Raw genomic sequence first — 115,343 nt, 5'->3', positions numbered from 1 at the left:
CTCCTTTAGCCACACTTCCTGTATATGTTCCCTGTAGTGTAAATGTATTAAAGAATTGTGATTTATTCTTTGTTACTTTCACATCTTTTAATTTCGCTTCATTCGTAATATCTGAAGTAACGTCCGAAAGCGATTTTGGATCATGTTGAGTTAAATATTCATCTGATACTTGTGGAATCGTATACTTATCGCGATTATCAATAAGCATTTGCATATAAGATTGATATTCTTCATTTAACTTATTATCTTTGCTTAATGTAGCACGGTATGCATCGTAACTTGAAACATCATTTGCGCGAATTAAATCATGTACTTTATCGAACATTTCTGGGCGCTTATTATACATATATGATTGCAGCGCAAACGAATAATTATAAAAATCCCACGTTCCATATTTCGCATTTAACGTTTGTGATGCTGTATAACGTTTTGCAGGATCATTAGATAACCCGCCAATTATACTTTTTCGCGGTACTACACTATCTAATCGAGTTGCACCTGCAAAGAACTCTGCATTCCCTTCTTCAAACCATGTTAAACGTTCATTTTGATACATTTCCCCTTGGCCCCATAATCCCTGAACTTCGTACCTTCCCTGTAAGTAGTGCGTAAATTCATGGCGGAACAATTCTTCCAGACTGTAAATACTTTGCTCTGGTGTACGTTCATATGTAAAGAAAGTTCCTGTCCCTTCAATATAAATCCCACCATTATTCGTTTCATATCCGTACAGTTGACGATTAAATTGATACTCATCTGGGCTATTATAAATAACCATCGTTAACACATCATCAGCATGTCCACTTTCAAGTGGTTTATCGCTACCAACTGTACGATAAAATTGAGAACGCACCTCTTTTGCCGCCCAGTATAGACGTTTAATTTTCTCTTCGCTAACTTTATCCCCAGCTTTAAAGACAATTGCTCCATCATCAAACGTATACGTTTTCGGTAAATATTTCTTTTTACCTTCTTCTCGAATTTGATCTAAATTTACAGTTTTTCCATTCGCATCTATTCCTCCATAATTTGTAGTAATTTGTTCTGCCGCAACAAAGTATTGCTCTCCTAAATATGGATAAATTCGCATTGCATCTGTAACAACTTGTTGTCCTTTTGTCGGCGTGCTATGAAGCTTGCCCAATCGGCCAGCATAATAAATTCCATTATTAATTAACCATCCGTTTTTATTTGTTACTGTACCAAGTAGTGCAAAACGATTTACTTCATTAATAAAGTTATCGATATTCCGAAACCACATCGTATCTTTTGGCTCTTTTCCAGTCGTGTACATATCCGTCTGAATATCAAAGTCAATTCCCTTCATCAACTCATATATAGCGTCTCCTTTTGTTCGGTCTTCAATGAAAGTTGCAAGATTATCATTATATTGTTTAAAAATTTCACCTGCATATAAAACCGTTTCAACATCTGCTGATGCATTTCCAATTAATTTTCCATATGATGCAATTACTTTATTTTGTTCTGATGTACCAAGTTTGAAATTTGGATTTTTTGCAATTGTTTTTAAAGCTGGTAAACACTTATCATGGTAGCTACGCTCATTTAGTTTGCTTAATTCATCATGGTAAAAACCTAAATAAAATGCTGCACGTAGAGCTTCTACTAATGTTTCAATCCCTTTTGAATCATCTTTCGTATAAGCTTGTCCTTGTTCTGCTAGTTTATTAATAATTGCTTGCATTCGGCTATCATCTTGATAGAATTTAAGACTATCACTATTAAACTGAAATAATTCCGGAATTTGATACCATTTAATTGTCACAAGAAGATCAGTTAATTGTTTATTATTTAATTGATTTAACTCAGCCATTGAATACTTTTTTTCTTCAGCTAACGGTTTAATATTATCGGTTGGTGCTAGTGGACGCTGTGATAAATCCGCTAATTTTAACCGTTTTGTAAAAGATGCATTTTCTTGTACTTTTGAAGGGTGCGCCAATTCATCAACAGATTTCTGTATTCCTACCGGCTCCATTTGTAATACGTTCTTCACATTTTGCTCTTTTGTCTCTGCTTGAATTTGCAAACCATTACATGTTATTGTCACTAATCCAACACCAAGAATCCACTTAGAAATTTTCGAATATTTAACCATCCCATTGCCCCCTAATAATTTAAAAGAAAATTCAGAATTTCGAAATCAAAAAACCCACTTATTTGTATGTATTTACAGTTCCGCTATAAATACAACTATGATTAATAATGCAATAGTAGCTTGTTTTATACTATTACGAGTACAGATTCCTTACATACAATCTCCCTTCCTTACATGTAATACAAGCAAAAACCGTGCCAATCATATTTCTTATGAATAGCCAACATTCTTTTATAAATACTGTAGAATAAAATATACATAGGTGGTTCGGCAATGTATAAATCATTTGACACAAAATCTAATATTTATGAAGAACAAATTCATTGAATATTATAAGTTCATTAGCCAGTAAATAATCCCCAATTATTAAATCTCTCAAAAAAAGGTAAACAAACATATTCCATAAAGCTAATATGTTCGTTTACCTTTTTCTATTTCACATCAACAGCAAAATATCGTTGAATAAAAACAGTATGAATAAGTATTTTGTTATTCATTTCTCTTTTTCATATAATCTTTTTCACATTGCAACAGCTTGAATTTCACTTTTTTCCCTTTCTTCTTTTTCGTTTTTATAACGAGCCATTCCCCTTTTTCAACGTCTAGTTTTAGGCGTTTCATTACATTGATATTATCTTTTACTTTATAAAGTAAAAATGCTTCTTGCGCCCTCACAAATAAGCTGGGCTGTTCGCTAAATCCACCACTATCATAAATTTTAGTTAGCGAATTATAATAAGAATCATTTTCCTTTCCACCATACATCAAATGAGCAGCCTCCAGATCTCTTTTACTTACTTCCCAAAAACTATGTTCATCAATATTTAAATTAAATGTGGATTTAATGTCCTGTATTATATTCTTCACATGCTTTTCATCTCTAACTTTTCTTTCTTCGAGACAATCCGAAGATAATTCTGGTGCATCTGATTGGGAATGTACAACGTGTTGTATTGATACACACAGAATAAATACGCTTAAAATGTAAAATATTTTTTTCATATTTACATATCACCTCAAATGATTTAGATACTATATCATTTGAGGCTTACAATATTCTTATGCTAATAATGAGAAAGATCCTATAAAATTTTTATAGGATCTTTCCTTTTAATATTGCTTTATCAAATTCACGGGCGGGGCAACTACCTTACTACTTTTCACATCATATAATCCTATAGGTGTTACTCGTATAAAAGGCAAGTGCGTCGCAGAAAAGAATAAAATTGTAAATGCTGGATCATCATACGCGTAGCCACGCTCTTGTAGTAATTTCACCATCTGTTTCTCTTCCTGTATTAATTCACTCATTTTTAAATTAGACATAATCCCGAGCAATGGTAATGCTATTTCGTGTAACACTTCATTGTTTTCTGCTACGACCATTCCACCACCGAGCTCTTTTACTCTACGAAAAGCTGTAAGCATATCTTCTTTACTTTTTCCAATGAGAATCATATCACCTGTGCCGGAATAAGAACTAGCAAGACCACCTAATTCTTTCGCAAAACCTTTTACAACTGTATTTACTCGCCAAGTACCATCACGAGCAATCATCATGAGGAAGCATTCATCATGATCTGTGGATAATTCATCACAGTCTATATTGATTTCACTAGTATATGGTTTTGTAATAACGTTATTTAATAAGTGTATCCCCGTTTTATTAGAGAAAATCATATCCTCTTTTTCTATTGACCAATCTAATGATAATGGAGTTACTTTATATTTACTCCAGTCTATATGTAATGCTTCATGCGTATTTACACCGTCACGCTTCACCCATTTCCCCTTTGCAAGGACACTAATTGGTACTGGGTTTTCTTTACTTTCTAAAATATTGATATTAGCAATTCTACCTGTCGCAATCGAACCATGTACATGTTCCATATTATAATAGCGAGCAATATTATAACTTGCCATATGGTATGCATCTATTACTGGCACTCCCTGTTTTATCGCGGTAGAAATCATTACGTTTGTCATTCCATTTTCATAAAACGAAGAATGTGAGCCGTCTGTTGTAAAAAAGAATCTATCAAACTGCTTTACGCCTAGTTCCAACAATTCTTTCAGTAAAACTTCTAAATCTGGGCGGATTGAAGAATTTCTTAGGGAAACAGTGTAACCTTGCATAAGACGAGTGAAAACTTCCTGCCCTGTCATCGCTTCATGATCACAATCTGTACCTAACAGTTTTAACTTCGCTAAAGTCGTTTCAGATGCACCCGGAAAATGTCCTTCTACTTTCTTTTGCAATCGCTTCGTTTCCTGCACCCAAGTTAACATTTCATCATCGCCATGTAATAGTTTTGGCCATGCTGTTAGCTCGCCGCCTTGAAGAACCGCTTCATGCTGCAGCCACTCTATTATTTCTTCACGATTAAACAAAGATTCTCCGTTTTGCAATTCAGTCTGTCCATCAAAACGGCACCACCAATACATACTTGCTGGAATCTTATTGAATTCATCTAATAAACGAAATGCTTCTTCACGCTTTAATGTGAAAAATAAAGTTAAATTATCATTAATAAAAGTTGTTGTCCCAAACTGCATCGCATGATTCGCTAGCGTCTCTGGGTTATACAACTGATACGGATGTGCATGTGGTTCTATGTAACCGGGTACGACATACTTTCCTTCGCAATCAACAACTTCACACTCCGTTAATTGCTCTGGCAGCTGCTCCCCTACGTATACAATTCGATCATTATATATTTAAATATTCGCTGTCATCCACTCGCGCATATAAGAATTTAAATATGTTGCATTCTTTAATAATATGTGTGTGCTTCTCTTACCATCTAGTACTTCAACATGTTCTCGTAATTGTTTATTACTCCATTTATAATGATTTTTCCCCATTGTATTCAACTCCAAATCAACTCATAATTATTTTGATTAAAACGAGTAATATTTAACTAACTAAAGTATTTTCCATTCATAACTCCCCTATTGGTGCCCCTATACCCTTCATTATATGTAAAAATTTAAAAAACAACAATTTTCAGAACTATATACATACCTCTTTTATCCAAAATAAAAAAGAATGTCATGTAACTGACATCCTTTTTTATTTTGTCGTAAGCATTAAGATTGATTTTCACTTTGGAATACACTTGATGTCATATCATAAATGCAACTACTGCCCATAGTTGCGAACTTAAAAAAGCACCTCTTTTAAATACAACTATAACAAAATTCTATTCATTTTCTTTTCATCTATTTATTAAATTCAATTTGCATCATTTTATTTAACTGCGGAACAATATCGACCCCACCTATTGAGTTAAGACTGATAGCTAATGTATGTTTGCCTCCAATTACTCCCCCAGCAAAAGTTGCAAATCCAGGAATTCCTCCTCCATGCCCCCAAACTGAAACACCGTTTGGAAGTTTAGTCTCATAGATTCCAAGACCGTATGCGTCACCAACCCCTTTGCCTTCTATAGGAACTGTAGTAAGCATTTCTTTTAGCTCGCGTTCCTTCAGTAACTTACCACCAAGTAAAGATGAAAAGAACTTATTTAAGTCATCCGCATTAGAAATCATATCTCCAGCTGCATTAGCTAAACTCGGATTATAATACGTAATATCTTTGAACTCGCCTGTTCCTTCCATTTTCACATATCCACGAGCATGATTCTTTCCTGGAATGACGGGTGAATTTCCTGGTAAAAACGTATTTGATAGATCCAAAGGTTCAATAATTCGCTTTTCGATTTCTTCCGCATAACTATTTCCAGTTATTTTTTCAATAAGCATTCCTAGTATTACGTATCCTGTGTTTGAATACAACCAATCTTTACCCGGCGAGAAATCTGGAGGCAGCGAAAGGCCTATTTTCACTATTTCTTCTGCTGTATACGTTTTTTTCGAATTCATTATGTCCGCGTCTTTTGACTTTAAGTATTCAGCGATACCACTCGTATGATTCAAAAGTTGTCGTATCGTAATTTGATTACCATCATACCCATTTCCTTGCACGAGACCTGGTAGCCACTTTTCAATTGGATCGTCAAGTTGTAAGCGATTTTCTCCTACTAATTGAAGCACAGTCGTCGCAATAAACGTCTTCGTCACACTACCAATCCGAAAGCGATAATCCGAATTCACCGGCTTCTTTGTACTTAAGTCCGCCACGCCAGCAGTAAAACTACTAGTTTTTCCGTTGTTAGACGCCTTAGCTAATATTCCTACAGCACCAAGCTGTACTGTTTCCTGCATTACTTGTTTCCAGCCATTACGATTCTTTTGATCATGTACTTGTGACGAACTAGAAATATTTTGAGTTGACTCTGCAGTCACAGTAAAACCAGGTGTGAATAGAACAGTACCCGCTAATAAAACTGCAAAACTTGCTAACTTAATTGAATTACATTTTTTCATAAGGCTTTCTCTCCTCCATTAATATCGGATTGATTCAAGCTATACTTTCATCCTATATGATAAATCTCTCTTTTTTCTTATCCATTCCTTACGAAATACTTACGTTTAAATTTAAATACGGTAAACTGAGGAAGAGTTATGCATGCAAATAAAAAGAGAACATGTTTTCATTTTTTATGTAAACATGTTCTCTTAAACATTTAAAATTCTATACCAACTTTTCATCCTATTCTTTACACAACTAATTTATATTCCTTTTTACCAGCCCGCACTAGCATTCATACCATTTCCAATAATAGAAAGTAATAGCGGCCATAATACTGGTCCTAGTGTAAGAAATATATTTAGAAGTATGAGCATTCTATATCCAACGGTGAAATTGTGATTTTTACGATTAACAAATACTAAACTGATTAATGATATTATAGTTGTTAAAAATAATACTAACATTAGCAACCAATACCACACCATTAAACTAAGACTCCACGGTGTTAATAGCTCATGTATGATACAAAATGAGATTCCTAATACAGCAAAACTAAAACTAGTCACCGATGTTTTTATAAGCCATTTATTTATTTTTTTATCGTATGTATTTTTACAATATAAATCTATTAAAGTATATAAAGATAAATATGCCATTAATACACCTATCCAAGACAATAACCAGTCTCCGTCTCCTTTGAATAATACGTACAGTAACCAACACATACCTACTGCTGAAAAAACAAAGGAAATAAGTATGCTTTTTAATACCGATTTCATTACATTTTCACACCCTTAAAAAATCAAAAATTAATTATAATTTATAAAAATTAAGTATAGGTTAACATGTAATGAAGTATAAGTAAATAAAGTTAATTTTGTTTACCTATTTGAAGACGGTTTCATATAAGAAAATAATTCATGTTAATCAAATTTCTGTATAAAAATAGAAAAGGTGGATATTTATGTATCAACCTTCCCGTCTCCCTCTACCCACTTCATTATTTCTTCCACATCTAAATCCGTATACGTCTTTTCACCATAACGAACAGACTCATATAACGAGATAATATCCCTTGTTCTACAAATTCTTTTTAACCATTGTTGTATCGTTTCATAGGACCTTCTCTGTTCATGAAATGGTAATGTTCTTTCCCATTCAACTAACGTTTTTCTTATCTTATCTGTCGGTAACGGCCGTTCTAACTGATGAATGACTTTTTCATTCTTTATGCTTCTTACCGCAGTTTGCTTTGTGATCGATTCTTTCTCCTGTACTATTTCTGTTCTCATCAATTTGTTCCTAATATACTTGCAGATGGCATATATAATTAATATTGCGATTATCACATAAAAAACTATAGTAATCCATACATTTGAAAGAACAGAAAGCACGTCACTCCATAGACTTTCTCTTTCGAAAGGTTGAAATTTTTTACCCGTTTTCGTTCTTATACCCGTATCTTTTACTTCTTCATATTCATCTTCATCTATTTTGGAATCATCAAAATTTTCACCTATACTAGTAAAGTCATAATTTCTTTCCGATATTGTCTTAGTCTTACTGAAAAAACGCTCTTTTACTATGTCTTGTACATACACAATACCTTGTGATAACGTTATCGCACTAATCGCAAAGAAAAGTATGATTAAAGTTCTCACACTCCATAACTTCACTTTCATATGTCGCTTTTTATTCACCATGACATAAGCCCCTTCTTATTCTTTCATTACAATCCATTTATTCGTTCTACTGTATTTCTTTGGTGAAGTACCAATAATTAAAGGAACCGCATCCAGTTCCTTTCGACGAAAGCCTGCTGTGTAAAAGTAAGAAGAAGATATAGGCGTATCTTGGTCTGATATCGAGGCAAGTATCCTTAATACATTTTGCAAATGTTTCCGATTATCCCCATTTTTTATATGTAGCAAACCGTTATCTTTTACACTATTGATCCATACTTCAAACGAACAGTTTTGTATAAGAAGTTGTTTGCATATACCTGCTGTTAATTCAATTAGTTCCTCTATATCATTTCGCAAAGAAACACCACTTTTATTTTGCAAGTTGAGATAAATCGCGTATTTATCACATTGTGTTCGCTCATACTTTTTCGCAATTATCGTCCCTGTTTTCGCTGTTGCACTCCAGTGGATGGAACGAAAATCTTCATTTTCATAAGACTTTACTCCCATTACTTTCGTTTCATCATATAAGGGTGAAGACATCGCTTTTCGAAATCCTCGTGACCATTCTTGTAATTCAGGAACTTGTATTTTCGGAACAGCTGGTAAGACTAAATAAGAGGGCGTATCAACTTGTTTATATGTTATATGGTTCGTTATAAATCCAAAGAGATCAGTAATAACAATTTCAACTTCTTCCCATTTCGCGATGCCTCTTTTTAACGCTACAGCTTGCAAATCAAATGAAACTGACTCCCTTCCTTTTAAATTAAAATTCATATAATAATTTGAACCTGTACTATGATTTTTGTTTATTTCATCATGATTCCAAGTTAGCTTATTTTCACATTTAAATCGAAATACGATATTAAGAATAGGAAATATCGACTTGTTTGAAATTTTCATTTTGCACATATTCGTTTCACCTATAAAAACATTCGAATTCCCTTGACTGTATTCCCATTCAACACGAGATACTTTACGTATATATACATGCATAGCACCTATTAAAATTACATATAAAAATACGAGAGATAAAAACAGTAGATTACTTGAAAATACACTTAAAATAACGGCTACAACTGACATAACCCCCATTACGAAAGGCTCCGCTAAAGGTGTATACACAAGCTGTTGATTCATCGTACATTCTCCACTGGCACACTAATCGTATGAAGAATTTCTTTCATAATTTGTTCTTTCGTCGTTTTCATCTCTCCCTCAATTGTTAACGTTAAACGATGAGCACAAACGGATGCAGTGAGCGTCTTAATATCATCTGGCGTACAGTAATCTCTTTCATTTAATATTGCCCGTGCTTGAATCGCTCTCATAAATGCCAACGTTCCCCGAGGGCTTACACCAATTTCAATTAACTCATGGTTACGAGTTGCTTCAATAATTTCAAGAAGATAATCTTGCACATCATTCCCTACTAACACTTCTCTTGCACGCTTTTGCATCGTAATAATTTCTTCACTTGAAATAATAGAGTGTAATGTTTCTAACGGATCATTCATTTGAAACCGATTCATCATTTCCTTTTCAGCTTCTCTCGTAGGATAACCTTGGCGAATCATAAGTAAAAATCGGTCTAATTGAGCATCTGGTAAAGGAAATGTGCCCGCTGATTCGAGTGGATTTTGCGTTGCTATAACTAAAAAAGGTTCTGGTAATGAATGTGTCTGTTTCGCAATTGTAACCGTACGCTCTTCCATAACCTCAAGTAACGAAGATTGTGTTCTCGGTACAGCTCGATTAATTTCATCCACTAATACGATATTTGCAAAAATAGGACCTAACCTCGTTTTAAAATCCGATTCCTTCACATCAAAATATTCAAGGCCAATAACATCTCCAGGCAAAGTATCCGCTGTAAATTGTATTCTTTGAAATTTAGCGTCCACACTTTTAGCCAAACTTTTCGCTAATGTTGTTTTTCCTGTCCCAGGTACATCCTCTAATAAAATGTGTCCTCTTGCTATTAGAGCAATGGCTGCTAGTTCAATCGATTCGTCTTTTCCTATAATAACCTTCGAAATATTATTAGTAATTTTCTTTAATGTACTCATATATTATCTACCACCTTTTAATTATCTAAAAATTAAGAATATATTTTTTCCAAATTATAACATGTAATTCGAAGATGAAATAGAGTGAAAATGAATCTTTTATTTTTTCTTCATTGCACGCAAAAAAGCACCTATTGTCGTATATTGACAATGAGGTGCTTAACTCAATCCAACAGCCTTCTTTCCCTCTAATTTTTAGTAACAATACATCCTTTTTACTCCCACGCATACATTGTTTTCAATTAACTAGTAAAATGCATTCTAATATTACATATAATAAAAACCATTTCGATTTGTTCGTTATAGAACTTCCTCTACATCGACACTCTCAATCTTCACTTCATACATATTTGGGATGCTTGCTTCTTTTGGTACCCATGCATAATAATTTTGATCATTTTCTAATATAAATTGAACTAACTTTGTTTCTGAAACATTCCAGAAATTTTTAAGATTATCAATGTAGTCTTCTAAATCGTCTTTATAGTCCAGTTGTAATATATAATCTCTTACCGTCAGGGCAAACACAATTAAACTTCCTAATAGATTTTTTTGCTCATTTTCTTCTTCATACTCTTGTGGTAAGAACCACACTTGACCTATTCCTATCGTTTTTTTGTATTTTTCATAAAAACTACTATCATCCATATTCTCATAATCATGTATTAATTCATTGACCAATAAATGCCATTTTGGCGGAATAATATTTTCCAATGCAGGATTATGTTCAATTCCTTCTACTATATCCTCGATTTCTTCTGTCTCATCTTCATAGTGATATTCACTTAGGTCTATATGCTTGAATTTCATTTCATTTTTATAATGTGCCAAATCATATGGATAATGATTATTATCTTTTAAACTTGTATCATCAAGTCCGAGTATCTTTACTATTGCAGCTGTCTCAAAGCTCCAATACCCCACATATCCAGGTTCTTTATGTGCATTTTTCCATTCATAATCATAATGGCCTTTAAACCATTCTTTCTCCATGTACGTTTGCAATCTTTTAGACGCTTCTTTTTTATCTGTTTGTGCAAGTTCTATAATCTCTCTCGTTTTTGCATATGGATTTTCTTTATAATATCTATTCGTCATTTTTGTGTATCCAATATCACTAGCGCATAAGAGGAAATCAATTACTGCATCATTCACATTTTTTTTATCAACTATCTTTTTTAATCTTTCTATATTCTTTTTATCCGTTTCTAACAAAATTCCTAAGGAAATCATCCAAATCAGACTTAAATATCCAATTTCCCTACTTCCTGTATTCTCTAAATCATAAATTGCATTATGAAAATCTTTTTCTATTACACTAACATCTTCCCCTAAAGAATACTTTGCCCTAATTTCCTCCATCTCATATCTAAAATTGGCTAGATATGTCCCTTCTATAATACTCTTATTATCTTTAGAATATCTTTGAATTCCATTTTTAGTATCTTCTTCTAAACTTTTAATATCTTCTCTATTTTCCTCTATAAACTCTTTATGATATTCAATTCCTTCTCTACACTTTTCTTCTATACATAAATAATCTCTCATACCATTCAATTCCTCCTCGCTTCTAAATTATGGCCATTCTCCAACAATGTTACCCTTTGCATCTATTCTAAATGTTTTCACATTTCCACTACTATCAACCTTTGATAACACTCTCTCAACTTCCTGATCTTGTAATGCTTTCGTAATCTTTGATGCTAATTTTGCATCTCCATCAACTGCCTTCAATATTCTACTTTTTCGGGTCTTCGCACCATTCAACCAATCATTTGACATTTGTCTTCCATCTTTAGTTTTACTTAGTTTAGCACCACCACATAATCAATTTGAACAGACGAAAGGTGAGCCCACATTTCTCACAAGCCCACCCTGTCTATTTCTGATGCTTCTTCATTCATTTTTGCGCAATTAATTTCTTTATCTCTAAAAATATACATCGAGTACAATCCTTGTTCTTCACAGTATACTTTAATTTCATCTTTTTAATATCTGAAGCTACATCCACCTTTAACTTGCCCTAGTGTTGAAACTGGTTTATCCCTAGAAATTTTTAACTTTCATCTTCCTATTACATAAATTGTAATTTTCGTAACGATTTTTAACAAATATTCGGACATTTACCCTATGGAGTACACTCATAAAAGTTTTCTAAAGAGGGTCACTCTTTTTAATGAGACTACATTTTCGAACTGTAATCACTTCTTAACAACTACTAATCTACCTCTATTATTTATATCCCTTCTTTGGTTTCTGCACAATCATTAATGTTTCTTTTTAATACTCATCTTCAAATAGACAATTATATATAGTAACACCTGTTTCCTTTAACTCTAACGAAACATCCTCCACTTCAATACTTAACGTTTCTTTATCAAGATTCTTTATTCCGTTACTATCTAATAATTTTAAAATACTACTTCCTATTTTCTTAGATTCATCATTGTATGGCGAGGACTCTTCAACTAGCTCGATTGTACCATTAGTATATCTATATCTTAAATATTTAACCACTGCATATGGCGCGATTGCCGAAATCATTAGCATTACACAATTAATTTCTGATTGCTTCCGAACGTACTCACTAAATTCTACACTACCAAAACGAAATTTCACATCTAGTGGTAGAAGAATGTAAGAAAAACATGTTGAATAACTAAAATCAGTAATATTATCAACGTTTATATTTGATATTTTATTAATTTCTCCATCCCAAAAATGTTTATCAACAAATTTCCCCAAAACATATTGGAAATCACCTTGTTTATATAATTTATTAACAACTTTTAGTATCTCATCACTCATAATTATTCTCCTTTATTGTACAGGGTACCCATGTATATTTCCTTTACCATCCATATGAACCTTTACCCTCGTTTCTCCATTTGGACCTATTGGCTTTCCAAAATCATGCACTCTAACACTTCCGTCTGGCTTTACTGGTGTTCCTTTCACCCATGCTTCTTGTGTCTCTACTACTCCATTTTTCCCTGCTCCCCACTGCGATTTGGTTGAGACATTATTCCCATGACCAGGAACATGTTTACCCTGTTTTCCTGCATCAACTTTTGGAGCACCTGAAACGCCAGCATCAAAATGCCCTTGACTTGCTAGTTTATCATTTTTTCCAATGTTCCCTGCTACACTGGCTCCCTGACCATCAACACCTGTACCCTTACCCCCACCAGAAGACTGGATTTCTTGAATAGTATCCTTAGTATTTTGAATCGATTTATTCCAAACAAATCTACCATGTACAAAAAGACTTGCCCCAGTAGCTGTTGCTGCTATATCTAATGGAATAACAATTGGTGATGCTAACCCACCAGTTCCTACTTCTGCCACGATAGTTAAGAAATTAGATCCGCCTATGACCGAGATACCTTCAAACATTTCTAGAATGGACCCGGCTATTTAATAATTTTGCCCTGTTTTTTTTAATGTTTTTTGACATTGAAAAACATACTATATAGCATCAATTGAAGCCTATGTGCCTGTGAAATGCAAGGTACGAAAGTGCATTCGCTCAAATAATAATTTTCAATTTAAATCAACAAAAGAGACCTCAAATGTGAAGTCTCTCTTGTTGATTATTTTCCATAAGTAACTCGCCATTTATTTGTTTATTTTAAGACAGATAACATGGTTCATTCAAATATATATCCTAAAGAAAAAATTTTTCCTGCCGTCATAAGCTAGTAGAATAGATTCAATTAATTCTTATTAATTGCGATAAACTCACTAGGAATCTCATCTGCTAACCAAACTTTTTCATTTCCTAAATAAAATTTAACGCCTTCTTCTCTAGCTTTTTCAGTATTAACTTCTAAAATAATAGGATGCTTATCTTTTCTTTGTTCAAAGCCTTCAGAAGCAAAATCATGAATAAGTTGAACTTTACTTCCTTTGCCGATTTCAAAATATGCAGTATCGTCATTATCAACTCTTTTAGCAAAAGGAATCAGCTTACGATTAGGATATCTTTTCTTCATACCAGAGTATATGTTAGTAGCCTGTTCTGATTCCTTTAAAAACCATATATCAAAATTAACTAAATCTAATTTGACTAATAAGGTAACAGTTTAAATGCCACCTATTATTTACACATTTTTCTTTCCCATACTCTTTTTCCGTCAGTTAAAAACACTGCACTTGGCGGATCATCATAGAGAGAAATTTCAACCAATGAACTTTTTTCTTGTTTTAACCAATTATATACAGTACCTTCGTTTGTATTAGGTCGAGATAAAATATTATTTACTCTAAATACAGCTGCATCATATTCTGTATAATTTATATCATCCTCATATAGTCCATTGTCTGTTTCAAAAACTGTATCTAGTTCTCCAATAATCCTCAATCCACTTTTCCATTCTAGTATCATGTCACTATGTTCATAATTTATTAATGTTCCAATTAAAGAATCGTACCCCATTTGCATCCTCTTTTCTTATGATTTTTATGGTCTTGATGGTACTATATGAGCGCCATCTTTTCCATAATGGATCAACCCTTTAGTAGTCTCATGGTATTCACCAGTATTGCGGTCATAATATTTTCCTATTGGCTCACCAAAGTCTACTCTTTCTCTACCGTTTTTTAATAGTTCACCTTTCCCGGCGAACTTATCAAGCAATTCTTGCGCTATTTTATTATCGCCATAGAAATGCTCTTATTTTTTCCATTTGCTAATTCTTGTTTATAGTTCGGTGTATCAGGAATATGCTTTTCTTGCGCTCCTGCTTTCACTTTTATTGGATAACCATTTACTTCACGGTATGGACCTTTAGGTACAGAATCTTTTCCATAAGAAGGTATTCGATTACTCGCACCCTTACCTCCACCAGAAGACTGGATTTTTTGAAGAGTATCCTTAGTATTTTGAATCGATTTATTCCAAACAAATCCACCATGTACAAAAAGACTTGCCCCAGTAGCTGTTGCTGCTATATCTAATGGAATAACAATTGGTGATGCTAACCCACCAGTTCCTACTTCTGCCACGATAGTTAAGAAATTAGATCCGCCTATGAGCAAAATACCTTCAAATATTTCTACAATAGACCCGGCTATTTAATAATATTGTCCTGCTTTGTCTAATGTTTCTTGACGTTGAAAAACATACTATGTAACAGCAAATAAAGCCTATGTGTATGTGAAATACGAGGTACAAAAAAGAATTCGCTTAAATAATAATTTTCAATTTAAATCAACAAAAGAGACCTCAAATATGAAGTCTCTTTTGTTGATTCTTTTTCATCTATAACTTCCTCTTTACTGATTCAATATCAGACAATCTTCCTTATTGAAATATAATAAAATTCTAATAAAAACGCGTTCTTCAAAAAGTTCTTTTTCTGCCCTACGAATCTAGTAAAATGGCTATAAGATATTACAAATTTAAGCTACGCTTAACTTGCACTAATAAATCCATTAATCCATTTCTTTCTGGATTTTTTTCCACTTCTTTTTTCACATGTTCTTCCAAATAATTATAAAAAGTTTCAAAGTCCAAATACACTTGTTGTTCAAACTCAACAGCTGGAGAATCTAATTCAACTAACACATGCTTATCATCTAAAGGTGTAGGTAGCTGTGACATATCAAATCCATCTAAATCAGACTGAAAATGAACGAATACTATTTCTTGTCCAAACCCCTCTTTTTTTACAAAAAAACTCAAAGCTCTTTCCAAGTACTTACCGTTTATAAAGTTAAAATATATTGACATCAATTGATCATTTTTCTCTTTATCTTCAATAAATTCAAAATTACTATTCATTTTATCCTCCTATAAATATTGTATCTTGATAATATCAGTCTAGAATTGGGAAAAAGTTAGTTATCTCCCCAGCATCATTTAAATAACCTCTGAACTTCAATCCATTTATTATGGATATTTAGATAAAAAAATCCAGTGATAATTCCTAATTAGTTCTGCATCAATCTTACTTCTAGCTCACTAGATCCCTTACCAACATTACCCTTATAGCTACTTTAACACAAACTAAAAAATCCACAGTGTAAAAAGTTGAACACTGTGGATTTTTACATTTATTTTCCTTGATAATGCACCATATCATAAGGATAGTATAAAGTATTTTTTAAACTTGAATCATCTAATTTTAAAATCTTTACGATTGCTCCGCTTTCGTAACTCCAATAACCATTGTAGATATCATTTTTATTTTCATGTGAATCATACCAGCCTGTATCACTATGCCCCTTATACCATTTTCCCTCTAAATATTCTTTCAATTCTTTTACTGATTCTTCTTTATTCTTTGCATTAACCACACGATAAATTGATTTATATGGGTCTGCAAAGATAAATTCCGTGGTATTCCCTTCCCAATTTTCATCTTTATAACTAAATAAAAAATCAATCAAATAATCATTCAATTTCTCTTTTTCTACCAACTTTTCTAATTCAATTATATAATCTTTTGAAACATCTAGCATTATCCCAATAGAAAGAACCCACAATAAATATATATATCTATATTTACCACTCCATCCCTTTTTCATCGCCTCAATTATTTCGGGGTAAAAATCTCTTAGTACTTCCATAGGTCTTCCCATTGAATATAAACAATTAAATTTATCAATACAAATTGATTCAATATATCCATAAGCTCTTTTAATACTACCTAAATCATTTGGTCTTTCATTTTTTACTTTCATTGCTAATTCTTTATACTTTTCTATTCTATTATTTTGTCTATTTAAATAATCCTCGAAATAATCTTCATTTTTTAAAATATCTCTCATTTCATTCTCCTTACTCAATTATTTTCTTCCCAGAAGAATCCAAAATGCTTTTAACCACATTACCATCCTTATCAACATTAATTAGTATATTTTGTACATTTTCAGGATTCAAAAGCATTTCTTCTCGAATTTTATCTGCCATTTCTTCTCCAACAGTTGATTCCAAACGTCTAGAACCATCTATCCATGTTTCGCTCATTTGCTTTCCATCTTTTGTATTTGAAAGTTGCGCAGTATTATACTTAGCCTCCGCTATTACATACTTAGGCGGCGGGATGAATTTTCATATATACCATCTATTCCCTTAACAATTTTTTGATCTAATGTTAATACACGATCATCACTAATTCTAGTATATGTTTGACTTTCAAAAAAATCATCCATCTTCATTTCACCATAATTTCCTTTACGCTTCGTTGTTTTTAAAGCTACTTCGCCACTTTCTACTGATTCTATTACCGTACGTTGTTGTGCTCTAGCTGCTTCTAATGTTTGGGCTACTTTTCCAGATTCCTTAGCTATTTCACTAGTTTTACCCGTACCCTTACCACCATCTTTAGACTTCGCAAACTTATAATAAGCTTCTATCAATTCACCTTGAGGTATTTTGGTTATGATAGTTCCACCAACACTAGAGAATGCATAGGAAGCATCTCTCTTAAATGATTGTAGCATTTCAAGGGTAGGCTTCAATTCTTTTGCTAGTTTTACTGCATTAGCAATTGTACTTACTCCACTTGATGCTTTTGCTCCTTTTGCAATATGGCCAATTGAAGACTTAGCTAAACTCTGAAACCGCCTTCCATATATGGATATAAACAAAGAATTAAAACAATATATTGATGAAATTACTAACAATCAATTAGATATTATGGAAGGTTATATACACTCTCAAAATATGGATATTTAGATAAAAAACTCCAGTGATGATTCATAAAATCACTGGAGTTTTCATCTTAATACATACTATAGTTTTTATCATTCACCCGATTACAAAAGCCGTTTCCTAATCGAACGAGCTTCTACCCTCTTTTCAATAAGACTACGTTCTCGAACTGTGATTATTTGATAAAAATATTTCTTCTTATTTCAATCAATTAAATCCATATAATATAAATCATTTTCTGATATTTTTGCAAGAAAATCTTCTAGTGAATCGGCAATTTTAAATTCATCATAATAAATCCCATTATTTTCTTCTGTTGTTAATTTAATTGAAATTAAAACTGTTTCATTACCTTCAAAAAAGATTATTTCTTCTTCAAAATCATCATAAACTTCAATGTCTGGAAAAAATTCATAATCATTTTGCTTTAATCGAAAATCTCTAATAGAATAAGGGTCCATAATACGATTAATATTGTACTTAGAACCTTTGATAAAGCCATACCCAACATTTAAGAAGAAATCTTTTAGTTCTTTTGGAAATTTCAAACCTAATACCTCTTCCACTTCTTCTATCTCTTCTAATGCTACTGGATAAAAGCTATTATGTTTATTTGATACTAGATAATCATACTTCATATTATTTACCTCCATTAAAAAGTTTATTTCCTGTTGAACCTGAACCATGAATACCACCTTGATGCTCATTAGGAAATTTAGCAGGATGGATATTCCACCATTCATGTTCCCCACGATAAGAGTTTTCAATTTTATGATGAGCATCATAAGGTTCTCTTTTTTTCTTAAGATTTTTCCTGTTTTCTCTGAAATCACATCTTCTGTATAAGTTGGCCATTTTTGACCAGTTTGTTTTTCCCATTCATCAATTAATGAATTCTTAATTTTATTAAACCCTCGTCTATATCTCTTTGTTTCTGAAGACGTCATCTTTTTATATTCTGTATTTCTTAATGCACTTTTTAATTCTTCCATTTGGTTTTTTTGTATTTTTCTATTTGTCTGTATTTCAATATCTCGTACATATTTTCTAATTAGTTCTCCATCAATCTTACTTCCAGCCCCACTGACGCCCTTACCAACATCACCCGTACCCTTACCACCATCTTTAGACTTCGCAAACTTATAATAAGCTTCTATTAATTCGCCTTGAGGTATATTTTGGTTACAATAGTTCCACCAACACTAGAGAATGCATAAGAAGCACCTCTCTTAAATGATTGTAACATTTCAAGGGTAGGCTTCAATTCTTTTGCTAGTTTTACTGCATTAGCAAATGTACTTACTCCACTTGATACTTTTGCTCCTTTTGCGATATGGCCTATTGAAGATTTAGTTAAATTATTCAATTAATTTATATATACAGATATAAATAAAGGGTGATAACAATATTTTTATGAATTTACTAACATTCAATTAGATATTATGGATATTTAGATAAAAAAATCCAGTGATAATTCATAATTCGTCTGCGTTTCAACATCTCGTACATATTTCCTAATTAGTTCTGTATCAATCTTACATCTAGCTCACTGGATCCATTACCAACATTACCCTTATACCTACTTTAATACAAACTAAAAAATCCACAGTGTAAAAATTTATCACTGTGGATTCCAACATTTATTTTTCTTGGCAATGCACCATATCATAAGGGTAATATGAACTATCTTTCAAGGTTGAATCATCTAATTTTAAAATTTTAGCGATTGCTCCACTTTCAAAACTCCAGTAACCACTATAAATGTCATGTTTATTTTCATGTGCATCGTACCATGCTTCTTCTAAATGTCCCTTATACCAATACTCCTTTATATATTTCTCTAAATTTTTTATAGAATTCTCTTGTGAAATTTTATTACTCTCAATTACTTCTTTTAATTTGAAATATGGATATTGTACATAAAACTCACTTTGCTCATAAAAATCTGATGGCTCACTATTTCTAAAAGCAATAAAATAATTAATCAAATAATCATTTAATCCTTCTCTCCTTACCATTGCTATTAGTCTATTAAATTCTTTATCTTCAACATTTAGCATTACTGCTATAGATATCATCCATAACATACGTATATATCCACTTTCTTTATTCCACACTTTTTCCATTATATTTATTACTTCAGGTAAAAAATCACGAATAGTTTGAATAGAACAACCCGCAGAGTACATTGCCCTTAATTTATTAAAATGATACCCTTGTAACGCTATATATCCATTCTTTACACTTTTATCATCTTTGCCTCTTTCCTCAATAACCTTTTCAACCAATAATAAAAACTTTTCTATTCTCTTTTCCTCATAATTGATAAATTTGTTAAAATATATATCATTTTTGATTTTATCCCTTAGCATAATTTCTTTTCCACCTTTTATACTTCAAGAATTTTCTTCACAATCGTTCCATCAGGCATAACTTGAATAACAATTCTTTGAACATTTTCTGGATTCAGCAACATCTCTCCCACAATTTCATCTGCTTTTTCTTTTGACAAAGTACTATCTAACCTTTCACTTCCAAGAATCCAATCTTCACTCATTTGCTTACCATCATTTGTTTTTCCCAATTTGGATGTGTTATACTTAGCCTCCGCTATTACATACTTAGGTGGCGGAGATGAATTTTCATATACAGCATCTATTCCCTTAACAATTTTTTGATCTAATGTTATTACACGATCATCACTAATTCTGGTATATGTTTGACTTTCAAAAAAGTCATCCATCTTCATTTCACCATAATTCCCTTTACGCTTCGTTGTTTTTAAAGCTACTTCGCCACTTTCTACTGATTCTATTACCGTACGTTGTTGTGCTCTAACTGCTTCTAATGTTTGGGCTACTTTTCCAGCTCAAATTACCCGTCCCACTTAGAATTGGTCTCTTTCACTGAACTGCTAAAAGAAAATTTCCATCTTGAATAAGACAACACTTTCGAACTGTAATCAATCGTAAATAATTTTTTATCATTTTACATTTTATCCTTAAGTTCAAATGAAAAGTTTTTAATAGGAATAAGAAAAAGCTCAATATGACCAAATTAATGGTGTACTGAGCACATTAATCACTTATATAATTACAAAATTTCAAGTCTAGATTAACTCCCACAATAATTAACACTAAGTTTATTATTTGTCTTTCAAAAATTTTAAATACTTTCCATCTTCTGCGCTAAAGCATCTACCCTTGGATTTCTTATTAGCTATCTCTAAATACTCCCTAGCTTTAGAGAAATCCCCTACCTCATAAGCCACCTTTCCAGCCCAGAGTTCTCGTTCACCTGTATCTCCTCTTTCAGGATCTGCGACAAATATTTTATCAACCCATTTTTTCATCCGTTCAACATCATTTAATACAATAGAGATATCTAAAATCCCCCATATTATTAAAAAGCTCTCATCATAAATCACTTTATCATCAGGGAGCTCTTTCCATGCTTGTTCCAATAAAAAAACTGACTCATCTAAATTACCTTTATCAAACTCTTCATTACTCTTATCCATTAACTCTTGTATATAGACACCATTTTCACCTGCTACATAAGCCATTATTAATCCCCCTAAATTGCATCTTTAATTACATTAAAATATTTGTCATCTTCACTATCAAAGATCGAGTAACCTTCAAGAATATATGCCCTTAACAAATATTCTTTAGATTTGTTAAGGTCTCCTAATTCATACAGACATTCACCCAGACGTAACATAATAAAAGGGTTTCCTATTCCATCAGGACAATTAATTGCATTAAATAAAAAGTCTTTAGAAGCACTAAAATCTCCATTCATATAACACGTGTCACCCAATGCTGTGTAAATCCATGTACTACATTCCCAGTTAAATTTTGGTTTTGGAACTAAATCTAAAGCTTCCAAATACTTTTCTATTGCATTCTCATACTCAAACCTATCAACTAAATTATCACCTTGAGAACATATACTTACTATTCTGTCATAAAGTTCATCTTGTAATTCCAATTTAAGCTCCTCCTAATTATTTTGGTGGTACATATGTCTGTCCTAAACTAGCACCTTCAGAACGGTTTTTACTATAGTGTTCCAAAAAATAATTATCTGGATCAAGCATCCAATCTCTTACTTCTTTAGACCTTGGTCCATAATTCCGTCCGACTTCGTTCCACCAAGTAACTGCATCTGTTTTATGTGCCATATCTGCTTCACTTAACGGACGCCATTTATTGTTAGTGTCTAAAAATTCAGTTTTACCACGTACTGTTCGTATTTTTGGTGGATCTTCATTTTTCATTCTCTCTATTACTGCTTTACCAGTTCTGGAGTCTTTGCTAGGTGTACTACCCATATATTTCAAACGTTTAGTGCTGCCACTTGGCACAGGTAAACCCACTTCTTTATTACTTGCGTAACCCCCACCAGGTCGATGCCACCTTCCACTTGCATCTTGAAAATAACCTTTAGACTTCGCAAACTTATAATAAGCTTCTATTAATTCGCCTTGAGGTATTTTGGTTACGATAGTTCCACCAACACTAGAGAATGCATAGGAAGCATCTCTCTTAAATGATTGTAGCATTTCAAGGGTAGGCTTCAATTCTTTTGCTAGTGTTACTGCATTAGCAAATGTACTTACTCCACTTTATGCTTTTGCTCCTTTTGCGATATGTCCTACTTTATTTAGTACCTTATCGCCTAATATTGTGGTAGCTATTTGCGTTAATCTCAGGAGTAATATAATATTTGTTTTAAAATGGTAGAAAAAGAAATCAACACTTATGAATTGTAGTTTCATTTAATAGATAACTATTATTCTGTAAGTTTTGTCGCTATATTTGAATATCAATTTACTATTATAAGTTTTGATTTACATGTGAAATCTTCAAAAAGTAAAACCTTTTAGTTTACTAAAAAACCTTGAAAGGCATTTAGCCAGTCAAGGTTTTTAACTTACTTTAAAAAATCTAATATTGAATTTACACTTTCTTCAAAACGACTTGGGTTTCTTTCTTTAATACTAGTTAATTGAGAAACAACATATTTCTGAATATCATTGTTTAATGTAGGGATGATTTTTTTATAAATATTCCTCGATGGTTCATGATTCAATATTCTTTTGTGAAGTATCTTTAACCATTCCTTAGCATGAGGAATCATCTTAGGAATAGAATTAGCTAACACTTTCAGCGAAACTTCAGAACTAACAATCTTGTCATACGACTCTATAGCATGAATTAAACCAAACATTACTTCATCATTTTCAGTTAAATCATCAAAGCCTTGACACAATACTTCTATATGGTTAACATCCTCCATTTCTAAAATATTCCCAATAGATTTTTCAAATTTTTCTACTTCATTCTCATCTCTTAATAAACGATTATTCTTTAATTCGGTAAGTTCGACTAAAATGTCCAACTTTCCCCACCTCCTATTGTCTGTCAAAAATATTTGGGTACTTTGTTTTATTTAATTTTATTACTTCCAATAGTCCTGAACGTATCTCAGGAGTGTAAAGTCCTTCTTTTATATAAATATTCCTTGCATCAATTATATCACGAGCTAAAGCGTCACGTGGTTCAAGGTTAAGATAGGCATCTAATTTCTTACCAGTCATTCCGTATGTTTCAGTTTGACGGTGCCTGCCCCCTTTCCCTGGATGAGGGTGCTCCATATTCATACTTACTCCATCATTTTTATGTACCTCTGCTTTTGTTTTCATATATTTTGCAGACGGCATATGGTGAGGAGTTATATTGTCTCCACGTGTTCCTGCATCAATTAATTCTTCATATGTTCCAACTTTCCCTTCACCTGGTAGTAAAGGATTATCTATCCCCTTAGTACCCCCCGCACTCCCAGCCGTTGCTTTCTTCACATCTCCAACCTTTTTTAAATCATGAAGTTTATCAACTATTTTTACACCCTTCCCATATGGGGACATCATTCCAACTGCTAGGAGTTTTTCACCATAGGTAGCTTCTGAGTCAAAGAGTGTGAAAAGATCACCAAAGAAAAAATCGAATCCAAACTTCGCCACACCGATTAAAAAAGGATCGAGTACTGGCCTTCTACCACCGACTGGCTGGCCAAAAATGTTATGCTCCATTTCATAATCATCGGTTTCAACTTGGAAATCCTCACCTATATTCCCTTTTATTGTACCATTTTTAATTCCTTCAAGATATTTTTGTGTCGCTTGTATCTCTTCTTTTGTAAATCTATTTTTGATAGATATATTTTCGCTACTTATTCCTTCCGTTTCGTTATACACATTGTGCTCTAAGTCTACGCTTTTTCCAATACCATTGTCAGATTTCCGTATTTTCTCTTCTATAGTTATTTGAATTTGTTTTGCCCATTCCATATTTAACCTTTCACTATGAAACGTACCACTCACAGGACTAAATCCTTTCCCGCTTTGCACTTCAGAGAGTCCGGCTGTGATGCTAGCTGCTAATTGGAGGGCGGTGCTGTAGTTGTTGCTGGATGAATGATTGAATTCATATAAATGCTCTAGTTTTTCTTCCAGTTTTTTTCTCATTGCTCTTAATAACGTTACAATTGCGTCTACTCCAGGCATCGGTGTAAGTACTTCGATTGCTTCTATACTTGCAATCGATTGATTAATTTCCTGTATTTGTTGTCTTATTTCATGTTCGATCACATCTGTTGAAGCAACTTTTGCTTGGAACTCATTTGGGAATGCTTCGTTTTGGCGAATTAATTCTTCACATAAGCATATGATTCCTTGCGCTAATGGCCGAAATGTTTGGACAAGGTAGGCTTTTGCACTACTGTATGTTTGTCCTTGTAATACTGTATCTATCGCAAATGCATCAATAGATTGAATGGCTTGTTCCATACTTTGAATCGTAGCATTACATATAGCGTTCATACTTTGAGTTTGACTTTGTACTTCTCCCAAATACATGTTTAAACTCATGCATTGACCTCCCTTTGTAGTTGCTGCTGTTCATAGGAAAGGTCGTTTTCTTTCTCACTGAGATGCCGTTTTTCTTTAAGCAACGTCTCTTTTTCGTTCTCTAATTCGAATGTAAGTTTTCTTTCATACTGCCTGATCTCTTGCCGCATATTCGTGAACAGGTGAAATACTTCTTTGTCACCATACCAAGTTTCTAGTATTCGGTTAAATAAACGATTGCTTCTATTTTTCCATTCATGAAAACTAGCCTCATCTCGTTCTTGATTTTGCAACGCAATTCGGTTTTCATTTTGCTCTTCAAATATACTTCGTAATTTTTGATTACATTGACTGATTCTCATTTCAATTTCTTGACTCATCTTTTCTCCCTACCTTTTCCCCTTTACGTAGGCCGTTACATTATTGAAAAGTCTTTTGAAGTCCGGTATCCATTTTCTCAAATTCATTTGCTACGGAATGGATATTATCAATTGTTTGTTGAAAAGCAGTACAAAATTGTTTCGTGATCTGTAAATTTTGTTGATTTGCTTCTTGTGCCTTGAAGTTCACAGATAGTGTAGTACGCGTTGCCTTATTTATAGAGCGACTAGTAGCACTTTTCATTCTATCTGAAGCATTTCTCATTTTCGTTGCAAGTTGCGTTGCCGTATGCAAATTACTTTGAAATTCTCCCATTACTTGCTCCTCTCTACCTTTTATTTACAAGAAAATTATACCACGGAAAAATATCCCAATAAACCGAATGTTCGAATTTAACATACAATTCAGCACTGTTACTGAGGATACGAGCAACGCTTATCTATCAACATAACTGAGTCCAAAATGGATTCTACTTATACAAAAAAGATGACTTCAGCCATATGCTAAAGTCATCTTTTTCTACCTTATTATTTTACTAACTCTCCATTATAAGCTTTTATATCAAGAGGAGCAGTTAAAAATTGTGCTGCTTTACTAACGAAAGATGTGAAGTGTTCACTCGTATTATGGCTCGCAACTGCTGCTTCATCTTTCCATACTTCTACCATCGTATAAACACTTTCTTTTTCTGTATCTTTATATAAGTCATAAGATACATTGCCACTTTCTTCTCTTGAACCATGAATGAGTGGCTGAATTTCTTCTAAAAATGCTTGTTGTTTCGCTGGGTCTACTTGAAATATTGCGTGAATAATAATCATGGTGCTTCCCCTCTCATCTTTCACTTATTGAAGTTCTTTTATAAAATTATTTCCACTCTGCAACTTTTTCAATTGGAAGACGTACTGATTGGTAACCACTGTCTGCAGCTTTCCCGATTGAAATTAACATAACTGGTACGTAGCTTTCTTTATCTAGTCCAAATGCTTCTGCGATTTGATCTTTCTCAAATCCACCAATTGGACAAGTGTCATAACCGTGCGCACGAGCTGCTAGCATAAATTGCATTGCTACAAGACCACCGTCAATTAATACCGTATCTTTCATTACTTCTGGTGTAACCATAGAGAAGTAAGCTGAAAGTTTTTTCATTTGATCTTCTTTTACTTCTGCTGGCATAAGTCCACGCTCTACTGCTGTACCGTAAATTTCTTCTGCGTTATCAAAGTTGTTTAAATCACCAAATAAAGCAATCATTGCTGAAGACGTTTCTACTTGAGATTGATTGAATTTCGCAAGTGGCGCAAGTGTTGCTTTCGCTTCGTCACTTTCAATCACTACGAATCTCCATGGTTGCATGTTTACTGAAGATGGTGCAAGTGTTGCTTCTGTAAGAATTTCTGTCATTTCTTCTTTGCTAATTTTCACTGAAGGGTCGTACTTACGAATTGAACGACGTCCTGTTAAAATTTCGTTAAAATCATTTGTTTTTACTGAGTTAGTCATAGTTGTATTCTCCCTTTTTTATAATTCTTTTATATTTTCTTGAATGTGATTTAACATATTTAAAAGATTATCGCGTTCTTCCTCACTTAATCCTTTAAATGCAGATGCTGCAAAACGTTCTTTTTCTTCTTGAAACGCCTGAATTTTATTTCGCCCCTCTTCAGTAAGAGAAACTAACGTAATTCTGTTATCATCTGGATTTTTACGTCTTACAATCATTTCATTGGCCTCAAGCTGCTTTAAATGCCTTGTTATCGCAGCATTATCAATATTCACTTCTTGCTGAAGTGCTTTTTGACTAATTTCACCTACTTCAAATAATTGAAGTATAAGCTCTAATCGAGACTGGCTCATACCCGTACACCCTTCAAATTTCGAACTTACTTCTTTATTTAGAAAGTGTAATTTATATAAAATAATCGCTTCTTTTGAGCATGAACTTGTCAAATTAACCCTCCTTTACAATCAAAATAAAAACATTTGATGTATCAATAGTTGATATGTCAATTAATATAATCTATATCGATTTAGAATGCAAGCATTTTGTTTTTATTTTATTTTTTCCAAATTAAGGCGCTTTGTAGCGTTACAAATAATGTTAATTGCACTATAATAGTAATAATTTAAATGACTGGAGAGTGATTGATAATGCGGCAATACACAAATAGAAATGAGGAAATGAAAATGGAAAATGAAATGAGGATATTCATAAATGACAACAATAAATATAGGGATTGTCGCGCACGTAGACGCTGGCAAGACGAGTTTGACTGAGCGTATTCTTTATGAAACGAATGTGATTAAAGAAATTGGCCGAGTAGATAGTGGTAATACACAAACTGACTCAATGGAATTAGAAAGACAACGCGGCATTACGATTAAAGCATCTGTCGTTTCTTTCTTTATTGATGATGTAAAAGTAAATGTCATTGATACACCTGGACACGCTGATTTTATCGCTGAAGTGGAGCGATCATTCCGCGTTCTAGACGGTGCGATTTTAGTTATCTCTGCCGTTGAAGGTGTGCAAGCACAAACAAAAATTTTAATGCGAACATTACAGAAACTAAACATACCGACTATTTTATTCGTTAATAAAATTGATCGTAGTGGCGCAAACACTGAAAAAGTTATGAAACAAATAAAAGAGGTTCTTTCAAATGAAGCATTCCCCTTCTACTCTGTTCTAAACGAAGGAACGAAAGAAGCCCGGATCATTGAATACAAATCATATGACGGTTGTATGGAACTGTTAGCATCATTTAATGAATCATTACTTGAATCATATGTAAATAACGAAATAATACCGGACGCACTATTAAGAGAAAAACTAGAACAGCAAATACAGCAAGCAAATGTGTATCCAATCTTTTTCGGTTCAGCAATGACAGGTATAGGAGTAACTGAAATACTTGAAAAACTTCCGGCCCTAATGCCAGCTCTTACATCGGCACAAGAGGAACCATTATCCGGTGTTGTTTTTAAAATTGAACGTGAACCTTCTGGAGAAAAGGTTGCGTATATAAGAGTTTTTTCTGGTAGTTTACACGTTAGAAAATATGTGGATATACAGCGCGATGAGTCTCTACCACATAAAGAAAAGATTAAAAAAATGTGTATGTTTCATAGCGGAAATGCTGTTCAATCTACTATCGTTCCTAGCGGAGAATTTTGCAAAGTGTGGGGACTGAATGATATAAAAATTGGTGATATTATCGGTGAACGTACGGATTATATAAAAGATATTCACTTTGCCGAACCACAAATGGAAGCAGCGATTGATGCGGTACCTAAAGAGCGAATTCATGATTTATACGCTGCACTTATGGAACTCTGTGAAGAAGATCCACTCATTAAAGTGTGGAAAGATGATGTTCATAATGAACTTTATATTCGCCTTTTCGGTGAAGTACAAAAAGAGGTTATCGAAACAACACTTTATGATAAATATAACTTACAGGTTACTTTCTCAAATACGCGAGTTGTATGTATTGAAAAGCCAATTGGCATTGGGAATTCCGTTGAAGTCATGGGTGAAAAAGCGAATCCATTTTACGCAACAGTCGGATTCAAAGTTGAACGTGGTGAACTTAATTGTGGCATAACATATAAATTAGGTGTTGAGCTCGGCTCACTACCTTTAGCATTTCATAAAGCGATTGAAGATACGGTATTTCAAACGTTAAAACAAGGTTTATATGGATGGGAAGTTACGGACATTTCTGTCACGTTAACACATACAGGTTATGCTAGTCCTGTTACAACAGCGAGTGATTTTAGAAACTTAACACCACTCGTACTAATGGATGCTTTAAAGAAAGCTGAAACATATGTATATGAACCAGTAAACGAGTTTGAATTAACTGTACCGAAGCAAGCAATTAGTACCGCAATGTATAAGCTCGCTGCCGTTCCAGCAACTTTTGCAGAGCCTATATTATATAATGATTCTTACCAATTAACAGGATCATTACCTGTTGCGAAAACAGAGAATTTTAAACGCATGCTTCATTCATTTACAGAAGGAGAAGGCATATTTACAACGAAGCCAGCTGGTTTCACAAAGCTTATGGCTCCCTTCCCTACTCGAAAACGTGTTGATTATAATCCGCTGAATCGTAAGGATTATTTACTTCATGTTTTGAAGGCTTATTAAAGTAAAAGAGGTGCAATTCGCACCTCTTTTGCATGTATTAATAGGTTAGTTTGTCCTAACAACTTCTTTAAGTTTTCCTATTATTTTCGCTATAGCCTCAATTGAATTTTCCGTTTCATATCCCCCAACATTTACAGAATGATTTGCATTTTTGACAACTTCAATCTGTAAATTCGTTTTATGTAGCTGATCAACTTGATCTGCATTGTATTGATGATCTTTATCCCCCATAACTAAAAACCCTTCGTGATTACTATGCAAGATAGAATCAAAAATCGTATCAAACGTCAGTAACGGTGTCAGTAATATCATTTTCGACTGTAAAAACTCTTCTCTCTTCATTAAATCATTCGCAATTGGAATTGTTCCGAGTGACTTCCCTAAAAATATAGTATCGTTGTATTGCTCAGCTTTTAATACTTCCTTCATTACAGGATTAATATCATCCATCATTATTTTTGTTACTTCTTCCATTGGTTTATTCATTACTTGTTCGTCGTAAGAATAATGAATATGTACAACATCAATTTTATGTTCAAGCATAAGCATCGTCGCGTAATAAAATAACGGCTTATCATAATTGTATCCTGAACCTGAAAACATAAAGCAAACCGTACTAGAACCTTTTTCGATATGTGTGTAATAAATTACTTTGTCATTTATATGTATCTCTTTTTTAATCCCCTTCATCCTTTTCTCCTCCGAATACATTTAATCTTGTAAAATGATATGTTCTGTATGAACTGCTATATTCTTTACTTTCTCTTTTATAAATGCAGGCTGTAAATTATATGCATGTAACTCTTCTACCGGCACCCACTTAAACAAATATGTTCTATCCTCTTCTTCCAAAATATATTGATCCGCTCCATTTGCAGGTAATTCATGTAGCTCTACTTCATAATAAAAACTAATCTCATGAAACTTTTGCTCAGAAAGTGTAAAGAAATTTTCTACTGACCATATTAACCTTTTCCTTTTAATAGGAACACCTATCTCTTCCGCAAGCTCTCGCTTTAATGCATCTTCACTATTCTCTAGCATTTTTACTCTACCACCGGGTACATACCAAAAATCTTCACCGTCACCTTGCAGAATGAGTATTTTATTATCATGTTTACAAATTGCTCCAATGCGGTAATTAAAACATGTTTCCTCAACTTTAAACGTAAGATCCATCCGTAATGCCCCCTCATATAAATATCGAATTATTACAAAACAATTATGTAATTACTGTACAAATAAGGTTACTAAATTTATTCACTTCATTCAATGATTTTTGAATTTTCTAAACTATTATTTTTCATCATTACAAGTGTATATACATATGTTACAATCATATTGCACACTAGAAAACATTATGGGGGTACGGATGGAAACGTTATTAATCCAGCAAACTGAGAAATCAAATAAGTTTTGGAAAATCGTTGTGAAAGAAAAAGACTATGTTGTGTTTTACGGAAAAATTGGCACAGCTGGCAGTGTGAAAGCGAAAGAGTTTAAAACAGAAGAAGAATGTATGAAAGAAGCTAATAAACTAGTTGCTTCCAAACGTAAAAAAGGATATACAGACCCGTTGCCTGGGGAAGATTACATAAAAGAAAAAACGATAACCGAAGAAGAATTTTGGGAGCTACTTCATCGTGCAAAAACGAAAGGTGAGGACCAAGAAGAACAAATAGAATGGCTTACTTCTCACCTTGCTAAACGTACAGTACATGAAATTGTAGCTTTTGATACGCATATGCATCGCCTTTTGAAAGACTCCTATACCTCCCGTTTATGGGCAGCAGCCTATATTATTATGGGTGGCTGTTCAGATGATACTTTCGATTATTTCCGCGGATGGTTATTATATCAAGGAAAAGAGACATACGAAGCTTGTATTGAAGATCCAGAACGATTAATTCCTGTATTAGAAAATTTGAGTGAGTATGACGTCCCAGAAATAGAAGAACTTTCTTTATATTTCGGTTTCACTGTATATGCAGAAAAAACTGGTGACGAAGATGATACTTACTTTACACTTTACCATGTCTTATCTAATGAAGAATTCGACGATGTAGATTTTGAATTTGACTGGAATGAAGACGATGAAGAAGGTTTAAAAAAGATGTTTCCTAGGCTATGGGAGATGTATGGGGAAGAACCGATTGAGTGGTAGATTAATTATTCGTGAAAAAATGCCTTGTTTCTTTAGTAACAAGGCACTTTTTTTGATACTATATTTAAATTATCATCTTTCCACTCTCCCACCACTCCATAAAAGTCTTTAAAGAAGGAGCAACCCACGTTCTACTATCATTTTCATGGTTCCATACATATATATCATCTCTTTGTACTTTTCCATTCAAAATAGAATAGCCAAACAAATCACCATTTCCCCCATCAGCAAAAAATAATAAACAGTCAAAAGGCATGTATAAATCCTTAAAATCAACTATATTTCTCATACTCATATTTTCAGTTTTAATTTTTGAAGCAGACCATATAAAGTCACCGTATTCACCTTCTATACCGTTTGTTTCCTGTAATAATTGATATAAATCATTCGGTAACTCCACATGTAAACATTTTTGTATATCAGTAAGTTCATCCTTCGTAGCTGGGTTTTTCAAGCTTAAATTTGATGAGATACTGTGAATGGTGTCTTTCCACATCACCATTTCCTCCTTATGTGCAATCAAGCATATTCAAAGAACTCCGCTAAATTTATTGATACCATCTTTCTAACAATTCCTTCTCCCTCTCGCCTGAAATACCTGCTTTTAATTCCCATTCTTCCGTACTCTCCATCCACTCATACACATCTGTAACTGTCTCTTCTATTCTTCTAAAAGTAAGCCCTTCATTAACCGCACTTTTAATATTAATAGAAAATCCACCTCTCCACGGCTTCTTTTCCCCTTCTAATGGAAAAGTTTCCGGAAGCCATAATGGCATTTCTGTCCAAGGCTGCACATTATGTTCACTCATAAACGATTCGTCTACCCAAACAAATTCAGCATCACTATTCGTAACCTTTTTACACGTATTTAATAGCTCTTCCATCGTCAATTCATCATTCGGACCTGTTATATTGAATGTACCTGCTTTATTATTTTCTGCCATGTTGAGTCCAAATCTCGCTACATCTTTTATATCAACTATCTGCACTGGACGATTTTTTCTTCCTGGAACTAACACGTTACCTCCTTTTGCTACACGCTGAATCCAGTATGGAAGTCGATCTGTATAATCAAACATTCCTGAAAGAAGACCTGCTCTTACATGTAACACACGCCCCGGCCAATACTTCTCTGTTTCTTTTTCACATAATACTTTCAGTGCACCATAATACTCATAAGGTGAAACTTCACCATTCTCTATAGCCTTTATTTGATCATCCGTCGGTTCGGGCTGTAATATATAATCTTCTTTTATGTCATGCGGAATCCAATCTTTATATACGGAAAGGCTTGAGATGAATACATAGTGTTCAATATTATCTTTGAGCACTTCTCCAACATTCCTAATATGATGTGGAGAAAATCCACACGTGTCTATGACAACATCCCACTTTCGATTTTTTAAACTTGATACATCGTTATTTCTATCACCGATTAACTGCTCCAATTCAGGAAAAACTTCTTTGTTTGTTCCGCGGTTAAATAACGTAACTTCATGCCCTCTCTGTAAAGCCTCATCTACAAATGCTCTTCCTAAAAATCGTGTACCGCCTAGAATTAATATCTTCATAGTTCTCCCCCATTCGTGATTAATAACCCTTCCTAATGTTTAACGATTTTTTATTGAGGAAAGTTACGGGGAGCGTTTAAATTTTTCTACAAGCTCACCATTACTCTGTTAAAAGTATATACTCTTTGATTAATCTCCATCTATCATTTGCTTCTGGCACAACTTCAGAAGCCATCACCACCACCAATTCCTTCTCTGGAATACAACAAATCATATTCCCCCCATCACCCATAGCACAGTATGAAAAGATTCCATCTTCTTCTCGTAACCACCATAAGTAACCATATTGATTTTGGTTCATTTCTGTCGATTCTTTTATCCATGATTTTGATAGAACTTGTTTTCCATTATGAATACCTTCATTCAAATACATCTGTCCAAACTTAGCCATATCCCTAACCGTTAACGTTACTCCCCAGCCGCCCGTCGAAATACCATTTGGATCGTGAACCCATCCTTTCACATCTTTTCCGAATAAGTCATCGAATCCAAATGCTTTCATATTGTAGTTTGGAATTTCGCTCATGCCGAGTGGTTGAAATAAGTACTCATTCGCAAATTCACGTGCACTTTTCCCTGTTGCATTCGTAATAATTGCTGATAGTACATGCGCTCCTGCAGATGAGTATTTAAAAGATCCAATTTCTCCACCGTTCCCCATTCTATTAAGTGTATGCTGTACCCAATCCTCTTGTGCACATAGTTCTTCTAACGGTTCCTGCCAGTCTACAAAAGGATATGGCGCTGTCATTGTTAGAAGATGGCGTACGGTTACTTCAGATTCCTTACATTTATATTCCGGGAAAAATTCTATTACTTTTTGATCAACACTTTTTATATAGCCCTTATCTATACATATCCCAATTAACGCAGAGATTATCGTTTTTGTAACTGACGCTACATGAAACGCATTATCTGGACTGTAACCATTATAATAATTTTCAAAAACAACATTACCTTTCTGCACTACTAACATGCCATTCATATTTTTATATTCTTCTTGTATAATTTGATCTAACTTTTCAGCAGTTTTCATTATTCCTTCCCCTTTAACCTATAATTAAAAAGGTTCGATAGGTACATATATATCAACTATATGTTTATTTTCCGGGTGCTGCTTTGGATCATTTCTATATACTTCAAAAGGATACGAGTCTCTCGGTTTATATCCGCTATTTGGCAGCCATTCACCGTATAAGAAATCCCATGCTCCTTTATATTCATTTTGAAATATTTCAAAATGTCCTACTACATACTTGCCTGAAGGTATTACCATTATTCCTATGTCGTTCGTTTCTATTGCGGACGCCTCCGGAATTGTTATACATAAACTTGTTCTTAAATGATAGTCCTCAGTAAATTCATGATGATCGTGGTAAATGGTTAATACTTTAATATCATCAAATACATGATAGTTTTGCTTAGCTGCGTAATGAAATAGTTTTTCTATCATTTTTGGAAAAGCTATAGTTAACTCTCCATATGTACCGATATGTCTTATGTATGCGACGTTTATATCGTCCGCTGTTACAATTTCAACATTTCCTCGAACCTTCTTACATTCATTGTATTGAGAAGTTCTTCTTACGTCTTTGCAATTCTTGCTATTATAGTTTCGATATTGAGACGGACTTACGCCGTAATAATTTTTAAATGTTCGGGAGAAAACTGCTGAATCTGTGAATCCAAAATGGTAAGCGATATCCGTAATCGTCATATCCAATCGATATGTAAGAAGGTTTGTTGCCCTTTCTAACTTCAATCGATTTACATATCGTGATAACGGCTCGTCTACTATTCCTTTAAAAATTCGATGAAAATGAAACTTTGAAAATCCTGCTACATCCGCTAGCTCTTCAATGGATAGTGAACTGTCTATGTTTGATTCTATATAATCTTGAACCTTATGTATGCGTCTTACATACTCATTTCTACTCTGTTTATTCTCCATACTCTTTATCTCCTCACAACAAAAAGAACCATCCCAGAATACTTTTAGGACGGCTTTCTATTCGTAATAGATTCTTCCATATTCTATTGTTAAATCGATATAATTTCACTATATTTTTTAAATTGATGGTAATGTGGCGGTCTCCCGATTTAATTGAAAGAAACAACTATTTTTTTATAGCCCTACGCAAATTAGTAATATTATTGGGATTTAGCTCCCATTGTCTCATAAGTTCTCTTTGTCTTGTTTTTAAGTCTTCAAATGGTTCTTCCACCATGTCGATTTTATTAAATTTCCCTTCGAAAACTAAAGCATTTTTTATCTTTTTATATCCACCAAAACCTAAGTCATCATTTAGTAACCAGACTACTCTCTGTATTTTTGCAAATAAAATACCACCTGTACACATTGGGCACGGTTCCAACGTGCTATAAATAGTAAACCTCTCATTTTTTATTTTTGCATCAAACATTGCTTCCCCTGCATTGCGAATAGCGTCTAACTCTGCGTGAGCTGTTATGTCTTTTTCTGGATGCACTCTATTCCTTCCTCTTGCAATGACATTATTATTTCCATCAACAATAACTGCTCCTACTGGATATGTGTTTTCTTTTAATGCCTTTTCTGCTTCTTCCAATGCCATCTGTAAAAAATATCTATCCCTCTCAAAATTCATATAGATCCCTCTTTTTTAGATGAAATTATGTTATGGAAATTCCTTTCGACTATCATACTAGCTTCTATCAAGCTAACAAAGTCAGCTATTCTTTATGCAACGGATAACATTTTCATATACATTTAACTCAGTGGGTTTTGGTAAAGCTTATTTTTCTACACATTTTTCAAAAATAAAACTCTACTACCGCCATTCCCATCATAATTTGTATGTACCGATACACCCTCTATCTCATCATCCCCAGCCTCAATTTGAAAGCCAATCTCCCTATGAAACTGTATCGATTTTTTATTAACTGGTGACGTGATTGCTTTTACAACTTTACGGTTATTTGCACGTGCGACATCAAAGAAATACGAATACAATGTCGATGCAATTCCTCTTCTTCTATACTTCGGATTGACACCGATAAAATGAACGTACGCTTCCTCTGTATGCGTTTGTGAGAAGAATCCGCATAAGAAACCTAACGTTTCTCCCTCTTCTTCAATAATAAAACTCGTTTCTTGAAAGTGAATGAAGAACAATTTTGGCAGCATGGCAGCCATGTCTCTCCCGCCCCACCAATCATTTAAAACAGAATGAATCTTTACATAATCTTCCCCTTGGATGTTTCTTACTCGCATATGTTTCTCCCTCTCACTCACTTCATTTTTTCATAAATTTTAATGACTGTTTCTACTAAAAGGATGAATACCCATATCCCGCAAAATACAAGAATAGACTGGAATAAAGAACCTAGCATAACAATACTTATTAAACCTAATTCTGGCCCTGAAATGGACATTTCATCAAATCCTATATTATGTATAAATGGACCAGTTGAAAAAGCCATTAAAATAGATCCTATTAAATAAATCACACTCATTATTTTGAATATTTTTATAGAAAGATACGAAGTTTGTTTTTCTTCCACTTGTGATAATTCGATTTCTCCACTCGCAATTCCTTTTTGTAAACAGTCCTCACATAGAAATTCTTCCTTAATTTTTTTACCACCGTGCAATGTACCTGTAATTTCTTTACAGCGCGAACACTTTCGATTTATCATTTTGTTATCACTCCAATCTCGTAAGATTATACTTATACAATTCTGTTTTTACCTTATTATTCCTTTTGTGTATTTTATAGAGAGGTGACGTGTTTTATGATATCTAAACTTATTTTTGGTTATAAAAAGCCTACTGAGCAATATGTATTACGGCCTAGTTGTTATGCAATTATTTTTAACTCAACTTCTTCAAACATTGCTATTATCCAAAAAGGAGACCGTTATTTTTTACCTGGTGGCGGTATGGAAGGTACCGAAACAAAAGATGAATGCTTACATCGTGAACTACTAGAGGAATTAGGATGGGCAATTGAAATTAATCAATATATCGGTAATGCAATGCGATATTTTTATGCAGAAAAAGAAGATACATATTATTTAAACGATGGATTTTTTTATATTGCGAACATGGTGCAGACACAAACTGAAAACTGTGAGGAAGATCATGTTTTGCGGTGGATGTCTCCTTTACTTGCTGTAGAGCTTCTCATTCATGATCATCAAAAATGGGCTGTTGAACAAGCGCTTTTATTACAAAAACCAAAAGGATCTCCTTCTATATGAAAGAGATCCTTTTTATTGTTAACTTACTTTTTTCAAATTGAGAGCTGGCTTTTTGATTCCACCTTTTTTTACAACATATAGACCCACAAAGATAATAAGTCCGCCAACCAGTTGCATCATATTGATTTGCTCTCCAATAGTTACTGCCGCAAAGATAACTGCGAACAATGGTACAAGATACATATAAACCATTACTTTCGTTGAGCCTATTTTACTAATACCGACATACCACATTGCAAGTCCGAAGATTGTCGCGAAGACGATTGAATATGCTAGAGACCCCCAGCTTGGCATGTCTACTGGCCACGTTAATGTATTTACGTTGAATAAACAATATACAACGAGAGGTACAATTCCAATTAAAGTTGACCAAGATGTGACTCTCATTGCGGAATATTTTGTTATAAGAGGTTGCGCTAATATTGGGTACCATCCCCACGCAATCGCTGCGACTAATCCAATTATGTTTCCGAGCCACGCATATTCGTAAGTAGCTCCTCCTGTATGCCCTGTTAATAAAACGAATGCTGCACCAACAAAGGCCACTATTGAACCAATTTGTACTTTCATCGAAAAACGTTCTTGTTTGTGCAATACTGCTAATATCCCTGTAAAAATAGGTGACATTGCAATTAATAATGAGGCGTTTGTTGCTGAAGTATATTTCACAGATAGCATAAACATCGTTTGATACATTGTTGTACCAACGATACCGACTGCTACTAATCGTAACCAATCTTTTCTTTCAATACGTAATGAGCGTTCCATTAAAAATGTAATAAGTAATAATACCGGTGATGCTACTAAAAATCGTAAACTATTAAATTGAATGGATGACATATATGCCACTCCATACTTTCCTATTGTATAATTTGCTCCCCATACTAATGCAACTGATACTAGGAGCCATTCCATTTGCCATCGTTTCATCCGAATCTCCCCTTCCCTATTTAGCATAGTAAAATTGGCTGGATATAACACCGTCCAATTGGCTGTTTTTTTACCCAGCCAATTTGCTATACTTGATGTATATAAGAGATACGGAGGCGTTTTTTATGGAATGGAAACTAGATAGTGACAGTAAAATCCCTATTTATCAGCAAGTTGTTGACTTTATTGAGAAACGTATTACATATGGAGAACTTCCTCCAGGAAGCTTCCTCCCTTCAGAACGGAAATTAGCTACGCAGTTAAATGTAAACAGAAGTACAGTAACGACTGCTTATAATGAACTACGTGCTATGGGAATTGTAGAGAGTACGACTGGTAAAGGAACACGCGTGAGTACACATATGTGGGGTGTTTCTCCAACATTAACGCCGAACTGGAGAAATTTCGTAGAAGGTGGTACTTTTTTACCAAACTTACCACTACTTCGCCATATTCGGGCAGAAGTACAACAAAATGAAAATATTATAGATTTCGCTAATGGAGAACTCGGTTGTAATCTTTATCCTCATGATCAACTACAAGCGATTTTACGTGAACAACCGTTAACGCATTCATTAAGTTACGATCATCCGCAAGGCTATCTCCCGCTAAGACAAGCGGTCGTAAAATATATGAAAGAATATTTAAAAGTTGAGGCGACTGAACAATCCATTATGATTACATCTGGCGCACAGCAAGCACTTCATCTTATCGTACAATGTTTATTAAATCCAGGTGATGCTGTTGCTTTCGAAAGTCCTTCACACTGTTATTCCCTGCCTCTATTCCAATCAGCAGGTATTCGTATTTTCCCATTACCTGTTGATGAACATGGGATTAACCCAGATGATGTACAGGAGTTATATAGAAAACACCGTATTAAAATGATCTTTTTAAATCCAAATTTCCAAAACCCTACGGGAACGATGCTTCATCCAAACCGTAGAAAAAAACTATTATCACTTTGTGCAGATTTACGAATTGCAATCGTTGAAGATGATCCGTCTAGTTTACTTACGCTAGAAAAGAAACAACCTTGTCCTACTTTGAAATCAATAGATGAAAACGGAACTGTCATTTATGTACATTCTTTATCAAAAATGATTGCACCAGGCTTACGAGTTGGTTGGCTTGTTGCCCCGCAGTCTGTAGTAGAAAGGTTATCCGACGCAAGGCACCAAATGGAATTAGGTATGAGCATTTTCCCACAGTGGCTTATGCAACAATTTTTTGAAACTGTACCATTTCAGTCGCATATCGTACCGTTACGAAAACAACTAGCAGAAAAAAGAGACGTTATCGTCCACGCTCTAAACGAGCAACTTCATGATAAAATCTCTTTTTCAAATCCGACCGGTGGAATATACATATGGGGAAAATTAAAAGAACCGATAAACGAAAAACAACTTATTATGCAAAGTTTAAAACAAGAAATTGCTTTTATGCCAGGTAGTATTTTCGGCGCAAAAGATGGTTATATACGTTTATCTTATGGAAAAGTGAATATTAATCAAATTGAGGAAGGTATTTCTCGTTTGCGGGAGGCTATTTTGGTTTGTGAAAAATAACGTGAGATAAAGCTTTCTCGTTTGACAAAAGAAAAATCTACCATTATTATCAACACGAACCTAGTTATAGGAGTGATAAAAATGAAAATTTACGTTGATGCAGATGCTTGTCCTGTAAAAGATGTAATTATTTTTGAAGCTACGAATGCAGAAATCCCTGTAACCCTCGTTACTAGCTTTTCTCATTATTCTAATGCGGAACAACCAAAAGGTGTGGAAACAATATATGTTGATTCCGGAGCAGATGCTGCTGATTACCGAATTATGCAGTTAGCAAAAAAAGAAGATTTAATCGTAACACAAGATTACGGTCTTGCTTCGCTCGCTTTAGCAAAAGGCTGTATCGTACTACACCATAAAGGCTATAAGTATACGAATGATAACATTGAACAATTGTTACAAACACGATATTTAAGTGCAATGGTTCGAAAAAGTGGTAAGCGTACAAAAGGACCGAAACCATTTACAGCAGAAGATAAAGAGAAATTTAGAGCACTCTTTAAAAGTATGATCTCACTTTAAAAATGAATCGTCTATTTGCTAGGAAAACTTCGCAAAACAAAGAAGAGAATATCGTAATGAACATTCTCTTCTTGAGGTTTACCCGTTTAAAATGAAGGTAAATTATCTAAGTTATTTTCTTTTATTCCATCCGGTTCACTACGTATAATATCTCTGCCATACTTATGAAATACGTCCACATGAGCTAACTTCCCTGATTTCGCTTCATTAAGAGCAGTCATATAATCTAACTCTCTCCCGCTACTTGTTTTAAACGCTATTAAATCTCCATCATCATTTTTACGAACAGCAACAATTTGTTCTGCTCCTGTATTGACTTCATGGCCTACTTCAAATTGAGCTTGCTCTTCTCCTTGATGTAAATAATCATTATACACCTTTTCAAAGTCTTTTTTGTCCATAAAACTCACCTCCAACACATTTTATTAGTATGGTTGGGAGGTAGTGGTTTTATGTACTTTTCTCTTAGAAAAACGTATTTTTAATACCTACGCAACCCTTTCAAAGTCTCCAATATATCATCTGTAAAGGCTGTGCTACCCTCTGTCTCTAAAACTCTAAAATATAAACTTCTTAAGAAAGCTCTAATATTTTGTACTAAAATATCATATTGAGGATGCGGGATGTCTTCAACAATTGCTATACTATGTAACCAGTTGCTCCACTCTTCTTCAGTTAAAAGATTTTGGTTACGTAACGACATAATTGGTGCTACTAATCTCTCATCCTCAAAGTGAATGTATACATAGTCATGTAAGCGTACCTTCTGACGAACGGCAGCTAGTATTGCATATGAGAACTCACGATTTTGGATTGTACGCGCTAAAGCATCAAGCGCATCTGCTGCATGTGCAGTAGAGTGTGCCCAGCCTTTTCCTTCTACGTAGCCCCTTACATCTTCTTCTAAATATACATATTCCAACACTTGTTCTGCCACACTGTACAATTGTTCTTCCGATAACAACGGTTCTCTTTCATGAACAGATAAAATAAGTGGTGGAATTAATACGGAGAATGCACGTTTAAATACAGAGTCTGTTCCCTTTTCACCAATTTTATAAAATAAATAATCAGGACTAATTGCTTGTAACATTAATCCTCTTAACTCTTTTTGTCTAAATACATCATTTGTAATCCATGTGTGAAGCGTACTATAAATTAAATCATCACGTAATTCAGCATCAGGTGATCCGATATAATCTAGCATCCATTGCGCATATGGATATGCATCTACGTCTTCTGGTACAGCATAATTGTTATTTTTAATTTGTAGTAGTTCTTCTTTTAGTTCGAGTACTTCATTCATTATATTTCTTGTCCCCTTTTTGCGTTTTTTATTGTCTTATCCCCTTTTATTTGCTTCATAAAATTAATTTAATTATAACAATAAACAAAAGGCTATACATATATTTCTGATTATGTATTACGCTCTTTCATGAAATATAACTTCTGGATTTCCTAAATCACTATTCTTAAATATAACATTCGCACACTCTTTTGGATTATGCTCATCTATATACATCTTACAGGCCGCATGATATCTGTTCAAAAACATCTTCTCTGCTTCTTCATAACTTCCAAAAGCTTCAGTTTCCCGCTTAGCACCACGTTTTCTCGCAATCTCAAAATTTGTATCTACAAAGATTTTGTAATCAAATAAATACGCAACGTCTTTTTTCAATAGAAACGTTCCATCTACTATTAATATCATATTTTGCGTGGCCAATAGCGGCTCATTATGTACAGGCATATCCGTTATTAAGTTATGAGAAATCGTTTCATACTGTAAATTTCCGTTAGGTCCTAAAGGCATTAATAATCTTTCTTTGAAAGCTGTATAATCGTGTGCATCTTCATAATACCCTCTTTCAGATTCTTTTCCTTTTGCATAGCGAATCACTCTTGGATTATGAAAATCATCAATGCTGGCGCGTGTTACTGGTAATCCTCGTTTTTTTATTTCTTCTGCTAATTCGTTTGCAAATGTTGTTTTTCCTGATGCTGTAATACCACTTACTCCAACTCTTGTTGGATAGGTTAAGTTTAGCTTTACAATATGATTTGCAATTTCTTTGATTCGTTGTTTTCGGTTCATGATATCTCCCTTTATAATTAGTTTACATAATATAATTATAAGTAATAATCCATGTCACTATTTGTCGGTAAATCGATATCCTTTGTCGAATCGTTGATATATCGAAAAAATCGTTGATATATTTTAAGTTATGATAGATATATTTGAAAAATCGTTGATATATTATTAGCTTACTTCCCCTTAAACCCCCGATATAAGGCCGTCCGTAACTCTTGCTTATACTCTTCAATTTCTGGCATTTCGAGTTCTTCTGCTAATCTGATAGCTAATTCAATATCATACGGTACTCGTACAAGTTGAATAGAAAAGCTCGCCGCTTCTTTTTCATTATATGTTCCTTCAAATATTAAATAGGAAGCTTGCATTATTTCAAGTGGGTTTCCTACGCTGCCGGCATTACATAACGTTTTCCCTCTGAAATTTTGAACGAACGCTTGGTGAACGTCACCGTAACAAACGACATCTGGTTTTCTTTCTCCTTCTATATTTTCTGTCAGATCACTATTTTCGAACATACTAATACGCTCTTCTCTTGAAGCGTGTGGTTGAATTCTTTCATATAAACTTCTCGGTGAAGCGTGAAACATACGAATGAGTTTTCCACTCATAAAAAATTCGATTGAAAATGGTAAACTTCTTAAATAATCATTTTGTTCTTCCGATAATTGTTTTTGATGCCATTTTAATGCTTCAAATTCAGTCGGCTTTGTAATAAAATCATCCCAGTTTCCCATTACGACTACTTCACATTCTTTACGAATGATTTCAATTGCTTCACTGGAATGAGGTCCTTTTCCTACTAAATCTCCAAGACAAATAATGCGCTCGATTCCTCTTAATTTAATATCATTCAACACGGATTCTAATGCTTGAATATTACCGTGAATATCTGAAATTACTGCTATTTTATCCATATAAATTACTCCTTTATTTATTAAATTCGCTTGATTGATACCATTTTGGAATATAGGATGAAAAATCATTATGATCTTCTAAAATTCCATTTAATCTTTCCTTCATATCATCTACTAAATGCGGCGTACTTCGATTCGTCCAAACGATATCCGCTGGGAATGTCATCGCGGCGTACAATGTATAGAGTTTCCAAAAATGAAGCGATGGTTCGCCTCCGCAATAACCGTGAACTTGTCCAACCGCAAATGGTTTGCTTATATTCGTTGTAAATAGTGCTACTTTATAAAAATCATGAATAGGATCACCAATATCGAATCTAGCAAAATCAATGACAGCCCGAAACTCATTTTGGTCAATCATTATATTAGCCGGATGAAAATCGTCATGTAAAAATACGATGGGACGATTTTTTAATAAATCTTTATGATTTCCTACAAAATCTATCACTGTATTTAAACGAAAAAAGTCTACTTCATATTCTTTCAACGCTTCTAAGTATCTCTCATATTTACTCCATATAGACATTTCCCATGAATTACTTTTATCTTCTTTTTCAACTAAATGAATCTTTTTTAGTACTTCTCCAGCCTTTTTTCCAGCCCTATACTGCTCTTCTGTAGACAACGTTCTTAATATATCTTCACCATCTAATCCATCAATCCATTCAAAAACTTGTACACATTTATTGAATTTAGTAAGACTAATAAAATGAATTAATTTTGGCATAGGAATATGTAAAGAATCTAGCTGCTGCATATATTCATATTCTTCCTGCTTCCGTTCAAAATATGATGAATCGCATACTTTAATAAAATACGAGGCCCCACTCTCTAATTCAATTTTATATTTCTCATCGAATGAAAAGCCTTTTGAAATAACAGTCGCTTTTAACATACGAGGCCATTCTAGTATTCTCTCTATCTCCCTAAGCATTTCTTCCACAACGTTCACCTCTATTAATATATGTACAAACTACCTAGCACTTCATGCTCTCGTTTATTTCCACCTTTAAACTCTACTGCAAATGGATATTCGCCATTCTTATTCAAATGTTCTAGTACTAGCCCTTCTCCAATCGGTTCACAAAACTGCACATGAATATTTCCAAACACTACACTTTGACTCTCAGCATTCCATTTTTCATTTTTCACAACTGAGCTTGTAGATAGTCCCATTACTTTTTTCCATTTCCGTACTGTTTCTCGAACGTTTTTTACTGCGTAATGAATCGTTTCAATTTGTTGCACTTTGTTTTTATGTTCAGTGATCGTCCCACTGTTACGTAAATCGTTTCTTCTTTCTTCGTCCGTTTCATTCCACTGTATAAAGAAAGGTAATTTCGGTCCGTTCTCTTCTTGCTTAACAAATAACATTTTCCATTCTAAAAGCCGGCCATCTTTTCTCATGCGTTTCCCTTCAAATGGCCCTATCGTATGTAAGCCGTACTTATTAAAGTTAACTGCTAGCTCCTCAATTGCATCTGTTCGGATCGCGATTTGAAGCATTCCTTCTCCATTTTGTAGTTTCACCACTGTTTCTTGTACTAATGGATTTTCTGCTTCTTTCGCTTTTTCTTCATGCTGAACTGCTAAAAATTCTATGTATGATAAGTCAAAATAACTTAAACTATTCCAAGTACCCCAAGTAGTATGCTCTCCGCCTAATACAGTATGAAATCCAAGCTCCTGCATTTGTTTTGCCGCTTCCTCCGGTGTACATTGCACTGCGTGAACGAGATGATCAAATTCTAACATATTCTTTCTCCCCTTTCTCTCCATCCTTTTATTGTATATTTTATTTTTCTTTCATTCAATTCAAAAACTTTAAAACCTAGTTGATTTATACGATTAATATGTATTATAATGAAACAAATTTAATTATTGCTGATTGGAAAAACCAAAGGCACTTTTCTCATACGGGAAAAGTGTCTTTTTCATTTATTATTACAGGGGGATTATTTATGCAGAAATTAATTGTCTTTGCTATTATTGGATTTTTCGCTCAACTGATCGATGGAGCACTCGGAATGGCGTATGGGGTAACGTCTACTTCACTATTATTAATGTTTGGTATTGCACCGGCTGTAGCTTCCGCATCGGTTCATTTAGCTGAAGTCGTTACAACTGCAGCTTCTGGCGCATCTCATATCAAATTTGGAAACGTTGATAAATATACAGTTTCCAGGCTTACATTACCTGGGGCAATCGGCGCATTTGTTGGGGCATGTTTTTTAAGCAATTTACCTGGTGATGTAATTAAACCGTACATTTCCGTATTTTTATTTACTTTAGGGGTTTATATTTTATTACGATTCATCATTCAAAAACAAATTGTCACTTCAAATAAGCGTATGTCTGCAAAACAACTTGTGCCGCTTGGTTTATTCGCTGGATTCGTTGATTCAACTGGTGGCGGTGGTTGGGGGCCGATTACGACACCTGTTCTTCTAGCAAGAGGAAATGAAGCTAGAAAAGTTATTGGATCTGTAGATACGAGTGAATTTCCTGTTTCACTCGCTGCAACAATCGGCTTCTTCATCTCACTTGGCTGGGAACAAGTAAGCTGGGTTTGGGTATTTTCTCTCATGCTCGGTGGTATCGTAGCGGCACCAATCGCGGCATGGCTAGTTCGCATCGTTCCTTCTCATTTACTTGGCGTATTAGTTGGTGGTCTTATTATCTTTACAAACATTCGTACACTGCTTACTACATTTAAAGTGGATCCAACTATTATTTCACTTTCTTACGTTGCAGTTGGTCTTGTCGTTATTATTTCTATTTTCATTGCTGTTCGTAATCATTCCAATCGTCCTAATACTTCAACGGCTGAGTATCCGAATGATCAGAAGCAAATGCTACCATAACTATAAAAAATACCGCTCAATTTAGAGCGGTATTTTTTATTTTTCTATTTTCCAATTAATCATCATTTCTGTAGCATTTACTCTCTTCATATGTAACTTTTCTAAAACACGCATCGAACTATAATTATCTAGAAGTGTCTCTGCAATTATTGTTTCTACCTCACCTGTTTTGAAAGCCCAATCGATTAGTTCTTTTACAGCTTCTGTTGCATAGCCCTGATTCCAATATTTCTCAATGAATCCATAGCCAATTTCTACTGTTTGATCCTCGTTTGGTTTCCCTTTAAATCCAATATCACCTAAAACGCTATCGTCTTCTTTTCGAAGAACATACCACGCCCCCCATGGTAATAAAGTTGCATCTTTTTTTACATTCTTTACATGCCCTACAATATGCGGACCGCTATTATATCCTTGCTCGTTAGCGACTTGAATCCTCTCTTCTGTACACGGCACTATATAGAGCCTTTCTGTTTCTAATTTCATTTTGATTTCCCCTTTTTGCTTAAACGTTACCCTAATTATAACAAATAATATGACTTTATTATGAATGTCGAATTATATTTTTCTGAATTTTCTTTTAATTTAGAGGGTTTTTCAATATTTTTTGCGAAACATTTGTATAACAATTTTTTCTTTGCTTATTGCTACATAATAGTAGGTTCGGGTGGAGTTTTGCAAGCGTTTCCTATACAATAACCGATATTTTTTGACTTTTCCTAACAAAATATCTTGCAATATATTCAGAAAGTCATTACAATTGCCATATATTAAAAATCTTAGCAATATATAAATCCTCATCAATCCGATGAGGTAGAGGTTGCGACTTTTAATAGTAAAACGGACGAGACACAGAGAATGTCAGCTGACTCCGTTTGAAAGGAAAAGTTGCCGAAGTTTATATTTCTTCTCTGGAAATATGAGCTGGGGCTGTCTCCGAAAGGAACAGAACTGTCACGTTTACAAAATTACCGTGTAAACGTGGGGTGCTATCTTAACGGAAGGGTATGATGGGGTGGTTATTTGTGAAACGTTCCGCCAAATTCCTTTGGCGGTTTTTTGTATTTTTCTCCCCCGCTCCTTCCTAACCTACAAGAAAAGGAGTGTTGAACATGAATAGCGCAACAAATCAATCTACCTCTAAAACGCAAACTACACAAGGACAAGGTGAATTAAAACGCGGATTAAAATCTCGTCACCTTACGATGATTTCTCTCGGTGGTACAATTGGTACCGGACTATTTCTTGCCAGCGGTGGTGTCATCCATACAGCTGGACCTGGTGGCGCATTAATTGCATACGCCGCAATTGGAATTATGGTTTATTTTTTAATGACAAGCTTAGCTGAACTTGCAGCTTACATGCCTGTTACTGGATCTTTTAGTACGTATGCAACAAAATTTGTTGATCCATCACTTGGCTTTGCACTTGGATGGAACTATTGGTATAACTGGGCAATTACGATTGCTGCTGAACTTGCAGCCGTAACATTAATTATGAAATTTTGGTTCCCAGATACCCCTTCTCTTATTTGGAGCGGATTATGTTTAGCTATTATTTTCCTTTTAAACTATTTATCTGTTAAAGGGTTTGGTGAATCTGAATATTGGTTCGCACTTATTAAAGTAGTTACGATTATTATCTTTTTAATTGTTGGTTTCATGATGATTTTTGGAATTATGGGCGGTGAAACGGTTGGATTTAAAAACTTCACTGTTGCAGATGCACCATTTAACGGCGGTATCATGGCAATTATCGGTGTGTTTATGGCAGCTGGTTTCTCATTCCAAGGTACTGAACTATTAGGAGTAGCTGCTGGTGAAACATCTGATCCAGAACGTAATATCCCAAAAGCAATTCGTTCAATCTTTTGGCGTATTCTTTTATTCTATATCCTTGCAATTCTCGTTATCGGTTTATTAATTCCTTATACAACTGAAAGTCTTGCTGCAAGTGATGTAACAGTAAGTCCATTTACACTTATTTTCGAAAAAGCGGGCGTTGCCTTTGCTGCTTCTGTTATGAACGCTGTTATTTTAACGGCAGTACTATCTGCTGGTAACTCTGGTATGTATGCATCAACTCGTATGCTTTGGGATTTAGCTCGCCAAGGGAAGGCACCAAAGTTTCTTGGTAAATTAGATAGCCGCGGTGTACCTGTTAACGCATTAATCGTAACATCGATTGTCGGTAGTATTGCTTTCATTGCTTCTTTATTCGGTGACGGTGTTGTATACATTTGGTTATTAAATGCATCAGGAATGTCTGGCTTTATCGCTTGGGTCGGCATTGCAATTAGTCATTACCGTTTCCGTAAAGCGTATATCGCACAAGGAAAAGATTTAAATGACTTACCATATAGAGCAAAATGGTTCCCCTTCGGTCCAATCTTTGCATTTACACTTTGTATCATCGTAATTTTAGGACAAAACTACGGGGCATTTATGGGTGAGTCAATCGACTGGAACGGTGTACTCGTTTCTTACATCGGTTTACCACTCTTCTTAGTACTATGGTTAGGTTATAAATTTACGAAAAAAACAAAAGTGATTCCACTTGATAAATGTGAACTAAAATAAAGTGAAACGAGCAAACAAATTTGTTTGCTCGTTTTTTGTTGCAAACCTCTTTACTTCCCTATTGCTCCTGTTTTTGCAATAATAAAGGAAATATAAATAAAGGTTGGGATACAATGAACATTCGCATTACTGATGAAGCAAAAGCAGCTATACATAGATTAGAACTTGAAGATAAAAAGATCGTTCGCATTAGAGGAACAATGACGAACTCTTGTAGTATTTTCGTTGATGTCGATTTAATTTGGGATACATATAACGCAGATGATGTTGTATATGAAGATGCAGAGCTTATCGTACAAATGGATTCATTCACGAAAGACTACACTGGTGATACGGTGAAACTTGATTATAAGACGACAGGTTTTAGTATTACGACTCCGAGTGAGACTTTGGTTTATGGATTGTCGATTAAAAAATAAAAATTGTTTTCCTTTGACCACCGAGGTGAAAAAATGGGTAAATATGTTCCGTTAAAATTTTTATTTAATGAAGAATTAGCAGAAAAAATAGCTGATTCTATTTGTAAACACGATCCTTATTTCTCTAAAAACATCTTTGTAGATTCTGTAGCTTGTAAAGTTGAAAATTTAGAGTTAAAACAGCGTATTGAAGTAATTGCAGATGAATTACACAATGCTTTACAAAAAGATTTTAATGAAGCAATACATATATTACTAAAAACATTAGGCCCAGAAAATACAACAGAAGTAGGCACATTTACAAACGGATATATGTACATGCCTCTTGCAAAATACGTTGAAAAATATGGACTTAACGACTTTGAAACCTCATTCAACGCCATGTATGAAATAACGAAAAGAAATACTGCTGAATATGCCATTCGGCCTTTTCTTGAAACATACCATGAAGACACACTAAATATATTACAACAGTGGATTTATGACGAAAACAGCCACATTAGAAGATTAGTTTCTGAAGGTACAAGACCAAGGCTTCCTTGGGCTAAAAAAATAGGAGCTCTAAAAGATGATTTTAAGTACAATTTACAGCTTCTTGAACCATTAATGAATGACTCTTCTAAATATGTTCAAAAATCTGTAGCCAATCATATTAACGATATTACGAAAGAAGATAAAGAACTCGTTTTTCAGTGGTTACAGCAATTACGTGATAAACAGCATCCTATTAATCCTTGGATTATAAAACATGGGTTACGAACGGTGATTAAAAATGGTACTTTACCAAAAGATTTTTGTTTTTGAGTATTTTAAACAAAAAGTCCTTATACTTCAAAAATGAAGTATAAGGACTTTTTCTCTCCCAAACATTATCCTTGCCTTAAAATATTTTGAAACATTTCCGGCTTATTTCGTTCAAAACTTTCTATTAGTCCTTTTCCAAATATCGTTATACTCTTCTCCCAAGGATGACCTAAATACCCCCACTTAAAGTCCTTCTGAATAAAAAAGTAGTAATCTCCATTCGGAAATATTGGTATAATCCACTCATCAAATTCATTTCTTTCAAACTCTAAGTGAGGATTCACCCAATAACACTCATGTTGCCAATCTAGTGCCATTATATATTCATTCGATGCTGTATTTTCCTTAAACACTTGTAACGCTTTATCTTCCAAATCGTCATACACATCTAAATCTACCGATTCTCCAAAGTAATGAGAAATATTATATGTAATAAAAGGACTTGGCACCTTAAATGATGGAAATGTAGAAACACTTGGCGAAAACTCAAGTTCACTATATAACTTGTTCCAAATTCGATCATCCTCTTTGTCTGTAAACTCCATCCAGTTCTTCATTAAACAACACCTTCCTATGTAAGTTCAAAGGATTTTCACTCTATAATGCCGAATATATAAATAACCATTCTCACAAGGAGCGAATCTATATGAATCTATTCGAACACGAAACGTAAAACTGCCTCTCTTTCATAAGAGGTCCTCCCTTTTTCTTTTCTCATCATATCATTCATTTACGAAATAGGAGGACATAATTATGAAACGTGATCCATTATTTTTAACTTTATTAGAAAGTACAAATACACATTTTAGCGGCTGGGATTTTTCTTTCATTTCAGAAACGGGTCGAATGAAGAGCGAGCCTTTATCGTGGTCATACGGCAGCATTGCTTTCCTGCTTATGCAACGTGCAAAGTCAATGCTCGATATGGGTACTGGCGGCGGAGAGTTTTTATCTATGTTACAACCTTTCCCGTCAACTATTTATGCGACTGAGGGTTATGCTCCAAATGTGCCAATTGCTCGGAAGAAATTAGAGCCTTTAGGAGTTACAGTCGTCGAAGTGATTAATGATACTGTATTACCATTTCAAGATGGGCAGTTTGATTTCATTATAAATCAACATGAATCCTATGCTGCCTCTGAGGTAAAACGAATTCTTTCTCCACATGGCGTTTTTCTTACACAACAAGTTGGTGGTCTTGATTGCGCGGTACTGAATGAGCAGTTCGGCTCACCACTAAATAGCGAATTTGCAAGTTGGTCGCTTGAAGCGGCATGTAGTGAGTTAGAGGAAAATGGATTTACTATCTTAGATGCAAAAGAAGAATTCCCTTTCCAACGCTTTTATGATATTGGCGCTATTGTCTATTATTTAAAAGCGATTCCGTGGCAAATTCCTGATTTTACTGTCGAAAGGTATTATAAGGAACTATATCGTATACATGAAATCATCTTGCAAAAAGGATATTTTGATGTGAAGCAACATCGATTTATCATTAAGGCGATTCGTGACTAACGGAAAAGAGGTGGCAAAGCCACCTCTTTTCCGTTTACGTATGTTCTCTACTCTTTCACCATAAGAAAAGTTATATCATACATATTACAATTCTGACCAATAAATTGTATTTCTGAAACATATAATCACTTCGTATATATAATGAGAACAAAAACGTGATTTTTCACTATCCTCTTCTATTGAGAAATGAGTTGTTTTTCATATCGCTTGTTCGCATCATCTTCTGTCAAACATGCAGTTGTGTAATTAATAATATTCCGGTTATCGTACGTGAATATATGTTTTAACTTATTTTCTTCTGTTATTACTGTCGGTAAGTATTTTGGTAAGTTGCTAACTACACCTCTATTATCACCATCTAATATCCAATCAATTTCTTTCCATTCTAATAATCCTTCAGCCGTACGTAATGGTGTATTCATTTGCATTCCATCTGGAAAATCAGCAACGAACACATACATTCCTTCACTAGCCTGGGGCTCATCTTTACCTTTAAAAACAACAGTCCCTTTATACGTTACACTTGAAAGTTCTATACCCGTTTCCTCAAACGTTTCTCTAATTATTCCTTCGTATGGCGTTTCATTCTCTTCTATTTTTCCTCCAACACCATTCCACATCCCCATATTCGGCTTTTTATTTCTATTTAATAGCAGTATTTTATCGCTTTTTCTAATAAAACAAATTGTGTATTTGTACATACGATCATTTCCTTTCATTTTCCACATGAGTTATTTGGCTTATTTTCAAGTAAAAACACTCGCCTTACAATTCCTTACTACATAATATATAGTACAACTTTCATGCGTAAACACTTTACGTCAAACGAGAGAATCCTTTTTAGAAAGGAGAATTTAAAATCGATAATATAAGCAATGAATTTCTAAACCAATATTACAACAGCCTCGTGTGGTTAAACGATACACACTGGTTTGGAGTTCCAATCTGTAAACTTCCCTCTGATCTCTTTTTGTATCAAGAAATTATTTATGAATTAAAGCCCGATTTAATTATTGAATGCGGGACTTTTCACGGTGGTAGTGCACTGTATTTAGCTTCTATGTTAGATTTAATTGGAAAAGGTCACGTACTTACTATCGATATAACTCCGCAGCCAAATCGGCCATCACATAATCGGATTACGTATTTAACAGCATCTTCTGTTTCTGTGCAGGCCATCCAAACAATTGTAAGCATGCGCAAACCTGATGATGTGGTTTTAGTTATTTTAGATTCTGATCATAGTAAAGAACATGTCTCCAAAGAACTATTACTATATAAATCTATCGTCACTACTGGCAGTTATATGATTGTAGAAGATACCTCCATTAATGGAAATCCGCTTCTTCCCGATTGGGGTCCTGGCCCGATGGAAGCTGTGGATGAGTTTTTAACTAAAAATAATAACTTCATAATCGACGAGTCTAAACATAAATTTTTCATATCATTTAATCCAAAAGGTTTTTTAAAGAAAATAAAGTGAAACTTTAATAAGTGGGGTTTTGCTCATCCCCCACTTATTCTATCATTTTCATTTTTGAAAAAGGATAATATACAAATTCCACCTTGCCTATTATGTTATCTTCTTCAATATATCCTAAGCCATTTCGACTATCTCTACTTACTTCGCGGTTATCTCCCATTACAAATAACTTATTTGGCGGAATTTTTGTCTTTTGAAAATTATAAAACACTTGTGTGTTGTTAAATAAATCTTTGTTTGTATATGGTTCTTCTTGCTTTTTATCGTTCACATATACCTTTCCGTTCGTTATGTTAATTACATCACCAGGAAGCCCTATTACACGTTTCACATAATATTTCGATTCATCCTCTTCTTTTATAATGACAATTTCTCCGTGTTGTAAATTAGAAAGACGTACTACCGCTTTATTTACAAATACGTAGTCTTCTTCATATAAAGTCGGCTGCATCGATTCCCCTTCCACCTTACATAAAGTAAAAGAATGGTAGCCTATGACTATCACCAATATAAATAGTATGTACTTTCCCCAGCCTCTCTTAATCTCCTTTTTCATATCCATTCCCACCTTATAAAGCGCTTTTTAACTCAAAAAATATATCACTGCACAATATGTTTCCATGCAGTGATACTATTTTTACTGTGCCTTGTTCGGTTGTTCTACTGGAATTGAATTTGCATTTGATCTATTTGTTTTTAATTCAAAATACGCATCCAAAATCTCTTTACCAATCGCAGAATTAATTCCTGATTTATCATCATTCACCCATGGTACAACAACTGAAAAAGCTACTTCCGGATCAGCATCATATGGTGCATAACCGGCAAGAGTTAAATTATAACATTTTTTTCGGTTGTTGTTCTCATCTCTTCCAATATCACTTTCTCCACCATATACTGTCTCAGCTGTTCCTGTTTTTCCCGCTGGTTTATATGGTAGACCTTTAAACGTTCCGGTACCTGTTCCGTCAGCTTCTTGAAAAACTCTTCTAAATCCTTCTTTTACATGATTAATGTACGAAGTGTCCATATCCACTCTATTTAATACAACTGGTTCAATCGACCGAACGACTTTTCCTACATCCTCTGGTCTATTCGGTTGCTCTCTAACTTCTTGTACAATTTGTGGTTTCATTCGGTAACCGCCATTTGCAATTGTGGAAATATATTGTGCAAGCTGAAGCGGCGTATATGTATCATACTGTCCAATCGCGTAATCAAGTAAAAATCCAGGTATGTTATCAGTTCTACCTACTTGACCAATTGATTCATTTGGCAGGTCAATACCAGTCGACACACCTAGGCCAAATTGTCTAAAATAGTAGCGCATTTTATTAAATGTTTCTTGTTTAATGTCTAATGGATTGTTTGGGACATAATTAATGCCTGCCATTTTTAAAGCCGTATTAAACATATAAACGTTCGATGACACTTGCAAAGCTCTTAAATCATCAATATCCCCAAATTCTTTCCACGATTTCTTCGGCTTAGAACTTCCTTTAAAATACATTGGCGCATCAAAGAAGTGTGTATACGGCTTAATCGCTTCTGTTTGATATCCAGTTAATAAAGTAGCCCCTTTTACAGTTGACCCTAACTCGTAAGAACTTGTCATCGTTCCTAATGCATAATCTTCTATTTGCATACCGCCATCTTTATTTACAATTTTCTTTCCTGCCATTGATAAAATTTGACCGTTTTTCGGATTCATCATTACTACGAACGCACGATCCATCATCGGCTCTGCAGCATGAAAGGCTCGTAAATTCTTTTCAAGGCTGCCCTCTACTCTTTTCTGTAAATCCATATCGACTGTTAACATCAAGTTATTTCCACTTTTTCCTTCAGTCACTTTTTCTGTTCGAACAATCTTCCCTGCTTTATCCATAATATTTTTAGACTGTTCCTTCGTTCCATGTAGTGCATCTTCATATTGTTTTTCAATGTAACTTTTACCAATACGGTCGTTTCGATTATAATCACGAACTAAATAATAATCTAATTGTTCTCTTGGCAATCCTTCATTTTCATTAGAAACGCTACCTAGTATAGAGCGCAGTATTTTATCATTTGGGTATTCACGTTCCCAATCTACTGTCGTATCTACCCCTGGTAAGCTTGCCAACCTTTCACTAACGACAGCATATTCATTTTGACTTACATCTTTTTTAACGATTTGCGGCGTCATTTTATATCCCGCATTCATTTTGCTTTTAATTACTAATACTTCTATATCTTCCTTTGAAAGCTCATTTAATTCTTCTTGTGTAATTCTTTCCCGGCGCAGTTCTTCTACTTTTTTATCTAACTCTTTTCCTTCTATTTCTTGCTTTCTAAATTTACTCTCATCTTCTTTCGTTACTTTCGCTGCTGCCCGCTTTTCATTTAACTGCATCCAAAAATCTTTCTTATCTGTCTCTGTTAACTTATCCATGTCCTCTTGCGACATTTCAATTAGCTTAGCTAAATCTCTTGCTACTTGTAAAACTTCTTTCGAGTCTACTCCTCTCATTTTCGTATATGTAACGGTTCGCAATGGTTTATTATTTACAATAACGTGACCTTGTCGATCAAACATTTTCCCTCTAGGAACGGGAGTACTTACCGTTACATCTTCCTTTTTGTTTACTTCATTTCTATACGTTTCTCCATCAATGATTTGTACTTTACCTAATTGAATTATAATAGCTGAAAATAAAAGAAAGACAATAAAAAATAGTACATTTAACCGAAATGGAATATGAGTCTTTTTCTTTTTCGATTGTTTTTTCTGCTCCTTTTTCTGTCTCATTTCGCTCCCTCGCTTCATTCTATTAACATTTCTACGCAAAATCATTATGTATCAAATTTATTTATATGATATATATAGAATTTTATATTAATTATAAAAGAAATAAAAGATTTAATTTTCAGTTTTTTGTTTTTACATCCTATTTATTACCATTCCCTTAATGCACAATAACATGAATATTATTCTAAAAGAAAAATGGGGCAAATTGATTTTTATAAATTATAGAGATGTTGTTACTACGTTATCAAAATGTTTTCATATGGCTTAAAACAGTGATTACTCAAATAAAAAACTGAGGCAGATACCTCAGTTTTTTCGATAACTTATTTCATTGAAGATAACCCTTCAACAAACTCACCAATCTTATTTTGAAAAACAAAATCAAAGTTATATTCCTGTCCTGTTAACTCTTCATTTACTAAAATAGTTGTTGCTCCTACTTCCCTCTTTGCGATTTCCGGGAATGAAGCGACAGGTTGTACTTTTAATGACGTTCCCATAACGATAAGCACATCTGTTTCATATAAACGTTTGATAGCATTTTGATATTGCGGCAATGTATCTCCGTATAAAACAACGTCTGGATTTAAAATGAAATTACACTTCTCACAACGCGGTACTTCATGATCAATCATATACTGTAAATCATAGCCTGATTTACATTTTGGACAATGTGCTGTTTGAAGTGTTCCATGTAAATCGATGACATGCTTACTGCCACCTAATTGATGTAAACCGTCAATATTTTGCGTTAAAATCGTAATATCTTTCCCTTGTTCTTCTAGCGCAGCTAAAAAGCGATGTCCACGATTTGGTTTATATTGATGGAACGTATTAATTTGAAAGATTTCTTTATAATGCTTCCAAAACTCTTTCGGACTTCGATTATAATACCCTCTTGATAAATACATCTCCACATTCGCATCAGCATACAACCCATTTGCTGAACGGAAATCTGGAATACCACTTTCCGTACTTGCACCAGCACCTGTTAATACTGTAATTTTCTTCGCTTTTTCTAAAATTGAACGTACTTCTTCAAATTGTTGCACAAAAATCACCTCTATGTATTTTCCTATTCTTATTATACCAGTTGTTTACAGGAGGTGTTGTACAATTCATTTTACTTAATGCGTTGCGCCCCCAACCTCTACAATATCTACTTCAACTGTCGTCGTTACTTCGATTGCCAATTCTATCCCCTTACGAATAGTAGAAAGTGACATACTCGGTTGCCCTGGATAATTACTCGCTTGTTCTGGTAAGAACGGAATGTGAATGAATCCACCTTTTATTTTCTTATCATGTTTCTCTAGTTCATGCATAAGTCCATAGAATAAGTGATTACAAACGAATGTGCCTGCCGTCTGTGAAACAGATGACGGTATGCCCTCTTCGCGAAGTTTTTTTACGATTGCTTTCATCGGAAGTGTAGACCAATATGCAATCACTCCTTCTTCTACAACTGGTACATCTACCGGCTGATTGCCTTCATTATCAGCAATTCTTGCATCATCAATATTAATTGCGACACGTTCTATCGTAATATCTGGTCTGCCCCCAGCTTGTCCGATACATATAATAATTTCCGGCGCTAGTTCTTCTATATACTCTTTTAATACGCTTATTGATTTATGAAATACAGTTGGTACTTGTTTGCTTATTATCTTGTATTCTCCAATTGTTTTTTCATGCAAACCTTTTGCTACTTCCCAAGCTGGATTGATATTTTCTCCGCCAAACGGATCAAACCCTGTTAATAATACTGTTTTCATAGTTTTATCCTCCTAATTAGAAACGATATACAAGGCCGTACATAATAAACATATTTATGATAAAAATTGAAAGAGCAATTGGTACTTGTGCTTTAATAACCGCATTTTTATCCTTTAGCTCTAAAAGCATCGCAGGTACGATATTAAAGTTTGCTGCCATTGGAGTAAGCAGCGTTCCGCAATATCCAGCAAACATACCGAGTGCTGCCATAATTGCTGGGTTTCCGCCGTGCATTTGAACTATTAAAGGTAAGCCAATTCCGCCAGTAATAACAGCAAACGCTGCGAATGCATTTCCCATTACGACTGTAAATAGCATCATGCCTAAACAGTACGCCATAACAGCAACGAACGGATACTCTGTCGGTAGCACTTGTCCAACTAAGTCTGAAACAACTTGTCCAACGCCAGACTTCGCGAATATACCGCCAAGTGCTGCTAACATTTGTGGTAAAATTACAGCCCAGCCAACAGCTTGTAATAGTCTGCTTCCTTCTTGTACAGGTGTTGTTATTTTTGATTTTGTAATACGCATCGCCGCAACAAATGCGAGTAATGCACCAAGCGCTAGTGCAACTAATGTTACTTTATCTGGATCAACAAGAGAGACATTTCCCCATTTAATTTTCCCTAAGGTCAACGTACCGATAATTGTAAAAATAGGAATTAATAGTGCAGGCATAAAAATTTTATTTTTTAATTTCTCAGCATGTTTCACACGTTCTTGTACTGGAACTTCTTTTTCCTCTGATTTTGTTACTTTATTTAGCGAGGCTAAAACGACCATAGCGAGCACGATACAGCCAACGTAAAACGAAGGAATTACATTTCCAAATAAAAATGTAACTGCAAACAATGCCCAAAATAAACTAGAACCGAATCTGTTTGGATGTTTACAATCGAATGCGATACGAACAGCGATAAAAGCAACGATTATCCCTAATACATAATAGATTGTATCCATTGTGATGATGTTCATATTAGATTGCCTCCTTCTCTTCTTTTCCTTCTGCCTTCATTGTTTTCTCTATATATTTATCAAACCTTCTAAATCTAATCCAGCTTACAATAAGTGCAGATATTGCTGTCGGAATGCCCCAAAGTGCCATATCCCATACTCCGACATGCATACCTACTGAATCGAAGAATCCTTTCATTAATAAAATAGCTCCAGTTGCGATGAAAATATCTTCTCCGAAAAACCAAGCTGTATTTTCAGCAGCTGCTGCGTTTGCTTTAATCTTTTCTCTTAATTTTTCAGGAAGTTTACCGTATTTACCTTGCGCGGCCCCTTCTGCCATCGGTGCAACGAGCGGCCTTACTGTTTGCGCATGCCCACCAATATTAAGCCCTAGTGCTGCTGATGATTCTCTTATCGTAAAATATGACATTAATACTCTTCCAGTTGTTGCTCCTTTTGATTTCGTTATAAGTGCTTCTGCTCTTTCTTTTAAACCGTAACGCTCTAAAATTCCGATTACCGGTAAAGTTAATATAATTGGCATAGACATATATCTATTTTCTATGAAAAATTTACCGAACATGCTGATCACATCATAAAAACTTAATCCTGAAACCATACCAGTAACAATACCTGCAACCATAACTACTAAAAGTGTATTTAATCTAAATAAAAAGCCCACTGCAACAAGTAGTATTCCGATTAATTTAATCATTTCTAGCACTTCCCCCTATTTTTTATTTCGGTGCACAAATAGAAATATCATTAAGTTTGAATGTTCTGTATATTCTTTTTGCAAATTGCACTGCTTTTTCCCCATCACCGTGTAAACAAATTGTTTGCGCCTGAACTGCTACTTTCTCTCCATTGACCGCATTTACATGGCCTTCTTTCACCATTTGAAGTACTTGCTTTATCGCTTCGTCTTCATCTTTTATAAGCGCATTTTCTTCTGTACGGCTCGTTAATGTACCATCTTGCTTATATGTACGATCCGCAAAAGCCTCTTGTACGAGAGTTACTTTGTATTTTTCTGCAGCCTGTATAAACGCCTCGCTATTTGCTAATCCATAAAGTAATAGACTTGGATTTATATGATAAATTGCCTTTGCAATTGCATCTGCAATTTCCGGATTAGACGCCGCCATATTATATAAGGCACCGTGCGGCTTTACATGCTGCATTTTCCCGCCTGCCGCTTTCACAAATGCGTCTAATGCGCCTGTTTGATATAAAACATAATCGTATACTTCACTTGCTGAAACATTCATGTTTCTTCTACCAAATCCAATTAAATCAGGAAATCCAGGATGCGCCCCTACTGCTACGTTATGCTCCAAAGCTTTTTCAACAGTTTGACGCATAATAGACGGATCACCCGCATGAAAACCGCAAGCAACGTTTATAGAGGAAACGAACGGAAGAATTTCATCATCATTCCCCATTTTATAAGCGCCAAAACTTTCTCCTAAATCACAGTTTAAATCGATTGTAGTCATAATGTATTCCTCCTAATTTCAGCTTCGTAAAGCGATGAATTTCTTTAATAGATTCCTATTTACTTCTTGTTCTATGTACAATTGTTCCGCTTCTTCAAGCGTAATTTTCTCAAAAGAAACATAGTCCCCCGGCTTTAGCTGGGCAAGAAGAGGTAAATCTACTGAAATGATATTTCCCATTCTCGGATAGCCACCTGTCGTTTGCCTATCTGCCATTAATATAATCGGCTGTCCACCATTAGGAACTTGAATGGTTCCAAATGTAACAGGACTCGATAAAATCTCTTTTTCTTCAATCCTATTTAATACTTCTCCCTCAACCCTATAGCCCATACGGTCAGCATAATTAGATACCTTATACTCTTTCGTAAAAAATGCCTTTCTACTTTCTTCTGTAAATTGATCGTATTCAAAGTCAGCTATGACACGAAGCTTAGGATGTTTCTTATACTTTGGTAGTACACTGTTGCTAATTGCCCATTTCGTTTTTATACGCTCATCTTTTTGTAAGTCTTGTATGAAACGATTCGCCATTTCTGGTTGTGCACCAATTTGGAAGTAGTCACCCTTTTTCAGCATTCTTCCTTCTATACCACCAATCGCAGCACGTATGTACGTACTTTTGCTTCCCATTGTACGCTCAATATGTATTCCACCCGCAAAGGTCACATACGCTCTGCAACCACTTTTCACTTTTCCAAAACAAAGCATACTACCTTCTTCCGCTAAAATTGGACGCCATAAGGGGATACGTTCTCCATTCAATAACGGTTCCATATCTGCTCCGCCAATCGCAAGTAAAGTCGTTTTCTTTATTAACAATTTAGGTCCCATAATCGTCATTTCGAGTCCCGCTTCATTCTCTTCATTACCAACTAACATATTGATCATCTGAAGTGCACTTTGATCCATCACCCCGCCAACTGGCACACCGTATTGTTGATAATGAGATCGCCCTAAATCTTGGACTGTTGTAAACATTCCCGCATGCAAAACCTCTACATCCATTTTTTAGCCCCCTCAAGCGATACGTACTCTTCCTTCGTTATTGGAATAAATCGTAAATACATACCACTTTGAATATATGTTGGTATTTCTTCTTCCGGATTAAATAATGAAATAGGAGTTCGGCCGATAATATTCCATCCTCCTGGTGTTTCAAGCGGATATATACCTGTTTGATTTCCGCCAATACCTACTGAACCAGGAGAGATTTGTAACCGTGGTGTTTCTTTTCTAGGTGTTTCTAATTCTTTTGATAGTCCTCCTAAATACGGGAACCCTGGTGTAAAACCTAACATATATACAAAATATGTAGTTTCACTATGTATTCGAATCACATCTTCTACTTGTAAACCTTTATAATGTGCAACCTCTTCTAAATCAGGTCCATATTCTCCCCCGTAGCACACTGGTATAGAAATATGTTTCACATCCTGTTTTACTTCTTCTTTATAAGAATCACACAGCTCCTTTATATACTGGCGAACGTAATCATGTGACCTTTCACTTCTCTCATTTCCCTTCCATACTTCGTATACATTGTAGTAAACAGCTAATGAAGTAAACGACGGAACGCACTCTATCATTCCTGCAAACGGATGTTGCTGCAGTGCTTGAAATAACCGCTGTACTTTCTCATATATATCCCTCTTAATTTCTTCACCAAATGTAACAATAATTGCTTGATCCCCTAACGCAGAAAATTTCATCCTACTCCCTCTTTCTATGCCAAAAAGCCGAGTTCTTTCGAAATGCGATGCGCTGTTTCTTTCACCTTCGCAATAAAATATGAAATGTTACTTTCGTTGTACTCAATTGCTAATCCCGAAATACTAATGCCTGCTACAACCGTTCCATCGCTCGCGAAAATGGGTGCTGCTATCGCGGCTGTATGATTTTCTAACTCAGAATAACTAATGGTGTAGCCTTCCTTTTTTGCCATTTGCAACACTTCTAACAATTGTTTCTTATCCACGATTGTTCCATCTGCAAACTGTTTTAAATCCACTTCCTCTATGTATCTCCGTTTCTCTTCCTCAAAGAAATACGATAGTAAAATTCTTGGACATGCGCCAGCATAAAGCGGTGCTCTTCTTCCAACCGCCGTATACACGCGTACTGGCTGAACACCTTCCATTTTTTCAACATAAATTGCGTCATTTCCATCCTGAATTATTAAATTAACTGCCTGTCCTAAACTATCTCTAAGTTCTTTCATATAAGGAATTGCTATATTTCTTACTGATAATCGGTGTGAAACAAGTTGACCGAACCGTAAAAATACGACCCCTAAACGATATTTCCCCTTTTCGTTTTTTTGTAAAAACTCCATCTCTTCCAACGAACCAATTAAACGATAAACAGATGTTTTCGGCATATTTGTAAGCTGAACCATCTCAGTTAAACTTAGCTCTTCATGCTCATAAAACAACTCTAAAATATCCATTGTCTTAACTGCCGTTTTATTTATACTCATTCTATCTCCCTTTCGTTCCGAATTACGGAACTTAAATTCCGTTTTTCGAAACAAACATATAATTTAAAATTATAAAATATTCTTTCAATTCAATCAATAGATTTTAAGCAAATAAAAAAGTATGGAAGAATATCTCTCCCATACTTCACCACACTTTATAACGCTCTTACTTGTTCCAACGGCCAGAAAACAGCTTGTCCTTTTCCGACAATTTCATCTTCTGAAATAAAGCCAAACATGCGACCATCCTTAGAAACTTCACGATTATCCCCTAAAACAAATACTTGGCCTTCTGGCACTTTCGTTTTCCCAGTGATTTGTTCTAACGTAAAGTCTGGAGTTAATACACGGCCTACTGCTTTTTCTTTAAACTGTTTTAAATATGGTTCTTCCATCGCTTTTCCGTTTACATATAAAACATCATTTTTATACTCAACTGTATCGCCTGGCAAACCAATTACTCGTTTTACTAAATCGTATCCTTCTTTCCCGTGGAAGACGATAATATCAAAGCGATCTAATCCACTTATACTATAACCAATCTTATTCACGAGAACTCTTTCGTTATTTTTTAAAGTGGGCATCATTGATTCACCTTGTACTAAAGAAGGTGTAAATAAAACACCGCGAATAATAGCAATTAATACAAGGGTAAAACCTATCGTTTTAGCCCAAGAGAATAATTCTTTCTTCGTATTTTCCTTCATCGTTTCTCCTCTTTCTTAAGCACTTATTTTATTATTTCAACTAATTCTTGTACTAAATTAGGATCTATTTCAGAAAAACATGATTTTCCTTCTCTTACCGCCGTACCGACATGCGCCTGCGTGATTCCAGTTTCATCTAGCAATCGCTTTATATTTTCTTTCGTCACGCCAGCTCCAGCTACAAGCTGAATTTGACCATCACTTACCTTTTGCATTTCTGTAAGCACCGGAATATTCTCTACTATATTTCCTTGTCCACCTGAAGTTAAAACGTGAGTCACTTTATGAAACTTCTTTAAAGTGCTCATCGCTTCTACTGGATTTTTTATATCATCTATCGCACGGTGGTACGTTACATTTATTCCATCTACAACAGATAGTAAATCCGCTAATTTCTCTTCATCCACTTCATTTCGTTCGTTTAATACGCCTAATACTACCCCAGCTGCTCCTAACTTCTGTGCAGCTATAATATCTTCTTTCATCATTTCAATTTCTTCTTCCGTATATGTAAAAGACTTCGCATGCGGACGAATCATAACATGAATTGGTATACTTACCACTTCTACCGCTTTTTTTATAAAAGCATAACTCGGTGTTAAACCACCTTCTGTATAAGATGAAATTAATTCAATCCGCTTCCCGCCAGCACTTTCAATTCGTTTTACATCTTCTAAACATGTTGCAATAACCTCTAGCATGAGATGACCTCTTTTCGTGCTTTTTTCTTATTATAACATTAGTAAAAATAAGAAGCCTAGCTTTCTCCTTTAAAACTTAAAAAAGAAGAATGAAAAGAAAGATTTTTTATTGGCAACGATTATTGGTAACATCCTATTATTCATGTACACTCCTACCATAATGAAAAAAGCCCTTCATTTTGACGGATTTTTCTAATTTCAAGCTTTTCTTTCCTCAGTTTTCATATCAATGCCTAATTGATCTTCCAATAACTTTACACCTTTCTTTGTAAGATGGACAGCTCGGTTCTTATCCGTTTTCGTAATCCATCCCTGTTCAAAAAGCAGTTTTGCAATTGCAGACCCTAACCAACCAGAAATATGGTAACGCCGTTCACTCCAATCAAGGCAAGGTTTTGCAAATACCCTCCTTTTTGTATCTGCCTCATCAACATTTATTCCAAAATTCAGAAACCATTTCTTACCTTGTTCCGTTACAATGTATTCTCCATCCTCTAAAATTATAAATTGCCTATCTAGTAATTTTTCAGTTATCTCTACACCGAGTTTGCCTGCAAGATGATCATAACAAGTTCGAGCATAACGAATTTGTTTTAGTTGGCTTGATTGTTTTAAAGAGCGAACTTGAACTGTTGGTGCAATTGTCCCTAACTTTTCAAGCACTTCTGCAACTTCTTGATTAGCAAGTCGATAGTAACGATGTCTACCATGTTGTTCAACTGTAAGTAAATTCCCTTCTACTAATTTAGAAAGATGCGAACTAATTGTTGGATGTGACACTTTTGCCATATAAGCCAATTCACTAGCAGGTAGTGCCTGATTATTCATTAGACAATCTAAGATGATTGCTCTTGTAGGTTCAGCAATTAGTTTAGCTATATATGAGATATTCGGATATACATTCATATTTCGATGATACCCTAACTATTAAATTGATACAATTATTTTAAGTTTAATAGTAAAGGAGAATGTATTATGAATGCAATTGATCTTAGTATATTAAATTTAAAAGAAACGAGAAGGCGCTCAGAAAAATTATGGAATTCTCTTCCCGATAATTTTCTTAATTGGAAGCCTGATCCTGAGGCTATGTCCTTTGGTGAAATGATACGTCACGTATGGAGCTCAACTTTTTACTATCATATGATTATAAAAAACAACGGTTCAATAAACGACATACGTACCCCGTATGATGACGAGCCAATTACTTGTGTAAAAAAAGAAATTGAATTGGCACAATCACACTTTACTGACTTCATAGAATATGTTCAATCAATAAGCATAGCCGAGCTAGATTCAAGACTTATTGATAGAAGTGATGTTGGCTATCAACGATATTTAGGTGATATGCTATTACGAATTGCCTATCATGATGCGGTCCATGCGGGTCAATTTTTACAATATTTGCGAATGGTTAACTTGGAAAGACCTTTAATTTGGGATTAAATACGAAAAATGTTTATACAGCCTCCAAACTGGCATTACAATAAGAATTTTTCAACAAGAAACAATCACAACACCATGATAATCATTTATATTAAAAACCTACATCTCCATTAAGTACTTCATACACATAAAAAGCACGGGTTTGATTACTAATCAAACCCGTGCTTTCAAAACAACTATAATATCCATAAACAATAAAATGTAAACTTCAAAAATCACGACCGAAACGCCGCATCCGCCAGCATAGACAATGTTGCATCATCCATCGGTGGATTGTGTAATCCTGCTCTGACGTTTAAATAGTAACGATGGAGCGGATTTTTTTCTGATAAACTTTTTGCTCCTACGATGCGCATCGATTTATCCACTATAGATATCGCCGCATTTGTTACAGCATATTTCACAGCTGCTAATTCTGCTTGCAGTGATAGTTTATCTTCTGCCTCATCGTACTTTTTCGCAATTTGATATAAAAAGACACGAGCTTGCATAAGCTCAAGTTCTAACTCTCCAACTAATTTTCTAACATTCGGCAATAAACTAATAGAATGATTTAAACTATTTGGCTTGTATGATTCCGCAAATTGAACTGCATAATTTCTTGCTGATTGTGCAATTCCTAAATAACATGCTGGTATATGTAGCAACCAGCCAATACCCTTTTGTTTCACTTTCCCGCCTTTTACATCCGTAAAAAAGCGGTTGTCTATCTCTACATTTTGTAAGACAAGGTCGTGGCTAGCAGTCCCTCGCATTGCAACGCTATCCCACGTTTCTTCAATAGATACACCGAGTGTATTTCTTGGAATAACAAACTCACCAACTTCATCACGGCCTTCCATACTTGCTGAAATAATAAAATAATCAAGTACTGGCGCCATCGTTGTAAAAGTTTTTCTTCCATTTATAACCCACTTCTCGCCTTGTTGAGCCGCTATTGTTTCTGGTTTGCCGCCACGCGTCGGACTCCCTGTTTTCGGTTCTGTTGCTGCCCTGTTAAAGAGCGCACCATTACGTACTTCTTCGCAAAACCATTTGAACATCTCATCATTCCAAGAGCGATTTTCCGCTAGCTCCTTCACAATGCCAAGATGCCAGCCAATCGATAATGCAGTAGCTCCACAGCCTTCCGCGATTTTCTCTTGAAATAAAACGAAGTCATATAAAGAAATGGCACTACCACCAAATTCCTTCGGTAACGTTAATTTCGTATATCCGATATCTTTCAAATCATTTATATTTTCATACGGAAATGATCCTAATTCACTTAGCTGATGCTCCCTTTCCATGAACTTCGGAATCAATTTATTTATTTTCTCAATAATTAAAGACTGTTCTTCTGTTTCAACAAATGAGAGTGCCATACTATAATCTCCTTTATCCCGCTATTTGCGGGCAGTAAAACTCCCACCTAAAAATTCAGGTGAAGCAAAGGAAGTTAGATGGGAGATCAACTGCCCGTAAACGCCCGATTGGTTCAACTAATAATCAGTTAGAAACCCACCCACTGATTAAAGTTTCACTTTATGCTCGATTCATAAACCGTTCATTTTGTCATTATGATTATATGAAGCTACCTCTCTATTATTTCACTATTCCGATAAAAATACAATGTTTTTGACTAATAAGAAAAGTTCCTATTTAAGGATAGATCCTTTTCTTATATTAGTCCCCCTTCAATGCTTTTAATGGCAAAGAGGTTACATATCCAATATACGAGAATAATTCTTTAAAGAAGAATGGTATTTCTGTATCTAACGTTTTATATGCTGATGTCGGCGTTGGTGAAGCATACGCTTCAATATTAATATGTTTTGCGATTCTCATTGCGCGTTTCATATGAAGTGGATCACTTACAATCGTGTATGTTTGTATGCCGTTCTCTATTCCAACTTGCTTCGCATTTTTTAAATTTTCTTCAGTGAAAAGGGATTTAGTTTCAATTAAAATATCTTCCTCTTTTACACCTTGTTTCATTGCATATACTCTTGCAGTACGTGCTTCCTCAAGTTCTGCCTCGAACTTTGTACCACCTGTAAAAATAATCTTTTTAATATTTCCGTTCTTATATAAAGAAATCGCATGATTAATTCTTTCTTTAAATACAGGAGATGGTTTTCCGTTCCATGAAGCTGCTCCTAGTACGATACCAGCATCCGTTTTCACGTCATCATTTGCTTTAAAACGATAACTCCAAATATCGTAAGCTGCATAACTTACATATAAAATAGCAGAACAAATCATTAGTAAAAATACTTGAAAGATTCGTCTTTTCTTACTCTTCTTATTTTCTTTCATTTGTAATTGCCTCCGTACATCATCCATACTTCTATAAAAAACATTTATATCAAATCGTTTTGTTTGAGTTTATTTAAAAGAAGGAACTTTACTTGTTATTTATGTATAAAAGGGTTTTCATTTAAAATTGAGGATTATCAATTCATTTTCATTTGCGGTTTTCATTACATTTTTTAAATTCATAAGTTTATTACCATACAACTACATTGTAACGAATTTTTTCTCAGAAGGGAACGATGAAACAAAAGGAATTAAAATAAAGTAGCATTTTGTAAGAAAAAAGGTATATTTTTCATATCTCACGAACAATATACCTTTCAAAACACGAATTATAACTTTTCTTTATACAACTCTAATTTTTCTAACAATTTTTCTTTTACGCTTGGCCATTCACTCGAGATAATACTGTACACCACCGCATCTCTCACATAACCATTCGGTAATTTTCTTTCATTTCGAAGCACACCCTCTTTTACTGCGCCTAACCTTTCAATTGCTCGTTGTGCTTTTTCATTTCTTGCATCCGTCTTAATTTGCACTCTCAGCATATGCAATTTTTCAAAAGCATACTGAAGAAGCATATACTTACACTCTGTATTTATACTCGTACGTTGCACACTCGGATGATACCACGTTTGCCCTAACTCAACTGTCTTATCTTCTACTGAAATATTATATAAACGTGTACTTCCTACAATCTTATTCGACTGTTGATCTACGACTATGAAAGGTATTTGAGTACCTCTTCCGTAACCCTTTATCGCTTTTTGAACGTATTGTTGCATATCTTGCACACTATCCATTTTAGAGATTAAATACGCCCAAATATCCCGATTTCCTTCTACAATCGAAAACAAAGTTTCGACATCAGTATTATCCATTAACCGCAACTTTGCTCTTTCGTGAATAATTTCCATTTTTAAGCCCCCTTTGTTGTTACTATATCATAAGAATCAAAAACGCATTATAAGAATAAAAAAATATAAAGAAAAGAATTCTTTTCAAATATATTCTTCTCGTATAAGGTAGGAAGACTCATCAGTAATCATTAAAAAAAGAATTTTTTGATAATTTCCAATAAATTCTATATAATGATAAACGGGAGGGGATAAAAAATGCTAGATCAAATTACTTGGGGAACGCCAGGCAGCTTATTATGCTTAGGATTCTTTTTTGCGGGACTAGGAATCTTCTTAAGAAGCGTTACGTCATATACGAAAAATAAATAAGAATATCCCGCTTTTAAACAAAAGAAGCCCTCTTTTTACAGACGGCTTCTTTTGTTTAACTTTATCTTATTAAAACTTCAAAGCAACAAATAAGCAATCGGCGTAATAATAAGCAACGTTAAAATCGTTCTCTGCACATACAGAATAATGAGTTCAGATACTTTTAACGGAATATCTGTTGATAATATACAAGGAATGGAAGCGGAGAAAAACAAAATAGATGATACGGAAACAACTGCAATAACAAACTTTGTCACGAGTGGTGCACTTACTACTAATAATGACGGTAAAAACATTTCTGCAATGCCAACTGATGCGGCTTTAGCAGCTAAGTCTGCTTCCGGTAATTGTAATAACCATGTAAACGGATAGAAAATATAACTGATCCAATCAAATATTGGCGTGAACTTCGCTAAGACGATACCAATTAATCCTACTGACATAATGGATGGTAAAATCCCCATTGTCATAATAAATCCGTCTTTTAAATTCACTGCAATATTTTTCATAATGCTCGGTGCAGACTTTGATACTTCTAACGCATCTTCCCAAGCACGTTCCAACATTTTCTCTTTATAAACAGGCTCTGGGAACCCTTCTTCTGTTACATATGTATCTGGTTTTCTACTAAGGGGCGGGATTCTTACGGTGATAGCAGTCACGATGAATGTTACAACAAGTGTAGTCCAAAAATAAACATTCCATAAATGCATAATATCTAATGTTTTTGCGATGATGATCATAAATGTAGCGGATACTGTAGAAAATCCTGTAGCGATAATCGCCGCTTCTTTTGTCGTATACTTTCCTTCTTTATACACGCGGTTCGTAATAAGAAGGGCAAGCGAATAACTTCCAACGAAGGACGCAACTGCATCAATCGCCGATCTCCCCGGCGTATTCCATAATGGCCTCATAATCGGACGACAAAATGTACCGATAAATTCAAGCAATCCATATCCGACTAATAACGCTAAAAACGCCGAGCCAATTGGAACGAGCAAACTTACTGATATGACTAGCTTCTCATACAAAAACGGCCCAATATCTGGCGCAAAGAACCAAGCTGGTCCTACTTTTAAACAATATAATATGCCAAAAACAACGCCAACTACTTTTAAAATAGAAAAACAAATGTCTACAATAGATGCATTCCATTTCTTCGTATAAAATGGATAAATCGCACCAATCGCCATAACAAATAATGCATAATAAGGTACTACGCCAGGAACCGAAGCCCTAATCCACGATACGATATGATCAATCATAATAGACGATGCACCGTTTATCGTAACAGGAACGAAAAACATAAACACTCCAACGAGACTAGCAAGTATAAACCGAAGAATAATCCCCTTCTCTCGCCCTGTCTTAATTACATTACTCTTTAATTCAATTTCACTCAAAATTCGACACCTCCCGTTATCTAAATATTCCGTACAATTATATTATATTCCTTCTTTCCATTTCTACTATTTAATCATATGAAAAAGCCTATTTTAAAATAGGCTTTTCTATTACCTCTCATAATCATCCACAATCACTTGAATGAAACGATACGACTCTTCTGCTACTTTTTCATTACTCTCCCTATTCGCATCATATGTAATTAACGCCTTCCAAAGTGCCCATCCTCTCGCTCTATTCCACGTTTCTTCATCCATGCGTAATACTTCTTTAAATACATTTCTACTATTTTCATCAAAAAACGTCCACGCCATCGCTGCATCACAAGCAGGATCTCCTACACCTAAAATACCAAAATCAATTACAGCACAAAGCTTTCCATCTTTAACGAGTAAATTCCCTGGCGCTACATCTCCATGAACCCAAACTGGCTTACGATCCCATGTTGAACTAAGTGCTACATTCCAAAGGTGTTTTAATAATGCCTCGTCAAAAACATCCTTATTATTTTCAATAGCAACTCTCGCCTCTTCATCATATACAGATATAAGTCCGCCTCGGTAAAAATTATGTGTTCCAGCTAAAGGTCCGTTACTCGCATTAATAGATTGCAATTCTACTAAAAAAGATCCTAAGTCCGCCGCAAATTCATTTAAATCCCGAACGTTTTGTTTCGTAACTGTTTCTCCCTCTATCCACTTATTAATAGACCAAGGCAATGGATACGCTTCAGACGGATTTCCTTTCGCAAGTGGGGTAGAAATCGGTAAAGAAAGCCCCTTATTTAATATAGGAAGCCAACTATTTTCTTTCTCTACTTGCGGTGCATATGCCACATCACTTGGCAATCTTACACTCATCTCATCGCCTAAGTGAAACGTCCTATTATCATACCCACTAAACTTTACAGGTTTCACTTCTAAATGGGCCCATTCAGGAAACTGTTCCTGTATTAACTTTTCAACTAAACTTACGTTAATTGGATGCATTCACATTCTCCTTTTCTTTTGAAACTTACTAAGCCCATCCGTACTTCCAACATATTCAAAACTATTTTTCTTATAAAAATCATTCAACGTACGATTATGCCCCACGCAATCTAACTTCAAATACTCTTTATCACATTGCACATTCTCTTCTACCCACCGTAAAATCCATTCTCCTATTCCATTTCCCTTATACTTCCGTTTCACCGCAAATCTATGAATATATAATGAATTAGAAACTTCCTCTTTACCAAAAATATGTTCATCCCATTCATTTTGTTTAGGAGAAACTGTAACCGTACCAACTATTTCAGCTTCTTTCAGAACAACATATGTATATTTCTCTCTTATACATTCTAGTATTTCAGCCGTAGCTTCCTCTCCTAAAAGATACTGCCACTGATCCACTTCTTTATATTGTAGCCATTGTGCTACCTCTTTTAATAAAAGGATAATACTATCACTTTCATTTTCAGTAGCAATTCGAATTGCATATTCTTTACTTATATTTCTCTCCATATTGCCTTTCCCCTTTCAAATTGCTACCATACTGACAAACGAGTCCTTCCATCATTTTCATCTGTAATATATTCTACATAAAATCCTTGATTCACTGCGTTTTCATACATTAATTCAATCGATTTTTGATCTTTCGCATAAATTTGTATGTATTGAGCATCCACCGCTAATACAACTACCTCACACTTGCTTTCCTTAAACTCTTCGTATGTTTCAATATCTATCGCTATTTCTCCTTTAGGATATGCTTTTAAATCTGCAAAAATAAGATAATATATGTTGTCTTTAACTAACTTTTTCAACGCTAACCCTTCCACTACACTTGGTTCTTCTGGAAATAATGCCTCATCCAATTCACCACGTGCTATTAAGTAGGACTCCTCATCCCTCACTCGCCAATCAAATACAGTAATATCAATTGGCTTTAATACTTTCCAAAGTAAATTATCATATCCATCTAGAATATCTACTGTAATCCCTCTTTTCATATGTCTGCTCCTAGCTTATTTATTTTTGTTCTATACATTATATATGAAATGTAATTACTATATTTTGTCGATACATAAGTACATCATAAAAAAACCGCTCCACTACTAGCGAAACGGTTTCCTTCTACTTACATTTACATATCTTATTCAATCGTTGCACTGCGTTTTAAAATAACTTCTAATATATTCACCACATCAGTCATTCTTAATGCTCACTTCGACTTCACGAAGTAATATAAAAACCATACTGCATGATTTTGTTCATCCGCAGCTATTCTCCGTAACAACTCTTTCAAATGTGCATCCGATGTCTCATCTGAAATTTCCAAATAAAAATCTACTGTTTTTTGTTCATCTTGTATAGCGAACTCTAATCCTTGTAAATACGTATTTGGGCAGTCTTCAGTAATTTGTGGTTTTGGCTGCCTACCAGTTAAGTTCGTATAAATTTGTACAAAGTTGTGGAAATGCTTTATTTCATCATTACGAATTTCAAGAATTTGTTTTTGTTCTACTTGATTTGGAGCCATATTCGCTAATTTTGCATAGCAGCTTATAGCGCTATACTCTCCATTTATAGCTTTTTCAATATCACTAATTAACTTATCATTCTGCCTATACCAATCATAATAATTCGAATTATACATCATATCCCCCCATACTTTCGCTTAACATTTTATGCATTTAGAAATAGTAGGAGCCTGTGTATATAACGGGACGGCTTTAGATTGAAAGAAAAGTTTGAGAAAAGGGTCTATTTTGTAAAGGAATTGCTTATTCATAAAGTGAAACTATAATCAGTGGGGATTTTACTACACGGCAAATAGCGGATAAAATATCACTATTTTTTGTACGCTGTTGCTATAAATTCGCGAATGAATCAGGTTTCCAACCAGATGTGGTGTTGAGATGCGAAGCTATTATGAATCCAGTCATATAACTAGGAGGTACCACTATGCCATCTTTATTTAAAACTATGGCCTTCCAGCTGAAAACCGAAAGACTTGAGCTTAGTATGTGGGAGGAATCCGATTCCGTTTGGCTGAGCAAATTAATTGGCGAACGTGGCGTGGACATTCCAGCCGTTGATTCCGTTCGTAACCGGCTTATTGAGATGCGCAAGAAGGCAGACGAAAATGGTATTTCCCTTCTCACTATTCGAAGGAGAGACGAAGGCGATTTCATTGGGTACTGTGGCTTAATTATCGGTCGTTCCACACTTGAAGAGCCGGAGATTGCATACGAGTTGTTCCGCAGCACTCATGGTAAAGGTTATGCGACTGAGGCCGCATCTGTTGTACTGGACGCGGCGATTGCTACTGGGCGCCAAAGACTTTGGTCGACTGTAGGTGCTTGGAATATCGCTTCCCTCCGGGTACTAGAAAAGATAGGATTTAAGCGACATCACAGTACGTGGGATGATGAACGTGGTGAGATTGTTTGGAACGTACGCGATCTTTAAAGATTTCGCCTTAATTCTAAACACTACACTTTTCAACAATCAGGCATTTACATTGAGAAAAAATCACAAACAAGCCGTTTCACTAATTAGTGAAACGGCTTGTTTTTAAGCGTTCAATTCTGTTTTATGCCCTTTTACTACACTACGTTTGAGTGCAGTTGCTAATATAGTAACCATACTTACTATACCAATCCAAACGAGTACAGTAACAGGTGTATTCCAGCTTAACCCTTTTCCGAAGAAGAAGATTTCTCTTAGGCCTTCAATCATAAATTTCATTGGTAACCATGAGTAAACCCAGTCTTGATAAAACGGAGACAACATCTCAGGTGCTAATGATAATAACGGTGCCCCGAAGAATAGTAATAAAGCGAATAAACCGATTCCTTTTAGCCCAACTAATGATAGTACTGCAGATATCATTAAGAAGAAACTAAAAGAAGTAATGGATAAGAATAGAGCTGTATCCGTGAAGTTCGAAATATTTAACCCTACCATCCCATCTGCAATCCATGTAAGACCAAACCCAATTACAAGTGTCGCAATAGCTCCTGTTACGATTTGTTTTACTTTTAACAGAAAGTTTTCTTTTCTTGAGCTTACTGGCATTTTACTAATCGCAATAAAAATAATCGCTGCACTAGCTAAACTTGCAATCCATAACGACTGGAATAATGATATTGGTGAGTTACCGTTCGCACTATTTTTGCCGACCTCATTCACATTTTTCACGTTCTTTACAATAGGTGTTACTAATTTCTCAGCTTGATCTGTTGTTACAGTAGCTCCTTTTGCTTTCAACCCTTCTAATATTTGTGTACGAACAGTATTGTTCATATTATCAACAATCGCCTGTAATATTTGCCCTGCCATAGTTGATGCAGCCGTATTCATTCCTTGATTAATATATATTTCTATCTCAGGTGAAGATGGCTGTGGTGTTCGTAACGACGCTTGTTTTGCGCTAAATTCTTTCGGGATGACTAATGCCGCGTAATACTCTTTATTGTTTAATCCCTTTTGAACGGCTTCTTTATTTTTTACTTCTACCCACTTCACTGCGGGTTCTTCCTCTGATTTCGCTGTTTTTTTCATGTTATCAACGATCGTTTGCCCCATATTCATTTTCGGTTGATTTGGAATTTCTACACCTTGATCCTCATTTACAATTGCAATTGGCAAGTTTTTCGGCTGCGGTTGAACAGTTGGAAATAGCGTTAATGAAAAAATAAAAACAACAAGTAGTGCAATAACTGGTGATAAAAATAAAAGTTTATTTTTAAACATTTTCTTTTCTCCTCCCTTAATTTGATCTATAATAACCAACAACGTGTTGTTTATTTATATTTTGAATTATATGTTCGAGTTGAACCTTATACAATAATCAAAAATCGTGAATGTGTTGGTTATAAGACACATTTTCCAAATGTGTTGAGTAAAATTAAGGAGGGATATGCTTTGCGCGATAATAATTTAGATTTGCGTGTTGTTCGTACGAAAACTGCCATACGAAATGCATTGGTGGAGCTAATTGAAGAAAAAGGTTTTGACGCCATTACAGTGAAAGATATTACAACGAAAGCAAACATTAATCGCGGTACTTTCTATGCGCACTATCAAGATAAATTTGATTTAATGACAAAATGCCAAGAAGACATTATGTACGAGTTTTCTAACATTGCTAAACAGAAATTCCCGGAAGTTATTGCTGACCTTGGATCAAATCCTTCTCCAACAATGCCATTTATACTTATCACTTCTATTCTTGAATTTCTAAATGAAAATAGTGATTTTATGAGAGCAGTACTAAGTCCGAAAGGAGATTTATCTTTCCAAACAAAACTGAAAGACTTTATGTGGAAAACATTATTTGAAGATACGAATGGTCCTCTCATTAATAAGGAGAATTTACTTGTTCCAAGCGAATATTTAACTTCTTATATGGCATCTGCACATATAGGTGTCATCCAACAATGGTTAAATAATGGACAAAAAGAAACACCTGAGGAGATTGCTCGCTTTTTATCAACAATCGCAGTTCATGGACCTTTTTATGCTGCTGGCTTAAAGAAATAAGCCCGCTTGCTTAGTAATTTCTATTATTTTATTAATAACTTGAAATTTATGTTTCTGTAAAAAAAGCTGTTGAAAGGACTCCCCTTCAACAGCTTCTACATTATTAACGATATAAACGAACTGCACCTGCAGAATTATCATCTGCTTGTCCAACTACTTCAAATTTCAATCCAAATTTCGGTAATTTACGTCCTGCATCTGGGATTAAATCATTTATATACAATTTAGAGTCATCAAACTTCGTTACACCTGGTAATCCTTTGTAATCATATGTTCCGCGTGTTGGAGATACCACTTTCCATGCTGGCGTTTGGTTAAGGGAGAACGCAGCATCTGCGATTTGGAATCGTGTACTATTTTTAACAGTTGGTTTGCCGTTTAGTGTTCCAACAATTGCCTCTGGGTGAGAGTCAACAACTCCTAAGAAACCTTCACCTGGATGTAAACCAACCCAATTATCTGTAAAGCTAGAGTCTGCATACCATACTAGCAGACCTGTATTATATGGTACACCACTGCTATATTTTAACGCTTGATCAGCACCAGCATAGTTTCTCCACTCTAAATAGTAGTTATGCTTCTTCTTATCAAAACCGTCTGCTACAACAAAACCATTTAATTTAAATTTCGTTTCGCCTTCTGCATCATCAGAGAACACAACATTTCCATCTACAGTTAATGTAGCATTATCAAAAGTAAAACCGGTCGGCGCTAAACCACCATCTGTAATGTATTCGAATACTAATTTTACTTTTTGACCTTTAAATTTGCTTAAGTCATAAGACTTATCTACCCATTTACCATCTGTTGTGTCTAGACCATTTTTCACATTTTTTTCACCAATTCGATCCACTAACGTTTTCGTACCATCTTCTTTCACTGCATGTACTTCAAGGAAGTCATAATCCGTTTCAATTTCATACATTGATTTATAATCAAACCTCGCATTTGTTGCATTTGTTAAATCAAACACTGGCGTTTCTAATGTTGTATGAAGGTTATCACCTTTTGTACTATAGTAGTACTTCTTACCGAATGCAGGCTGAATACCTTTCACCTCTTTATCTGGTAAGTTAACACGAATCAGACCAGGACGATTTGATTTCGTTACACTTTGATCTAAATACGTCGCATAGCCAATACCACGATTTAATTTATTATAGTCAACCTCTACAATATTGGCCCAGTTTCCACCTATGTTCTTTTGAAAGAACTCTTTGTTTTGCGGAGAGAAACTCGGTGGCGTTGTTCCTGCAATTTTACCAGCCCAGCTACCGCCACTCATAACAGACCAGGAGTTAATTGGCTCACCTGCTCCTGTGTACTTCGTATCATACTCATCTGGAAGACCTAAATCATGACCAAATTCATGTGCGAATACACCAACCGCTCCGTCTTCTGGCTCAATTGTGTAGTCGTATGCTGCCATCTTACCGCCCCAGTTATCAACTTTTGCTTTTGTTCCTTCAATTGGATATGGTGTTCCAAGGTGCCAACGATGTGACCAAATTGCATCATCACCTAGTCTACCACCGCCCCCATCTTGCCCAACTCCAGCGTGAATGACCATTAAGTGATCAATCAGACCATCTGGTTCATTTTTATTGCCATCACCATTATTGTCATATTGATCGTATTCGTCAAATTCAGATAAATCAATACCACTTTCTACAGCCGCATTTAATGCCTCTTTTACAAAATCACGAGGTCCTTTTGGTCCCATATTATCATGACCGCCATCTCCTGCATCTGCGCCATAATCTGCCGCATTACCAGGAACTGTCAACCACTTTGTTACTGTGCCATCTACTGTATAACTACCACCAGATTGCTCTTCATAATATTGTTTAAATGTTGGTACTTTTGAACCATCAAAGAGTGTAAATGGCTCATTACCAAATAACATTTTTTGATAATGTTCTGGATTAAAATCATTTGAATACATATAACCTGGTACTTGATCAATATTGTTATGCTTAAAGTCCGCAAACTCTACTAGCAATACGAGAACTTTATCTTTACGAACATCACCGTTATATTGTTTTTGCTTCGCTGAAGTAGTTGGTACTTGGCCGTTTAATCCCCCTTTAACCGGCTCTTGTCCCGCTACTGGACCACTAGCAGGTTGATCTGCTTTTTCTTTCTCATCTGCTTTTGCATCTTTAACTTTTTTCAAAAAGTCAGCCGCTTCTCTCGTAACACTATCCCCCGCTGCTGGTTCTTTTCCCGCATTTTCTCCTTTTTTCTTCTCTACGTATTTTTCAACAGCTTTTAATGTGTCTTCTTTCGACGTAGATTCATTAATTACACCGCGTTTCTTGAGCGCATCTGCTAAACGCTCCTCTTGAATTAAATTTTCATCAATGGGACTTAAAGTTCCTCCATTAGACGGCGTTGCCGCATAAACAGATTGACCCCCATACCCAAATGTGCAACTAAGCACAGCTGCCGCCGCAAGCGTAGACAGCACTTTAAAAGGTTTTTTCTTCATCCCTATTCCTCCCCAATATTAAATACGATACAACGTTTATATATTACGGAAAATTCAGAAAATTATCAATGCATTGTCTGAATTTGTAATATTTTTGAAAAAATCCTTTGTTTTAGATGAACATACATTCTGATTCATCAATATTTCAGAAAATATTGATGAAAGTTGATAAAACTATTAAAATCATAAAGAAATCGTCCACTATATTTAGTGGACGATTTCTTTATTTATCTAAAATACAACTACAACACTTCAATATATCCTTCTGTTCCATGTACCCGAATTCGTTGCCCGTCTTTTATTAGTTTCGTAGCGTTCTCTACTCCAACAACTGCTGGCAGGCCATACTCACGTGCAATCACTGCTCCGTGCGTCATAAGCCCGCCGACTTCAGTGACTAACCCTTTTATAGAAACAAACAAAGGTGTCCACCCAGGATCGGTAAATGCCGTAACTAATATATCTCCATCTTCCAAATTCGCGTCTTCCATGTTTAAAATAACGCGTGCTCTCCCCTCAACCACTCCAGAAGAAACAGGCAAACCTACAATTGCTTCAGCCGGGAGATTTTCGCGTTTGTACTTACCTGTAATGATTTCTCCATCAGACGTGATAACACGCGGAGGTGTTAGTTTTTCATATAATTTGTACGCATTTTTTTGTTTATGAATAATCTTGTAATCTAGTTTATTTGTGCGGACGACTTCGTGAAGTTCTTCAAAAGTTAGATAGTATATATCTTCTATTTCATCCAGAACATTATTTTGCACAAGTTTCTCTGCTTCTTTCAGTAATGCCTGCTTATATATGAAATAACGATGAATCATGCCGTATTTCGGATATTCACGATAACCGATGAAATTGCGGAGGTTACAAATCATTCTCTTCGTCTCTTCTACTTTTTGTTCCCCATCCGGCAAGTGCTGCAATCGCTCTAACAACTCTTTTTCTTTTTTCAAAGCTTCCTGTAGCCCTTCTTCAAACTTCCGCTTACTAGCACCATATTCAAAGTCTCTTATATGATTTAAAATCATCGGTATAATTGTAGCTGGCTGTTCACTCCAGCGCGTTTTCGTAATGTCGATTTCTCCGCTGCATCTCATTCCATATTTATTTAGAAAAGCATCGATTGCATCCCGAACTTTTTCCCCGCCTTTAAACTGAATTAATTCATCTAAAAAGCTGTCATCTTCTACATGCTGTAAATACGCAATGACTTCCAGATACGGCCGAATCACATCTGCCACATCCAATAACGCTAGCCCCATTTCTGACGTAATATTATGTTGTACAGATTGTGAAAGTACATCTGCTGCATTTTTTTCTCCTAGCCACTGCTCCATCTTTTCATTAATCCATGATGAAGCATTCATACCTGCCATAATGATAGCTATACTTTGCGAGTTAAATAATACTTTCTTTAATTGCTGAATGTCTTCTAAAATAAAATCAAGTACATCCACCCCTGATTTCGTTTGCATGTTTCGTTTTAATTCTTCTATTGATAATTCACTATTCTTTATTAAATTCGTAATGATTTCCGGATCGTTTTCAGGTTGTTGTTGCGAACTTGCAGGTGGCACATTTTTACTAAGATCCTTTTCTTTTTCATCATCCGATAACAATTTAATAAAATTCTCTCGCTCAATTACAGTCGTTAATGCATCTCGTATGAGCGGATCCGATTTACCTAAAGTGTTTATTAAGTAATCTCTGCTAGCAGGTGAAGCTAGTCTTTGCGTAGCATCAACAAATAGTCTTCCTCCGGCTTTACACATAGGTGCACTAGTCGTTAACAGGAAAAAAGATAAACCTAATGGTTTCATCGCATCGGTCATCATTTGTTGGTGACCAACTGATATATACACGTGATTTTCCCCATCATTTACTTCTGGAATTGGATATAAAGTCGTAATCGGTCTGCTTTGGACTATATAAATTGTATCATCAACTAAGCACCATTCAATATCTTGCGGACAACCAAAATAAGCTTCGATTTGTCTTCCGATGCGTGCTAGTTGTAAAATCTGTTGTTCAGTAAGTGTTTGAAATTTTTGCTGATTAGGAGCAATTTTCTTTCTCTCTGTTCCGCCTTCTTTTCGTCCATAGATGGCTAATTTTTTCGTTGCGATGACCTTTTCGACGATTTCGTCTTCTTTTACCTTATAATTATCGGCAGAAACCAATCCAGATACTAGCGCCTCGCCAAGTCCAAAGCTGGCATCGATTGACAACACCTTCCTATTCGAAGTAATCGGATCCGCAGTAAATAAAATCCCTGAAGCCTCAGGGAAAACCATTTTTTGAATGACAACACATATAGAAACTTGATTATGATCAAAACCGTTTTGCATTCGGTATATAACCGCCCGATCTGTAAACAAAGAAGCCCAGCATTTTTTAATATGCTGCAAAATGTTTTCTTTTCCAATAACATTTAAATACGTATCTTGTTGACCAGCAAACGAGGCATACGGTAAATCTTCAGCAGTAGCACTCGAACGCACTGCATATGCATGTTCATCGCCAAAGTGCGAGAGATAATGAGCTACTGATTCCACTACATCAACTGGAATTTCCACCGCCATAATGACTTCTCTAATCTGCTTACTAATTTCACCAATTCGATCTCGTTCCTCAATTTTTAGCATTGCTAATTGATTCAATAAAGTTTGAAACGCTCCATTTTTTCCGATGACCTGTTCATACCCTACCGTTGTAACACAAAACCCTTCTGGCACTTGTATCCCTTGAATATTGGATAACTCCCCTAAATTCAATCCTTTTCCACCAACGAGAAAAAGCTGCGTTTTTTCTATTTCCTGAAAATCGAGAACGAAAGAACTCATTTGGCACCTCTCCTTACTATTCATGTGTTCTTGATTGTAACAGTAGTAAATGAGAAGAAACAGTCTATTTCGAACGTAAATTACATGATATAATTAAGTTAGGAAGAGATCATCACTTCTATTTCCCCTCTAATTCACTTCAATTACATCACCAAACTTAAACATTCTTTTATTATGAAAAGCAATCATTAGACATAATGGATTTCTATCGAACTTTGTTATGTATTTTTTATATAAATCCATATTGTAATATCTTTATAAATCTTTTATTAAGCCATAAATTCGCCTCAAAAAATAGTAGAATCTGTGACTTTAAAAGCAATATTTTTTGTTTGCACTTTATATAAATTGATATGAATCCCTCTTAATTCTAGGACTAAATTATTGTTTTTAATCCCACATTAATTCTTTTCTCAAATTCGCCAAAATGAATTTTCAAGATTAGGGAACTATAATGTCGTATTAAAATATATTAAGGGGGAGAAAAATTGGACAATGAAATGAATTACGGAAGCGATTACAAGTTTATTCCAGCAACTTCAATTGAAAGTGGTCACGGCATCGAAGTATTACGTGATTTATTTTGTTACACGATTCAAATCGTCAATATATGCTTTGTTGGAAATCCTGAGACCAATGATTTTGTTTTAGTTGATGCTGGAATGCCTAAATGTGCAAATGAAATTATCTCTATCGCTAAAGATCGATTTGGTACCAATAGTCGCCCAAAAGCAATTATTTTAACTCACGGCCATTTTGATCATGTTGGGGGAATAATTGAACTCATCAAGCATTGGGATGTTCACGTCTATGCACATCAAATGGAGATACCGTTCCTGACTGGACAACAAAGCTATCCAGAACCAGACCCTACAGTTGAAGGTGGTATGGTAGCGAAAATGTCTCCTCTGTTCCCAAACGAACCAATTGACTTAGGAAATAACGTAAAAGCGCTACCTACCGATGGAACTGTTCCCCATATGCCAGAGTTTAGATGGATTCATACACCAGGACATACTCCAGGGCATATTTCATTATTCCGAGAAAAAGACCGAACTTTAATCGCTGGGGACGCTTTTGTTACAGTGAAACAGGAGTATCTATATAAAGTAATAACTCAAGAACAGGAAATAAGCGGTCCGCCTCGTTATTTAACAACAGACTGGAAAGCCGCTAAAGAGTCAGTTCTTAAGCTAGAAAAGTTAAAGCCTCTAACCGCCGTTACTGGACACGGGATACCGATGTCGGGTGAATTGCTATCAACAAGCCTCAAAACACTCGTTCAAGAATTTGATAAAATTGCTGTACCTGATTACGGAAAATATATAGATAAAAAGATGCATTAAACGCGGAAATACTTTGTTTATTTTTATATTAATGAATCAAAGTATAATGCAAAATCATCCTTTAAAAGCTTTTAAACTTAATCTGTTAAAAAACTGAATGTAGGCAATATCTATATTCTAAGAATAGCACTACTCTTTTGGAATAAAAATTGAAATTTCGCAAACACTATATATAATAAAGTCTGCTTCTTACCCAGGCTTTATTTCTTGCCATTAAAGAGCAGTCATAATCAATAACTGCTCTTTTTAATTTTTTAGTATAAGCTCAATTTTTTTGTTCATACTATACTTAACCCATGAGATAGTTATACTCCTTAATTTCATGGATGTAAATTTCTCACTGCAGTTAGCTTTTGCTAACTGCTTTTTTATTTATAGAACAATTACATAAAATTTGTTTTTGAAAATAGAATTATAAGTAGATTGTTATTGAGGGGAGAATCTTAATTATGAAAAACAATATACATGTTTATGTAGGATTGATTTCATCTATAAGTATCTTTTTACTTTCGCTATTATTTCTATATTTTAATCCGTATAGCGATCAACTATCTAATAAAGACTTTTTCATCACGGTTCTTTTCATGTTATTACTCCCCTCTTTTTGGGCGTTCATTTCAATAGTTAAAAGAGAAAATATTTTGATTTTAATTTGCAGTATTTGGTTATTACCTGGAGGAATCTATTTCGGAATATCTACAATTCCAAGTGTTTGGAATTTATATATTTTATTTCTACTTTTTTATTTTTTGTTTGTTTTTCAAATGAAAACTAAACAAAGTTAATTCAAAATGAATGACTCTCCTGTTTAAAACATGTACAAACATCCGTTATAGCTTGTACTAAAAATTCTAGTTCAAGAGATTCCCGATAACAACTTTTTTTACCAATAATCACCACATATTATACAAACATCTATTTCTATTTAGAAAGTAATTCTCTAACAAGTTCTTAAATAGGGGGGCTCGTATTCTAAAACAGACTTTGTATAATTTCTTAAATATTTTAGAATGAATTTATATTAGTAGAATTTAATCAATTTATTAACAATGGAAATTACCATTTAGTCTTAACTGTTTGACCTATATAAACTATAGTTTTTCTCTAAAGATAATTTCCATATCTTCATTTTAATATTGCATTTGTATCGCCTTTTGCACATTCTGCACATCATTTTTTAATAGCTGCTTTAAATCATAAGCTGGATAGTAACCACGTTCATACATAAAATTAAAAACCTGTGCGTGTAATTGTATAGCACTATTTATTTGACGGGTTAAAACTTCTCTAAGTCGCGGTGTTGCAGTTTCAGTAATCGCTATTGCATAATTTCGAACAGATGTCTTTGCTAACCCAAGCAAATCTCCAGCGTAAAATCCAGTGTCATCACGATGTTGCGATTGAAATCCAGGAGCATATGGATAAAACTGTACTAACTCTTGTAAATTGTTTTGTATAGCATTTATAGCTTTAATATATAACGATTGAAGTGCTTGATCTGGTACATTTCTAACTGATTTTTTTAATTTAATTAAACCATTCGCTTGGAATGCTACTAATTCATGTAAATCCAATGTTTCATGCCAAGCTAATTGATTAGGATAAGACATAGATGTTCCTCCTTAATATGCATTCATTCTACATTATGCAAAAAAAATTCAAAAAGGGCCTATACTATATGAATTCATTTCAACCTAATTTATCATTTTTTCCATTCTTCTATGTTAATCACAATAAAATAGACCTAATTCCTCTTCCCTACTTTTTTATATCCTTAATTTTGATTTTCAAAATGACTTCTTCGCCTTTACAATCTATAAATTTAATTTTTTCTTCTTTAAAAATCCACATCATAATACATCCTTTCTTATTTCGTTATAAACCATACTAGTTAGAAAATATAAATGTGAACATTGTACCTACATATTTTTTCAAATTTTATAGTTACTTAAATTTATACATTATTAGATATTAAAGTAACTCGTTGCAGGGGGTACCCATTAAATTATTTCATTTTAATAAAACGAAAAACAATTATTCTTGCTGTGTTAGTCACCTATTTCTAAGTAATTAATAGGCTATATATTATGACTTAGGAGGGATAAAAAGATGACTATACTTTATGATAAAGACTCTTTACAAAAAATTTTTACTACCCTTCCACATTGGCAACAAGAAGCTTTTCGTTCTTTCAAATTGAAAATGACAGATAAAAATAAACCTTTCCCTTGTATACCAGCCCAACACGGTTTTACAGCCAATCACCTCAGATACGGATTCATTGGTGATCCTAGAGATATGAGTACTAGTGCGGATTTTGCTGCATTACTTAAAGAATATACTGAATGTTCTAGAGAAACAGGTCAATACGCCTCATTTATTGTTTTTATTCATACACCAATAGATTTAGAGCGAGAAACTACAGTTGAAGATTTTGAACATATTTATTGGTCTCTTCTTAATACAACTAGCCGTTTGGACGAGATGGAATGGCCTACACACATTCCAAATGACCCTATGGAAAACACTTGGGAATTTTGCTTTCATAATGAATCATATTTCGTTTACTGCGCTACACCCGCCCATGTCAATAGACAAAGTAGACATTTTTCATGTATGATGCTCGCTTTAACCCCTAGATGGGTTTTACAGGGGATTATGAGCTCTGAGAAACGCAGTAGAAAACTAAAAAACTTAATACGTCAACGTCTAGCCGCTTATGATAAAGCTCCTATTCATCCTTCTCTCAAAGATTATGGTCAAAAAGATAATTATGAATGGCAGCAATATTTTTTACGTGATGATGAGACAATTCCATCAAAGTGTCCATTTTCTCGAATAATAAAATACTTGCATAAAAATAAATAATCCCCTCTGCTTTTTATTATTTAGTTGTACAAACTTTAACCACTGAATAGATTTAATATAGATCAAATTTAGTGGGAGGAGCATGTTATACGTGGGGATATTTTTAAGCTATGTTTTCTTGGGTTTATCATTATCTGCTCCAATGGGGCCCATAAATGCTGCACAGTTAGAAAAGGGTATTAGAAGTGGGTTTTTTCACGCTTGGATTCTCGGCATAGGAGCCTTACTTGCAGATGTTATCTACATGGCACTTATTTATTTAGGGGTAATTCATTTCCTTGAAAAAGATATTATAAAACTTTTCTTATGGTCTTTCGGAGCTTTTGTTTTAATCTATACAGGCATCGAAAGTTTAAAAAATGCGAATCAAATTAGCATTAGTAATACTAAAAATGACGATTCAATTATTAAAAGCTTCTTTTCTGGTTTCTTTATGTCTTTATCTAATCCATTAACAATCCTATTTTGGCTTGGCATTTTCGGCTCGATATTAGCAAAAGCCGCTTCTTCTTATAATAAAGAGCAGCTTTTGTTATATAGCTTAGGGATTATTTTAGGTATTTTTATATGGGATATTACGATGGCAAGTACATCTAGTATGTTTCGTAAAATTTTGAATGCTCGTATATTGTCTCTTATAACGGTAGTATCTGGCATATCACTTATTATTTATGGATTATATTTTGGTTTTCAAACTTACCAAATTATTTTTCAATAACTTCTATTATTTATTTCTGACATACTATTCCTATTGTGAAAAGAAAGATACTTCATATAGCTGCATTTCTTTTTCTTGAGATAAAATGAACAATTATAGTAACAAGAATAACTATTCCTAAAAACAACAAACTCACTAGGAAACCGAAACGGGTTGTTTTTTGCAATAATGTTCCACTAACAGCTAATGCAATCATAATAAGACCAATAATACTTTTTATCTGCATCCAACCTTTGGGATTCATTAATTTCCAAAATGAAAGAAGAATTAAACTCCATGTATATAACAACATTAATCCAGCTGCAGTTGTTACATATTCATATATATTTTTGGGTAGGAATAAAGCACTAAGGATAGAAGCACCAAGTCCAATTATAATAAGAATTAAGGCTGGAAAAGAGATGTTTTTTTTATTTTTTTTAGCAAACATTGCAGGTGCATCTCCCTCTTCAGCTAAATTCATTAATACACTTGTCACTGCAAATAATGAACCAACTAATGTTGAAAAACCCGCTAAAATTAATACCACATTTAAAATAAATGGCACGTACGGCAAATTATAATCTTGTAATGCTATTACAAAAGGACTTTCTTTCGTATTAAACTGGTTTAATGGAACCATCATAATTGCCAACCCTAAAGAGACTACGTAAATAATCGTTAAAATCATTAACATTACTCTTCCTGATTTCTTTGCATCTTTAGGGTCTTTAAGCCTTATTGTCATTAACCCCATAATTTCAATTCCTCCAAATGCATAAAATGCATAAATTAGAGAGGACCATGTGCCTTTTAATCCATTTGGAAACCAATCTTTAAAATTCCGCGGAATTTGTGCTTTATATAAACCACCCTTTATAAATCCTAAAATAACCAAAATAGCAATTACAATAAACCCCATAATAGCAGCAATCTTTATAATAGCCATCCATTTCTCTAAACGTTCGAATATTTTTACCCCTATAAAAATAATTAATATAGCCGCTACTCCATATATAGTAGCAAATATCCATAATGGTATTTTAGGAAACCAATAGCGTGAAAAGATTCCTAACGCACTTAACTGGCTACCCATAATAAGCAGTTCAGAACACCAATATGTCCACCCATGACTAAAACCCGCCCAATTTCCAAAAGCTTTTCTTGAATAAATGCGAAAAGATCCTTTTTGTGGATCTTCTACAGCCATTTTTGCCAATGCCTCAAATACAATATATGTAGTGAATCCAGTTAAAATAAGAATAAGAATAATTGAAGAACCACCTATTTTAATTCCTATACTAGATCCTAAAAAAAAGCCCGTCCCTATCGTACAACCAATCCCAATAAGTGAGAGTTGCCACCATTTTAAATCTTTTTTTTCTTTCGTTTCATTATTAACATCATGACAGGTCATATTACTATTCTCCTTTATTCATTTCGAGAATGTCCCTCATGATTACTTAAATACTTCTCAGCAAGCTTTTCAACAACATCAACGACATCATGAGCCTTTATTTTATGGTTTGCTACTCTTTCACTTCCTACAGAAATCTCAACTGTAAATAACGCTTCATATTTCATTTTTTCTGCCCCTTTCGCATCAAATATAACCTCTTATCTTTTATTTCACAAAAATTAATTATGTATTTAAAACCTCGAGAGTATAAAATTTAAACAAATAAATTCGAGTTATAGTTGTAAATCTAAAAAAATTCTAACGCTACTAAGCTTATTTACTAAAAAAATGTATGAGAAAGGAGAGACAGCATGCCTCTCCTCTATATCCATTTCGTATATAAAATTAACGAGTAACGCCACCGCCAAGTTGTTGCTCAGCTAATGATACAAGACGTTTTGTAATTTCACCACCAACAGATCCGTTTGCACGAGCTGTTGCATCTGCACCAAGTTGCACTCCAAATTCTTGAGCAATTTCATATTTCATTTGATCAAGAGCTTGTTCAGCGCCACGTACTAATAATTGGTTGCTGCTTCCACTGTTATTGTTTGACATGTTAATTCACCTCCTTCTTTCTTTAATATGTTAAATTACATGATAAAATATATAGTTAATTAATTGGTAATTACGACCACGAATTCAAAGGTATAATTGATGCTCTTTAAGCCCAAAATAATAGTGTATAGGAGAACGAAATATAACATACGTGCCATGGGATATCATAAATAGACCTCCATTACAATATAAAACGGGTTACGCTATATAAAAGCATAACCCGTTTTTAATGGAATGTTTTATTCAATATACTTTTAAATAGTGGAGGAAAAAAGATGAAACATATTGTTGCCTTATTAATTAAGTACACAGCGATAACTGCAGTATTGCTAATCATGCTCAGTATCTTTCAAGGCATTTCAATTCCTAAAGTATTATTAATTTCTCTTTTCCTTACGGGAACTGCCTATTTAATCGGAGATCTCTTCATTTTACCTAAATACGGAAATGCGATTGCTACAATGGCAGATTTCGGTTTAAGCTTCTTTGGAATTTGGTTATTAACATCCTTGTTTACTAATTTAGATGCTACTCATAATATTGGATTTTCTTCATTTTTAGCTGCTTTAATTATTGGCGGAATAGAAGTTTTCTTCCATATTTATATGCAGAAGTTAGTACTGCGTAATGACAATGAATTAAGAGAACATAATCATATTCACCATGATAAATACGCTATGGAGATATCAGATGAATATATGGATTCTTCCACAATAAATAAGTCCAAGCTTGAGGATACACCTAAAAAATAAAAAAGTGGCCAACGCCACTTTTTTATTTTTGTTTATTACGCTTGGTCAGAATTTCTTACATGTAATGGAGGTGGAACTACCCATCCCTTTTTCTTACTTAAACGTAGCAGAGTTACACCTGCCTGCGCTTTTTTCATATGAAATTGTCCGAATAGCATACCTACATCTTCTCGAAGGCATTTTCCCATTACTTGACTACATGTCACAAGTCCAGCTGCTAATCCTGTAGAAACAGCTGCAGCAATTTCAACATCATTAATACGTGCTCCAGGAGGAATGTCTTCGATAGATGCAACTGGTCGTTCTGGAGGAGCAGGCGGTAAAGCGACCCCATTAATCTTTAAAAGAGCTTTTAATTCTTCTATTTCCGAATTCATATCATTTTCAATTAAGCCTTCTAAAAACTTCTTCAAATCTTCATCACCTGTGTGATTCATAAACACTTGATGGCTTGCAATTGCACCCTGTGCAGCAAGAAGATAACTCCAAATGTCAAATACTTCTCCGTAATGTAAAGGTTCATTTTGAGGATTTCCACTTAATATACCCATTTTTAAATTCCTACCTTTCGAAAATATCATAATAAATATTGATTTCAATATTGAAATCAAATTTTTAAGTATGCTTTTTCCTGCAAAAGATTTTCTACTATGCATGGAAAACACCTTTCCAACACTGCGTGTTTATTGTTTAGGAAAGTAGTTTACAAATTAAATACTCAAAGATTATGAAAGAAGATTATCAATAATCTTTGAGTGAGAATCTGTTTAATATAAGGTTTTTTATTTTTATGAATACACAAAAGAAATTGATTTACATATTTGCTATATTTTAAGCCAATTTACTTAGCGGTTAGCTCTACCACCAAGTTGTTGTTCTGCCATTGCTACTAAACGTTTTGTAATTTCACCACCAACAGATCCGTTTGAACGAGCTGTTGTATCTGCACCAAGTTGTACACCAAACTCTTGTGCAATTTCATATTTCATTTGATCAAGAGCTTGTTCAGCGCCTCGAACTAATACTTCATTACGACTTCCACTATTATTTTTTCCCATATTGTTTCACCTCCGATGTTTTTAATATGCTACAAATTATGAAATAATAATTATCCTTTTTATGGAAATTAGATTATGAATAAAAATTGATTTTTTTCTTAAAGTAGGGCAAAACATATAAGAAAGAATAACTGATATAACATACTTTCATAACAACACTATGTATACTTTCTAATTCCCTTCAGTAAACAAAAGAAAGATTTCTATTTCACCAAGAGATTAAATAAAATTATGTTTTGAGACATAATCCAAAAGGAGATATGAGATGAAAGCTGTAACCTATCAAGGACCAAACCAAGTACAGGTTAAACAAGTGGATGATGCAAAATTAGAGAAAAAAGATGATATTATTGTAAAAATTACTTCAACCGCTATTTGCGGTTCTGATTTACATTTATATCAAGGCAACATGCCCTTACCTCAAGGATACATTATCGGCCATGAACCAATGGGAATCGTTGAAGAAGTCGGGCCAGATGTCACTAAAGTGAAAAAAGGCGATCGTGTTGTCATCCCATTCAACGTTTCTTGTGGACATTGTTTCTATTGCCAACATGAAATGGAAAGTCAATGTGATAACTCAAACCCTCATTACGATTCTGGTGGATACTTTGGTTATACAGAGAAATTTGGTAATCATCCGGGCGGACAAGCAGAATATTTAAAAGTTCCTTTTGGAAATTTCACTCCATTTGTTATACCGGAATCATGCGAACTTGAAGATGAATCCCTACTATTTCTATCAGATGTTTTACCAACAGCCTATTGGAGTGTAATAAACGCAGGCGTTAAGCCAGGTGATACTGTTATCGTCCTTGGTTGTGGACCTGTTGGATTAATGACACAAAAATTCGCTTGGATGCAAGGTGCTAAACGTGTAATTGCAGTGGATTACTTAGATTATCGGATGAATTATGCAAAAAAGATTAACAATGTTGAGGTATTTGAGTTTACAAAATTCCCCGATATGGGAGAACATTTAAAGGAAATTACACGTGGCGGTGCTGATGTAGTTATTGATTGTGTGGGGATGGATGGAAAAAAATCGCCTCTAGAATTTCTGGAACAAAAATTAAAATTACAAGGTGGAACTCTCGGTCCTATTCAAATCGCTACGAAAGCCGTAAGAAAATATGGAACGGTTCAAATGACCGGCGTTTATGGTGGCAATTATAACGCCTTTCCACTCGGTGCATTTTGGGTTAGAAATATTAATCTTAAAATGGGACAAGCACCTGTCATTCATTTTATGCCGGAACTATTTGAAAAAATAACAAATAAAGAATTTGATCCAAAAGAGATTATTACACACAAAATTCCCCTTGAAGAAGCGAGTTATGGTTATCAGATTTTTAATAATCGTGAAGACGACTGTATAAAAGTCATTCTGAAGCCTTAAAGCTACAATTCATTATTCTTAATGAAAAGATAAGATTACATTTCGTAATCTTATCTTTTTTTATTAAATGCTAAGTATCTATCCCCTATTTTCATCTCACATCTAAAATAGTTATTTTCAAAAACTTTGCATTTTGAGGTAATAAATAATTGGTAAAAACATGAATTAAAGTATTAAGTAACCAAATAGCGGACACGATAACAATGTTAACTAACTTAAAAGTGATGTTGATTATATTGCTGCTCCTCTTAATTTTGTTTCTATGAACTATTAAACGCCACTGTTACTTACTTATAATCTCCCTACCTCTATTCACATATAAAATCCCTATATTGTAAACAAAGAGGAGGGACTTGTCCCCCCTCTTCTTTTAATTTTTCTTTAAAAGAGTTGCTCCTGCAATCCCTGGATGTGTCATTTCGAATGGATCTAGAATTAACTCTAAGTCTTCTTGTGACAATACACCATTTTTCACACAAAGTTCTCGAACGGATTGCCCTGTTGCAATTGCTTCTTTCGCAACGCGAGCTGCTGCTTCATAACCGATATGAGGGTTCACGGCTGTAATAATTCCTACACTTTTCTCAACATACTCTTTTAAGCGATCTTCATTCGCTTCAATTCCTTTTAAGCAATTATCTGTAAAGGCACGGAAACCGTTATTCATAATGCTAATTGATTGCAGTAAGTTGAAAACAAGTACTGGTTCCATCACGTTTAATTCTAATTGTCCTGCTTCTGAAGCAAGGCAAATTGTATGATCATTACCTATTACTTGGAACGCAATTTGATTAATAACTTCTGGCATAACAGGGTTTACTTTCCCTGGCATAATAGATGAACCTGGTTGACGAGCTGGTAACATAATCTCTGCTAAACCAACACGTGGACCTGATGCCATTAAGCGAAGGTCATTCGCAATTTTAGACATATTCATCATACATACTTTCAGTGCTGCAGATACTTCTGTGTATGCATCTGTATTTTGCGTTGCATCTACTAAGTCTTCTGCACCAACTAGTGGTAGTTCACTAATTGCAGCTAAATGTTTTACAACTGCTTCAATATATTCTGGGTCTGCATTTAAGCCTGTACCAACTGCAGTTGCTCCCATGTTCACTTCATATAAGTGTTGACGTGATTGCTGAATTCGTTTCATATCACGTTCAAGTACACGAGAGTACGCCTTAAATTCTTGTCCAAGGCGAATTGGCACAGCGTCTTGTAAATGTGTACGACCCATTTTAATCACATGATCGAACTGTTCTGCTTTTAATTCAAATACATCGTGCATATAACCCATCGTTTGTAATAAACCTTCTAATGCGTTTAATGTAGCGATATGAATCGCTGTTGGGAATGCATCGTTTGTTGATTGCGCCATGTTTACATGACTATTTGGACTAATATAATGATAGTCTCCCTTTTCCATCCCTAATAATTCAAGCGCACGATTGGCAATGACTTCATTTGCATTCATGTTCATTGAAGTACCCGCTCCGCCTTGGATTGGATCTACGATGAAATGATCATGCCATTTTCCATCAAGAATTTCTTGAGCAGCCTCTGCGATCGCACCGCCCTTGTTCAATTCCAATCTTCCTACATCTGTATTCGCAAGCGCTGCTGCTTTTTTTACAATTGCGAACGCTCTAATTAAACTTTCATGAATTTTATACCCTGTAATCGGGAAATTTTCAACAGCGCGTAAAGTCTGAATTCCGTAATATGCCTCAATAGGTAATTCCTTTCCTCCCAAAAAATCATTCTCCACTCGCACGTTCTTGTTTGTCATTGCCATTTTAATTTCTCCCCCATATTAAATGTAAAACCTAAATAAATCATATGAAGTCATTACCAATCCTTATCAGATTTTATTGTTAAATCGTAGGCTAAAGGCTCTTCAATAATTTTTTTAATCTCTTCTAATTTATTAGTTTTCCCAAGCGCCCACATCAATTTTGCTATGATGGCTTCCGTATTCATATCTCCAGACAATATTACTTGATGTTGCGCCACTTTCCGTCCTACTTCATAGAGAAGTATGTCTTCTCCTTCTTCCAGGCATTGAGTAGTAATCACTACAGCAATCCCCATTTCAGTCAACTCTTGAATTTTCGAAAGCAAGTTCCTTCCTTCAAAAGGTAATCCACCGTTTCCAAAACTTTCAATAATAATCCCTTTATACAAATCTTTTAAACAATCAAATACCTCAGGCTTTGTACCTGGATACAATTTCATAAGAAAAACATCCGTACATAAATTAGTATTTATTGAAAGTTCACTATGTGAGGAAGTTGGCTTCCAATGATATTTCACTTCATCTTCATTTACCTCAGCAACATATGGATAATTCACACTTTCAAATGCATCATAACTTTTTGTTCGCATTTTAACTGCTCTCGTCCCAATAATCACCCTACTATCAAAAACAATAAACACACCGCCAACATCCTCACAGGCAAACCTAAGAGCATCAGCTACATTTTTTTTTGCGTCTGTCTTTTTAAAACTAATAGGTACTTGTGAACCTGTTAAAACAACTGGTTTTCTTAAACCTTGCAGCATATAAGATAACGCAGAAGATGTATAAGCTAACGTATCCGTTCCATGTGTAATCACAAACCCGTCATAGTCATCATAGTGATTAAAAACAGCATTAGCTATTTCTTTCCAGTGCTCAGGTTGCATATTGGTACTATCAATATTCATTAAGATTTTGCAATCTATTTCTAAGTTTCGAGAAGACTTCGAAAAATAATTCAATAATTCCTCAGCGGACAATCCTGGAACAAGCCCCTCATTCCCCTCCACAGATGCAATTGTCCCACCAGTTGCAAGTAATAAAATTTTCTTCATACACAACCCCTCCATAAAATAAACAACGATATAGCGTTCGCGTAATGCGTATTTATATTTATCATTATAGAACTTAATTTGAATTAATCAAGATTTTGTATTCAATACGCGTACTTTTTTCTATTCTTGATTCTTTTTCTATGTTATAATTAATTTAATAAAATTAGATGGGGTATGAGACGAATGCTGGAACGTTTATCTAAATTAAGAAAAAATCAAAAATGGTCCTTACAAGAGACAGCAGATCGACTTGGGATTGCGAAAAGCACCTATGCCGGGTATGAAAATGGTTATAGATTACCTTCATTACAATCTTTATCAAAAATAGCCGATTTATTTGATACATCTGTAGATTATATATTAGGCCGAATTGAACATTCACATCAAAACAAAGATGTAATTGATATTACAAGACTCCTAAACGATCCAGATCCAACACTTTTAATAGATGGAGAAGCACTGTCAACAGAAGAGATAATAGATTTTATTGCTTTTGTGAGAAGTAAACGAGAACTAAGTTCCAAGAGAATAGAAAATATTGAACCAACATGTAAAAGTTGATTCAATAAAAAACGAAGACACTGTACTCTTTAAACTTAGAAATACTTAGACAATTAATTTGCAAACGGTTTATATAATGAATTCTTAGCAGCTGGCCTCATTCGGGGACTTATACTTGGAAACAATCCCATTGGTTATATGATTCAATTATTTTTCATCATTTGTATAGTGGTAGCAGCTATTTTCGGAGGTTTCACATCCAATAAATCAATTATCATGAAACAAGGATTTCTCGCTATTTTAGCGTTACTTGCCCTTTTATCTGTCATATAGAACTAAAACTTTTCAATAAAGGAACTCACTTTTGAAGAATACGCCATTCTTTCTGTAGATTTATAAGAAAGAATGGCGTTTTTGTATGTCTATTTCTGTATCGAAAGAATTTGAAAGTATAACAGAATTTAAACAAGAATTAGCAAAGTATATAAAATACTATAATCATGAAAGAATCAAGGAAAAATAAAAGGAAATGAATCCAGTATTGTACTAGGCTCATTCCCTAGAGGCTACTTAATAAAACGACCTTTCTAACTTTCGGGGGCACAGTCTAGCTGAAGTGCTACAAGCAACGAATTTACTACTTTAAAGTTAAGTGTTTAACCTTGAAGTACTGAAATTCTTTTTTTCCAGACAAAACATACATTATATCTTGATGCTTTATTGTCCTCTTATAATTATGTGGTATCGGGAATTTGTTTCGTTGTTCTTTTATTATAATTATGATTACTATAAGTGATAAAGCTACAGGTATAAAAACGATTAACAAAGCATCTTACTATTTATGAAATTCTTTGTTAATCGTTTCTCTTCTCCCTAATCTCCTGCGAGACTATATTTTTTTGTTAAAATTTTCCATATATTATTTGATTTATTCTGTAACACCAGATTGGGTTACTTTTACATCAGCTGTTACACGAAAACGTAAATGTTTATAGGATTCTTCCCATTCTTGACTGTTCCATTTTCTTACGTGAGTTCTACCAAGCTTTCTAAGTCCTATAGGATCTGTGTCTTTTTTAATAAATCTCTTTATCAATGTAGTTGCTTTTTTTTCTATTTCTTTTTCCATAATTTTTTCTAATTTTTTTATTTCTTTAGGATTATCTAGATTTTTTGTTTTTGTAAATTCTTGAATTTCAGCTTTAACTTGAATATGAGCATTTATGAATGGATGCTTACTATTCCCCTCCATCTTATATTTTGTTCTAGCTTTTATATTCTCTATCGTGGCGTAAGTATTTGAGGAACCAGGTAGTTTGAATTGGTATGTACCTTGTTTAAAATTATCTGTCAACAATTTAAATACAAATAAATCTTTAGGGTTTACTTTATCAACCATTTTACATCTTTTAAAAAGTGCTATTCCATCTAACTCCAACACATTACCTTTTTTAGATATTATCGGTAAATATGAATCTCTCGCATCATCATTAAGTTGGTTTAAAAACATAAAAAAATTTGTTTTTGGCTGCGTTCCATTATCCATATTTTGCTCCAGTAAAGAGGATAGATAGGAAGCAATTTCTTTTTCTTCAGAATAATTCCCCTTTAATAGTGATTCCCCTTTTACATTTGTAATTGCTAAATAAATTGCATTTCCTACACTAGGATTTCGGTTCAAAGTCTCTAAAATTTCCTGCATTCCCTTATCAATTATTTTTTCATTAAATATAATAACACGCAATTGCCCCAACTCTAGAGGTCCAGAAGATTTTTCGGATGCTCTTGCAAGAACTTCTCTACCAGTCTGGCCTGATGCTGAATAGATTTTCGTTTCACCTTCCCCGCCTCCTTTATAAGCTGAAATCGCAAAGGTTCCTTTTAGCTTACCTTTTGCTTCGGTATCATATGCCGCAACTTGAACTAAGTCAATGTCATCCACAATTTTCGTTTTAGCACAACCTATTAAGAAGACACTTACTATAAGGAAAAGTATCCATCGCTTCATGTTTTATCTCCTTAACTTTATTTTGGCGGTTTGAATTAGCCATAATATAGGTAGGTATACATATATATATACAAAGCCAATTTGACCTGTCCAAGTATTTAATAAGTTAATTTTATTACGGTTATTCAAGAAAAATGATAAAACAAAGATGAACAGGATGATAACTGGCAAAACATATTTTTGCTTTATTCCCAGTGCCTCTTTTATACCACGACTTACTCCCCATAATGTAAAGGAAACATTGGGTAATATAAAAAAAGCCCAAACAGAAACAATAATGTATTCAAACCGCTCTATAAAGGGAAATTGTATAATTTTAATCATGCTTAAATATGCCCATATCGCGCTCGCTAGTTGTTTTTCACTAAAAAACGCAAGAGTTAAAATCATAAGGTATGTGTAGACAATAGTCGTTACTAAATTTGCATAGTGCGCATATTTTTGAGACGTTCTTGCCTTTTTAATAAATGGGTAGTATAACAATAACATTTCAAATCCAAAAAAACTAAACATATTTCCTTTCATTCCTTTCATAATTTCTAGGAATGAATGCTGTGCAATTGGAAATAAATTTTGGAAATCTGCATACTGCAAAGGATAAAAAAATGTGAAGATTAGAATGCTTGGGATAACGATTCCAAAGAAGCCGATTCCAGCAACTACACGAAATCCTCCAGTCACAATGTAATAACATAGACCCAAAAAAGCCCCTGCTATAATCCAAGATGAAATGGAAGGAAACATCCAAACATGTACTACTTCGATATAGGTATGTAGTGTTGTTGCACCTAACAATACAATATAAGATAAAAAAATGAAGTTGAACAATCCACCAATCCATTTTCCAAGTACGTCTTGATTGATTGCAATGATATCTCCATTACCCTGATTTAAAATCTGATATATGATCCAAATCATAAGATTAACAGATATTCCAAAAAGCAGCGTGCTAATCCACGCATCATTTCCAACTAATTTTGCACTAATCCTTTCAAAACCAAGCATACCAACCCCCATCTGTATAGTAATAATTAAAAAAAACACCATATATGGAGAGACTTGATACTCAATTGGGATCTGTTTCATAATGCTCCTCCCTGTTAATTTCAATCATCAAAATCATTTCGTGATTTAATTTTATTTTTCTCTACCTCTTCTGGATTAAAACGAAAACGCTGTTTAGATCTTGAAAAAATAGGACGTCGAAACATCGCTGAGATCGGCAAACGGATAATGCTGTCTTTCCAATCTGTAGGGCGTGTAGGATAAAAAGGAAACAAATAAGGACGTCTTAATGATTCTGTACGTAATAAACGTGCTAAAAGCAAAGAGCTTGTTAAAACAATTCCTAATAAACCCAACAGGTGTGCAGATATTATAAAAGGAAAACGAATTACTCGAATTGTATTACCAATTCGATATATTGGTGCTGTAAATGAGCTAAGAGCTGAAAGTGCAACAATAATAATAAGTACATTACTTGTAAGACTTGCCTCTACAGATGCCTGCCCAATTACAATACCACCTACTATACCGACAGTTAGACCCACTTTAGTTGGTAAACGTGCCCCCGCTTCTCTCAGTAATTCAATCGTTATTTCTAAAAAAAGCGCTTCAATTAATGGAGGAAAAGGTACTTTACTTCTCGATATGATTAACGTTTCAAGAAGTTCTTTTGGAATAAGCTCGTAATGATATGTTAAGATTGCAACATATAATGGAGTCGTTAAGACAGAAAACATAAAAGCAAAAAGCCTTAATAGACGAAAAAAAGAGGCAATAATCCAAGGCATGGTGTAATCTTCTGTGGTAGAAAAAAAGTCAATTAATGTTGTTGGAAGAGTGATTGCATAAGGTGAGCCATCTACAAAAAGTGCAATTTTCCCTTCTGCCAATACAGCTGCTACACGGTCTGGTCGTTCTGTATTCAAAAATTGAGGAAATATAGAATTCGGGTTGTCTGCAATTAACTGCATCAAATACGTGCTATCCAAAACGTGGTCTGTTTTTATTAGACTCACCCTTTTTATAATTTCTTGTAGATTTTGATCATTTACAATTCCCTCAATATATACAATCGCAACGGTTGTGTTAGATAGAGAGCCTACTTTCAATTCCTTCATTTGTAAATAAGGTGTTGGAAGCTTTCTACGTACTAAATTTAAGTTTACATCTAAATCTTCAACAAACGCGATTTGTGGACCCACGATATTGTATTCAATTTCAGCTTTTGTAATATCTCTTTTTTCTTTCTTTGCCACATTGATTAACAAGCCATTTAATTTATCTGTATCGAACTGAATAAGTATATAGCCGTTTAAAATACTATCCTGAATATCTTCCATTTGATTTGTTATTTTTGAATTTTCAAAGGGTAAGACAGACCGAATATCTTGTAATGAATCGAAGCTCTTCTCTTTTATATAAGTTAAAACCTCTTCATGAAATATATTTACATCGATTAAGGTTCTAAAATATGAAATGACTATAGAGGATTTGTTTGAAGCGATCTCCAACGTTATAAAATCTTTAGATTTTTTTAGTAATTGCATTAATTCCTGCAAAGATTTTATAGAGTGAACAGGTACTTTTTCATGTGGTTTCAATTGATAATACCCTTCCTTTCAAAAAGAACCTATATATAGTTTTTAGAAATTTCTATTTTAAAAATGAGGGATATTTATATGTCAATATGCTCCTTAAAAACAATGCCTTTTTAACTAACTTAACCAAAATTAGTTAAAAAATGTATTACAAGTAAAAATTTGAAATGTCTCCAAGAAAAATTACAATATTAAAAACATCCTTTCTTTTGGTTCTAAAGAAAGGATGTTTTTATAACAGGCTTTTTCAAGTGTCTATTCTATAGGGTACATTTACCAGTGTTCTTCTCTTTATTATTTCATTAAGTAACATTGGCATTACATTCTGTATGGTTTCTTAAAAAATTTCAGTAAGAGAATATCTTAATTTTGAAGTGTACAAATAGGGAGAGTGACTTCAACTGTAGTCCCCTTATTCATTTCACTCTTAATAAATATCTTTCCCTGATGTGTTTCAATGATTTTATAACAGATCATTAATCCTAAGCCAATCCCCTCTTCTTTAATACTATAAAAAGGTTCTCCGAGGTATGGTATACGTTCTTTTGGAATCCCACACCCTTGATCGATAAAACGAATGCTTACTTGATTATTATCAAGTATATTTATTTGAATCAGAATTTCCCCTCCCATCGGCATAGATTCAATTGCATTTTTTAATATATTAACAAATACTTGTTTTAATTGATTTCCTTCACATGAAATCAATGGAATACCAGGGTTAAGATCGATTCTAAATTTTATATTATGCATCATTGCTTGAGGTTGTAGTAGCATTAAAACTTGATCCATTAGCACACTAATGTTATTAGGTTGCATTTTTACTACCTGTGGTTTGGCTACCGCCATAAATTCAGTTGTTATGCTCTCTATACGCTCAATCTCTGATGATACTATATTAATATAACCCTGATTATTCTCATTTTCCGTTGATTTTAGTAATTGCATGAACCCTTTCATTGCAGTTAATGGATTATTAATCTCATGAGCCATTACAGTCGCTAATTGTCCTACAACAGCAAGTTTTTCAGATTTTCGTAATAATTCTTCTGTTTTTAGCCGTTCAGTGATATCACGAGAAATACTTAGAAAAACTTTTTTACCATTTAAGTTAAAAACACGAACACTAAACTCAGTTGTTATTACTTTTCCTGTTGGAAAAACATATTCATCTTGCAAAGTGAAGGAAGTTTGTCCTTTTTTAATTTTTTCTAATAACCTTACGATTATTTGAGAATCTTGTGGTACTATATTTGAAAATGATAATGAAAGCAACTCTTCTCTACTATATCCAAATCTTCTACACCCAACAGGGTTTACCTCAATAAATCGACTTGGAGTATTATCTTCATTCAGCTCTACTACATATACCGCATCAGTTGCTTGTTCGATTAGTGCACGGTACTTCATTTCACTATCTCTTAATTGCTGGTGTAATTGATGCCGTTCTCTTTCTGCTTGTTTTCTTTCAGAGATGTCTCTACATATTGCTGATAAAGCTATCACATTTCCTCTTACATCTAGTATAGGAGAAACTGTCAGACTGATATCAAGAAGACTCCCATCGCTCCGTTGTCTAACAGTTTCTAATCTAGTAACCACCGATTCTCCTGTTAGAATTTTCTGAATATTTTCAAGTGATTCTTCCATTAAAAAATCTGGTACACAAGGTAATCTCTTACCTATGATTTCTTGTGATGACCACCCAAATATCTTTTCATAAGCTTTGTTGGCTTGTAAAATATGCCCTTCTCGATCAGAAATGGTAATAGCATCTAGATTGTGCTTTATAAATGATTCCAATAATTCTTTGGTAGCGCTTAATTCTGATTCTACCTTTTTTCTTTCGGTTATATCAACTGTAGAACCAACAACTTCAATAACTTGTCCATTTCGTTTAATCGGCCTAAGCGCAATAAGAATAATAGTTTTATCATTTGGCCAAGGTAATTCAAATATAATTTCTTTTCCTTCCCATGCCTGAAGATAGTACTTCATCAATTGTGGAACTAAATGTGGAGGAACAATAGAAGCATCAATAGTACGTAAGCTTTTTCCTACCACCTGTTCAGAATAAAATCCGTTTTGATAATAAAACTGTCCATCACATAAAGTGTGTATAAAGTGCTTATCCACTTTTTTAAATTTAAAAATTCCTCCTTGAAGCTCATGTACGGTATCTGCAAGTTCTTGCTTCGATTTTTTTAATTCTCGATTCATTTTAGATAAGTCCTGTGTTAAATAATACAATCTCTGGTAGGCTTCCATAAGAAATAGCCCAATTAAAAGTCCTAACGCTATATATAATAGGCCTCCTGTGTAAAGTAATGTAGTATTAAATAATACGCCAACTAACCACTTTATTCCAATAAAAACAGAAAAATATAACGATGCACTTTTAAAAGGATGTAGTTTTTTAAAATAAGTTTTAAAAGTAGAAAATAGAATCCCCATACATAAATAAGCAATCACAGGAGGTTCCCAATACTCTCCAATGTAAAAAATACGCATTAATATTATGCTAATTAGCGTAATCCAACCAGCAATACGACCAAAGTAAATAAAAGATAGAATAAGAGGAACAACTCGAAGATCGTAAGAAAATCCCATGTATGGAAAAGAAAAGAACATTAACGTAACTGCAATAATCCCTCCATAGAGCTTTTCGAAATATCGACTAGAATTAATTGTAAACACTTGAATAAATATTGCTGCGCTAACTAATAAAGAAAAAATAGAAAGGTTGATGAAATAATCTTTAATAATCATGTAATGTCCCTCCTTGCATTAAGTGTATTCGACAAAAAAGCTAAAAATCCTACAAATTGTATAAACAGTTCAAATGCATAAATTTTAAACTAGGATAAAATCTGGAAAAGTAAATAAGGAACACAGCAGATGGGATATTTTAATGAAAAATAGTTCAAAAAAGATAATAGTAACCGTTGACTACTATTATCTTTTTTCTTTAAGTTATCGTAATACGTATGAAACTCTAAGGGACGTGGTATGTCATTTCATCAAACAATGATTATATACTGAGTCATGAATATAGAAATTTCAGCAGTAATTTTTGAAAAATAACATAAAAAACAAAACTATCTTTGAAAATGGAAAAAATCTATATGAATGTCAACTAATCTATGTACAAAAACGTTCACTTAATTTTGCATAAAATCACTCGACTTAGGAAGCTAAGTAGTTCTTCAAGGTCGATAAGAACACCTGTAGATGCTTCAGGATAACTACATAATTGTATGGGTAATGTACTTGAAACCTTTCGGTAAAACCATACACATAATACAACTAACTCCTTGGTTCAATATTTACTTTTTCGCTGAACAAATTCTTTTTCTTGAGCAAAATATTCTAGGATATAAGGAGATTTTTCGATTAACTTGGTGTCTAGTTTATTCTCCAGCTCCAATTACTTCGTTACTTTCAGATTCAGTTCATTATATTTTGTACTTTGTCTTTATACACAACATATTCTTTACCATCCACTACTGCTACTACCGCAAATTCATCATTTGGATTGAATGAAAGCCAATCAGCCCACATGTTAGTATTAGCCCCTCCACTCCACATATTATGAACAGTGTTTTTCGTTAAATTCATAACTTTATAAGACGCATTTGGCGCATTTGTTCCAGTCTTTATTTCAAAAGTGTATGCGTTATGAATTTTTTTATAAAAGTAGAAAACGTTTGATGGACGAAGCTGATTCAAAAAATCCTGTTCTTTTTTCTCTGCAATTTTTATCCCTTCTTGCAAAGTGACAACATCTGTTTTTAATGTTTTCCAACTGTTTTTCGCTGCATTCAAGCTAGGGGTTAAGAATTTATATTTATTTTGATCAGCTTTTTGATCAGCTTTATCAATATGTCCCAGTACACCCGAATATTGAGAATCTAAATCCTCCCATTGCGTAGACATATAAGTAAGAGCAGTGATAGCACTATCAAGCATACTATGCATATCACTAATATTATGAAATGCAACTCCAACTACACGATTCAATGTTATTTTATAATCTACAGTCTGACGCAATTTTGCTAATTCAGGTTCTAGCCAACCTAACTTACCTCTTGCATCACCTATCATTATGCCACCAGCAATTAAGGTTGGAATAAAGGGGATTTTCACCATGTCTACCCCCTTAGATTCTATGTCTTTCTGATATTTTACTTGTCCTAAAAGGTCCTCTAGACGCTTTTGGTCAGCCTCCACATCGGCACCTTGGTTTTTTAAAATCGATTGCAATGTCTCTTTATGACTTCCAAATGTTCTAACATCTTCTCCAATAGCATTTTTTAATTGCATTAATTCTTCTATTAATGCTTTTGCAGACTTTTGATTTTGTTGAATTCCTCCCTGTAAATCTGTAATCCCTTTTTTTAAAGTATCTCCATTTCCAGTATTGATCGCCTCTACTAATGTTTCATAATAATTTTCAAATTTTGTATCGTATTCTATAATGCCTGTCAATGTATCTAAAAGCTGTTTTTTTACTTGTGTATTCCATGTAACAGCATGTGCTCTTGCATTCTTTTGATCTTGTACAATTTTACTAGGTAAATCCGCATTTCCATTAATAGTTATTCCTTCAAAACTCACATCTGGATTATTAATTAGCAAATAAGAATATTCATTCATAGCTTTTGCAAATAAACCAGCATCTTGCAAAGCTTTTTTCATCTGTTCTTCATTTGCTGAAAGAGACATATTTTCAGTGTTCGTTTGTTCAATTTCAATTGCAAAAGTTTCTAGTGGTATGACTGCATAAGTAGTTGTTATAGTTAAAAACGCTGATATAGCGAGTAGTTTATTAGGGATTTTTTTCATCATTTCGTATTCCTCCTATATAAGGTATGGTTTCAAGTTCTAATCTTATTAAAAAGCGATGTCTTTCAAAATGAGTTCTACATCTTTTATCAGTATCGTTTGAACTTTCTTTAGCATCCTTCAAATCATTAAGTATTAAAGAAAATGTATATAATCTACTTCAAATTAACCGATTCTGTTGCAAATTTAAAAAAAGCAATTAAACTACAAGGTTATTTTTTATTCGAATCATACTTATATATAATTGAAAGGCGAAGTCTTTAATGAGACTCCGCCTTTCTGTTATATAAGGATTTATTAATTATTACTTTTCTGTTTAACAGTGTAATCATAGACTTTCCATGTTTTAGTTCACTTTACAACAGAATTAATATTTCCCTATTTTTGTGGAGTAACAGTTTCCACTTTTAATTCCTTTATTCCTTCTTTTAATGTAACAGCATCTGTTCGTAATGTTTTCCAACTGTCTTTCGCTGCATTTAAATTAGGCTTTAAGAATTTAAATTTATTTTGATCGGCTTTTTGAGCTGCATTCTCAATATGCCCTAGAACGCCCGAATATTGAGAATCTAAATCATGCCACTGCGTGGACATATAAGTAAGAGCGTTAATAGCATCATCAAGCGCCTTGTGCATTTCATTAATATTACTGTAAGCAACTCCAACTACACGATTTAAGGTTACTTTATAATCCACGGTCTGACGTAATTCTGCTAATAAAGGCTCTAACTTACCTAAATTATCCCTTGCTACTCCGACTATAATACCGCCAATTATTGGTAGACCCAAAATAGCACCCTTCATTACATTAAACCCATCAGATTCTAATTGTTTATAATAGTTTACTGATCCTAATACTTCTTCTAGACGCTTTTGATCGGCATCAACATCTGCACCTTGATTTTTTAAAATTGACTGCAAGAGCTCTTTATTACTTCCAAAAGCTCTAACATCATGTCCAATAGAGTCTCTTAATTTAGTTAATTCTTCTATTAGTTGTTGTGCATACTTTTGATTTTGTTGAATTTCACCTCGCAAATCTGTAATCCCTTCTTTTAAAGTTTCTCCATCCCCTGTATTAATCGCTTCTACCATTGTTTCATAATAATTGTCAAATGTTGTATCGTATTCAACAATACCATTCAATGTATCTAAAAGCTGTTTTTTTACTTTCGTATCCCAAGTAACAGCATGTGCCCTTGCATTCTTTTGATCTTGTACGATTCTACCAGGTAAATCTACATATCCATTAATGGTAATTCCCTCAAAATTCACATCAGGATTCTTAATTAACATATAAGAATAGGCATTCATAGATTTTGCAAATAATCCAGCCTTTTGCAAGGTCTCTTTCATTCTCACTTCATTTGCAGAAAGAGCCGTATCTCCATTGTTCGTTTGTTCAATTTCACTTGCAAAAGTTGTTACTGGTGAAACTACATTAGCAGTTGTAATAGTTAATAGCGTCGATACAGCGAGTAATTTGTAAGGGATTTTTTTTATCATTTCATTTTCCTCCAATTTAGGTGTTAAATTTCAGTTCTACTCCTGTTTAAAAGCAATATCTTTTGAAATGAATTCTGCATCTTTATGAATATCATTCCAACTTTCTTTAGCGGCTTTTAAATCATCTGGTATTAAAGAGAATTTGTGGTCTTGCATAGAATCGATATTATCCAGTAAATCTGTATAATTTGCGCCCATTGTATTCCATTGCTTTTGAATATTTGTTAGAGACAATATCGCTTGATCTACAGTCTGATATAAATATGCCAATGTTTCTTTCGCGTTAGTAAGCGAAAGAACTGCTTGATTAGCACGATCTGCTTTCATACTTAATTCTCCGATTTTATTAGAAATTTCATTATAGGAGTCCATATGCTTAGATGCTGTGACACCAGCCGCAGTTCCTAGACCGATACCAGCTGCACCAAGAGCCGAGAGTCCACCAACAACAGCCGGTGTTGCTGTACCGCCAGTTACAACAATAACTACCGCTCCTCCAATAGCTGCAATAACTAAAATAGCTGCTCCCAATCCACCACCAATTGACCATGCTAATACATCATCAAAATGTTTTTTCTGAGTAGAACGAAGTTGCTCAATTTCAGCTTGAAGTTGTGGAATCGTTGCCTGTTGACCTGCTAATATTGCAGTTAATCCACCTTTCCCATCTGGACCACCAACATTATTTTTAAAATCTGTAGAATTTTGATATAGTTTCCCTTTGAAGTCTTGTAGCATCTTAATCACATCTGTAACTTCTTTTGAATTTGTATTGATTGTAGTAATTAAATCATTTATACCCTCTTTTAGACCTGCCTTATCTTTCTTTTGTACAGTTTCTACTAATGTGTCGTAATAATTTTGAAATTGTTCATCGTAATTTACAATATTACGAGCAGTTTTTTGAATCTGTGGCTTCGCTGTATCTAACCAGTAATTCGCATTGATTCGTGACAGCTCTTGATTAAGGTGAATATTTTTGAGCAACTCTCCCCCCTCTGAGCCTAAATCGATATTAGATAAATTTACATTTGGTTGCTTAATCATTGTTTTTGCGTATAAATCCATTACTAGAATATGAGACCCTGTTTCAGCTAATGCTTTCTTCAGTCCTTCGGGGCCTAATGCATAATTGCCTACTTTTTGTTCTTGAGCGGTCGTTTCTTGTGCAAATGCATGAATAGTGTTACCGGTAGTAGCAGTTATAACAGTTGCTAATGTAGCTAAAGTTAGTACTTTGAATGGAAATTTTTTCATGACTATTCTCCTTCTTTCGCTAAATGCTTATAATCTTTATGAATTCCGAAAAAAACGAAATATTAAAATTTATATACTTGTTCTTCAAGGTAACTTATTACATTTTTTAATTGTCTTAATGTATCTTTTTGAGACTGCTCGCTAGTTGTATCAACATTAGTAGATAATTTTGTAATGCTATTTTTTATTAGATTTAAATCTTCTTTATAGCGCTTTAGTAGATCAAGTTCTACATCTACTTGATTTGCAAACGTATGCAAATCATTTTGTGTAAGAAGAAGCATTGATTTTTGTAAATCAGCTATTGATAATTTCGTTGTTAAATCATATATTTTTTGATTTTGTTTCTCTAAATCATCTAAATATGCTCGCTGTTCTGCTGTTAATTTATTTACTTCAGCAAAAACGCCAAATGTTTTCTTAATCTTTTCGGTATCAATGACCTTCATCAGGTCATACTCTTGTGTTTTTGCTGCGGCTGCGGCTGCTATTTCACCTTGTTTGCTTTTCTCAATTGCTTCACGAGCTGCTTTTTTTGCTGATTCAATCTCTAGAGCAGTTTTACCTTGTTCTGTCGCTTCTTGCGCCGCTTTTTTCTCAGCTTCTAGAATAGAGTTGTTAATTTCTTTTCCTTTGTTATACGCTGCCACCCCTGCTTGAGCAGCCGGTTCAATAATTTCTTTTGAAAGACTATAAACTTCTTTGAATATAGCAAATCCCTGTTCATTTAAAGCCCCTGGTATTAATGCAATTTGCTGTAAATCATTTTGAATTGCTTTTTTGGTATTTAATATTTCATTTTTTAACTGGTCTATTTTTCCTGTTCCGTCTGTACTTAGTATGCCTTGAGCAGTTGCCACATTGGTATCAAAATCTTTTAATTTTTTATCAAGCTGTAATTTAAGATCTGTTAATTCATTGATTTGCCGTTGCGTATTTTCTTGATTCGTCATAGCCATTTCTTGAAGTACTTCAAGTCTATCCGAAAACCCTTCTCTATCTTCTTTATTGTCTACAAACGATTTTAATGTCGGGTAATAGCTATTAAATTTTGTTACAAATCCTTTACTTTTTGAATTTAATAGAATTAACTGTGGATAGAGTTCCGATGACCATTCCTTCATATCTTGTTTGATTAGGAATTGATTGGTATTTAAAGCTGGGACTTCCTCTAGCTGTACATTAGGACTCATTAAAGATTGATCAATATACGTTTGGATTAATTTAGATTGCGCACCTAATTTTCGTAATGATGAAGAAATATCCATGCCTTCCTGTTGAGTTTCCGCTTGAACGATTGGTGTTGCGAGAGTATTGATAGGAATAGTTGCTCCAGTTACTATGGATGTTATTAAAAATCCTGTCATTATTTTAGTTTTCATTCCGTACACTCCTTTACCATTGTTTTTATAACTTAATTCATATAACTTGTACGACCGCTCTCGTTGTAAACTGGATAAGAAGGAAAAATCTATCAGATACGTTAATATCGTTGTTTTTTATTTCTAATAGGATGTAAAGATTTTATTTATCTCTCATTTCGATACTCTATTTTTTTAAATATAAATAACAAAAATTTATTAACTATATTTGAATCAGGCACCCTATGAGTAGTAAATTATTAATTCTTTCCTAAAGTTGCGGTTTAACTTACAGAATCGTGAGGATCAATAAACCACTGCTTACAGTTAATCTTGCCATAACATTGTTTAATTTAAATTTAATAATATTACTCTTAGTTTTATCAGCAAACTCCTTACTAGACTACAAAAGATGGAATTATGCTGTACATCGCTTATACTTTTATTGCGGAATAACTTCACTTTTGTTATGCAGAAACTTAGAACACGTTTATTACAAATTTGATTCTTGACCTCTTGTGGATAAATTTACTATTTAGAAAATTATTAACAACATAATGTTACTTACAACTTCACTATAATTCCTATTAGCGTAACCTTCTCCTTTCTGTCTGGTCATACCAGTTATGTTGTTCATTAAAACATTAAATTTTTAATGCGTAAATAGAAAAATTTTGTCGATTAAGCTCGATAATTTACTGTTAAATAAAAATATGCCCCGAAAAAAATTATATAAATATAGTTATTCATAAATTTCATTTCTGTAATTGTAATGATTACAAATTAATGTGTATACGGTTAAAAATAACTATTTTAGCTCAACCAAGAAATTTTATTTTAGAAAAAATACTTATAGAATAATATAATAGGTCTTTTTATACTTTTTTACCTTTATTTAGTTATGTATAATTGCATAAAATGTAGATATATTTAGTAATATATGTTATATTGTTGATTTTTTTACAAAACATTTTAATATCATTATTAACAAATATAAAATATGAAGATATTAGTCTATAAACTTATCATCGTTATAAACATAGGTTTTAAATTACAAAAAAGCTGCAAAGCTTACTTGGAACACTTTGCAGCCTTCTGTCTTTTTGTTTTCTTTAGCAAAATAATGGTTAGTGTATTTTCATTTTTTGGGATACTTATACCCATGTTTAAGTCTTTACATTGAAGACAGCAGATAACAAGCTTATATTACTGTATATTTTTCACGGTACTGCCTAGGAGTCATACTAGTGATTTTTTTGAAAACTCTTATAAAATAACTTTGGTCATTAAAGTTAAGCCACGCACAGATATCTGATAACGAATAAGTAGTGAGTGTTAATAATTTTTTTGCTTCTTCCACTCTTTCCCTTTGAATATATTCGCTTAAAGTAATTCCCATTTCTTTTTTAAATAGTTTAGACAGATAAGTAGGCGTAATTTCTAAATGATTAGCAAGTTCATTCAGAGATATTCCATCGTAAACATTTTTATTAATATGTTTTATACATGTAGTAACCGCGTAAGAATACTTTTTTGCATTGTATTCTTTCACACGATCTGCAAAGGTACGTAAAGCGTCCCCTGACAATCGCTTTACAGATTCTACATTATCTAATTGTTCTAGGGTTTGTATATATAAAATACTATGGGCAAAAGCAATATCTGGTGGCAGGTTTCCTTCTATTGCATATCGAGTGGCTAAGGTAATCGCAATAATTCCAAGGTTTTTTTGATTCCTGAGCGGATCCTCTATTAGCATAAGTTCAACATCTTCTTGCGAAACCGCATACATATACTGTATTAACTTTTTTTTATTTCCTTCTTTAATAGTCGAAAAGAAATCATTTACTAATGCCATATTGTGCGTTTTAGGTTTGTTTTGTCGGCGTTTTAAAATATATAAATCCGGTTTCACAATTTTATTAGGAACTTCCTCTAGTACTTTATTTTTTTCCAAGACAATATCTACATCTAACTTTTCATTGAAAATCATGTAATGTAATAAAATTCCCATATCAATTAATGTAGTTTTTTTAATCTCAGATAAACACTGATAATAGGCAAGTCTTTCTTGAATGTTATCATTTGCTTTAAATTCTTTCTGAAATTTTATGATCATATCATCTGAATCTTTTGGATGTATAGTAGGACCGATTATAATAGTCCCTTTAATATCATCATGATTTTCTATATGAATTAGAACAAAATTTTCAAGATAGTTGTTACTTCGGAAAAGTGGCAAGTTAAAGGGATCGTTTTCTTGATAAATATCAGTAAGATGTTCTTCTTTTGAAGAATAAAAAGGACTACAAACATTATCAGATGTAGAATGATATAAAATTTTTCTGTCTGCAGATAAAATATGTACAGGGGCATTAAATGCTTTATGTGCAAGATCACACAAGTGTTGTATATCGATAGAAGTATTCATTACATTCTCCTTTATAGATCTATAAAATATATTCTGTTATATATAATTCACGACAAATAATACTATAAAATATCAAATTAGTACAATTCACAACAAAATATTACTATATCTTTTTTATAAAAATCATATATTATTTAATTGTAGTTAGCATCTAAATATCAGAGTAGATAAGATAAGTAAAGGAAATAAGCTAAGTTCTTTTCTTAATTCTACAAGATATAATTATTGAACTTGAGAAAACAGTGAAATACTACAAAATACAGTGGTAGTCAATGCGAGGACCAAGCTGGAAAAAGATTTAAAATACAGCGAAAATAACAGGAGATACTGTACCACCGCAAGAAACAACAGTCAAAGTTCCAATTCAATCACTTATACAAATTGAATTCAAAAAAATAAATACTGCTAATTTAAATATGAAACTGAAAAACTATTTTGCTCCAAATTCTAAAAAAAGATAATAAAGAAGTTGTGAAATTGGAAACAGATGAAAGCGATATGGCTATTTTTGAAGCACTATGCTTTGAAAAGTATAAGGTGGAGGAAATTCAAGTACTCAACTAAACATTTAATTGAGAGAAAGGTCTTTTCATCAACTAAAAATAAAAAAACGAATGGAATTTTCAAAAAAATGACACTATATTACTGGTCGCAACATTAGCTTACTTTCCACAAAAGAGGAAAATATATATAGACTTTACAAATACTAAAAATAGCAAACTAGATAGTTTTATTACCGCATCACATAAAGTGAAACTTTAATCAGTGGGGGTTTTGTTCATCCCCACTGATTATTAGCCCACACCAATCGGGCTTTTACGGGCAAATAGCGAGATAAACTTATTATTAATTTCCAAATACAATAGTTGTTAATCAACCAAAAACTTCAATAACCAAGGTGCACAGTAAATTGACATCAAAACAATTCTTACTACAATATCAGGTTTTGCTTATTCTATAAAAAAAGAAATATCACTTAAAAACTATTCCTTTATATCGATTTAGACATAAAACATTTTATTATATCGGCTTAAGTATTATGGAATTAAAATTGCAAATAACACCAAAACTCTTTAAAGGGTTCATACATCGCTCGTATCGAATTTATCACCTTTCGATACCTACGTCATTAACATAACTAAAAAACATCATTACAAAGGAATCTGAGAGGTTTTTTCAATTCCGAAATTTATTTTTTTGTAAATTAAAGGAAAAATAATCCGTATATATACGGATTATTTTCTTAGTGTAGTCTGTATTGACCTGTTAACTGTTTTTCAGCCATTCGAACTAAGCGTTTTGTAATCTCTCCACCGATCCGAACCATTTGCAGATGATGTGATGTATCAGGTCCCAGTGTGACTCCTAGTTCAAAAGCAATTTCATACTTCATTTGCTCAATAGTACTTGTAGTAGCAGAAATAAGAATTTCATTTGTATCACTTTCGTATCTTTGAATATTTATAAATAACATGTGCCTAATTATGCTATTTATGCATGATCAACCTAATTTATTCCAGTATTTTTATAGGAACCCTTTCCCTCCCCTTATTCCACCAATTAAATTTGAAACACAAATGTACATTGCATTTCAATATAACAATAAAAGCTACAAAAGCAACGAATTTACTACTTTAAAGTTAAGTGTTTAACCTTGAAGTACTTAAATTCTTTTTTCCAGATAAAGCATACATTATATCTTGATGTTTTATTGTCCTCTTATAATTATGTGGTATCGGGAATTTTTTTCGGTATTCTTTCATTATAATTAAAGTTTGAAGTTCTATGCTCAATACTTTTGCGAGGATATGATAGTTATATCCATTGTTTAACAGAGAAATTATGTCATAAAACATAGTTTTTCCACCCACTAATTTTACTAATTTATTCTTTAACTCATCCCCCTTTTCTTTAGCTTTATCAATTTCTAACAACATAGATTTTTTATTTGTCTGCTTAATGTATTGAGTATACAACTCTGGGAATTCTTTTTGTACTTCTTTGTTTAATACTGGTCTATATTTAATCATATAAGTAACTTGTAACAAAGAGCGTTTTAACAAACTATCTTCAATGAGATACGCTACTTTATTAAATAAATGTACATATTCCTCAATATTGGAATAACTATTAAAATGAGCTAATACTCTACTTTTTATACTAAAAGCCTTGCCTACATAAATAATATTGTCATTATAGTCTTTAATGAAATAAATACCACTGTCAGATTTTTTCAATTTATTATCCAATTCTTCTATACTCATAAAATGCAATTCACTCATACTTCTCTCTCCTTAGCAGTGTTAAATCGTAAAAAACAAGCAAGGTTTCTAAAAAAGTACTTAGCTGCCCTAGCATCTCTTATTTTATCTCTTGCTAAATGTCAAAAAACTGTTTCTATGTTACTCAACTATCAATATGATTATTAATAAAATTTTCGATCGTTATTATCTCGCAATTTTATCATGTAATTTCGAGATCGTTTCCTCATTTAAATTACTGTATTTTATCGAATAAAGGAAATATACTACTACCCCAATAGTAATCCAAATACTAAAGTACACCCATGTCCTTAACGGTAAATTTAGCATTAAAAACACACAGCATACAATTGCAACGCATGGTAATACAGGTACAAAAGGTACCATAAATCCACGTTTTAAATTTGGGTGTGATTTACGAAGGATAATAACTGATAGACAAACTAACGCAAATGTCACCAAACTACCGATATTAACTAAATTAACTAATTCTTTCAAATCAATAAACCCAGCTATTATAGAGCTCCCTATTCCTGCTAATCCAGTTATAAAAGTGGGTGCTCCAGTTTTCTTATTAACTTTCGCAAATGATTTCGGTAACAATCCATCACGACTCATTGCAAAGAATACTCGTGTTGCCGCATACATATTGGAAAAAATAACAGCCATAAGGCCAATTACAGCACCTGCAGCAATTGCACCAGCGACTTTTCCTTGTCCTACAACTTCCATTACATAAGCCATTGCCTCAGGAACATTTAATTCTTTATAGGAAACCATTCCTGTCATAACAAGGCATACCATAACATAAATAATTGTACATATGATTAATGATGCAATAATACCGATGGGAAGATTACGTTTCGGATCTTTTACTTCTTCTGCTGAAGTTGCTAATATATCAAAACCCGTAAAAGCGAATAAAATAGCTGCTCCACCCGTAAAAACTCCACTTAAACCGTATGGTGCAATTGGTATCCAGTTCATTGGTTTTACATAGAATATACCAACCGTAATAAACAACAAAATCATTCCAATTTTAATCAATACCATTATATTATTGATTCGTTTACTTTCTCTCGTACCACGAGATAACATCCATGCCAATATCAATGTAATAATTACTGCTGGTAGATTCACAATACCACCATGCGAAGGAATCGTTACTAGAGCTTTAGGTATCTCTAATCCAAATCCCTTTATTAAATTGTGGAAATAGCCTGTCCATCCAGCAGCGACAGCTGCTGTTGCCACGATATATATTAACAGCAATGACCAACCTACTAGATGAGCAACAAACTCACCAATTGTTGCATATGAGTACGTATATACACTACCAGACGCCGGGAGTGTAGAAGCAATTTCCGCGTAACATAATGCTATAAATCCACATATAATTGCTGCAAGTATAAATGAAAAAACAACTGCTGGACCAGCATTTCTTGCTGCTACTAATCCAGTTAACACAAGAACACCCGTTCCAACTATCGAGCCTACCCCTAACATAATTAAATCAAATGCTCCTAATGTTTTCGTTAAAGTCTTGCTTTGATTATGCTCTAACAATTGTGTAACGGATTTCTTTTTTAGTAAATTACTCATATTTTCTGTATCCCCTTTAAAATAAGGTTTGTTCTTCTCGTTAGTGTTGTATATAAATTTACTTAGTTATTAACTAGCCTCATAATATTTCTTTTACATTAAATAGATTTGAAATATTATATAAATTCGCTTCTCACTTACTAGTTAAACTAGACATTTCCATAGATTTTTGCGTACAACGTTTCATAGCTGAAATGATAGCTGTTCTTAAACCTTTTTCTTCTAGCGTTACTACAGCTTCTATCGTCGTTCCACCTGGAGAACAAACCATATCCTTCAATTCACCTGGATGTATTCCTGTTTCCAATACCATTTTTGCAGAACCTAATACAGCCTGAGCCGCAAATTTATAAGCTTGTTTTCTCGGCATACCGCCAAGTACAGCAGCATCTGCCATGGCTTCTATAAACATATACACATATGCTGGAGAAGAACCACTAATAGATGTAACAACATCCATTAGTTTTTCATTTATGACCTCCGTCTGGCCGAAAATATTAAATATGTTCAGTACCTCTTTTATATCTTTTTCTGTAACCATTTCATTAAAACATAACGCAGACATTCCTTCTCCAACAAGTGCCGGTGTATTAGGCATTACTCTAACAACCTTTAACTTTCTACCAAATTCATTCTCAGTGCTCTTAATACTTTTTCCTGCAGCAATAGTTACAACGATTACATCATTTTTTATTTGATCTTTTATTTGGTTAATTACCGATGAGTATAAATCTGGTTTGATTGATAAAATTAAAATGTCAGCACTGT

114 protein-coding genes, 9 pseudogenes and 1 riboswitch (2 of these 124 running past the window's edge) are annotated in these 115,343 nt (G+C 34.0%); of the genes and pseudogenes, 23 read left to right on the top strand and 100 right to left on the bottom strand.

What is annotated here, in order from left to right:
- The 34 genes and pseudogenes from colA to ACTFRM_RS10420 all read right to left on the bottom strand — a co-directional run.
- Positions 1-2,119 carry the 5' portion of a collagenase ColA gene (gene colA, locus ACTFRM_RS10585; RefSeq protein ID WP_069358092.1) on the bottom strand. The gene continues 518 nt to the left of window position 1, outside the view, so the window shows 2,119 of its 2,637 coding nt (coding positions 1-2,119); its start codon is at positions 2,117-2,119; the stop codon falls past the left edge of the window.
- A gap of 489 nt (positions 2,120-2,608) precedes the next feature.
- Positions 2,609-3,121 (bottom strand): hypothetical protein, encoded by a 513-nt coding sequence (locus ACTFRM_RS10580; RefSeq protein ID WP_440043286.1) that lies wholly within the window; start codon positions 3,119-3,121, stop codon positions 2,609-2,611.
- A gap of 108 nt (positions 3,122-3,229) precedes the next feature.
- The gene (locus tag ACTFRM_RS10575) at positions 3,230-4,837 is read right to left on the bottom strand and encodes an adenine deaminase (protein WP_440043382.1); all 1,608 of its coding nucleotides are present in this window, start codon (positions 4,835-4,837) and stop codon (positions 3,230-3,232) included.
- Positions 4,838-4,984 (bottom strand): hypothetical protein, encoded by a 147-nt coding sequence (locus ACTFRM_RS10570; RefSeq protein WP_440043284.1) that lies wholly within the window; start codon positions 4,982-4,984, stop codon positions 4,838-4,840.
- Positions 4,985-5,341: 357 nt separating this feature from the next.
- Entirely contained in the window at positions 5,342-6,508 is a 1,167-nt protein-coding gene (locus ACTFRM_RS10565; protein ID WP_440043283.1) for a serine hydrolase domain-containing protein, read from the bottom strand.
- 258 nt (positions 6,509-6,766) lie between these two features.
- Positions 6,767-7,273, bottom strand: coding sequence for a DUF3902 family protein (locus ACTFRM_RS10560; RefSeq protein ID WP_000843838.1), 507 nt, complete (start codon positions 7,271-7,273; stop codon positions 6,767-6,769).
- Positions 7,274-7,456: 183 nt separating this feature from the next.
- Positions 7,457-8,197: a hypothetical protein gene (locus tag ACTFRM_RS10555; protein ID WP_088322383.1), complete on the bottom strand. Its 741-nt coding sequence runs from the start codon at positions 8,195-8,197 to the stop codon at positions 7,457-7,459.
- 15 nt (positions 8,198-8,212) lie between these two features.
- Complete coding sequence (locus tag ACTFRM_RS10550; RefSeq protein ID WP_440043282.1) at positions 8,213-9,322, bottom strand: DUF58 domain-containing protein; 1,110 nt, start codon at positions 9,320-9,322, stop codon at positions 8,213-8,215.
- Positions 9,319-10,251, bottom strand: a complete 933-nt coding sequence (locus tag ACTFRM_RS10545; protein ID WP_000105658.1) for an AAA family ATPase — start codon at positions 10,249-10,251, stop codon at positions 9,319-9,321. The genes ACTFRM_RS10550 and ACTFRM_RS10545 overlap by 4 nt, the downstream gene beginning before the upstream one ends.
- 300 nt (positions 10,252-10,551) lie before the next feature.
- Positions 10,552-11,799 (bottom strand): PoNi-like cognate immunity protein, encoded by a 1,248-nt coding sequence (locus ACTFRM_RS10540; protein ID WP_440043281.1) that lies wholly within the window; start codon positions 11,797-11,799, stop codon positions 10,552-10,554.
- A 27-nt stretch (positions 11,800-11,826) separates the two neighbouring features.
- The gene (locus tag ACTFRM_RS10535) at positions 11,827-12,033 is read right to left on the bottom strand and encodes a hypothetical protein (RefSeq protein WP_000063994.1); all 207 of its coding nucleotides are present in this window, start codon (positions 12,031-12,033) and stop codon (positions 11,827-11,829) included.
- Positions 12,034-12,531: 498 nt separating this feature from the next.
- Positions 12,532-13,059: a hypothetical protein gene (locus ACTFRM_RS10530; protein WP_001278748.1), complete on the bottom strand. Its 528-nt coding sequence runs from the start codon at positions 13,057-13,059 to the stop codon at positions 12,532-12,534.
- Between the two features lie 12 nt (positions 13,060-13,071).
- On the bottom strand, positions 13,072-13,647 hold the full coding sequence (locus ACTFRM_RS10525; RefSeq protein ID WP_088322381.1) for a hypothetical protein: 576 nt from the start codon (positions 13,645-13,647) through the stop codon (positions 13,072-13,074).
- Between the two features lie 320 nt (positions 13,648-13,967).
- A complete protein-coding gene (locus ACTFRM_RS10520) occupies positions 13,968-14,294 on the bottom strand; it encodes an RNA 2'-phosphotransferase (RefSeq protein WP_368074245.1) in 327 nt (108 codons plus the stop codon).
- 56 nt (positions 14,295-14,350) lie between these two features.
- Positions 14,351-14,689 (bottom strand): hypothetical protein, encoded by a 339-nt coding sequence (locus tag ACTFRM_RS10515; protein WP_088322379.1) that lies wholly within the window; start codon positions 14,687-14,689, stop codon positions 14,351-14,353.
- A gap of 24 nt (positions 14,690-14,713) precedes the next feature.
- A pseudogene (locus ACTFRM_RS10510) lies at positions 14,714-15,327 on the bottom strand (polymorphic toxin type 50 domain-containing protein); the annotation flags it as partial.
- 319 nt (positions 15,328-15,646) lie between these two features.
- Positions 15,647-16,036, bottom strand: coding sequence for a hypothetical protein (locus ACTFRM_RS10505; protein WP_086388290.1), 390 nt, complete (start codon positions 16,034-16,036; stop codon positions 15,647-15,649).
- 272 nt (positions 16,037-16,308) lie between these two features.
- Positions 16,309-17,025, bottom strand: coding sequence for a PoNe immunity protein domain-containing protein (locus ACTFRM_RS10500; protein WP_086385803.1), 717 nt, complete (start codon positions 17,023-17,025; stop codon positions 16,309-16,311).
- A 10-nt stretch (positions 17,026-17,035) separates the two neighbouring features.
- Positions 17,036-17,224: a hypothetical protein gene (locus tag ACTFRM_RS10495; protein WP_033694114.1), complete on the bottom strand. Its 189-nt coding sequence runs from the start codon at positions 17,222-17,224 to the stop codon at positions 17,036-17,038.
- Between the two features lie 329 nt (positions 17,225-17,553).
- A pseudogene (locus ACTFRM_RS10490) lies at positions 17,554-17,799 on the bottom strand (T7SS effector LXG polymorphic toxin); the annotation flags it as partial.
- A 315-nt stretch (positions 17,800-18,114) separates the two neighbouring features.
- Entirely contained in the window at positions 18,115-18,549 is a 435-nt protein-coding gene (locus tag ACTFRM_RS10485; protein ID WP_086385804.1) for an SMI1/KNR4 family protein, read from the bottom strand.
- A gap of 1 nt (position 18,550) precedes the next feature.
- Positions 18,551-19,253, bottom strand: a pseudogene (locus ACTFRM_RS10480) (cytoplasmic protein); the annotation flags it as partial.
- A gap of 298 nt (positions 19,254-19,551) precedes the next feature.
- Positions 19,552-20,283, bottom strand: coding sequence for a PoNe immunity protein domain-containing protein (locus ACTFRM_RS10475; RefSeq protein WP_086385805.1), 732 nt, complete (start codon positions 20,281-20,283; stop codon positions 19,552-19,554).
- A 17-nt stretch (positions 20,284-20,300) separates the two neighbouring features.
- Positions 20,301-20,774: pseudogene (locus ACTFRM_RS10470) on the bottom strand (hypothetical protein); the annotation flags it as partial.
- 282 nt (positions 20,775-21,056) lie between these two features.
- The gene (locus tag ACTFRM_RS10465; protein WP_071711790.1) at positions 21,057-21,476 is read right to left on the bottom strand and encodes a hypothetical protein; all 420 of its coding nucleotides are present in this window, start codon (positions 21,474-21,476) and stop codon (positions 21,057-21,059) included.
- 11 nt (positions 21,477-21,487) lie between these two features.
- Positions 21,488-21,904, bottom strand: coding sequence for a tetratricopeptide repeat protein (locus ACTFRM_RS10460; protein WP_086385807.1), 417 nt, complete (start codon positions 21,902-21,904; stop codon positions 21,488-21,490).
- Between the two features lie 16 nt (positions 21,905-21,920).
- Positions 21,921-22,622: pseudogene (locus ACTFRM_RS10455) on the bottom strand (cytoplasmic protein); the annotation flags it as partial.
- A 227-nt stretch (positions 22,623-22,849) separates the two neighbouring features.
- The gene (locus ACTFRM_RS10450) at positions 22,850-23,317 is read right to left on the bottom strand and encodes an Imm30 family immunity protein (protein WP_043936975.1); all 468 of its coding nucleotides are present in this window, start codon (positions 23,315-23,317) and stop codon (positions 22,850-22,852) included.
- 13 nt (positions 23,318-23,330) lie between these two features.
- The gene (locus tag ACTFRM_RS10445) at positions 23,331-24,845 is read right to left on the bottom strand and encodes a T7SS effector LXG polymorphic toxin (RefSeq protein ID WP_440043279.1); all 1,515 of its coding nucleotides are present in this window, start codon (positions 24,843-24,845) and stop codon (positions 23,331-23,333) included.
- Positions 24,842-25,204, bottom strand: a complete 363-nt coding sequence (locus ACTFRM_RS10440; RefSeq protein WP_000076583.1) for a DUF3958 family protein — start codon at positions 25,202-25,204, stop codon at positions 24,842-24,844. The genes ACTFRM_RS10445 and ACTFRM_RS10440 overlap by 4 nt, the downstream gene beginning before the upstream one ends.
- A gap of 40 nt (positions 25,205-25,244) precedes the next feature.
- Positions 25,245-25,520, bottom strand: coding sequence for a TIGR04197 family type VII secretion effector (locus ACTFRM_RS10435; protein WP_000503635.1), 276 nt, complete (start codon positions 25,518-25,520; stop codon positions 25,245-25,247).
- A gap of 212 nt (positions 25,521-25,732) precedes the next feature.
- Positions 25,733-26,026, bottom strand: coding sequence for a putative quinol monooxygenase (locus tag ACTFRM_RS10430; RefSeq protein WP_000583804.1), 294 nt, complete (start codon positions 26,024-26,026; stop codon positions 25,733-25,735).
- 46 nt (positions 26,027-26,072) lie between these two features.
- Entirely contained in the window at positions 26,073-26,711 is a 639-nt protein-coding gene (locus ACTFRM_RS10425; protein ID WP_000185393.1) for a nitroreductase family protein, read from the bottom strand.
- An 18-nt stretch (positions 26,712-26,729) separates the two neighbouring features.
- Positions 26,730-27,158 carry a MarR family winged helix-turn-helix transcriptional regulator gene (locus ACTFRM_RS10420; RefSeq protein ID WP_000204162.1) on the bottom strand — a complete coding sequence of 143 codons (429 nt, stop codon included), beginning with the start codon at positions 27,156-27,158 and terminating at the stop codon, positions 26,730-26,732.
- Between the two features lie 265 nt (positions 27,159-27,423).
- Between ACTFRM_RS10420 and ACTFRM_RS10415 the strand changes: the two genes are divergently transcribed.
- The gene (locus tag ACTFRM_RS10415) at positions 27,424-29,367 is read left to right on the top strand and encodes an elongation factor G (RefSeq protein WP_000207816.1); all 1,944 of its coding nucleotides are present in this window, start codon (positions 27,424-27,426) and stop codon (positions 29,365-29,367) included.
- A 45-nt stretch (positions 29,368-29,412) separates the two neighbouring features.
- Here ACTFRM_RS10415 and ACTFRM_RS10410 read toward each other — a convergent pair whose 3' ends face one another.
- Together ACTFRM_RS10410 and ACTFRM_RS10405 are read right to left on the bottom strand one after the other, a co-directional pair.
- On the bottom strand, positions 29,413-30,057 hold the full coding sequence (locus ACTFRM_RS10410; RefSeq protein ID WP_000676199.1) for a hypothetical protein: 645 nt from the start codon (positions 30,055-30,057) through the stop codon (positions 29,413-29,415).
- Positions 30,058-30,078: 21 nt separating this feature from the next.
- Complete coding sequence (locus ACTFRM_RS10405; protein WP_000366227.1) at positions 30,079-30,546, bottom strand: NUDIX hydrolase; 468 nt, start codon at positions 30,544-30,546, stop codon at positions 30,079-30,081.
- 193 nt (positions 30,547-30,739) lie between these two features.
- Here ACTFRM_RS10405 and ACTFRM_RS10400 point away from each other — a divergent pair, with 193 nt between their 5' ends.
- A complete protein-coding gene (locus ACTFRM_RS10400) occupies positions 30,740-31,531 on the top strand; it encodes a DUF4240 domain-containing protein (protein WP_000449131.1) in 792 nt (263 codons plus the stop codon).
- Positions 31,532-31,595: 64 nt separating this feature from the next.
- On the opposite strand, the gene ACTFRM_RS10395 is transcribed toward ACTFRM_RS10400, so the two are convergent.
- The 7 genes from ACTFRM_RS10395 to ACTFRM_RS10365 form a co-directional block, all read right to left on the bottom strand.
- Positions 31,596-32,027: an SMI1/KNR4 family protein gene (locus tag ACTFRM_RS10395; protein WP_000265342.1), complete on the bottom strand. Its 432-nt coding sequence runs from the start codon at positions 32,025-32,027 to the stop codon at positions 31,596-31,598.
- 52 nt (positions 32,028-32,079) lie between these two features.
- On the bottom strand, positions 32,080-33,105 hold the full coding sequence (locus ACTFRM_RS10390; RefSeq protein ID WP_088322376.1) for an SDR family oxidoreductase: 1,026 nt from the start codon (positions 33,103-33,105) through the stop codon (positions 32,080-32,082).
- Positions 33,106-33,205: 100 nt separating this feature from the next.
- Positions 33,206-34,141, bottom strand: a complete 936-nt coding sequence (locus ACTFRM_RS10385) for a serine hydrolase domain-containing protein (RefSeq protein WP_000844676.1) — start codon at positions 34,139-34,141, stop codon at positions 33,206-33,208.
- A gap of 24 nt (positions 34,142-34,165) precedes the next feature.
- Entirely contained in the window at positions 34,166-35,056 is an 891-nt protein-coding gene (locus tag ACTFRM_RS10380; protein WP_088322375.1) for an AraC family transcriptional regulator, read from the bottom strand.
- Between the two features lie 166 nt (positions 35,057-35,222).
- Complete coding sequence (locus tag ACTFRM_RS10375) at positions 35,223-35,732, bottom strand: nucleoside deaminase (RefSeq protein ID WP_001008619.1); 510 nt, start codon at positions 35,730-35,732, stop codon at positions 35,223-35,225.
- Between the two features lie 155 nt (positions 35,733-35,887).
- Entirely contained in the window at positions 35,888-36,358 is a 471-nt protein-coding gene (locus ACTFRM_RS10370) for a GNAT family N-acetyltransferase (RefSeq protein WP_001266041.1), read from the bottom strand.
- A gap of 17 nt (positions 36,359-36,375) precedes the next feature.
- A complete protein-coding gene (locus ACTFRM_RS10365; protein ID WP_000610489.1) occupies positions 36,376-36,783 on the bottom strand; it encodes a DUF3980 domain-containing protein in 408 nt (135 codons plus the stop codon).
- A gap of 96 nt (positions 36,784-36,879) precedes the next feature.
- Here ACTFRM_RS10365 and ACTFRM_RS10360 point away from each other — a divergent pair, with 96 nt between their 5' ends.
- Positions 36,880-37,347, top strand: coding sequence for an NUDIX hydrolase (locus ACTFRM_RS10360; RefSeq protein WP_000623966.1), 468 nt, complete (start codon positions 36,880-36,882; stop codon positions 37,345-37,347).
- An 18-nt stretch (positions 37,348-37,365) separates the two neighbouring features.
- On the opposite strand, the gene ACTFRM_RS10355 is transcribed toward ACTFRM_RS10360, so the two are convergent.
- Positions 37,366-38,277, bottom strand: coding sequence for a DMT family transporter (locus ACTFRM_RS10355; protein ID WP_440043277.1), 912 nt, complete (start codon positions 38,275-38,277; stop codon positions 37,366-37,368).
- Positions 38,278-38,402: 125 nt separating this feature from the next.
- Here ACTFRM_RS10355 and pdxR point away from each other — a divergent pair, with 125 nt between their 5' ends.
- The gene (pdxR, locus tag ACTFRM_RS10350; RefSeq protein ID WP_000454914.1) at positions 38,403-39,845 is read left to right on the top strand and encodes a MocR-like pyridoxine biosynthesis transcription factor PdxR; all 1,443 of its coding nucleotides are present in this window, start codon (positions 38,403-38,405) and stop codon (positions 39,843-39,845) included.
- Positions 39,846-39,926: 81 nt separating this feature from the next.
- Positions 39,927-40,367 (top strand): YaiI/YqxD family protein, encoded by a 441-nt coding sequence (locus tag ACTFRM_RS10345; RefSeq protein ID WP_000708762.1) that lies wholly within the window; start codon positions 39,927-39,929, stop codon positions 40,365-40,367.
- Between the two features lie 86 nt (positions 40,368-40,453).
- Here the strand turns inward: ACTFRM_RS10345 and ACTFRM_RS10340 are convergent, their stop codons facing one another.
- The 6 genes from ACTFRM_RS10340 to ACTFRM_RS10315 all read right to left on the bottom strand — a co-directional run bounded on the left by ACTFRM_RS10340 (position 40,454) and on the right by ACTFRM_RS10315 (position 45,131).
- Complete coding sequence (locus tag ACTFRM_RS10340; protein WP_000358176.1) at positions 40,454-40,768, bottom strand: DUF3892 domain-containing protein; 315 nt, start codon at positions 40,766-40,768, stop codon at positions 40,454-40,456.
- Between the two features lie 80 nt (positions 40,769-40,848).
- Positions 40,849-41,673 carry a DUF2785 domain-containing protein gene (locus tag ACTFRM_RS10335; protein WP_001006674.1) on the bottom strand — a complete coding sequence of 275 codons (825 nt, stop codon included), beginning with the start codon at positions 41,671-41,673 and terminating at the stop codon, positions 40,849-40,851.
- A gap of 117 nt (positions 41,674-41,790) precedes the next feature.
- Entirely contained in the window at positions 41,791-42,462 is a 672-nt protein-coding gene (locus tag ACTFRM_RS10330) for a uridine kinase (protein ID WP_001080568.1), read from the bottom strand.
- A 170-nt stretch (positions 42,463-42,632) separates the two neighbouring features.
- Positions 42,633-43,376, bottom strand: coding sequence for a metallophosphoesterase family protein (locus ACTFRM_RS10325; RefSeq protein WP_002182855.1), 744 nt, complete (start codon positions 43,374-43,376; stop codon positions 42,633-42,635).
- Positions 43,377-43,389: 13 nt separating this feature from the next.
- The gene (locus ACTFRM_RS10320) at positions 43,390-44,319 is read right to left on the bottom strand and encodes an aminoglycoside phosphotransferase family protein (protein ID WP_033695855.1); all 930 of its coding nucleotides are present in this window, start codon (positions 44,317-44,319) and stop codon (positions 43,390-43,392) included.
- A gap of 14 nt (positions 44,320-44,333) precedes the next feature.
- Entirely contained in the window at positions 44,334-45,131 is a 798-nt protein-coding gene (locus ACTFRM_RS10315) for a VOC family protein (protein WP_000888973.1), read from the bottom strand.
- Positions 45,132-45,229: 98 nt separating this feature from the next.
- Between ACTFRM_RS10315 and ACTFRM_RS10310 the strand changes: the two genes are divergently transcribed.
- Positions 45,230-46,240, top strand: coding sequence for a sulfite exporter TauE/SafE family protein (locus tag ACTFRM_RS10310; protein WP_002024365.1), 1,011 nt, complete (start codon positions 45,230-45,232; stop codon positions 46,238-46,240).
- 36 nt (positions 46,241-46,276) lie between these two features.
- Here ACTFRM_RS10310 and ACTFRM_RS10305 read toward each other — a convergent pair whose 3' ends face one another.
- A complete protein-coding gene (locus ACTFRM_RS10305) occupies positions 46,277-46,726 on the bottom strand; it encodes a GNAT family N-acetyltransferase (protein WP_000764604.1) in 450 nt (149 codons plus the stop codon).
- 320 nt (positions 46,727-47,046) lie between these two features.
- A riboswitch (Lysine riboswitch) is annotated at positions 47,047-47,240 on the top strand.
- A gap of 112 nt (positions 47,241-47,352) precedes the next feature.
- Here ACTFRM_RS10305 and ACTFRM_RS10300 point away from each other — a divergent pair.
- The 3 genes from ACTFRM_RS10300 to ACTFRM_RS10290 all read left to right on the top strand — a co-directional run bounded on the left by ACTFRM_RS10300 (position 47,353) and on the right by ACTFRM_RS10290 (position 50,042).
- A complete protein-coding gene (locus ACTFRM_RS10300) occupies positions 47,353-48,819 on the top strand; it encodes an amino acid permease (protein WP_001083397.1) in 1,467 nt (488 codons plus the stop codon).
- 113 nt (positions 48,820-48,932) lie between these two features.
- On the top strand, positions 48,933-49,238 hold the full coding sequence (locus ACTFRM_RS10295; RefSeq protein WP_001026167.1) for an iron-sulfur cluster biosynthesis family protein: 306 nt from the start codon (positions 48,933-48,935) through the stop codon (positions 49,236-49,238).
- Positions 49,239-49,271: 33 nt separating this feature from the next.
- Entirely contained in the window at positions 49,272-50,042 is a 771-nt protein-coding gene (locus ACTFRM_RS10290) for a DNA alkylation repair protein (RefSeq protein WP_000521698.1), read from the top strand.
- A gap of 65 nt (positions 50,043-50,107) precedes the next feature.
- On the opposite strand, the gene ACTFRM_RS10285 is transcribed toward ACTFRM_RS10290, so the two are convergent.
- Complete coding sequence (locus ACTFRM_RS10285) at positions 50,108-50,599, bottom strand: DUF2716 domain-containing protein (protein WP_000800539.1); 492 nt, start codon at positions 50,597-50,599, stop codon at positions 50,108-50,110.
- A gap of 196 nt (positions 50,600-50,795) precedes the next feature.
- Here ACTFRM_RS10285 and ACTFRM_RS10280 point away from each other — a divergent pair, with 196 nt between their 5' ends.
- Positions 50,796-51,557, top strand: coding sequence for a class I SAM-dependent methyltransferase (locus ACTFRM_RS10280; RefSeq protein ID WP_000817605.1), 762 nt, complete (start codon positions 50,796-50,798; stop codon positions 51,555-51,557).
- A gap of 176 nt (positions 51,558-51,733) precedes the next feature.
- Here the strand turns inward: ACTFRM_RS10280 and ACTFRM_RS10275 are convergent, their stop codons facing one another.
- Positions 51,734-52,258, bottom strand: a complete 525-nt coding sequence (locus tag ACTFRM_RS10275; RefSeq protein ID WP_002182860.1) for an NUDIX hydrolase — start codon at positions 52,256-52,258, stop codon at positions 51,734-51,736.
- 158 nt (positions 52,259-52,416) lie between these two features.
- Here ACTFRM_RS10275 and ACTFRM_RS10270 point away from each other — a divergent pair, with 158 nt between their 5' ends.
- Positions 52,417-53,040 carry a cephalosporin hydroxylase family protein gene (locus tag ACTFRM_RS10270; protein WP_265736937.1) on the top strand — a complete coding sequence of 208 codons (624 nt, stop codon included), beginning with the start codon at positions 52,417-52,419 and terminating at the stop codon, positions 53,038-53,040.
- Between the two features lie 34 nt (positions 53,041-53,074).
- On the opposite strand, the gene lepB (ACTFRM_RS10265) is transcribed toward ACTFRM_RS10270, so the two are convergent.
- The 13 genes from lepB (ACTFRM_RS10265) to ACTFRM_RS10205 all read right to left on the bottom strand — a co-directional run bounded on the left by lepB (ACTFRM_RS10265) (position 53,075) and on the right by ACTFRM_RS10205 (position 64,859).
- Positions 53,075-53,596 carry a signal peptidase I gene (gene lepB / locus ACTFRM_RS10265; RefSeq protein WP_002094069.1) on the bottom strand — a complete coding sequence of 174 codons (522 nt, stop codon included), beginning with the start codon at positions 53,594-53,596 and terminating at the stop codon, positions 53,075-53,077.
- An 81-nt stretch (positions 53,597-53,677) separates the two neighbouring features.
- On the bottom strand, positions 53,678-55,831 hold the full coding sequence (locus tag ACTFRM_RS10260) for a peptidoglycan D,D-transpeptidase FtsI family protein (RefSeq protein ID WP_001249191.1): 2,154 nt from the start codon (positions 55,829-55,831) through the stop codon (positions 53,678-53,680).
- Between the two features lie 323 nt (positions 55,832-56,154).
- Complete coding sequence (locus tag ACTFRM_RS10255) at positions 56,155-56,883, bottom strand: NAD-dependent protein deacylase (protein ID WP_001183792.1); 729 nt, start codon at positions 56,881-56,883, stop codon at positions 56,155-56,157.
- Between the two features lie 75 nt (positions 56,884-56,958).
- Positions 56,959-57,606 carry a pyroglutamyl-peptidase I gene (gene pcp, locus ACTFRM_RS10250; RefSeq protein WP_000859709.1) on the bottom strand — a complete coding sequence of 216 codons (648 nt, stop codon included), beginning with the start codon at positions 57,604-57,606 and terminating at the stop codon, positions 56,959-56,961.
- A 16-nt stretch (positions 57,607-57,622) separates the two neighbouring features.
- Complete coding sequence (locus ACTFRM_RS10245; protein ID WP_001021642.1) at positions 57,623-58,585, bottom strand: DUF979 domain-containing protein; 963 nt, start codon at positions 58,583-58,585, stop codon at positions 57,623-57,625.
- A gap of 1 nt (position 58,586) precedes the next feature.
- Complete coding sequence (locus ACTFRM_RS10240) at positions 58,587-59,282, bottom strand: DUF969 domain-containing protein (protein WP_000593392.1); 696 nt, start codon at positions 59,280-59,282, stop codon at positions 58,587-58,589.
- 22 nt (positions 59,283-59,304) lie between these two features.
- Positions 59,305-60,066 (bottom strand): 5-oxoprolinase subunit PxpA, encoded by a 762-nt coding sequence (pxpA, locus tag ACTFRM_RS10235; RefSeq protein ID WP_000207321.1) that lies wholly within the window; start codon positions 60,064-60,066, stop codon positions 59,305-59,307.
- 18 nt (positions 60,067-60,084) lie between these two features.
- Positions 60,085-61,074, bottom strand: coding sequence for a biotin-dependent carboxyltransferase family protein (locus tag ACTFRM_RS10230; RefSeq protein ID WP_173600627.1), 990 nt, complete (start codon positions 61,072-61,074; stop codon positions 60,085-60,087).
- Entirely contained in the window at positions 61,065-61,778 is a 714-nt protein-coding gene (gene pxpB, locus ACTFRM_RS10225; RefSeq protein WP_000672283.1) for a 5-oxoprolinase subunit PxpB, read from the bottom strand. The genes ACTFRM_RS10230 and pxpB overlap by 10 nt, the downstream gene beginning before the upstream one ends.
- A gap of 14 nt (positions 61,779-61,792) precedes the next feature.
- Positions 61,793-62,545 (bottom strand): IclR family transcriptional regulator, encoded by a 753-nt coding sequence (locus ACTFRM_RS10220; RefSeq protein ID WP_000026358.1) that lies wholly within the window; start codon positions 62,543-62,545, stop codon positions 61,793-61,795.
- A 155-nt stretch (positions 62,546-62,700) separates the two neighbouring features.
- Positions 62,701-63,252 carry a signal peptidase I gene (gene lepB, locus ACTFRM_RS10215; protein ID WP_000662501.1) on the bottom strand — a complete coding sequence of 184 codons (552 nt, stop codon included), beginning with the start codon at positions 63,250-63,252 and terminating at the stop codon, positions 62,701-62,703.
- A gap of 23 nt (positions 63,253-63,275) precedes the next feature.
- Positions 63,276-63,953, bottom strand: a complete 678-nt coding sequence (locus tag ACTFRM_RS10210) for a copper homeostasis protein CutC (RefSeq protein ID WP_000895118.1) — start codon at positions 63,951-63,953, stop codon at positions 63,276-63,278.
- A gap of 198 nt (positions 63,954-64,151) precedes the next feature.
- Positions 64,152-64,859, bottom strand: coding sequence for an ArsR/SmtB family transcription factor (locus tag ACTFRM_RS10205; protein ID WP_001103807.1), 708 nt, complete (start codon positions 64,857-64,859; stop codon positions 64,152-64,154).
- 69 nt (positions 64,860-64,928) lie between these two features.
- Here ACTFRM_RS10205 and ACTFRM_RS10200 point away from each other — a divergent pair, with 69 nt between their 5' ends.
- The gene (locus ACTFRM_RS10200; RefSeq protein ID WP_000991272.1) at positions 64,929-65,399 is read left to right on the top strand and encodes a DinB family protein; all 471 of its coding nucleotides are present in this window, start codon (positions 64,929-64,931) and stop codon (positions 65,397-65,399) included.
- Between the two features lie 215 nt (positions 65,400-65,614).
- On the opposite strand, the gene ACTFRM_RS10195 is transcribed toward ACTFRM_RS10200, so the two are convergent.
- The 8 genes from ACTFRM_RS10195 to ACTFRM_RS10160 form a co-directional block, all read right to left on the bottom strand.
- Entirely contained in the window at positions 65,615-66,763 is a 1,149-nt protein-coding gene (locus ACTFRM_RS10195) for an acyl-CoA dehydrogenase family protein (RefSeq protein WP_001218359.1), read from the bottom strand.
- A 301-nt stretch (positions 66,764-67,064) separates the two neighbouring features.
- Positions 67,065-67,697 carry a YdcF family protein gene (locus ACTFRM_RS10190; protein ID WP_000662215.1) on the bottom strand — a complete coding sequence of 211 codons (633 nt, stop codon included), beginning with the start codon at positions 67,695-67,697 and terminating at the stop codon, positions 67,065-67,067.
- Positions 67,698-68,026: 329 nt separating this feature from the next.
- Positions 68,027-68,614 (bottom strand): GNAT family N-acetyltransferase, encoded by a 588-nt coding sequence (locus tag ACTFRM_RS10185; RefSeq protein WP_000402586.1) that lies wholly within the window; start codon positions 68,612-68,614, stop codon positions 68,027-68,029.
- A 389-nt stretch (positions 68,615-69,003) separates the two neighbouring features.
- Complete coding sequence (locus ACTFRM_RS10180; protein ID WP_001289416.1) at positions 69,004-70,332, bottom strand: YjiH family protein; 1,329 nt, start codon at positions 70,330-70,332, stop codon at positions 69,004-69,006.
- Positions 70,333-70,443: 111 nt separating this feature from the next.
- The gene (locus ACTFRM_RS10175) at positions 70,444-71,322 is read right to left on the bottom strand and encodes an aminoglycoside phosphotransferase family protein (protein ID WP_000553375.1); all 879 of its coding nucleotides are present in this window, start codon (positions 71,320-71,322) and stop codon (positions 70,444-70,446) included.
- Positions 71,323-71,838 (bottom strand): GNAT family N-acetyltransferase, encoded by a 516-nt coding sequence (locus ACTFRM_RS10170; protein WP_000440749.1) that lies wholly within the window; start codon positions 71,836-71,838, stop codon positions 71,323-71,325. It abuts the gene before it with no gap.
- 23 nt (positions 71,839-71,861) lie between these two features.
- The gene (locus tag ACTFRM_RS10165; protein WP_000820201.1) at positions 71,862-72,326 is read right to left on the bottom strand and encodes a DUF2691 family protein; all 465 of its coding nucleotides are present in this window, start codon (positions 72,324-72,326) and stop codon (positions 71,862-71,864) included.
- 212 nt (positions 72,327-72,538) lie between these two features.
- Positions 72,539-72,973 carry a ferritin-like domain-containing protein gene (locus ACTFRM_RS10160; protein ID WP_000282830.1) on the bottom strand — a complete coding sequence of 145 codons (435 nt, stop codon included), beginning with the start codon at positions 72,971-72,973 and terminating at the stop codon, positions 72,539-72,541.
- A gap of 308 nt (positions 72,974-73,281) precedes the next feature.
- Here ACTFRM_RS10160 and ACTFRM_RS10155 point away from each other — a divergent pair, with 308 nt between their 5' ends.
- Positions 73,282-73,788: a GNAT family N-acetyltransferase gene (locus ACTFRM_RS10155; protein WP_440043276.1), complete on the top strand. Its 507-nt coding sequence runs from the start codon at positions 73,282-73,284 to the stop codon at positions 73,786-73,788.
- Between the two features lie 105 nt (positions 73,789-73,893).
- On the opposite strand, the gene ACTFRM_RS10150 is transcribed toward ACTFRM_RS10155, so the two are convergent.
- Complete coding sequence (locus ACTFRM_RS10150; protein ID WP_440043275.1) at positions 73,894-75,075, bottom strand: YhgE/Pip domain-containing protein; 1,182 nt, start codon at positions 75,073-75,075, stop codon at positions 73,894-73,896.
- Between the two features lie 171 nt (positions 75,076-75,246).
- On the opposite strand from ACTFRM_RS10150, the gene ACTFRM_RS10145 reads away from it, so the two are divergent.
- Positions 75,247-75,864, top strand: coding sequence for a TetR/AcrR family transcriptional regulator (locus ACTFRM_RS10145; RefSeq protein ID WP_001205504.1), 618 nt, complete (start codon positions 75,247-75,249; stop codon positions 75,862-75,864).
- A gap of 103 nt (positions 75,865-75,967) precedes the next feature.
- On the opposite strand, the gene ACTFRM_RS10140 is transcribed toward ACTFRM_RS10145, so the two are convergent.
- Together ACTFRM_RS10140 and ppsA are read right to left on the bottom strand one after the other, a co-directional pair.
- Positions 75,968-78,355 (bottom strand): immune inhibitor A domain-containing protein, encoded by a 2,388-nt coding sequence (locus ACTFRM_RS10140; protein ID WP_000728991.1) that lies wholly within the window; start codon positions 78,353-78,355, stop codon positions 75,968-75,970.
- 242 nt (positions 78,356-78,597) lie between these two features.
- Positions 78,598-81,204, bottom strand: coding sequence for a phosphoenolpyruvate synthase (gene ppsA / locus ACTFRM_RS10135; protein WP_426866054.1), 2,607 nt, complete (start codon positions 81,202-81,204; stop codon positions 78,598-78,600).
- 488 nt (positions 81,205-81,692) lie between these two features.
- Between ppsA and ACTFRM_RS10130 the strand changes: the two genes are divergently transcribed.
- Positions 81,693-82,550, top strand: coding sequence for an MBL fold metallo-hydrolase (locus ACTFRM_RS10130; protein WP_000368288.1), 858 nt, complete (start codon positions 81,693-81,695; stop codon positions 82,548-82,550).
- 1,130 nt (positions 82,551-83,680) lie between these two features.
- Here the strand turns inward: ACTFRM_RS10130 and cotF are convergent.
- Complete coding sequence (cotF, locus tag ACTFRM_RS10125) at positions 83,681-84,160, bottom strand: spore coat protein CotF (RefSeq protein WP_060851962.1); 480 nt, start codon at positions 84,158-84,160, stop codon at positions 83,681-83,683.
- Between the two features lie 499 nt (positions 84,161-84,659).
- Between cotF and ACTFRM_RS10120 the strand changes: the two genes are divergently transcribed.
- Positions 84,660-85,418, top strand: coding sequence for a YqcI/YcgG family protein (locus tag ACTFRM_RS10120; protein WP_006920793.1), 759 nt, complete (start codon positions 84,660-84,662; stop codon positions 85,416-85,418).
- Between the two features lie 91 nt (positions 85,419-85,509).
- On the top strand, positions 85,510-86,136 hold the full coding sequence (locus ACTFRM_RS10115; protein ID WP_060852530.1) for a LysE family transporter: 627 nt from the start codon (positions 85,510-85,512) through the stop codon (positions 86,134-86,136).
- A gap of 52 nt (positions 86,137-86,188) precedes the next feature.
- Here ACTFRM_RS10115 and ACTFRM_RS10110 read toward each other — a convergent pair whose 3' ends face one another.
- The 3 genes from ACTFRM_RS10110 to ACTFRM_RS10100 all read right to left on the bottom strand — a co-directional run bounded on the left by ACTFRM_RS10110 (position 86,189) and on the right by ACTFRM_RS10100 (position 88,132).
- Complete coding sequence (locus ACTFRM_RS10110; protein WP_088054500.1) at positions 86,189-87,532, bottom strand: amino acid permease; 1,344 nt, start codon at positions 87,530-87,532, stop codon at positions 86,189-86,191.
- 14 nt (positions 87,533-87,546) lie between these two features.
- On the bottom strand, positions 87,547-87,699 hold the full coding sequence (locus tag ACTFRM_RS10105; protein ID WP_006920787.1) for a hypothetical protein: 153 nt from the start codon (positions 87,697-87,699) through the stop codon (positions 87,547-87,549).
- A gap of 220 nt (positions 87,700-87,919) precedes the next feature.
- Positions 87,920-88,132 carry an alpha/beta-type small acid-soluble spore protein gene (locus tag ACTFRM_RS10100; RefSeq protein ID WP_000069660.1) on the bottom strand — a complete coding sequence of 71 codons (213 nt, stop codon included), beginning with the start codon at positions 88,130-88,132 and terminating at the stop codon, positions 87,920-87,922.
- Positions 88,133-88,407: 275 nt separating this feature from the next.
- On the opposite strand from ACTFRM_RS10100, the gene ACTFRM_RS10095 reads away from it, so the two are divergent.
- On the top strand, positions 88,408-88,884 hold the full coding sequence (locus tag ACTFRM_RS10095; protein WP_000680664.1) for a YndM family protein: 477 nt from the start codon (positions 88,408-88,410) through the stop codon (positions 88,882-88,884).
- Positions 88,885-88,919: 35 nt separating this feature from the next.
- Here ACTFRM_RS10095 and ACTFRM_RS10090 read toward each other — a convergent pair whose 3' ends face one another.
- Together ACTFRM_RS10090 and sasP are read right to left on the bottom strand one after the other, a co-directional pair.
- Positions 88,920-89,435, bottom strand: a complete 516-nt coding sequence (locus ACTFRM_RS10090; protein WP_001986359.1) for a DUF3231 family protein — start codon at positions 89,433-89,435, stop codon at positions 88,920-88,922.
- Between the two features lie 294 nt (positions 89,436-89,729).
- Positions 89,730-89,942: a small acid-soluble spore protein, SasP family gene (gene sasP / locus ACTFRM_RS10085; RefSeq protein ID WP_000517671.1), complete on the bottom strand. Its 213-nt coding sequence runs from the start codon at positions 89,940-89,942 to the stop codon at positions 89,730-89,732.
- A 265-nt stretch (positions 89,943-90,207) separates the two neighbouring features.
- Here sasP and ACTFRM_RS10080 point away from each other — a divergent pair, with 265 nt between their 5' ends.
- On the top strand, positions 90,208-91,341 hold the full coding sequence (locus ACTFRM_RS10080; RefSeq protein WP_000649086.1) for a zinc-dependent alcohol dehydrogenase: 1,134 nt from the start codon (positions 90,208-90,210) through the stop codon (positions 91,339-91,341).
- Between the two features lie 370 nt (positions 91,342-91,711).
- Here ACTFRM_RS10080 and aspA read toward each other — a convergent pair whose 3' ends face one another.
- Together aspA and ansA are read right to left on the bottom strand one after the other, a co-directional pair.
- Positions 91,712-93,142, bottom strand: coding sequence for an aspartate ammonia-lyase (gene aspA / locus ACTFRM_RS10075; protein ID WP_001251924.1), 1,431 nt, complete (start codon positions 93,140-93,142; stop codon positions 91,712-91,714).
- A gap of 53 nt (positions 93,143-93,195) precedes the next feature.
- Complete coding sequence (gene ansA / locus ACTFRM_RS10070) at positions 93,196-94,200, bottom strand: asparaginase (RefSeq protein WP_000722302.1); 1,005 nt, start codon at positions 94,198-94,200, stop codon at positions 93,196-93,198.
- A gap of 183 nt (positions 94,201-94,383) precedes the next feature.
- Here ansA and ansR point away from each other — a divergent pair, with 183 nt between their 5' ends.
- The 3 genes and pseudogenes from ansR to ACTFRM_RS10055 all read left to right on the top strand — a co-directional run.
- The gene (gene ansR, locus ACTFRM_RS10065) at positions 94,384-94,761 is read left to right on the top strand and encodes an HTH-type transcriptional regulator AnsR (protein WP_000893569.1); all 378 of its coding nucleotides are present in this window, start codon (positions 94,384-94,386) and stop codon (positions 94,759-94,761) included.
- A gap of 57 nt (positions 94,762-94,818) precedes the next feature.
- Positions 94,819-95,034, top strand: a pseudogene (locus tag ACTFRM_RS10060) (DUF1304 domain-containing protein); the annotation flags it as partial.
- 103 nt (positions 95,035-95,137) lie between these two features.
- Positions 95,138-95,224: pseudogene (locus tag ACTFRM_RS10055) on the top strand (IS3 family transposase); the annotation flags it as partial.
- A gap of 125 nt (positions 95,225-95,349) precedes the next feature.
- Here the strand turns inward: ACTFRM_RS10055 and ACTFRM_RS10050 are convergent.
- The 11 genes and pseudogenes from ACTFRM_RS10050 to ACTFRM_RS10000 all read right to left on the bottom strand — a co-directional run.
- Positions 95,350-95,482 (bottom strand): annotated as a pseudogene (locus ACTFRM_RS10050) (excinuclease ABC subunit C); the annotation flags it as partial.
- A 147-nt stretch (positions 95,483-95,629) separates the two neighbouring features.
- Positions 95,630-96,709 (bottom strand): Ger(x)C family spore germination protein, encoded by a 1,080-nt coding sequence (locus ACTFRM_RS10045; protein WP_000832873.1) that lies wholly within the window; start codon positions 96,707-96,709, stop codon positions 95,630-95,632.
- A gap of 3 nt (positions 96,710-96,712) precedes the next feature.
- Positions 96,713-97,795: a GerAB/ArcD/ProY family transporter gene (locus tag ACTFRM_RS10040; protein WP_000809697.1), complete on the bottom strand. Its 1,083-nt coding sequence runs from the start codon at positions 97,793-97,795 to the stop codon at positions 96,713-96,715.
- A gap of 20 nt (positions 97,796-97,815) precedes the next feature.
- Entirely contained in the window at positions 97,816-99,315 is a 1,500-nt protein-coding gene (locus tag ACTFRM_RS10035) for a spore germination protein (RefSeq protein ID WP_000802295.1), read from the bottom strand.
- Between the two features lie 360 nt (positions 99,316-99,675).
- Positions 99,676-102,081 (bottom strand): PAS domain S-box protein, encoded by a 2,406-nt coding sequence (locus ACTFRM_RS10030; RefSeq protein WP_059303663.1) that lies wholly within the window; start codon positions 102,079-102,081, stop codon positions 99,676-99,678.
- Between the two features lie 430 nt (positions 102,082-102,511).
- Positions 102,512-102,739, bottom strand: a pseudogene (locus tag ACTFRM_RS10025) (hypothetical protein); the annotation flags it as partial.
- 20 nt (positions 102,740-102,759) lie between these two features.
- Positions 102,760-104,160, bottom strand: coding sequence for a hemolysin BL regulatory component HblB (gene hblB / locus ACTFRM_RS10020; RefSeq protein WP_440043274.1), 1,401 nt, complete (start codon positions 104,158-104,160; stop codon positions 102,760-102,762).
- 375 nt (positions 104,161-104,535) lie between these two features.
- Positions 104,536-105,663, bottom strand: a complete 1,128-nt coding sequence (hblA, locus tag ACTFRM_RS10015) for a hemolysin BL binding component B (protein ID WP_000591977.1) — start codon at positions 105,661-105,663, stop codon at positions 104,536-104,538.
- 36 nt (positions 105,664-105,699) lie between these two features.
- Positions 105,700-106,920: a hemolytic enterotoxin HBL lytic component L1 gene (gene hblD / locus ACTFRM_RS10010; RefSeq protein ID WP_000714435.1), complete on the bottom strand. Its 1,221-nt coding sequence runs from the start codon at positions 106,918-106,920 to the stop codon at positions 105,700-105,702.
- A gap of 62 nt (positions 106,921-106,982) precedes the next feature.
- The gene (gene hblC, locus ACTFRM_RS10005; RefSeq protein ID WP_000850223.1) at positions 106,983-108,302 is read right to left on the bottom strand and encodes a hemolytic enterotoxin HBL lytic component L2; all 1,320 of its coding nucleotides are present in this window, start codon (positions 108,300-108,302) and stop codon (positions 106,983-106,985) included.
- Between the two features lie 1,180 nt (positions 108,303-109,482).
- The gene (locus tag ACTFRM_RS10000; protein ID WP_001097912.1) at positions 109,483-110,712 is read right to left on the bottom strand and encodes a helix-turn-helix domain-containing protein; all 1,230 of its coding nucleotides are present in this window, start codon (positions 110,710-110,712) and stop codon (positions 109,483-109,485) included.
- A gap of 435 nt (positions 110,713-111,147) precedes the next feature.
- Between ACTFRM_RS10000 and ACTFRM_RS09995 the strand changes: the two genes are divergently transcribed.
- A complete protein-coding gene (locus ACTFRM_RS09995; protein WP_002026045.1) occupies positions 111,148-111,276 on the top strand; it encodes a hypothetical protein in 129 nt (42 codons plus the stop codon).
- A gap of 679 nt (positions 111,277-111,955) precedes the next feature.
- Here ACTFRM_RS09995 and ACTFRM_RS09990 read toward each other — a convergent pair.
- From ACTFRM_RS09990 to proC, 4 genes are all read right to left on the bottom strand, one after another.
- The gene (locus ACTFRM_RS09990) at positions 111,956-112,186 is read right to left on the bottom strand and encodes an alpha/beta-type small acid-soluble spore protein (RefSeq protein WP_000897399.1); all 231 of its coding nucleotides are present in this window, start codon (positions 112,184-112,186) and stop codon (positions 111,956-111,958) included.
- Between the two features lie 166 nt (positions 112,187-112,352).
- Complete coding sequence (locus tag ACTFRM_RS09985; protein ID WP_001292165.1) at positions 112,353-112,994, bottom strand: excinuclease ABC subunit C; 642 nt, start codon at positions 112,992-112,994, stop codon at positions 112,353-112,355.
- 165 nt (positions 112,995-113,159) lie between these two features.
- Positions 113,160-114,575, bottom strand: coding sequence for an amino acid permease (locus ACTFRM_RS09980; protein WP_000067451.1), 1,416 nt, complete (start codon positions 114,573-114,575; stop codon positions 113,160-113,162).
- A 133-nt stretch (positions 114,576-114,708) separates the two neighbouring features.
- Positions 114,709-115,343, bottom strand: partial view of a pyrroline-5-carboxylate reductase gene (gene proC / locus ACTFRM_RS09975; RefSeq protein WP_001041302.1) — the 3' portion only. Its footprint extends 184 nt past the window's final position; the window shows 635 of its 819 coding nt (coding positions 185-819); its start codon lies off the right edge, out of view; it ends in the stop codon at positions 114,709-114,711.

The organism is Bacillus cereus group sp. MYBK227-1, from assembly GCF_051916325.1.
Taxonomy (GTDB): domain Bacteria; phylum Bacillota; class Bacilli; order Bacillales; family Bacillaceae_G; genus Bacillus_A; species Bacillus_A cereus.
This window is presented reverse-complemented; position numbering and strand designations above follow the sequence as displayed.

Coding starts and splice junctions, on each gene's coding strand:
- ACTFRM_RS10160 (WP_000282830.1), bottom strand. CDS start 72,973: ATGTATAATTCGAATTATTATGATTGGTATAGGCAGAATGATAAGTTA.
- ACTFRM_RS10500 (WP_086385803.1), bottom strand. CDS start 17,025: ATGAGAGATATTTTAAAAAATGAAGATTATTTCGAGGATTATTTAAAT.
- ACTFRM_RS09980 (WP_000067451.1), bottom strand. CDS start 114,575: ATGAGTAATTTACTAAAAAAGAAATCCGTTACACAATTGTTAGAGCAT.
- ACTFRM_RS10040 (WP_000809697.1), bottom strand. CDS start 97,795: ATGAAACAGATCCCAATTGAGTATCAAGTCTCTCCATATATGGTGTTT.
- ACTFRM_RS10300 (WP_001083397.1), top strand. CDS start 47,353: ATGAATAGCGCAACAAATCAATCTACCTCTAAAACGCAAACTACACAA.
- ACTFRM_RS10570 (WP_440043284.1), bottom strand. CDS start 4,984: ATGGGGAAAAATCATTATAAATGGAGTAATAAACAATTACGAGAACAT.
- ACTFRM_RS10560 (WP_000843838.1), bottom strand. CDS start 7,273: ATGAAATCGGTATTAAAAAGCATACTTATTTCCTTTGTTTTTTCAGCA.
- ACTFRM_RS10205 (WP_001103807.1), bottom strand. CDS start 64,859: ATGAATGTATATCCGAATATCTCATATATAGCTAAACTAATTGCTGAA.
- ACTFRM_RS10285 (WP_000800539.1), bottom strand. CDS start 50,599: ATGAAGAACTGGATGGAGTTTACAGACAAAGAGGATGATCGAATTTGG.
- ACTFRM_RS10505 (WP_086388290.1), bottom strand. CDS start 16,036: ATGAATAGTAATTTTGAATTTATTGAAGATAAAGAGAAAAATGATCAA.
- ACTFRM_RS10295 (WP_001026167.1), top strand. CDS start 48,933: ATGAACATTCGCATTACTGATGAAGCAAAAGCAGCTATACATAGATTA.
- ACTFRM_RS10385 (WP_000844676.1), bottom strand. CDS start 34,141: ATGAAAACTGCTGAAAAGTTAGATCAAATTATACAAGAAGAATATAAA.
- ACTFRM_RS10445 (WP_440043279.1), bottom strand. CDS start 24,845: ATGAGTTTAAACATGTATTTGGGAGAAGTACAAAGTCAAACTCAAAGT.
- ACTFRM_RS10260 (WP_001249191.1), bottom strand. CDS start 55,831: ATGAGACAGAAAAAGGAGCAGAAAAAACAATCGAAAAAGAAAAAGACT.
- ACTFRM_RS10290 (WP_000521698.1), top strand. CDS start 49,272: ATGGGTAAATATGTTCCGTTAAAATTTTTATTTAATGAAGAATTAGCA.
- ACTFRM_RS10535 (WP_000063994.1), bottom strand. CDS start 12,033: ATGTCAAATGATTGGTTGAATGGTGCGAAGACCCGAAAAAGTAGAATA.
- ACTFRM_RS10580 (WP_440043286.1), bottom strand. CDS start 3,121: ATGAAAAAAATATTTTACATTTTAAGCGTATTTATTCTGTGTGTATCA.
- ACTFRM_RS10475 (WP_086385805.1), bottom strand. CDS start 20,283: ATGCTAAGGGATAAAATCAAAAATGATATATATTTTAACAAATTTATC.
- ACTFRM_RS10550 (WP_440043282.1), bottom strand. CDS start 9,322: ATGAATCAACAGCTTGTGTATACACCTTTAGCGGAGCCTTTCGTAATG.
- ACTFRM_RS10355 (WP_440043277.1), bottom strand. CDS start 38,277: ATGAAACGATGGCAAATGGAATGGCTCCTAGTATCAGTTGCATTAGTA.
- ACTFRM_RS10310 (WP_002024365.1), top strand. CDS start 45,230: ATGTATTATAATGAAACAAATTTAATTATTGCTGATTGGAAAAACCAA.
- ACTFRM_RS10245 (WP_001021642.1), bottom strand. CDS start 58,585: ATGAACATCATCACAATGGATACAATCTATTATGTATTAGGGATAATC.
- ansR (WP_000893569.1), top strand. CDS start 94,384: ATGCTGGAACGTTTATCTAAATTAAGAAAAAATCAAAAATGGTCCTTA.
- hblB (WP_440043274.1), bottom strand. CDS start 104,160: ATGATGAAAAAAATCCCTAATAAACTACTCGCTATATCAGCGTTTTTA.
- pcp (WP_000859709.1), bottom strand. CDS start 57,606: ATGAAAACAGTATTATTAACAGGGTTTGATCCGTTTGGCGGAGAAAAT.
- ACTFRM_RS10375 (WP_001008619.1), bottom strand. CDS start 35,732: ATGAATTTTGAGAGGGATAGATATTTTTTACAGATGGCATTGGAAGAA.
- ACTFRM_RS10405 (WP_000366227.1), bottom strand. CDS start 30,546: ATGGATCTTACGTTTAAAGTTGAGGAAACATGTTTTAATTACCGCATT.
- ACTFRM_RS10275 (WP_002182860.1), bottom strand. CDS start 52,258: ATGTACAAATACACAATTTGTTTTATTAGAAAAAGCGATAAAATACTG.
- ACTFRM_RS10565 (WP_440043283.1), bottom strand. CDS start 6,508: ATGAAAAAATGTAATTCAATTAAGTTAGCAAGTTTTGCAGTTTTATTA.
- ACTFRM_RS10485 (WP_086385804.1), bottom strand. CDS start 18,549: ATGAAGTATGATTATCTAGTATCAAATAAACATAATAGCTTTTATCCA.
- ACTFRM_RS10395 (WP_000265342.1), bottom strand. CDS start 32,027: ATGTGGAAAGACACCATTCACAGTATCTCATCAAATTTAAGCTTGAAA.
- ACTFRM_RS10230 (WP_173600627.1), bottom strand. CDS start 61,074: ATGGATGTAGAGGTTTTGCATGCGGGAATGTTTACAACAGTCCAAGAT.
- ACTFRM_RS10370 (WP_001266041.1), bottom strand. CDS start 36,358: ATGCGAGTAAGAAACATCCAAGGGGAAGATTATGTAAAGATTCATTCT.
- cotF (WP_060851962.1), bottom strand. CDS start 84,160: ATGTCTTATCCTAATCAATTAGCTTGGCATGAAACATTGGATTTACAT.
- ACTFRM_RS10530 (WP_001278748.1), bottom strand. CDS start 13,059: ATGAGTGATGAGATACTAAAAGTTGTTAATAAATTATATAAACAAGGT.
- ACTFRM_RS10140 (WP_000728991.1), bottom strand. CDS start 78,355: ATGAAGAAAAAACCTTTTAAAGTGCTGTCTACGCTTGCGGCGGCAGCT.
- aspA (WP_001251924.1), bottom strand. CDS start 93,142: ATGGCAATGACAAACAAGAACGTGCGAGTGGAGAATGATTTTTTGGGA.
- ACTFRM_RS10190 (WP_000662215.1), bottom strand. CDS start 67,697: ATGAAAGAAAATAAGAAGAGTAAGAAAAGACGAATCTTTCAAGTATTT.
- ACTFRM_RS10305 (WP_000764604.1), bottom strand. CDS start 46,726: ATGAAATTAGAAACAGAAAGGCTCTATATAGTGCCGTGTACAGAAGAG.
- ACTFRM_RS10415 (WP_000207816.1), top strand. CDS start 27,424: ATGACAACAATAAATATAGGGATTGTCGCGCACGTAGACGCTGGCAAG.
- ACTFRM_RS10240 (WP_000593392.1), bottom strand. CDS start 59,282: ATGATTAAATTAATCGGAATACTACTTGTTGCAGTGGGCTTTTTATTT.
- ACTFRM_RS10175 (WP_000553375.1), bottom strand. CDS start 71,322: ATGCATCCAATTAACGTAAGTTTAGTTGAAAAGTTAATACAGGAACAG.
- ACTFRM_RS10110 (WP_088054500.1), bottom strand. CDS start 87,532: ATGACCTGTCATGATGTTAATAATGAAACGAAAGAAAAAAAAGATTTA.
- ACTFRM_RS10220 (WP_000026358.1), bottom strand. CDS start 62,545: ATGAGTATAAATAAAACGGCAGTTAAGACAATGGATATTTTAGAGTTG.
- ACTFRM_RS10555 (WP_088322383.1), bottom strand. CDS start 8,197: ATGGTGAATAAAAAGCGACATATGAAAGTGAAGTTATGGAGTGTGAGA.
- pxpA (WP_000207321.1), bottom strand. CDS start 60,066: ATGACTACAATCGATTTAAACTGTGATTTAGGAGAAAGTTTTGGCGCT.
- ACTFRM_RS10195 (WP_001218359.1), bottom strand. CDS start 66,763: ATGGCACTCTCATTTGTTGAAACAGAAGAACAGTCTTTAATTATTGAG.
- ACTFRM_RS10155 (WP_440043276.1), top strand. CDS start 73,282: ATGCCATCTTTATTTAAAACTATGGCCTTCCAGCTGAAAACCGAAAGA.
- ACTFRM_RS10465 (WP_071711790.1), bottom strand. CDS start 21,476: ATGGCTTATGTAGCAGGTGAAAATGGTGTCTATATACAAGAGTTAATG.
- ACTFRM_RS10425 (WP_000185393.1), bottom strand. CDS start 26,711: ATGACTAACTCAGTAAAAACAAATGATTTTAACGAAATTTTAACAGGA.
- ACTFRM_RS10365 (WP_000610489.1), bottom strand. CDS start 36,783: ATGATAAATCGAAAGTGTTCGCGCTGTAAAGAAATTACAGGTACATTG.
- ACTFRM_RS10380 (WP_088322375.1), bottom strand. CDS start 35,056: ATGGAGAATAAACAGAGTAGAAATGAGTATGTAAGACGCATACATAAG.
- ACTFRM_RS10095 (WP_000680664.1), top strand. CDS start 88,408: ATGAAACATATTGTTGCCTTATTAATTAAGTACACAGCGATAACTGCA.
- ACTFRM_RS10120 (WP_006920793.1), top strand. CDS start 84,660: ATGACTATACTTTATGATAAAGACTCTTTACAAAAAATTTTTACTACC.
- ACTFRM_RS10105 (WP_006920787.1), bottom strand. CDS start 87,699: ATGAAATATGAAGCGTTATTTACAGTTGAGATTTCTGTAGGAAGTGAA.
- ACTFRM_RS10000 (WP_001097912.1), bottom strand. CDS start 110,712: ATGAATACTTCTATCGATATACAACACTTGTGTGATCTTGCACATAAA.
- ACTFRM_RS10340 (WP_000358176.1), bottom strand. CDS start 40,768: ATGGACAAAAAAGACTTTGAAAAGGTGTATAATGATTATTTACATCAA.
- ACTFRM_RS10165 (WP_000820201.1), bottom strand. CDS start 72,326: ATGAAAAGAGGGATTACAGTAGATATTCTAGATGGATATGATAATTTA.
- hblA (WP_000591977.1), bottom strand. CDS start 105,663: ATGATAAAAAAAATCCCTTACAAATTACTCGCTGTATCGACGCTATTA.
- ACTFRM_RS10090 (WP_001986359.1), bottom strand. CDS start 89,435: ATGGGTATATTAAGTGGAAATCCTCAAAATGAACCTTTACATTACGGA.
- pdxR (WP_000454914.1), top strand. CDS start 38,403: ATGGAATGGAAACTAGATAGTGACAGTAAAATCCCTATTTATCAGCAA.
- ACTFRM_RS10515 (WP_088322379.1), bottom strand. CDS start 14,689: ATGGGGTACGATTCTTTAATTGGAACATTAATAAATTATGAACATAGT.
- ansA (WP_000722302.1), bottom strand. CDS start 94,200: ATGAAGAAAATTTTATTACTTGCAACTGGTGGGACAATTGCATCTGTG.
- ACTFRM_RS10045 (WP_000832873.1), bottom strand. CDS start 96,709: ATGAAGCGATGGATACTTTTCCTTATAGTAAGTGTCTTCTTAATAGGT.
- ACTFRM_RS10280 (WP_000817605.1), top strand. CDS start 50,796: ATGAAACGTGATCCATTATTTTTAACTTTATTAGAAAGTACAAATACA.
- ACTFRM_RS10330 (WP_001080568.1), bottom strand. CDS start 42,462: ATGAACCGAAAACAACGAATCAAAGAAATTGCAAATCATATTGTAAAG.
- ACTFRM_RS10410 (WP_000676199.1), bottom strand. CDS start 30,057: ATGAAGGGGATTAAAAAAGAGATACATATAAATGACAAAGTAATTTAT.
- lepB (WP_000662501.1), bottom strand. CDS start 63,252: ATGAAGGAAAATACGAAGAAAGAATTATTCTCTTGGGCTAAAACGATA.
- ACTFRM_RS10390 (WP_088322376.1), bottom strand. CDS start 33,105: ATGAAGATATTAATTCTAGGCGGTACACGATTTTTAGGAAGAGCATTT.
- pxpB (WP_000672283.1), bottom strand. CDS start 61,778: ATGAAATTTTCTGCGTTAGGGGATCAAGCAATTATTGTTACATTTGGT.
- ACTFRM_RS10080 (WP_000649086.1), top strand. CDS start 90,208: ATGAAAGCTGTAACCTATCAAGGACCAAACCAAGTACAGGTTAAACAA.
- ACTFRM_RS10150 (WP_440043275.1), bottom strand. CDS start 75,075: ATGTTTAAAAATAAACTTTTATTTTTATCACCAGTTATTGCACTACTT.
- ACTFRM_RS10440 (WP_000076583.1), bottom strand. CDS start 25,204: ATGAGTCAAGAAATTGAAATGAGAATCAGTCAATGTAATCAAAAATTA.
- ACTFRM_RS10210 (WP_000895118.1), bottom strand. CDS start 63,953: ATGCTAGAGGTTATTGCAACATGTTTAGAAGATGTAAAACGAATTGAA.
- ACTFRM_RS10540 (WP_440043281.1), bottom strand. CDS start 11,799: ATGAGAGATTATTTATGTATAGAAGAAAAGTGTAGAGAAGGAATTGAA.
- ACTFRM_RS10325 (WP_002182855.1), bottom strand. CDS start 43,376: ATGGATAAAATAGCAGTAATTTCAGATATTCACGGTAATATTCAAGCA.
- ACTFRM_RS10545 (WP_000105658.1), bottom strand. CDS start 10,251: ATGAGTACATTAAAGAAAATTACTAATAATATTTCGAAGGTTATTATA.
- ACTFRM_RS10345 (WP_000708762.1), top strand. CDS start 39,927: ATGAAAATTTACGTTGATGCAGATGCTTGTCCTGTAAAAGATGTAATT.
- hblD (WP_000714435.1), bottom strand. CDS start 106,920: ATGAAAAAATTTCCATTCAAAGTACTAACTTTAGCTACATTAGCAACT.
- ACTFRM_RS10030 (WP_059303663.1), bottom strand. CDS start 102,081: ATGATTATTAAAGATTATTTCATCAACCTTTCTATTTTTTCTTTATTA.
- ACTFRM_RS10400 (WP_000449131.1), top strand. CDS start 30,740: ATGGAAACGTTATTAATCCAGCAAACTGAGAAATCAAATAAGTTTTGG.
- ACTFRM_RS10100 (WP_000069660.1), bottom strand. CDS start 88,132: ATGTCAAACAATAACAGTGGAAGCAGCAACCAATTATTAGTACGTGGC.
- ACTFRM_RS10495 (WP_033694114.1), bottom strand. CDS start 17,224: ATGAGCGAAACATGGATAGATGGTTCTAGACGTTTGGAATCAACTGTT.
- ACTFRM_RS10435 (WP_000503635.1), bottom strand. CDS start 25,520: ATGGGAGAATTTCAAAGTAATTTGCATACGGCAACGCAACTTGCAACG.
- ACTFRM_RS10525 (WP_088322381.1), bottom strand. CDS start 13,647: ATGTTTGAAGGTATCTCGGTCATAGGCGGATCTAATTTCTTAACTATC.
- sasP (WP_000517671.1), bottom strand. CDS start 89,942: ATGGGAAAAAATAATAGTGGAAGTCGTAATGAAGTATTAGTTCGAGGC.
- ACTFRM_RS10170 (WP_000440749.1), bottom strand. CDS start 71,838: ATGGAGAGAAATATAAGTAAAGAATATGCAATTCGAATTGCTACTGAA.
- lepB (WP_002094069.1), bottom strand. CDS start 53,596: ATGAAAAAGGAGATTAAGAGAGGCTGGGGAAAGTACATACTATTTATA.
- ACTFRM_RS10360 (WP_000623966.1), top strand. CDS start 36,880: ATGATATCTAAACTTATTTTTGGTTATAAAAAGCCTACTGAGCAATAT.
- ACTFRM_RS10335 (WP_001006674.1), bottom strand. CDS start 41,673: ATGAATGAAGTACTCGAACTAAAAGAAGAACTACTACAAATTAAAAAT.
- ppsA (WP_426866054.1), bottom strand. CDS start 81,204: ATGAGTTCTTTCGTTCTCGATTTTCAGGAAATAGAAAAAACGCAGCTT.
- ACTFRM_RS09985 (WP_001292165.1), bottom strand. CDS start 112,994: ATGAGTGAATTGCATTTTATGAGTATAGAAGAATTGGATAATAAATTG.
- ACTFRM_RS09990 (WP_000897399.1), bottom strand. CDS start 112,186: ATGTTATTTATAAATATTCAAAGATACGAAAGTGATACAAATGAAATT.
- hblC (WP_000850223.1), bottom strand. CDS start 108,302: ATGAAAACTAAAATAATGACAGGATTTTTAATAACATCCATAGTAACT.
- ACTFRM_RS10185 (WP_000402586.1), bottom strand. CDS start 68,614: ATGGAAATTATTCACGAAAGAGCAAAGTTGCGGTTAATGGATAATACT.
- ACTFRM_RS10315 (WP_000888973.1), bottom strand. CDS start 45,131: ATGTTAGAATTTGATCATCTCGTTCACGCAGTGCAATGTACACCGGAG.
- ACTFRM_RS10200 (WP_000991272.1), top strand. CDS start 64,929: ATGAATGCAATTGATCTTAGTATATTAAATTTAAAAGAAACGAGAAGG.
- ACTFRM_RS10430 (WP_000583804.1), bottom strand. CDS start 26,026: ATGATTATTATTCACGCAATATTTCAAGTAGACCCAGCGAAACAACAA.